The organism is Ruegeria sp. HKCCA5426 (assembly GCF_013034585.1).
Classification (GTDB): Bacteria; Pseudomonadota; Alphaproteobacteria; order Rhodobacterales; family Rhodobacteraceae; genus Ruegeria.
On record NZ_WQGH01000009.1, the window covers coordinates 1 to 115,343 of the forward strand.

Sequence of the window (115,343 nt, forward strand, 5' to 3'; positions counted from 1 at the left end):
CGCCTGCTCGTAACACACCAATAAACCAAGGCCCGGAAACAAAGGGCCTTGGTTAAGCGGTCAAATGTCTGACCCTACCGTCAGAGGACAAGCAGTAGGCGGACGGGTTTCCGATTGTTTTCGCAAGTGTCCGTTCGATTCCATCCACACTCAGGTAACAAAACGCTGTGGACAGTGCATCGGCGGTTGTTGCATTCGAAGCTTCAACGCTGACCGTCGACCACACCGGCGCTCCGTGATTTCTGGGATCAAGAATATGGGTGTGCTCTGCGCTCAACCTCATCGCTTGCGGGCTGGATGTTGCGATCGCTCTGTCCTTCAGTTGGACAGTCTGAACGATGCCATGACGAGGGTCGGAAATACCCAAAGTCCATACTTTACCACCGGCGTGAAACTCTCCGACATTGACCAGAACTTTGGTCCAGCCTGACTGTTTGAGGGCACCGGCAACCATATCTGTCGCATAGCCCTGCGCGATGCCGTTCAGTGTCAATTTCTGACCACGGCCAAGAATAATTCTGTCTGGAGAAATCTTCACACGGTCCCAGCCAATTAAGCCTTTTGCCGCGTCAAGATCTCTGCCCTTGGCCAATGCTTCCCACATCGGTTGAACCGTTGGATCAAATTGGCCACCTGTCAAAATGTACGCCTCTTGGCAGGCCAGAAGTAGCTGAAGAAATTGCGGTGATGGGTTGCGCAGGCTGCCTTGGCTGTTCAACTGCGACAAGGCTGAACTGGGGCGATACAGGCTGAATTGGTCCTCACAATCTTGCAGCAACGCGGTCACTTTTTCTATGGCTGCGGCGGCAGTGGTGGGGTCTCCCTCAAAGGTCAGGCTGACTTCGGCACCCAAAGCGTATCCGCGCCAGGTCGTTGTCTGAGCGCCAGCGGGGGCGGCAATTGCAGCGGCAGAGATTGCTAGAAAACGGCGGCGTTTCATCACTTGGCAGCAACCTTTCGTTCCTGACGGCGGGCGGCAATGATCAATGGGACGCAACGCTGACGGTCGTCGTGAATTGCGACGCAGTCCAAACATTGGAAGCATTCGTTGTACTGGATTTCCCCAGTCTTTTTGATTGCACCATATTTACACTTTACCCGGCAAAGTTGGCATGGCGAACCACATTCAGCCTTGCGGTCGATCCAATCGCGTCCGCGTATAAGCCCTCCGATTGCCAAAAACGCGCCCAACGGGCAGACATAGCGGCAAAACCCTTTGAACATGACCATGCCCAGGAAAAGCCAGAAGGCGGCATAAACGGCATAGTACCATTCGCGCACGAAGAAAGTGGTGATAGCGGTTTTGAAAGGTTCCACCTCGGCGGCTTTGTCGATCTGATCGGGGATCGTAAAAACGACAACGACAAGACCCGCGAGCACCACGTATTTCAACCATTTCAAACGCTGGTCCCATTTGTCGGACGGTTCTATTTGCGGAATCCGCAAAGCCCTTCCTACATGATGCGCAAATTCCTGCAGCGCGCCAAATGGGCAGAGCCAGCCGCAAAACAGCCCCCTGCCCCACGCGACAAGGCCAACAATCGAAACCGCCCAAATCAAGAGCGAAAAGGGATCATAGAGAAGAAACGCAAAGCTGCCTCCCTCAAGTGCGGCGCGAAGGGTGCCGAGAACCGTCACGATTGACAATTGCCCCTGACCCCACCACCCGACAAATCCAACGACAACAGCCAGAATGCCAAGGCGGTACGGAGTGAACATAGGCTGGGCGGCAAATGAATTCATTCGGAATCCAAGCGTGGACACCAGCCCAACCAAAAATACCGACAGGATAATCATGTCGGATTGGCGGCTTCTCAGAGCTTCCAACCACGGGGGTGCAGGTTTGATCTGAACGGGTCGGGAAAAGAAACGATCAGGGGTTGAGTGTGAGATTTCGAGTGTTACCGACCCGGTTTCCGGCTGGAACATGCCATGTTCCCGCACTGCCAATACCTTTAGAATCCAGTCCCGCGAAGGATCAAAACCCAATCGCCGGTCTGTCCGCAGGATCATGGCAGTGCCATCTGGCGCGCCATCTGCCAGTTCAACAAGCAGGTCGGCATCGCGCAGGGCCACTGGCAATCCATCCTGTTCGGCTGAAATCCAATCAGGCGCTGTGTTTCGAACGAATTCATCACTAACAAGGCCGTGTCGGGCGGTTTCGATCAGAAGGATCGGCTCATCATTGTCCGAAATCTCCATAAAACCCTGCAGTTCTTCGAAACTGCCGGTCGAAAGCGCAGCACGGGCAATTGATTTAGGTCCCAAGTCCACGATCCACAGGTCGAGATACGGCTCATCCGGGTAATCCCGTGCCTCGGGGTCGTCATCTTCCCACAAAGTGCCAGCAAAAAGTGCGTCCACTTCGGAATTTGACAGCGTTTTGTGGGTTGCGATCCCGGTGGCGATCAAGTCATCCCAAGTCAGGTTTTCGTCATGATCCGGGTTCGGGAAGGCGGGCGGTGACGTCGCCAAGCCCTGCATCTTTTCCCGCGCCACCGCAAGAGCAGCGCCCATGACCGATTCATGCGCGATGCGGACACTGGCAGTGGCCTTGGTAACGCCGTCGAGGTAAACAAGCTGTGATCCCGATGCGGCGTCGCCGTACTGTGTGCCGACTACGATTGAGTCCGAGATCGAATGTCCCCCATACTGCTCAAAGAACTTGTGAAAGGGCGCTTGTCCCAAACCTGAGACAAAGATCGGTTCATTATGCTCAATCAGTTGGACGTCCATGAACCGCCCTTCCAGGTCCAATACAACCAACATGTTGATCGGCGCTCCGGAAAAACCCGGCAAGGGCGCTAAGGGTTCAGTTTCAAAAACAAATCCGGCCTCGATACCGCCCGAATTCAGGAGCGCGTAGACCCCTTTGTCGTTCAGGGCGTCCCCAAGGGAAAACGGCGCACGAATAAAGTCCTCGAGTTTTTCCCGCGGCAGCGGTTCAGCCGCAGCCATCAGGCTGCCGAATAGCAGGATAATCATTGCAACCAGCGTGCGCATGGGCTGAACACTATATTTCCCATCACACGCAGGACATTCGACGAAAGTCCTAAAACGCAGTTTGCCTATCTCGGGCCATTGACGATGCGCGTAATGGATCAGACAATGAGATTACAGTCTTACGACCAAAGCAGCATTTTCCCGATAAGGTGCCGGTTGTAGGTTTTTTGCTGTAGTCACCCAGCTGTGGAGGAATCAATGACCTGGAGCACGCCTAAACTGAAGGAAGTGAATTGCGGCATGGAGATCAATATGTATTCTCCGTCCGAGGACGAAGGCCGCGAGCACGAGCGCGACCTGTTCTAATCACTTAAGCTCAGCGGAGGCCCGAGGTGCGATTTTTGGTTCTTGGGGCTTCTGCTGGTGGCGGTCTGCCGCAATGGAATTGCGGCTGCCGGAATTGCCGGGACGCACGTAGCGGGGTTATCCCTCCATCGGGTCAGTCCTCATTGGCTGTGTCACCTGACGGTGAAAGCTGGAGCATTCTGAACGCGTCACCAGACATCCGGCAGCAGATGCTGGCCAATCCTCAACTGCATCCCCGATCAACTCGCGACACACCTGTTGCGTCGGTTCTGCTGACGAATGGGGACATCGACCACATCGCGGGCCTTCTCAGCCTGCGCGAGCAGACACCGTTTTCGCTGTTTGCCACCGGAGATATTCTTGATGTTCTGGCAGCAAACAAAATTTTTGACGCCGTGAACCGAGAAAAAGTAACACGTTCCCGCATAGCCTTGGACAAAGACTTTGCCCTACAGGATGGTCTGCAGGCACGGTTGTTCGCTGTTCCGGGAAAGGTTCCCTTGTTCATGGAAGGCGAGGCCGTAGACACCGACCTGATGGGCGAACAAACCGTAGGGGTGCGCCTTTCGACCGGTAACAAAGTGGCTTATTACATTCCCGGCTGCGCACGGGTAACGCCAAAGCTGCTGGATCAGCTTCGTGACGCTGACCAGCTCTTCTTTGACGGAACATTGTATGAAGACGACGAGATGATCCGCACAGGCACCGGGGTGAAAACCGGTCGGCGTATGGGTCATATCTCGGTCAACGGACCTGAGGGGTCGATCGCGCAACTGGCCGGAGTGACGGCTGCCAAGGCGTTCATCCATATCAATAATACAAACCCGATGTTGCAACCAAACAGCCCCGAGCGCGCTGTCGTTGAAAAAGCTGGCTGGTCAATCGCGTTTGATGGGCAGGAGATCGCAATATGAGCCGAGAGACCTTGGAAGCCCGTCTGCGGCAGATCGGACAAGAACGGTATCACGACAAACACCCCTTTCATCACCGTCTTCACAGCGGGCAGTGTTCACCGGATCAAGTGCGCGCCTGGGTGATCAATCGCTGGGCATATCAAGCCGCAATCCCTTTGAAAGACGCAGCTTTCATGTCGCGTTGCGCGGACCCGGACATTCGCCGTGAATGGCGCTCGCGCATCGAAGATCATGACGGCGGCGTTGAAGAAGGTGGCGGCATCCGACGTTGGTTGAAACTGGCCGAAGCCGTGGGGCTGGACCCCGACTACGTTGCATCGGGTCGTGGGGTGCTGCCCGCAACTCAGTTCGCTGTCGATGCCTATGTCCATTATGTTCGTGAACGCCCGATGCTTCAGGCCGTCGCGTCATCTCTGACCGAGTTGTTTGCGCCCAAAATCCACGAGCAACGGATCGAAGGACTGTTAGCTCATTATGATTTCGCAAACGCGGATAGCCTGTCTTATTTCCGTAAGCGCCTGACTCAGGCACCCAAAGACGTGGCCTTTGGCCTCAACTGGGTGTTGGATCATGCGGATACAGCCGAAAAAGAGGATATGGCTTGCAACGCGCTGATATTCAAAACCAACGTGCTTTGGGCCCAGTTAGACGCGTTGTGGTCAGCTTATGTCACGCCGGGCGCGGTCCCTCCCGGCGCATGGAAGCCCGGAGAAGGCATGGCATGACCCTGGCGCTGCGCAAAACCGACCGTCCTTACCTGCCCCGCGGGGTCCGCGTACAACGCGACGAGAAACGCAACCGAACCGTTTTGATGGCGCCCGAAAAAGTCATCGAGCTGGACGATATCGGAGTTGCGATCCTGTCACGGATCGACGGCATAACCAGACTTGAAGACTTGGTTCAGGATTTGGCCACCACCTACAACGCGCCAGCCGAACAGGTAGAACCTGATGTCCAGCGATTTCTGCAAGCCTTGCGCGGCCGGCTTTACGTAATGGTGAAGGAATGACCCCATCTGCGCCAATAGCCCTGCTTGCAGAGCTGACACATCGCTGTCCGCTGAGTTGTCCCTATTGCAGCAACCCGGTCGAGTTGGAGCGTAAAGAGACCGAACTGGACACGGAAACGTGGAAAGAGGTCCTGGGACAAGCGCGCGACCTTGGTGTTTTGCAAGTACATCTGTCCGGTGGAGAGCCCGCTTCGCGCCGCGACCTCGAAGAACTTACGGAACACGCGGCTGGGCTTGGACTTTATACTAACCTGATCACATCAGGCATTGGATTGACACCCAAGCGTCTGGACAATCTGGAAGCCGCAGGACTGGATCACATCCAATTGTCGCTTCAGGGCACAAACGCCAACCTTGCAGATTTTATCGGCGGGTATCGCGGTGGGTTCGAACGCAAAATGAGCGTTGCCAAAGACATCCGGGAAAGGGGCATTCCGCTCACGCTGAACGCGGTAATGCACCGGAAGAATCTGGATGATCTGGACCGAACCATTGAAATGGCCGTCGAACTTGGCGCGCGACGGCTCGAAGTTGCCTGTGTCCAGTTTCACGGCTGGGCGCTGCAGAACCGCGCCGCCCTGCTGCCGACTCGGGAACAGACCCAGGCTGTGAAGGAAACAGTGGCCCAGGCCGCCCGTCGGTTACAGGGGGTTCTGGCCTTTGATTTCGTCCCGCCAGATTACTATTCCGATTTTCCCAAGGCGTGCATGGGTGGGTGGGGATCAACCGGTTTGAACATTACGCCCAACGGTACGGTACTGCCCTGCCACGCAGCCCAGACACTGACCCATCTCAGGTTTGAAAACGTCCGCGACACCGGGCTTGAAGATATCTGGTACAAAAGCCAAGCCTTCAACGCCTATCGCGGAACAGATTGGATGCCCGAACCTTGTCAGAGCTGCGACCGAAAAGACCTGGATTTTGGCGGCTGTCGGTGTCAAGCCTTTGCATTGGCTGGCGACGCCGGAGCAACGGATCCCATATGCAGGAAATCGCCACTTCACGCGAAAGTCACTGAGATTTTGCATCAGGAACCAAACGCGCAGGAAAGCGACCTAGTTTACCGAAGACTTTGAGCCTTGATAATTGGCGGGCCTTTATTGCGACGGCGCTGTTTCTTGCGACGGTCCAGTCCACCCTAATGCGACCAGCCTATCAATGACCGCCGCTGCATGTGCGTCCTTCCTGTAGATACTTTTCAACATCGCATCGACCGGCACTTCCGGCCAGGCAAGCTCCAGCTCTGCCAGTTTCGCGCGCGCCTCTGGCTCGCGTCCCAAAGCCGCTAACGAAGCGGTCACATAAGCCAATGACGGCGCGCTGAGAGGGTCGCCCAGCTCCTTCGCCTCTTCAAACCTTGCAATCGTCGTTTCAAATTCACCAAGATGAAAATGTGCCGCTCCAGAGATGTTGCGATTGGCAAACCGTTGATTGCTGGACTCCAGCAAAGACAGACGATCCGCAATTTCGACAGCTTCTTCGAAGTCACCCGAAAACAGGGCAACATCACCCAGAAAATCCAGAATGGCGCCGTCTGCCGGGTCAAGCTGGGATGCACGCCGCCCAAGCGTCAAAGCCGTCTCATAATCCCCATTGGCAAAATAAGCCCAGCTTTTTGCCGACTGGCTCCACCCATGCTCGGGCGCCAGTTGCATCGCTTCGTTTGCGAAATCCATAGCAGCCGTCGCGTAGTCAGATTTCTCCTGCAACTCAGGGGTCAGGATGGACAGCGTCGCCAGAGTCTGTGCCGCTCCTGCGTACCCTCCGAAATAGGTTGCATCCATTTCGATGACCCGTTCAAACACTGAAAGGACCAGTATCTGTCTTTGCAAATCAAAAATCGGGAAAGTCATCACGCGCGCCTGTTGCGCAAGGTTGTAGGCCTGCAAAGCAGACGGAGACTTTTCATAAATCGCGGCGTTACGCAGCAAGTCGAGCTTTCCCACCGCAACATTATCAGGCTTTGAACCGGAATCCCGCTCCGACGTTACAGGCAAAAAGCTGACCGCCAAGACCGCGCCCAAAAACACACCTGCGGAGAACGTCGTAAGTGGCAACCAAAATATTTTTTCTGACTTACGGGGTTCGGGCTGAATACCCTTCGTCGCAGGCTCAAATCGTGGGCGATACCCTCCTGTGTCGATGTGCAATCGAACGGGGTCAAACTTACCAACGCCCTCGTAATACAGTTCCAAAAGCTGCCGAAGTCGCCGTGCGTCTACGCGGACGACGTTTTCCGGGTCTATGCCTTCTGACGTGTCGCGGTCATAGACATCCTGCGCGACCGTCTTTCCGCGAATATCGGCCCCCCGACCCGCGATCTCTTCCTCAACCACATAGGTTAGAAAAGAACGCAACCTATCCGCGCCATCGAAATGCGTATCGTCCAACACATTGGCAAGCGCACGGCGCTTGTCTTGTTCCGAGATTCCATCTGAAGCGGCCATCACATTCAGATACTTGCAATTAATTCGACGTGAGTCACCCGGATTTTCACCGTGATTCACTTGCGCGAAGTGCCATCACGGTGCAAAATTAAAAGGGTACACCCCGCAGGTAAGCCTTACTGGTCTGCGATCCGAATTGCATTGTCATTTGATCACAAAGGGGAAATCCATGTCACCGCGCACACGTTTTTCACATCTCGGCAAACACTTTTCGATTGGGCTGGTCTTTGGCGCGTGGGCTATAGCGCCCCAGACCTTCACCGACGCCATGGAGGCTTTGTTCGTACCAAATGCCGCCTATGCACAAGAAACCGAGGAGGTTTCGCCAACAATAGTGCGCGACCGCCCCCGTGACGTTTATTACCCGAACACCGAAGATCTGGCTGAAGACGAGATGCGGGTCATCGCCTGCGGCACCGGGATGCCAACCACGCGTGCAGCACAGGCTGCGGCGTGTTTCCTTGTTGAATTGGGAAACGGCGACAAGTTCCTGTTCGACATCGGATCAGGTTCAGCGGAACGAATTTCATCATTGTAAATCCCCTACAACTATTTGGACAAGGTCTTTATCGGGCACCTCCACACTGACCATTTCGGGGCCTTGCATGACCTCTTTATCGGCGGTGCATTGATGGGGCGAAACGTGCCATTGCGCGTGTGGGGGCCAAGCGGCCCAGTGGAGGAGCTCGGCACGGCGTATGCGTTGGAGAACATGCGCAGGATGCTGACATGGGACCTTGCAGCAAGGGCGGGAAACACAGATTTCCGGGGCTATAACCTCGAGATAAACGAGTTTGACTACACCGGTGAGAACCAGATTGTTTACGAAAACAACGATGTTACCATTCGTTCCTTCCCGGCAATTCACGCCATTGATGGGTCGGTCAGCTATGCATTGGAATGGAACGGTCTGAAGTTTGTTTTTAGCTCTGACACGTATCCTAACAAATGGTTCAAGGAACACGCGCAAAATGCCGATCTAGCGATCCATGAGTGTTTTATTGCGGTGCCGGAATTGGTCACGAAAATGAAATTTACACCCGAATCCGCCCTTCTGGTGGGAACACAGGTTCACACGGCCCCCGAAGCCTTTGGAAAAGTCATGAGCGACATAAAACCCCGCATGGCCGTCGCCTATCACTTTTTCAATGACTTCGACACGGCCAACGGTGTCTATGAAAGAATACGCTCCACTTATGACGGACCACTGACCCTTGCAGACGATTTCATGGTCTGGAACGTCACCAAGGATGACATCTCAGTTCGCATGGCGGTCACAGAAGAAAACACATGGGCGCCGCCACTGGCCGCACCCGCACAGGCGCCCGATATGCAAGACCGTATCGATTTCTCGGAAAAAGCAGGCGTACCACAAGAGGTCATGACGTTTTCACAGTTCACTCTGGACGGGATCGACGATGTGGATGATGTACTCCGCCCAATCTACGAAGAAGCGTCAGAAGTGTTGGGGCAAACGTTCCCCTACCCCGGAGATGAGCAGTAATTCGACATCGCCGGAACCGGGTCGGGTAGGACATTGGGCTGAACCGATGGTTGCCATTCGCCGCGTGTCAGACATAAATGAAAGGTGGAACTTCGCGGCTCGAGGTGAACTGATCAGTTTCGGCCTGAACGGGGATGATCAGCGATACCTCGTTCTGGCCGGGTTTGACTGGAAAAGTTGGGAGAACACATCACTGCGCTTTGGGTATCAGTTCTATGTCATCGACTTTTCGACAGATCAGCCTGACGGAGAGTTTGATTATGACGTCAGTAAAAACGGTCTTTATGCGGCTATCACTTTTCGTTTCTAAGACGCTCGCACGGTCGGTGAACTGGTGTTTTTGGGCATTGTTTTTGGCCTGCGTGTTGATCAGGCCCAAGGATAGTGCTGCAGACCTCGTATCCCCTTATGGCGGCGAGACCGCTCCCAATTTTGCAGAGCTGTTGGTCGAAGACGGCCGCGTTCGCGTCGCGCTGGAAATAGACCTTGGCGACTATCCGTTTTTTGTTGCGCCCGATGATGGAACAGGGCGCGCGTTGGCGGCCCGGACGGGGCGAACCTTTGGTGTGGCGGCAGATGGCAAAACTCTGACCCCAGTGGTCCGGTCGATAGATGTTCGCCGCAGAACACCCAGACTGACCGCCGCCAGCAAAGTGATAGCTCCGCGGCCCCGAAGCGAAGACGTTGTATTTGTTGAAATGGAATTCCAATTCCAAGGCCAGCCGACACAGATCACGTTTACGCCGCCACTAAATGAAAACGGCATTCCTTTAGCCTCAATTGGTATGGTCGCCGAACATCTCGGGGTGCCCGTAACCGATTACCGATACCTGTCCCGCCCGGAAACAATGCTGCCCAACTGGGAAGACCCCTGGTTTACAACGTTTGAAAACCCGAATCTGACGCGCCATCACAAGTCCCCTCTCATGTCGTTCCTGTCGATGGAGCCCCGGGAAGTTCGCCATGAAATAATCTTTCGGCTGAAGGACTTTGAAGCATGGGCAGACCTGAATTTGGGTCCGGCGGAACGCCTTTCACCGGATCAGGTGGCGCGGGTGAAGTCGGAAGCTGCATCCTTTTTTGAACAGCACAACCCCCTGTCAATCAACGGTACAAACGTATTGCCCCGCGACGTTCAGGTCTCGCGGATCGCGGTCGGTGCAGACGGGTTGCGCGTATTACCCGACGAGGCCGAGGCGCAACGGACAACCATGTTGATGGGCGCTGTATTGTCCTATCCAAACGCTACGCTGGCCGATCGCGTAGATATGACATGGCAACTTTTCCCCGACGGGACCGATATTATTCCGGTCACCCTAAGCGACCCTGCCGGGGCCGTCCCCTCGCAAATCTACAAATCGGACCCGACCGTGGTTTGGAACAATCATCTGACGTCTTGGGAAAACCCCATAACGCAACCCGTTGTCGTAAAGTCCGCCGGTTTGGTCTCCCTCCCGATGCTTTCGATCGGGTTTGGCTTGGCGGCCCTCATTTGCGCGGGACTCGCACTGCGCACGAACACCAGTCGAAGAACCGTTTTTGCCGTGATGCTTGGAGCCTTCACGACAGCGGCGCTGCTGACCATTCCAATCCGCAATGCCCTGCCAATGATGACCGCCGCTGCACCGGATGAAGTAACCACTCACCAAGTTGTTCAGGGACTGCTTGGCAATCTAAGCGTCGCGATGCTGGAACCTGACGCGGAGGGGCTGGAAACCGCGTTGGAGCCGTTTGTCGCGCCAGACAACCGCGATCAAATCCGCGATGAGTTGCGTCGGGGCTTGTCCTTGAGCCTTCCCTCAGGGGCATTGGCGCAGACTGATAAGATCGTCGACCTGCAGATTGAGGGGCTGACGTCCGACAAAGACAGAAACTCTTACCAGATTATCGCGAATTGGACAGCACGGGTCAGCGGCGGTCATTGGGGACACCTGCATCAGCAATCCGTGCTGTTTCGCGGTTTGATGAACGTGTCGCGGCATGGCGACCAATGGCATCTGGATGGCTTGACCGTCCTGAACGCGCAGAAGCAAGGATGACATAATGCGATTTGCAATACGTTTTGCGGTACTGGTTTTATCATATCTGTCTGTCGCAGGTGGGGCCTGGGCGCATTTCAACCTGAACCAGAATGTTCGCATATTTCATGTCGTCCGAGACGACAGCGGGCTAAATGTGATGCTGCGCACGCCGATGGCTTATATTCTGGCGGATAAAGTTGGGCCTGCCGGGGCAGACGGCCTGCCCCGCCCTGCACCTTTCACAACCAATGAATTGCAAGACGGTGTTGTCATGCACTTGGTCGATGTTGAGGCGCTCAGGCGCGCGCCATTTGCCCTTGCGGATATTGTCCTCAACGAGCTTGTAATCGAGCAGGCCGATGGCAGGCTCCAAGGTCATATCGTCAATCTGAAAGTCTATCCCATCGGTCAAGAGCCGGGCTTTGCGACAAAAGCCGAGGCAACAGAAGCCTTGGCAGCGACTGCCATCAACATAGGCAGCGATCAGCAAGTTTACGTGGGTGATACCGTCGTTGATATATGGCTGACGTTCGGTGATGCGTCAGATGCCGCCTATGCGCTGTCGATGTTGTCCAACCCCGGTCTGGCGGGCCAGGACGAAACTGCCAACCTTATTCTGAATTATCACAACGGTGAAACGCAAACCTACCGCGCCAAGGGGTTGCTGGCCGAACCTATCGAAATCACTGGAACTGCATCCTCTGCCGCTGCCACTTTTGTCGTTGAAGGCGTCCGGCACATAATTGAGGGCATTGATCATGTTCTGTTTGTCCTGTGCATGGTAATCGGATCGCTGAATTTAAAGGCCCTGCTTGCGCGGGTGACAGGTTTCACGCTGGGCCACAGCGTGACTTTGATCATGGGGTTTTTCGGTCTGGCACCTTCAGCGCCTTGGTTCATTCCGGCCGTTGAAACGGCAATCGCCATGACCATCATTCTAGCGGCCGCCGACGCCGTGTTTCAAAGATCGGGGGGCAAACACTCTTACCTTGTTGCGGCTGGCGTAACGGCTGGTGTCGGGCTTTTGCACGGGTTTGGGTTCTCGTTCATGCTGCGCGAAATTCTGAAGGTTGACGCGGACAATGTCTGGCAAAGCCTTCTGGCCTTTAATGTCGGCGTCGAGATCGGACAGTTGATGATCGTTCTGGTGACATGGCCGTTGGTCGTTATCCTCAGGCGAATGCCGACATCCGTTTGGATCGGGGCGCGGGCTTTCATTGCCGCCTCGATTTCGGTTGTTGCATTGATCTGGGTCGTCGAGCGCTTTTCCCTGCTGATCACATAAAATCAGTCCCCTGCTGAGCGTGTTTTTCCACTTTTGCTCAGGGACTTTGCCAACGCGCTCAGATCGCTGTAAATGCGCCCAGCGACAGGATGCCAGTCACCGACATCCCGGCCTTGCGTTTCGACCACGAAATCGTCACCTCTTGCCGCCGGACCTGTCAAAGCGGCCTTGGGTCCTTGCGCGCAAACATTATCGCACGTCCCACGAAGCAGCGTTTCTTTCAACTGTTGGGCGACGTCATCCGGAACACCGGCTGCGTCCCATGCTTCACGTGCAATAGCTTGCAAAACGACCGTGAAGTTGTTCGAAATGACCGCCGCTGCGTGGTACAGGCTTTTGCCTTCTGACTTAATTGGAAAGCACTTGGCACCAAGCGCTTCGAACATAGTTGTGGCCACTTCCGTCGCTTCTGGATCACCTTCAACACCGCAAAGCACCCCATTGAACTGACGCGCGGCGGTCAGAGGATCGGCAAAAGACAGAACCGGGTGAACACTGGCCAGCCGCCAGTTCAAGGATCGCAGTGGTGCCATCTGATCGGCAGGAAAGAATCCGCTACAATGCAAGGCCACCGAAGGCGTCGGGCTGGCTGAATAAGCCTTGGCAATCTGCTCGGCAACGCGATGAATCTGAGTATCCGGTACGGTCAGCATCCAAACATCCGCCGCACGCAACTCAGCAAAATTATCAACGGCCCTGCCCTGACCGATCAGCTCAACAAAATCCTGCGCAGATTGCATACGCGCATTCAAAACATCCTGAAGAATATAGCCGTCTTTGCCCTGCAGAAGCCGGGCAATCGTTTGACCCACCCGCCCGGCCCCAATGATATTCACCGTTGAACTGTGCATGCCGGTCACCTCCTGTTCTGGTCGGATATTTTATTGATTAGGCGTGGAAATATCTCAAGCAAACCCGCGGGGAATTTAATGTTACAAAAACATTGTAACTTTAGTATTTTCGTAACATAATAGAGTCAACAAGACCCAATTCTGATCCAAAAACAGGATCAGACGCGGCCTCCGCATATGCGGGTTTTTGCGTTTGAGGAGGACGCAAGCATGTATGCACAGATGGTCAAGTCCACCGGTAAGGGCGTTCAATCACGGGACGACATGAGCCCCGAGGACAAAGCCTTTCAGGATCGTATCGACCGGGGGGAAAAGATTGAGCCAAAGGACTATATGCCCGAGGCCTATCGCAAGACGCTGATCCGGCAGATCGGTCAGCACGCCCATTCCGAAATCGTCGGCCAACTGCCCGAGGGCAATTGGATCACCCGCGCACCCACGCTTGAACGTAAGGCCAATCTGCTGGCCAAAGTACAGGATGAGGCGGGACACGGGCTTTACCTGTATTGTGCGGCTGAAACGCTTGGCGTCAGCCGGGATGAGCTGGTGGAAATGCTTCATTCCGAGCGGATGAAGTATTCGTCCATCTTCAACTACCCCACCCTTACTTGGGCGGATATGGGTGCGGTCGGTTGGCTGGTCGATGGGGCTGCAATCATGAATCAGGTGCCGCTGCAGCGTACCTCCTATGGGCCATATGCGCGCGCAATGGTTCGCATCTGCAAGGAAGAGAGCTTTCACCAGCGTCAAGGCTATCACATCATGATAAAAATGGCGAAAGAAGGCACCGCTGATCAAAAACGCATGGCACAGGATGCGTTGAACCGGTTCTGGTATCCTGCGTTGATGATGTTCGGTCCGTCGGACAAGGACAGCGTGCATTCCGCGCAATCGATGGCCTGGAAAATCAAGATCAACACCAACGACGAGTTACGCCAGAAATTCGTCGATGAAACCGTTCCACAGGCCGAGTTTCTGGGCCTGACGATCCCCGATGAAAACCTGCGCTGGATAGACGAGACCGGCCATTACGAGTTCAGCGAACCAGACTGGTCGGAATTCTTCGAAGTGATATCCGGCAATGGCCCCTGCAACGCCGAGCGTCTGAACACACGTCGCAAGGCGTGGGATGATGGCGCGTGGGTGCGCGAGGCAATGCTTGCCCATGCGCGCAAATCCCAGAAACGCTCTCAAGCTGCGGAGTAACCCGATGACACATGAAAACGAATGGCCCCTGTGGGAGGTCTTTATCCGCGGACAGCACGGCATGAGCCACCGCCATGTCGGATCGTTGCACGCCGCAGATGCCGAGCATGCAATTCGCAACGCGCGCGACGTTTACACGCGCCGCAACGAAGGCGTCAGCATCTGGGTCATCGAAGCCGAAAAGATCACAGCCTCCAACCCCTCGGACAAAGGACCGTTATTCGATCCGGCCCGTGACAAGGTCTATCGGCACCCGACATTCTACGACATCCCGGAAGAAGTTGGGAAAATGTGATGACAGTCTCTGCTGCTGAAAGCCCTCTGTTCGAGTTCCTTCTCAGGCAGGGGGACAATGCCCTTGTGCTGGGTCATCGTACTTCGGAATGGTGCGGGGTCGCTCCGGTATTAGAAGAAGATATCGCGCTGGCGAACATGGCTCTGGATTTGATCGGCCAGACCCAGTTGTGGCTGGGATATGCCGGTGAGGTCGAAGGTGCCGGGCGAACCGCCGATGATCTGGCCTTTCTGCGCGAAGTTTACGATTATCGAAACCTTCTGATGCTCGAAGTGCCAAATGGCGACTTTGGGAGGACGCAAATGCGCCAGTTCCTGTTTGATGCCTTTCAGGTACCGTGGCTGACACGCTTGCAGGACTCGAAAAACACGCGCGTGGCCGAGATCGCAGCCAAGTGCTTGAAAGAGGCGCTATATCACCTCGACCGATCCTCTCACACGGTGATTGCTTTGGGGGATGGGACAGAAGAAAGCAACCGCCGCATGACGGACGCGCTGACGTTCCTTTGGCCTTATAGCGGAGAGGTTTTCAAGGACGATGCCACCGATAACGCCATGGCCGAAGCGGGGGTCGCGCCGTTGCCCTCGGATCTACACTCCGTCTGGCTGGAAACGGTTGAACGCGTGTTGACTGAAGCTTGCCTGACATTGCCCGAGGGAGCATTTGCCCAATCAGGTGGGCGCACCGGGTTTCGGCACACCGAGCATCTGGGACACATGCTGGCGGTTATGCAAACCCTCCAACGCTCTTACCCCGGAGCGACTTGGTAGCCGCAATGCCTGTGACCGAAGCACAGATTTGGGACTGGCTCGAAGGCGTCCCCGACCCCGAAATCCCGGTGATCTCGGTGGTCGATCTTGGGGTGATCCGGGATGTTTCCGTGTCCGGCGACGCAGTGACGGTGACCGTTACACCCACTTATTCCGGCTGCCCTGCGATGGCGGTGATATCAATGGACATAGAAACGGCTCTGGCCACAAACGGGATTGTAAATCTGCAGATCCAAACCCGTATCGCGCCACCCTGGACGACCGACTGGCTATCGGAAAAAGCCCGCACCCGGCTGGAGGAGTTCGGCATTGCTCCGCCGCAACCCGCGGGCGGTCCAACGCGGTGTCCGCACTGCAAGTCGGACCGGTTTGAAAAGATCAGCCAATTCGGTTCGACCCCCTGCAAAGCGCAATGGCGCTGCCAGGACTGTCTGGAACCCTTCGACTATTTCAAATGTATCTGAGGTCTTGAGCTATGGCGACGTTTCACCCCCTGACCGTGACGGACATCCAAAAAACGATCCGCGACGCAGTTATTGTGACCCTGAAACCCGAAAGCCCAGACAGATTTGCCTTTGCGCCGGGCCAATACCTTACGTTCAAGCGGGACTTTGACGGTGAGGAATTGCGGCGCTCCTACTCTATCTGCGCGGCACCACATGAAGGTGTTTTGCAGGTCGGGATCAAAAGCGTTGATGGTGGTGCCTTTTCCAACTGGGCCAACACAGAACTGCAAGTGGGCGATGTTATGACCGCAATGCCACCCATGGGTAATTTTCATGCGGCGGTGGAAACCGATGCCCCGCACTATCTGGGATTTGCGGGGGGATCGGGCATCACACCGGTATTGTCGATCCTGAAAACCGCCCTGTCCGAAGACCCCTCTGCCCGGTTTACACTTGTCTACGCGAACCGAACCCCAAACACGATCATGTTCCGGGAAGAGCTAGAGGACCTGAAAAACCGGTACCTGCACCGGTTGAACATCGTTCACATACTTGAAGATGACAGTCAGGAGATTGACCTGTTCCGGGGGAGGGTCGACGGTGAAAAATGCGCGGCTCTGTTTCGGCATTGGATCGACATAGGCTCTGTCTCGATGGCGTACATCTGCGGGCCGGAGCCTATGATGCTGGCGATTTCGCAATCGCTCAAGGATCACGGTTTGACAAAGGATCAGATCCGGTTCGAGTTGTTCGCCTCTTCCCAACCGGGCCGAGCCAAAACCCGCCCAACCTCAAAAGCCATTGACGATGCAGGCATCAAGGGGCGGGTTACACTGGGCGGCGTTAGCCGCAGCCTGACCATTCCAAAGGATACCAGCCTGTTGGAAGCCGCGCTTGCTGAAAACCTCGACGCGCCTCACGCCTGCAAAGCAGGGGTGTGTTCCACGTGCAAAGCACGGGTTGTAGAAGGCGAAGTCGAAATGGTGGCAAACCACGCACTGGAAGATTACGAAGTGGAAGCTGGTTTTGTTCTGACCTGTCAGTGTTTCCCAGTCTCAGACAAAGTGATGTGGGATTACGATGAGGCAGGCCACTAACTGTCGGCCTGAACCCCGGGCAGACCTGCAACAGTAAATTGCGTGATAGTTCTTGCATAACCTTCGCGATCTGATCGAGTCGCCTTTGGGTGCCACATGTAATACCAATTCAACATGCCAAAAACCGACATCGTCAATTCGCGCAACAACCTGGGCTGCGAGCTCAACTTACCGCCGCTCACCGCATCCAGAATACCACTCATCTGAGTGACCATATCCTTTTGATAGGCTTTCAGCACCGTCTGCATGGCGTCGGGCAGCAGTGAGACCCCTTCGCTCTGAATGTTGTGTTCATAATCCATCCCTTCATAAGCCAGAAGGTATTCTCGCAAGACCAGATGCAACTGTTCTTCGGGCGGTTTGCCTTCCAATTCGACCGAAGAGACGCGGTCGTTCAACTCGGAAAGATAGGAATCCAGAATATCGAACAGCAACGCCTCTTTACTGTCGTAGTAGTGATAGATGTTGGCTTTCGATATGCCCGCGCTTTTCGCCACCTGGTTCATCGAGGCACGTGCAATCCCTTCGCGGGCAAAAACACTGGCCGCAACCGAAAGGATGCTCTGCCGTTTTTTATCGTGGTCTTTTGCGATCGTGCGCGCCACGGGCTCACTCCTTTGGTCTGTTGTCGATAACACGTCGGGCCTTGCCCTGACTGCGTTCGACAGTGCCGGGCACACCGACACTTACTGTGGTTCCGATCCCTATCGTATCTTTGATCTTCTTAGACAAGGCCCCGGCCATGGTATCCCGTGCTGCATCCGCTGCTGCATCAGGCGCGGCTTCGACATGTACGGTCATCGCGTCCATCCGGCCCGAGCGAGTCAGTTCAATCTGGAAATACGGCGCGAGTTCGGGGGTCGCCAGAACCAGTTCTTCGATTTGGGTCGGAAAGACATTCACGCCGCGCAGAATGATCATGTCGTCGGAACGTCCGGTAATCTTCTCCATCCGCCGCATCGACCGCGCCGTTCCGGGCATCAGCCGGGTCAGGTCGCGCGTGCGGTAACGTACCATCGGCAGCCCTTCTTTGGTTAGCGTTGTAAAGACCAACTCTCCGATCTCACCGTCTGGCAAGACCTCTCCGGTTTCGGGGTCGATGATCTCGGGGTAGAAATGATCCTCCCAGATGTGTAGGCCGTCCTTGGTCTCGACGCATTCATTAGCCACACCGGGACCCATGATTTCCGACAGGCCATAGATATCAACCGCATGCATGTCGAACGCGGCCTCGACCTCGGCTCGCATCGCGTTGGTCCAGGGCTCAGCGCCAAAAATCCCCACATCCAGCGAACTGTCCCGCGGGTCTATTCCGGCGGCATGAAACTGTTCAAGGATGTTGAGCATATAGGACGGGGTCACCATGATCGTACTGGGTTTAAAATCCTGTATCAGCATCACCTGCCGTTCTGTCATTCCGCCCGAAACAGGTACGACCGTGCAATTCAATTCCTCAGCCCCGTAATGCGCGCCAAGCCCGCCGGTGAACAGGCCATAGCCATAAGCAATATGGACGATGTCACCGGGCTTGGTTCCGCTGGCCCTCATCGACCGTGCGACCAGCTTTGCCCAGTTGTCGATATCCCCGCGCGTATACCCGACAACTGTCGGTTTGCCCGTCGTCCCTGATGATGCGTGCACACGCACGATCTGTTCACGCGGGACAGCAAAAAGGCCAAAGGGGTAGTTAGCCCGCAGGTCATCCTTGTAGGTGAATGGGAACTTCGACAGGTCCGCCAGCGATTTCAAATCATCCGGATGCACCCCTGCGGCATCAAACCTTTGCCGATAAAAGGGGACGTTTTCATATGCGTGCTTTAATGACCATTGCAGACGTTGCAATTGCAAGTCGCGAATTTCGTCTGTGGATGCTATTTCGATCGGGTCGAGCCTGTCTCGGGCTGGCGTCAGGTCTTTCATGGGCTCCTCCCCTATTCCTCAAAAAGCTGGCCCGGAATGGCGCGGGAGCAGCCTCGAAATTCTGCGATCACTGTGTTTTTCTGGTTGGTGACGGTGACGTCATAAATGCCGTTTCGCCCGGTCAGGCTGACTTCGCGCGCATCGGCGAAAAGCCGGTCACCCAATCGGCCCGGCGCAATGTATGAGATATTGTTGTGCTGCGCGACGGTGGACTGATTTCTGCTGTTGCAGGCAAACGCAAAGGCGCTGTCGGCCAGCATGAAGATCACACCGCCATGGCAGATACCATGTCCGTTGGTATGGTGTTTCTCGATCATCATGGACAGTGTCGCCCTGCCCTCATCGACGTCGTCAATGCGCATGCCAACCCAAGGGCTAGCGTTGTCCTCGCGCCACATGGCTTGCGCCGCACGTTCCGCGCGCTCTTTAGGCGTCATGCTTGCGGCCTTTGGAATTTAACAAACAAACGACCAATTTGCCTTTTACCCGGCCCGTGCTTCCCACCGTCATGGACACCACATTCTCCTTGATCTTCCTCCGCCCTGTACTTAAACATTTCATAAACCGACCGGTAGGTCAATTAATGAGTTGAGTCACACCGAACCCAGACGCAAGGACCGCCTCATGACTGTACAAAACGTTGAAAGCTACATCGCCGGACAGTGGACCGGATGCGACAGTTCAGCCCGCGAAATCCGCTCGGCCGTAACCGGTGAGTTGATTGGAAGGGCCGGGAACACTGCGCTGGACATTGGGGCCATGTTGGACTTCGCGCGCTCAAAGGGCGGGCCTGCCCTGCGCGGGATGACGTTCCATGATCGTGCGCGCATGCTCAAGGCGTTGGCGGCGCACTTGGGACAGCACAAACAAGCCCTTTATGACATTTCATTCGCGACGGGCGCGACGCAGAAAGATCACCTGATCGACATTGACGGCGGTATCGGCACATTGATGGTCTATGCCAGCAAAGGTCGCCGTGAAATGCCGGACGACACCATCTATTTGGATGGTGAGGTCGAACGGCTGTCCCGGCACGGCACCTTTCTGGGGCAGCATATCTGTACCTCGCTGACCGGAGCGGCCGTTCACATCAATGCCTTCAATTTTCCTGTTTGGGGTATGCTTGAAAAGCTGGCCCCAACGCTTTTGGCTGGGGTTCCCGCAATCATAAAACCGGCGACGGCGACCTGCTATGTTGCCGAACGCTGCGTGAGGATCATGCTGGATAGCGGCCTGGTGCCAGAAGGTGCCATTCAGTTGATTTCCGGCGGGCTCGGAGATTTGCTGGATCATTTGGGCGGGCAAGACGCAGTCAGCTTTACCGGTTCGGCTGCAACCGCGAAAACACTGCGCGGCGCGCCGTGTTTCCAGGGGAACGCAACGCGCTTCATCGCGGAACAAGACAGCCTCAACGCGTCGATCCTCGGCCCCGATGCCGTGGCAGGCACACCCGAATTTGATCTGTTCATCAAAGAAGCCACCCGCGAAATGACCACCAAGGCAGGCCAGAAATGCACCGCCATACGCCGCATAATGGCCCCGGCATCTCAGGTCGAGGCCGTGATTGACGCCCTAAGTAAACGGCTTGGATCGGTCGTCATTGGGGACCCCACGGCCAAAGAAACACAAATGGGTGCCCTCGTGTCCCAGGCCCAAAGACGGGATGTTCTGGAAAAAGCCGCCCTAATCGGGCAAGAGGCGGACCGCGTTTTCGGAAACCCCGATGGCTTCGTGGTGCATGGAGCGGATCGAGACAAAGGTGCATTTGTCCCGCCGATGCTGTTTCATTGCGCGTCGCCGGACACAGCCAACCTGCTGCATTCGGTCGAGGCGTTCGGCCCCGTTTCAACCGTCATGCCCTATCGCGATCTGGAACACGCGGTCCACATGGCCAACCGGGGTGGCGGTAGCCTCGTGGCATCGGTCATCACGAACGATCCCGACGTCGCCAGAACTGTCGCCTTGGGTGCCGGGCCGTTCCACGGGCGACTGTATTTCAACAACCGGACCTCGATGAAAGAAAGCACAGGCCATGGGTCACCCCTGCCGCATATGGTGCATGGCGGGCCCGGTCGCGCGGGCGGCGGCGAAGAGATGGGCGGTATTCGCGGCGTAATGCATTACATGCAACGCACCGCCATTCAGGGCAGCCCCGACATCCTGACGGCCATCGGGCGTAAATGGGTGCCGGGTGCAAACGAAATAACCAGTCACGACCATCCGTTCACCCGCACATTCGACGCGCTTGAAATCGGGGAAACCCTGCACACCGCGGAACGTGAAATTACGCTGGACGACATCGAGAACTTTGCCCATTTCACCGGCGACACGTTTTATGCCCACATGGATGATGCAGCGGCCAAGCGGAACCCATTCTTTCCGGGCCGTGTTGCGCACGGTTATCTGCTGCTGAGCTTCGCCGCCGGTCTGTTCGTTCAACCGGACGAGGGACCAGTTTTGGCCAATACAGGGCTGGATAACTTGCGGTTCCTCAAGCCAATTCAGGCGGGAGACAGCATTCGCGTTCGTCTGACCGTGATGCAAAAGTCGCCGCGAAATCAGGACTATGGTGAGGTCCGGTGGAAAGTCACCCTTCTTAACCGCGACGGTGATCTTGCCGCCGAATACGAGTTGCTGACCTTGAACGCCAATCATCGCGATGAACCTTAGGGTTTTCTCATAGCCACATGGCGCGATGGCGTGGTAACTAAAGGGTCAACTTCCATTTAAGCGCTTTGGAAAGACCCGATTTTGACAGCCGCCGACTCCCTGATTGACGACCTGTGCAACCTTGAGCCGATCAAGACATGGTCGCTGATTGTCACGCTGTTTGGCGACCTCAGCGACCACCACATCACGGGCAAGGAGCTAGGCCTGCTGATGGGACATGTCGGCGTAAGAACCGAGGCCATACGGGTCGCGCTGCACCGGCTCAGGAAAGACGGTTGGATTGTGTCGACAAAATCAGGGCGCGAAGTGACCTATAGCCTTTCGGATGTTGGTCTGACCGAGACACGCGCCGCCTACGAAGATGTTTACAGGCAAGACGTAAAATACCCGCAAGGATGGCAGTTGCTTTTGACCAAAAGTGATTATGCCGCCCCAGACCCGGCTATTCGCATTGAAAGATCATTGCTGCTGGTGCCTGTCGAAGCCGTTCTAAGCGACGGTGCGGCGCTTGGACTGCAGGCAGATACGGACCATATACCAGACTGGTTTTCAGATCGAATTGTTCCCTCTCAAACTTTGGTTCTGGCGCAAAAGCTTTGTGAAATTGCCGAGCGTCCAGGCATCAGCGATCTGCCACCCCTTTCCTTGGCTGCAGTCCGGCTGCTGCTGCTGCATTACTGGCGCAAAATAGCTTTGCGCAATTCCAGTTGGGCTCACATTTCGATGATCCCGCAAGGACCACTTGCACGGTGCCATCATCGCGTGACCCAGGTGATGGCTGATCTGCCCAGATTGAATCCCGCTGCATTCGCCAACTGACACGACGGCAATTGTTTTTAGGAAAATCCGCGCGCCAGTATAGTTGACCGACCGGTTGGTTTATGAAACTGTAGTCCAAAGCTGCACGCAGCTTTTGTTATGGGAGGATAACATGAAACAGACGCTTGCTGCCTTTGGGCTGGGGATTTCCGCGTTGCTGGCAGGAACTGCCGCCTGGGCAGAAAAAACAATGGTGGTTTCCTCGTGGTTGCCACCCAGTCACATCGTGAACGAGATCATCTGGCCAGAGTTCATTTCACGCATCGAAGAAGCAACCGATGGTCGTGTGACCGGCGCCATCGAATATAATCTGGCCTCACCCCCGGCGCAGGCCGACCTGATCGAAGACGGCGGCGCGGATGCGGCCTGGATTTTCCACGGGTATAACCCGGGCCGCTTTGTCACCACCAAACTGATCGAAATTCCGGGTCTTGAAGGTGACTCTGCTGCTGCATCTGCGGCCCATTGGCGTGCGCACGAGCAATATCTGGCCGTGGCCAATGAACATGACGGCGTTGTTCCGGTTGCCATGATGGTCCATGCCCCGGGTATGTTGCACCTGTCCAAGGAAGTCAGCTCGCTTGACGATGTCGCGGGCCTCAAGATCCGTTCGGGCGGTGGCGTCATGGGGGATGTCCTCAAAGGTCTGAATATGGCGGGCGTTCAGGTTGCCGCGCCCAAAGTCTATGAAACTGTTTCTAACGGTGTAGCTGACGGGACATTCTTTCCGGGTGACACGATTGCCATTCTACGCCTGACCGAAGTTCTACCCTACACCTATCGCGTACCGGGTGGATTCTATCGCGGCTCCTTCTCGATCATCATGAGTGAAGAGTTCCTCGAGTCTGTCGGCGAAGAGGATGCCGCAGCTATCCGCGCGGCATTGGGCGAGGATTTCTCGGCCTTCGCGGGTAAGGCCTGGGACGTCGGCAACCAAAGGGGTCTGGATGCGCAGGCTGCTTCAGGGCAGATCATTGACCTTGAAGGTGATGCAGCCGCCCCATTTGAGACACTGGTGCCGCAGATACAGGCATCAGTGCTTGAGGAAGTCTCAGGCAAAGGCGTCGACGCAGAAGCCGCAATGCAACTGATCCGGGACACCATGTCCGAATACAGCGCGAAATGAGCGCACAATCGAACCTAAAACGGGCAAGCCACTGGTTTGCCCGCTTATGTCTATTGGGCAGCGGCCTTTGCCTTATGCTCGTTATGGGCCTGACAGTTGTCGAGGTTATTGGTCGCTATATCTTCAACGCACCGATTTTCGGGCGTCAGGATCTGGCGCAAATCCTGCTGGCATTGTCTATCTTCTTCGCATTTCCCGTGGTCACCCTGCGGCGTGAACAGATAGACGTCGACCTGCTTGACCACCTCTTCACACGACGCGCTGCATTTTGGCGAAACCGTTGTATCGACGCGCTTACATCGCTTTGCTTGCTGACAATGGCAGTGTGGCTGTTCGCGCGCGCGGACAAGGCGCTTGAGCGCGGCGCAACCAGCGAGTTGCTGTTCATCCCAAAATACCCGCTCATTTATTTCATCGCACTCATCGTGAGTTTGACTGGCGTGTTGTTGGCGGTCAGTGCCTTTCTCAAAATCATACGGCCGACCGATCCTGAAGGACTCTGACCAAGATGGAAGTCTCACTGATTGCTTTTGCGCTGGTCATCTTCCTTGTGTTGCTGCGCGTTCCGATCGGCATCGCAATGGGATTTATCGGGGCTGTCGGGTTCGTTTATCTGAGGGACGGGCGCTGGTCCGCAGGGTTGGGCCCGGCAGCAGATTCGATACTGGACGTAACGCAGAACGACGCGCTGTCGGTGATACCGTTGTTTATCTTCATGGGAATGATCGTCGCACAAAGCGGCATGGCGCTGGACTTATATCGCGCCGCCTACACGTTGGTCGGGCGGTTACCGGGCGGTTTGGCGATGTCGACGATTTTGGCCTGCGGTGGCTTTTCTGCTGTATCAGGCTCGTCGCTGGCCACAGCCGCAACCATGTCCAAGGTGGCCCTACCGCCAATGCGAAAGTTTGGCTATCACGATAGTCTGTCCACCGCGTCCGTCGCCGCGGGCGGTACATTGGGCATACTTATCCCACCCAGCATTATCCTGATCATCTACGGCTTTTTGACCGGTCAATCCATCGGGAAACTGTTTTTGGCAGGCATTTTGCCGGGCCTTCTGGGCATATTGCTGTATCTGGGCGCCGTCGCCTTCGTCGTCTGGCGCAAGCCCGAGTACGGTCCCGCCGGAGAAAAAAGCTCGTGGACCGAAACACGGCAGGCTTTGCTGCGTGTCCTTCCGATCCTTGCGCTGTTCACGCTGATCATTGGCGGACTATACGGCCGCGTCTTCACCGCAGACGAGGCGGCGGGCGTGGGTGCATTTGGCGCGATCGTCATTTCGGTCCTAATCGGCCGGTTCACGTTCAAGGGGTTGATCGAAGCACTGGTTCAGACGGTAAAAACATCTGTTGGATTGTTCGTCCTTCTGATCGGCGCGGATATCTTCAACCGTTTGATTACACGCGCAAGATTACCGGATGACCTGCTGGCGCTGGTTCAGGGGGCCGGGCTGGAGCCATTCACAATTCTGCTGATCATAATTTTGATCTACATCGTTCTGGGCGCCGTGTTTGAAAGCTTGTCCATGATCACACTGACCGTGCCGGTCTTCGCTCCTTTGATCGCGTCCTTGGGGTTTTTCGAAGGCGATATCACCGGAGAAACCGCCCTGATCTGGTTCGGGATCATCGTCGTGGTGGTGACGGAAATCTCGCTTATCACACCACCCATCGGCCTGAACGTGTTTGTCCTGAGGTCCGTGGTACAAGACGTATCAACCGCAACAATCTTCCGAGGTGTGACGCCATTCTGGGCTGCCGATATCGTAAGGTTGGCCCTTCTGGTGGCCCTTCCTGCCTTGTCGCTGTTCCTGCCCTTAGGCGTTTTCGGGTTCGGACCATAGATTGTTTGCCCGAACCCTCAACCCCGGCACTGCGCTGTTACGTTCCCGACAGTGCTACGTTGTTCAAGCCGCCGCATTCGGCTGCGGGGAACGGGCAAGGTGATCCCAGGCGTCGAATTGCGACAGGAAAACCTGCCCATTCAGACCCTCAAGAAAACGGGATCGCCTCAGCCGGTCCATCACAGGCCCTTTGACCTCTGACAAATGCAGGCCAACATCCATATCGGCAAGGCGTAGGTTGATGGATTCCAGACTTTCCAACGCTGAATAGTCAACCTCGTTTACAGCCGAGCACATCAGTACAACATGTCGTACTGTACACCCCTCGGTTACTCTGCTTTGAATGTAGTCCTCCAGAAACCTCGCGTTCACGAAATACAGGCTTTCATCAACCCGCAGGTTGACGACCCTGGGGTCGGTCAGAACCGCATGACGCTTGATATTTCTAAAATGCTGGGTGCCAGGAACCAGGCCCACTTCGGCCACATGGGGTTGGGAAGTCTTGTAAAGGTGCAACAGAACAGAAAGCACGACCCCCGACGCCACGCCTACCTCGACCCCAAAAAGAAGGGTCAACAAAATGGTGGCCGCCACAGCCACAAAGTCCGCGCACGAATAGGACCACGTCTTTTTCAGGATCGACAGGTCCACCAGCCCGAGGACTGCAACAATGATCGTGGCCGCCAGCGTCGCCGTCGGCAGAAAGTAGACCAACGGTGTCAACGCCAACGCTGCAACCGCCAAACCGATTGCTGTAAACGCACCGGCGGCGGGTGTCTCAGCACCGGCATCAAAATTAACAACCGAACGAGCAAAACCACCCGTCACCGGAAACCCCCCGGTAAATGCAGCACCCAGATTGGCGGCGCTCAGCCCGATCAGCTCCTGATCCGGGTCAATCCTTTGTCTTCTTTTCGCAGCCAGTGTTTGCGCAACAGAAACGCTTTCGACAAAACCGATTATCGAGATCAGGATTGCCGGAAGAAGCAGCGCTTCGATCAGATCGAAGGACAGGCTGGGCACCGTAAAAGGCGGCAAGCTCTGCGGGACCGCACCGACAATAAGCACCCCTTGATCTGCCAGATCAAATGCCCAAACACTGACCGTTGTCGCGACGACCGCAAAAACCGGACCCGCTTTCGTCAGAATATCAGCCAACAGCGGCGGCGTTCGCAATTTGGTCAATGTCGGTCTCAGGAAGCTGCGCACCCAAAAAAGGAACAGGGTTGCGCTCGTCCCAATCGCCACCGTTACCCAGTTTGTCTGGCTCAGGTGCGACAGGATTGAGCCGAGCATCTCGGGCAGTGTATGGCCATGTGCCTCAATGCCAAGAATGTGCTTTAGCTGGCTGGTCGCAATCAAAATGCCCGAGGCCGTGATGAACCCGGCAATCACCGGGTGGCTCAGGAAATTGGCCAGCCACCCCAGCCGCAGCACACCCATGAGCACCAGAAACCCTCCGGACAGCATAGCCAATGTCCGGGCGGCGGCAGCGTATCCGGCGGTGCCCTGCTCCGCGACCTGCCCGATAACTGAGGCCGTCAAAAGGGACACAACAGCCACAGGCCCAACCGCCAGCGAACGGCTGGTTCCGAAAACCGCATAGAGCATAATCGGAACGATCGAAGCATAAAGTCCCGCCTCGGGCGGCAGACCGGCCAGCATCGCATAGGCTAGCGATTGCGGGATCAGCATGATCGTCACGATCACCGCCGCGAAAAGGTCGTTTGACAGGGCCGAACGCGAATATGTTCGACCCCAGTCCAATACCGGAAAGTAGCGCCCAATGCCGCGGCCCGAGGTAATTTTGCTAGGCATCAGTTTCCGGTTACCTTGATCTTTTCGGGCTTCGCCAGCCATTCTTTCCCCCGCAGCATCGCCTTCCAGTAGATCGGGGGCAGCAGCCTTTCCTTCAGCAACCAAGCCGCGCGTGACGGTTGAGTTCCATCAATCAGGAACGGGGGAAAACTGGGCTTGAGTGCGCCGCCATATCCAAATTCAGCCAGCACAATTTTACCCCGCTCAACCGTCAACGGACACGACCCATAACCATCGTACTGCGCTACTGCCGAACGACCGGCGATATCTGCCACGATATTGTCTGCAACAACCGGAGCCTGCTTGCGCGCTGCAGCCGCTGTTTTGGCATTTGGCGCGTTCATCACATCGCCCAGCGACCAGATGTTGTCGTATGTTTCGTGACGCAGGGTGGCCTGATCCACGTCAACCCAACCTGCCGCGTCGGCCAATGGCGACACCCGGATGAAATCGGGCGCTGTCTGAGGTGGGCAGACGTGGATCATGTCAAATCCGACCTCAATGGTTTCCACGTCTTCACCGGGCCGAGCTATTTCAAAGCGGGCCATTTTTCCCGGCCCGTCCACAGCGATCAGATTATGAAAGAAGTTCAACGAGGCATCGTATTTCTCAATATATCGTTCAAGCGCGGGCACATAATCCTTCACGCCAAATATTACGCCACCTGCGTTCATGAACTGGATGTCGATATCTTTCAGCACACCCCGGCGGAACCACGCGTCACCCGACAAGTACATCGCCTTTTGCGGCGCACCCGCGCATTTGATTGGCACTGGCGGCTGGGTAAACAACGCCCTGCCCTTCTGCATCTGCTGCACCAGTTTCCAAGTATAAGGCGCAAGATCATAACGGTAGTTTGAAGTGACACCATTGCGGCCCAGCGTTTCTTCCAAACCCTCCACTTTGCCCCAGTCAAGCTTGAGGCCCGGGCAAACAACCAACCGGCCGTATTTGACCACGCGGCAACCGTCCAGGATCACGGCATCATTGTCGGGTTCAAAGGCTGCCACGGCTGACTTCAACCAGTGCACACCTTTCGGAATGAGGCTGCCCATGGTTCGCGCCGTGCTCTGAGAGTCAAAAATTCCACCACCGACCATGGTCCAACCGGGTTGGTAATAGTGAATATCAGCGGGGTCGATCACGGCAATATCCAGATCGGAATCTCGTGACTTCAAACTTGCCGCGACAGCGATACCACCGGCACCGCCGCCCACTATGACAACATCAAAGAACGCGTCACCCTTGTCCGTTGGCGTTTTGCCGCCGTTGGCGATGCGGCGCGCTACACCGTTCATGTCATAACCCGCCGCCCCAGTTGCCGCGAGGATTTCTGCCATTGGTCGGAGGTTGGATTCATGAAAAGACCACAGCGTAGCCGACCTTGTCCCGGTTCGACAATAGGCCAATACCGGCTTTGGCGCGTCCTGATAGACCCGGCCAAATTCGGCCACATCCAGATCCCGAACCATACCGCTGGTGATCGGGACATAACGCGCCTCGATCCCCAGTTTCTGTGCCGCGGCTTCGATTTCCTCGAACACTGGCTGGTCAGCGGCTTCTCCATCGGGCCTGTTACACAGGATGCTGCGAAAACCCTTGGCTGCAATCGCGGCGACATCCTCGGCCGTGATCTGCGGGCCGACCGAGAGCTGATCCGTGATGTATCTGATATCCATCTGTCTCCTTCCTTTTTCCGTCACAGAGTGTTCACGGGCACTTTGAGCATGGGGTTGCCGTCGGGATCCCGAGGCACTTCGCCCGCTCGCATGTTGACCTGCAACGACGGGATGATGAGCTTGGGCATATCCAGAACCGCGTCACGCTCGGTGCGGAATTTGACGAACTCCTCCTTCGTTTTCCCCCCGCCAACATGGATGTTCAGGGCCTTTTCGTCGCCAACGGTGGTTTCCCACGCAATGTCGCGCCCGTTCGGCCCATAATCGTGGCACATGAAAAGGCGTGTTTCGTCCGGCAGGGACAGCACTTTTTGGATCGAGTCGTACAGAACCCCGGCGTCCCCGCCCGGAAAATCCGCGCGCGCCGACCCCCCATCAGGCATAAACAGCGTATCCCCAACAAAGGCCGCATCCCCCATGACATGAACCATGCAAGCCGGGGTATGGCCCGGTGTATACATCGCGAAGGCCTGCATGTTGCCGATCATGTAAGTATCGCCGTCTTCGAACAGGGCGTCGAACTGCGAGCCATCGCGTTGGAACTCTGTGCCTTCGTTGAACACTTTTCCAAACGTGTCTTGTACCACCATGATCTTTGAGCCGATGCCGATCTTTCCACCCAGCTTGCCTTGGATATATGGCGCAGCTGACAGGTGATCCGCGTGAACATGCGTTTCGATGATCCACTCCAATCGCAACCCCTGCGACTGTATCTGGTGGATCAAAGCGTCGGCGTGGTCATAGGTGATCCGGCCTGCGGCATAGTCGATGTCCATAACGCTGTCCACGATGGCGCAGGCCGCTGAAGACGGGTCCTTGACGATGTAGCTGATGGTGTTTGTCGCCTCGTCAAAAAAGGCCTGAACATCGGGCTTGGTGTTCAAGTTGATCGGGTAATGAGTCATTGCGTTTACTCCTCCTGTATCGTGTCAGGCCGTAGTCTGTGCCCGGCGCGCGGTGGTGGATTGAATAGATTTTGCCAACAGAATGCCGACAACCAAGGCAGCGACAAAAGCAAAGACCTGCCATTGCCCCGTTCCCAGCGCGGGCAAGGCGCCGCCCGGGCAAAAACCGGATAAGCCCCATCCAATGCCGAATACTGCCGAACCACCCACAAGCGGCACGTCAATTTCGCGTTTTGTTGGCAGGCTGAACCCGCCCGTGAAGATCGGTGTCTTGCGCCCAAAGACCAGTCGATAGCCAATGAAGGTTGTGACCAGCGCGCCTCCCATCACAAAGATCAACGATGGGTCCCAGCGTCCCGCGACATCAAAAAAGTTGATCACCTTTGCAGGGTTGGCCATGCCCGAAATTGATATTCCAAGACCAAAGACGAGACCGATGAAATATGTGGCGATGAGTTTCATGGATCAGCCTCCAATCACGTGGCGCACGACAAAAACCGTGACGAAGGTGAAAATCATGAACGTCAACGTCGCCACGATTGATCGCGGGCTAAGTCGCGCCATACCGCAGACACCATGGCCGGATGTGCAACCCGCGCCATAGGTGACTCCAAGCCCGACGATCACCCCACCTACCAGTAGCGCGGGGGTCGACACGGGAACATCAACGGCAGGCATCTGGCCCGAAAACATCCAAAACAGGGCGGGCCCCGTGATCATCCCGGCGACAAGTACCAGTCGCCACGCAAAGTCCTGACGATTGGAAGGCTGGACCAGCCCGGTCAAAATACCTGTCGCCCCCATAACCCGGCCAATGACAAGCATCAGCAGGGTCGACGCGACGCCGATCAGAACGCCTCCGGTCAGAGAGGCAACTGGCGTGAACGCGGTCCCCATCATCCGCAGTCCGTGCAGGTTTTGAGGCCAACAATGCTGTAGATCGGGCAGTTCCCGACAAGGGCGGTTACCCCGAACACCGCAACGACGATCACTGCCAGCCAAAACAGTAGGCCAGACCCAGCCATGCCGGTGCCAAAGGCCACAAACAAAAGGATAACGGCAACAGCAATGCGCAGGCCGCGATCAAGCTTTCCCATATTGGTGATCATTTCTCACTCCATCGAGACTCAATGGAGCGACACTTGCATAGCCCGGACCCAAGCCTCGGTGACTTGGTCACCAAACTATTCACTTTTTATGTTCGGCGTTATCAGCCTTACATTGCCGAACTGCGCGCCAACTGTTCCAACCCGGCCCTGTTCACCAGATGAACCTCGCCTCGGGACTGTTCGATCCATCCACGGCGGTGAAACTCTGACAACAGTCGCGAGATGACCTCACGCGCCGTTCCCAGTTCAGTCCCCAACACCGCATGGGTGGCGCGAACGACATCGCTATGGTCAGCAAGTTCCAAAAGACGGGCGGCCAGACGGACATCCATCCGTTGAAACACGATGTCATCAATCAGCGTGAACAGGTCTGTTATTCGGCGGGAATAAGCCGCAAAGACGAATTTGCGGAACACATCGGACTTTGCCACCAGCTCGTCAAAAGTTTGTCTCGGTATTGCGACCGCGCTGACATCAGTCTCGGCGAGACCATCTGCAGAATAGTCTTCAAAGGCAAGCATGCATGCGGTTGTCAAAACACAGCTTTCGCCCGCGTGGACGCGATACAAAAAGACCTCGCGCCCTGTTTCGGATTTTTGCTGAACCCGTATCGTACCTTCTAACAACAGCAGGAGATTGTCAGCAGTTTGTCCCGGTGAGAACACCTGCGTACCTGCCGGAACGCTGACAATCTGGCTTCCCTCCTCCAGTCGCGTGCGAATGTCGGCTGGCAATTGGCTCAGCCCTTTGAACCTGTCGATCCACGAAACGTCCATAATCCTGTTCCAGCCTGTCTGCTTGACCGCTTTTCGAATGACACGATACATCTTATTTATCGAATATAACAGAGATTCGAAACTGACAGCGCAATACCCAGATCAAATCTTGACTGAAAACAGCGTTAGAATACCTCCAAGTAAATTCACAGGCGCGCGCCTACCTAATGACAGAAGGCAAAACATGTCCAAGCGGCTAGCCATTATATCCAGCGGCTTGAACAGCCCCCTAAGCAGCGCCGTGGAATTTGCACAACAGGCCAGGGACACCGGGTTCAAGATCACTTTTCTTGCTCCGGTATCCTCAGCGTCGATTCTTGCACATGCGGGCTTGGAACATTTCATAATTACAGGCCCTAAATTTGATGCGTTCACGCCGTTGGTTCCCTCCGAAACCGCGCGGTCAATGACCAGGCAAGAGCGCCTGAAATCGGCCGTTGCTGCGTTTGAAGTTGATGAACTGCAGCGGGACTTGGCCCGTATCTCTGCCGATGCGATATTCGTCGATTGCGAATTACATGCGCATATCGTCGTTGCGATGACGTTGGGTGTTCCGGTCGTCCAATTCAGCAACATGTTTTTATCACCCCCCAGCCCGCAAGCCCCCCCGCTGAACAGGCACGGCATACCAGGGCAAGGGCTTCGCGGTAGCAAGCTTGGCATCTGTTTGCTGTGGGCACAGTTTCTTGCGTGGAAAAACCTCAAAATTCTCAGGAACCGGATTTCCAGCAAAAGTACAGACTATCCGACGGCCGTTCAGGAACTGGCCCGACTGCACAATGTGCCGATCTCCAAACTTAGGCGGCGCGTGTGTTGGCAGATGCCGTGGACCTACAAAATCCAGACAGCATTGTTTTTGCCCCAAGCATTGGACCTGCCGACCAAACCCTACGATTACATGACGTACCTTGGACCGATGATCATGGAAAACCGGCCACAGAAATCTTACGATGCAAATACAGTTGCCCGGTTTTGCGATCCCGCTTTGCGACGCAGGCGGATTTTCGTCGGGTTTGGCACCATGATGAAAACAAAAGGCGATTTGGTCTCCAAACTTTTGACCGTAGCCGAGCGTCATCCAGAATGGCACTTCCTGTTCACCGCTGGCAAAGACTGGGACCACGCCTCTGAATTGCCTGCACCGGACAATGTCGACGTTGTTCCATGGGTCCCGCAACACCGTGTTTTGGAACACGCTGACATGGCCATTATGCATGGCGGCACCGGCAGTTTGGTCGAGGCCGTTGAGACCGCGACCCCGCTTTTGTTATATCCTCATGTCAACGACCAGAAAGGCAGCGCCGCGCGGGTCGTATTTCACCGCATTGGGCGCGCAGGAACGCCCAAAGATCCCATCGACAAGATTGAAGCAGACATCCATGCCGTGCTGGAAGACCGAGACATGGCGCGGAGGTGCCGAGATATGCAGGCCGAGTGCCGAGCAGAACAGTCCGGCGACACACTAGAGCGGTATTTGCGAACGCTCGTGGGCTGAGGCAATCACCCGCAACGCTAAAGCACAGCACTTTTTTTGATCCTATCGGGACTTGGGCACGTAAAGGTTTCAGAAGCAGTCGATGAACCCTCAAAGTGCACTACAAATCTCAGATCAACGACTTAGGCTCTGACGCCAAAAGCTTTGCGGTCACGCTTCCGGACGTTACCGCCGAAAACCTGCGCGGGGTCTGGAAGACCATTGCCGAGTTCGGAAGTTTCAACTTTGCGGTCCCGTCCGAGTTCGGCGACTCCGGTAGAACAGCCCAAGAATTTTGCAGCCATTTTTTGGGGTTCGGCGAAGGATGCCGTGACAACGGACTTGCAATGGCCGTGATCTCGCAGATTTGGACCATGCAAAAACCACTGATCCGCTTTGGTAGTTCTCAGGTCAAGGCCGCGTATTTGCCTAAATTGCTGGCTGGTGAAACCCTCGGCGCTTTTGCCTTGACCGAATTGCAGGCAGGGTCCGATGCTCTTGCGCTCAGGACGCGTGCTGATCGTGTGGACGGCGGCTATGTTTTGAATGGTAGCAAGGCTTTTGTCGGTATGGGGCCGATCTGTGACATCGCAATCGTCTTCGCTCAGACCAACCCGGGAAAAGGCCGCTGGGGGTTATCCGCCTTTGTCGTCCACGCCGAAGACCAAGGATTTATCCGGCATCCGGCTCAGGGGAAACTGGGCTTGAACAGCGTTCCTCTGGGTGAAATGGAGTTCCGGGATTGCCGAATTCCTGAGGACCGGCGACTGGGCCCCGAAGGCGCAGGGGCCGCTATCATTCAAACCACCCTGGATTGGGAGCGTTGTTTCATCCTGACGTCGCAGGTGGGCGCGATGCGCAGGCAATTGGCTGAGTGTACCGACTTTGCGGCGGCCCGTAACCTGTTTGGACAATCCATTTCCGAGTTCCAGTCCGTCGCTAACCGCATCGCGGATATGCGGGTGCGTTTAGAAACTTGCGAGTTGATGCTGGAGCGCGCTGCAGACCTTTACGATGCTAAAAAACCCCTCACCCAATTCGCGGCCATGGCAAACCTTCACATTTCCGAAGCCTTCCTCAGTTCCAGCCTGGACGCGCTCAGAACCCATGGCGGGCGCGGATATCTGGCGGGAGCATCAACTGAACAAGACGCAAGGGACGCGCTGGGTGGCGTGATCTACTCGGGCACCTCAGACATTCAGCGTCAGATCATTGCCAAAATGGAAATTGGACAGCGGTCCAGACCAAACAAACTGGGAGACTCAACCAATGGCTAACGGCCTTGTTTCAAGCCATAACCACTCATCGCCACGCCAACCCGTATCGTGCAGGCTACATCAACAGGTGTTGGCGTTTGCGGGTCTTTTCCTGATGATGCTGACATCTGTGGCCAATGCCCACAGCTTTAACGAAAGTTACGTGTACTTTGACGTCACCGACGACAGTCTGAGCGGGCGCATCGAAGTAACGCTGTCGGACCTGACCCGCGTGCAGCAGGGAACCGCAGAAATCGAGACCCCTTTGACCGAAGAGGAAGTCACCGCCGCGCAGCAGGCTTTCTTCGATTACTTCGAAGAGCGCATGAACCTGTCTTACGAAGGCCGTCCATACGAAGTTGAATTTTATGGCATTTCGTTCTTTGGCACGTCCGTAGACACGTTTGCCCAGCTTCACTTTACCGTTCAAGACATCACAGAGACGCCTACAACGATCCAGATGTCGTATGACGGGTTGTTTTCAGATGTCGACCCGACGCATCGGGGTTATGCCCTGATCGGAAGCAATACGCGCAACGGGATGGACGAAAACGAGGCGTATATTTCACTGATCTTTGCGCCCGGTGAGGGTCAGAAAGACCTGTATCTGAATGATGAACCCACCAAGGATATTGCCCTTACCTTTTTCGAACATGGCGTTTGGCATATCTGGCTGGGGTTTGACCATGTCCTGTTCCTGATCACGCTGTTGCTGGGTGCGGTCATGCGGATCGAAAACCAGCGTTGGGTTCCCTCCGAGAGCATTCGGGACAGCCTGCGTGAAACCGTCAAAATCGTCACGGTTTTCACGGTCGCACACACAATCACCCTCTGCCTCGCGACCTTCGAGGTCGTCACTCTGCCGGTCACGCTGGTCGAGGCGGTTATCGCATTCTCGATCGCGGCCGTGGCGATTGGTAACCTGATCCCGAGGTTTCACGCTGGATCGTGGAAAGTCGTGTTCCTGTTCGGTATCTTCCACGGCTTTGGCTTTGCAAACGTGCTGGAACCGCTTGGGCTTGATCCCACCCGCAAAGCGCTTGGCTTGGCGACTTTCAACATCGGGGTCGAGGTCGGGCAGCTTGCGATCGTCCTTGTCCTGTTCCCGATCTTCTTTGCCCTACGTCGTCTGACCGCCTATCGTGTGATCGGCCTGAAATTCGGCTCGGTCGCGTTAATCGCAATCGCGGCATTCTGGTTCTACGAACGAACCGTCGGCTGGTTCCCCGTGTTCGGTGAAACAGTGGCACAGGTTGCCTTCTGATGATCAATCCGGCCCTCCTCGACCACGCTGTCAGGTATCACGCTCGACACACTCCGGATGCTCCGGCTCTGAGTGTGTTGGGCACGGTGACAACCTATGAAACCTTGAACAGCGAAATCGACAGGATAGCGGCCTGTTTGCTGGACCGCGGCGTTCAGATCGGGGACAGAATTGTTTTGTGCACAGCCAAGGGTTTAAAGGCGATTGCGGCCTTGCATGCGATTCTTCGTGTTGGCGGCGTATATGTTCCACTTGACCCGACAGCCCCGGCAAAACGTATTGCAGGGCAAGTTTCGGTAGTTTCTCCCAAATTTGTCCTCGCAGATACGCCCCGGCTCACCCTTTTCGCAGGGGTATTTGCCACGCCTCAGCTCATTGATATTTCTCAGGATTTCCCCGAGGCAGATATGAATTACAAGATGGCGGATCGTCAGCCCCGAAGATCGGAATATGACGCAGCCTATATCCTGATGACCTCGGGCACGACCGGCACACCGAAGGGAATTGTTCACACCCATAAAAGCGGCCTCGCCATCACACGAATGGCTGCCGCACGGTGCCGACTGACATCAAGCGATCGGATAAGTCACCACACTCCGCTGCATTTCGACATGTCGATTTTCGACGTTTTCTGCACGTTCTTATCCGGGGCCTGCTGTGTGGTGATCCCGGAAGCCTATACCAAGCTGCCCGCTTCGCTGTCCCAGCTCACGGAACAGGAACGTATTTCGATTTGGTATTCCGTGCCTCACGCCATAATTCAAATGGTCGAGCGAGGCGCTTTGGCAGACCGCAATCTACAAGCCCTGCGCATCGTGATGTTTGCAGGAGAGGTCATGCCGCCTTCCTCCCTCAGGTCATTTTCAAAACATGCGCCAAACGCAACTTTTCTTAACGCTTACGGGCCAACCGAGACAAACCACTGCACCACTGCTGAGTTCACACATGCCGACCTGGACGGCACCACCCCTTTGCCAATCGGCTTTCCGGAACAAGGGGTCATCGTCCGCATCGGGGCAGAGGCAGACGAAGCAAGCACAGGCGAGCTTCTAATAGCCTCCGATCAAGTAATGTCAGGATACTTGAATGCGCCAGACCTGAACCGGGCAGCCTTTTGTACCTTGCCGGACGAATCCGGGCAGCCAAGGCAATTTTACCGAACCGGCGATATCGTCCGCCGCGCGCAGGACGGTCAACTAATTCTGGTCGGGCGCAAAGACCGTCAGGTCAAGCTGAGGGGCTATCGCATCGAATTGGACGAGGTAGAGCTTGCCCTGGTCAACTGCGCCCAAATCACCGAAGCCGCCGTGATCCTTTTCGAAGGCAAAATCCAAGCCTTTGCAACGGGGCAGACAGGCGTTGATCTGAACGAAATCCGGTCCAATCTGGAGACTGTGTTGCCGCACTATGCTGTCCCAAGCCGGATAGACCTGCTTAGTTCAATGCCACGCACCTCGACCGGAAAGATTGACCGTCAAAAGCTGATAGGAATTGCGAATGCGCAGCGAGCAGCCTGAAACGCATGATCATGCATTGCGCCACTTCGTTCAAACCACCCTTTTGGGTGGTCGGTCGGTGACAGATGACGAGGAATTGTTGCTAAGCGGCATGATCGATTCATTGGGGGTGATGTCGCTGGTTTCGTTCATTGAGCAAACCTATCAGATCGAAGTGCCGTTTGAGGATGTCACCCTTGAGAATATGGGCACGATCAAAACGATCATGGATTTTGCGGAAACGCGGCTAAAAACGCGTGCGGACTGAAAGAATGTCGTATCCTCTGACCGAAAGCCAAACGCTATTTTGGAAGGGCCACCAGCTTCAGCCGGACGTACCCTTGTACAACATGGCCTGGAGGTTCGATCTGCATTTCGCCGTTCAGCCCGAGGTATTCAAGGCCGCATTCCTTGAAACGCTTGAGCTTAACCAAGCACTCAGAACCGCAATACGTGATACACCCGAAGGTCCTGTCCAATTTGCCGTCGAGATGGACGAAGATCTTCTCGAGATCAAAGACCTCAGCGATAATGAAAATCAGCAGGAAACGCTGACTTCGGAATCGGCGGACTGGGTCCAAACCCCTTTTGAACTGATTGAGGGAACGATGCGCAGTCGGTTGGTGAAGTTGGCGAACTCACACTGGGTTTGGCTTGTGTGTCAGCACCACATTGCCTGCGACGCGCAATCAGGCGCACTTATGTTCGAGCAGGTCTCGCAACGCTACGAACGTCTCCAAGGGGGGCATACCGAAAAAGTCGAGAGCCTGCCCAACTTTTTTGAACGTCAGAATTTGCGATCTTCCTCGATGGTCGCGGCACACGTCGCCGCGCCAACGGCCAAAACACCTCCGTACGGCAGCGATCCGCAACGAACATTCTCTTCGAAGCGTCTTCGCATACCAGTTGATCCGGCACTTTTCGGTGCTTTGGAGAATGCAATTGCCAAGCCGGAATTCAGACTTTTCACGCCCGAGCTGTCGCGGTTGGCCATCTACCTCACGGCTTTTTTCGCCCATCTTCACAGGATAACGGGCGACGAAGAAATTACGATTGGTCTGCCATCGCACAATCGACTAACGCCGGATGATCGAAGAACGATCGGACTGTTTGTCGAAGTCTTGCCTCTCTCAATCCAATTCGATGCGTCGGACACCCTGCTTGACCTTCACGGCAAGGTAAAAAAGGGGCTGGGCGTTTTCTTGAAACAGGCCAAGCCAGGTGCGGTTTCAAAGATAGACACATCAGGTGTCAGTGCGGTCTGCAACTATATTCAGGCACGCTTTGATGCGTTTGCCGGACACCCTGCCTCGGTCGAATGGCTGCATAGCGGCGCACATGATGCAATCCATTCTCTCAGGCTTCACGTCATCGACTTTGAAGGAAGTGGTGTTCCAAGTCTAAGTCTGGACGTTCAGAACAAAATTCTTGAATCGGTTTCAGAGACCAGCCTTTGCGCACATTTCGTCAAGTTTCTGACGGCCATGGTTTCAACCCCGGAAAGCCGCGTAACGGCCGTTGCATTCTCGGCCGGACCCGAAGATCTGTCACTTGTTCAAGGCCCGGCGGAACCTCAATCCACACAAGTTTCCGTACTAGAAAGGTTCAGATCACACGTAAGAAACACGCCTGACCTGATTGCCCTATCCCAAGCAGAACACGAGCTAAGTTACGGGCAGCTAGACGAATTCAGCGACCACATTGCAACCCATTTGAAAGAACTTGGTGTTTCCCGCGGTTCCTGCGTCGCGGTCCATCTACCTCGGTCCATGGATTTTGTGATTGCGGTCATGGGCGTTCTGAAGGCCGGGTGCGCGTTCGTACCAATTGCGACCAACATACCCCCGGCACGCGTGGACGAAATTCTGCTCGGGAGTCGTGCATCCGCTGTATTTGTTACCCCAGAAGACCAGCGTAAGTACCCTTATAAAAGCATTACGGTCGAGGCCGCCCGCCACGACGACACTGTTGTCAGAGGGGCAATCGAACCCGACGACACCGCATACGTTCTGTTTACATCAGGGTCGACAGGTGTACCCAAGGGCGTCGAAGTAAACCACGAAAACCTGACGCGATATATTGACTGGGCGGCTCGGTGTTTTGCTAACGACCGTCCTGCTCATTTTGCGTTCTTTTCGTCCGTGTCGTTTGATTTGACCCTGACGTCGCTGTTTGTCCCTTTGATCACTGGCGGGTCGATCAGGGTTTATCCCGAAAGCTCTGACCCGGACTTGGCCATCCTTGACGTCTTTGCCGAGGATAAAGTCGACATCGTGAAACTGACCCCGTCGCATCTGGCTTTGGCCTGCACGCAAACGCAATTCGTCCGACGCATCGAAACGCTGATACTTGGCGGTGAAAACCTGACATCCGCGCTTTGCCGTCGTGCGCTCAACACCCTGTCACCGTCATTGAAAATTATCAACGAATACGGCCCGACGGAAGCCGTCGTTGGGGCCATGCACCATAGGTTTGACCCCGACGCGGATACGCAGTCGTCAGTTCAGATTGGCCAACCTGCAGTGGGGGTCACGCTGTCTGTTCGGGACGCGGCGCTAAATATCTGCCCTTTAGGAGTGACCGGAGAAATCTTGATCAGCGGTCGGCTGGCTGACGGGTATCTGAACAGCCCGTCCCTGACTGCTGAAAAGTTCGTCGACGATCCTTTGAACCTACAGGATAAGCTATATCGGACCGGCGATCTTGGACGCATCACGAATGATGGGCGCTTTGAATACCTTGGACGCGCGGATCAACAGATCAAGAAAAACGGCGTTCGCTTCGAGACTGCGGAATACGAACAGATTCTGCGCCATTTGCCTGATGTCGACGCGGTGCATGTCACCTTTTCTTCAACCGATCACACCATCGTATCAACGCAGCAGTGCAAGAATTGCGGCCTGACAGACGCTGTTCCCGGGGTGCATTTTGACACGCAAGATATGTGTACGATCTGTGCCGAATTTTACACCTATAAAGACCGCGCCGGGGCTTATTTTCGCGCCGAACCCGAACTTGAGGACAAGATCGCCCAAGCCGTTCGCGCCAGCACTGGCAAATACGATGTCCTCATGATGCTGAGCGGCGGTAAAGACAGTACCTATGCAGCCTATCGACTGGCCGCTTATGGGCCTCGAGTGCTCGCTGTAACTTTGGACAATGGGTATATCTCGGACGAAGCCAAAGAGAACATTCAAAGGGTCGTTGACGACCTGAACTGGGATCACAGGTACCTGTCCACCGACAAGATGAACCAAATCTTCGTAGACAGCCTGAAAACGCATTCCAATGTCTGCCAAGGATGTTTCAAGGCCCTTTACACACTGGCCTTCCGAACAGCCCTGTCCGAGGGGGCGGCAATGGTCGTCACCGGCCTGTCGCGCGGCCAGTTTTTTGAGACGCGGCTGACGCCTGACCTGTTCCGTCACTCAGCCCCGAATTGCGCGCAACTGGATGATATGGTTACGCAAGCCCGCAAGACTTATCACGCAGAAGACGACGCAGTATCCCGGCTTTTGCAGACCGACGACCTAAAGGATGGCCGTTTTCTCAGTCAAATCGACGTGCTGGATATCTATCGCTATGTCGATGTGCCTGTTTCGGACATTTATGAGTTCCTCGACATTCAAACCGCATGGAAACGCCCAAGGGACACGGGACGATCGACCAATTGCCTGATCAACGATGCCGGAATCCACGTTCACAAAACGCGGGAAGGCTTTCACAACTATGCTCTGCCCTATTCGTGGGACGTACGAATGGGTCACAAGACACGCGATCAGGCGCTGGACGAGTTGAACGATGAAATCGACACGCAAAGAATAGAGGCGATCCTGGAAGAAATCGGATTTGACGAACCTGTTACGCGGGCACCTGCTCTGACGGTTTATGTGGCAGGTCATGATCTGAATGGGTCGCAGGTCTGGGATATCCTTCGCGAACACCTGCAACGCGAGATGTTGCCGGATCAGGTTGTAATCCTGGATGAAATGCCCCTTAACGCCAACGGCAAGGTGGATACTTCTAAGTTACCCAAGGCCGCGTCAAAAAACCCGCCCCCGGGCAATTACGTCGCACCAGAAACCGAAACACAACGCCGATTGGCTGCAATCCTTTCCGGTGTTCTGGGCGAAAAAGACATCAGCGCGACGCGAGATTTCTTTGACTTGGGCGTAGACAGCATCGCCGCAATCGAAGTTGCAATGAAAGCCAATGAGCAAGGCATCAACCTGCCTGCGACTGCGTTGTTCGAGTATCGGTCACTCAGGGCATTGGCCTCTTATGCGGACACGTTGCCAAATGACCATGGCAGCGGCGACGATGACGCTCATCTGATCGACTTGGACGACGATTATCTGTCGCGCATAACTGAGGCTTTGGACTGACATGGGGCTTCCCAAAGGCGTTGCAGATATCCTGCCGCTGACCCCGGCCCAGCAGGGAATGCTGTTTCATACTGTGGGTGAGGCAGCCCTGGGGGGACAGTATGTTGCAGTCATCAGTTGCGCCTTAAACGGCCCGCTGGATCCGAACCGCTTTAAACGTGCCTTCAAAGCGATGCTGGCAGGGCGTGATGCGCTTCATGCCGGTTTCGTATGGGAAGGCGTAAAACAACCCGTGCAGGCCGTACGCGAAGAGATCAACCTGCCTTGGACCGAACTTGATTGGAGCGGCGTCAGGAATGTCGATCAGCGGTGGGACGATCTGCTGCGGCTGGAACAAATTCGTCGCTTCGACCTCAAAAAACCACCTTTGATGGCAGTAACCCTGATCAAGTTGTCTGACTCAGCGTGGCGACTGGTCTGGACGGCTCACCATTTGATCAGCGACGGATGGTCGACAGGGGTCGCGCTTCAAGATGTGTGTGCATCCTACAGGAATCCAAACGCTGTGCGCGACCAGGCGCCCAGCTTCAAAAGCTACCTCATTTGGCGACGAAAACAAAAAAACCTGACAAATCGAGCGTTTTGGACCGACCAGTTTTCAGGCCTCACAGAACCCAGCACCTTGCAAACCACGGCAACAAGCTCGGAAGCGGCGCTTCAGGAAAGGCGGGTGGAAGAACTGGGTCATGAGCTGATGACTTCGGTCGAGAATCTGGCGCGTCAGCTTAAAGTGACTTCAAACGTTATTCTGTCGGCCGCATGGGGTTTGACGCTGCGGCGACTGCTGCAACAAGACGATGTGGTCTTTGGTACGACAACTGCGGGCCGACCACCCGAGATCCCCGGAATTGCAAAGGCCATAGGCGCATTCGTCAATACTCTGCCCGTGCGGTGCAAAATCGACCCTGCGCAGCCGGTTGAGAATTTCCTGCTTGATCACGCGCGCTCAGACCTTGCGCGTCGCAAGCATGAATATGCGTCGCTTGCCGAGGTACAATCCTGTGCGCCGTTTACCAGTGGCACGCCTTTGTTCGATACGCTGTTCGTCAACGAAGGGCTTGCACAATTGGACATGGATTTGGGCGACGTCGACATGACCCGCCTGAAGACAACACAATTCAGCAACTACCCACTTACCCTGTTGGTGACGCCACAAGACAGACTGACTGTCGAACTATACCACGATCCTTCGAGTCTCAGCTCAGAAGACGTGGAGTCCGTGATCACCGATTACAAAGATATCTTGTCAGCAATCACAAATGACCCAAAAGTCGCGGTCAAGAATTTGTTGCGGCAAGCGCAAGACGCCATGAAACCTTCGCCGGAACCGGACAGCGAAGATGTCATTGAACGATTTCTAAGTTGCGCCCGAAACTCGCCCCAAGCAGTAGCGATATCTGATGGCGAGGCTACGCTTACTTATGCGGAACTTTCGCTCGGCGCGCGGAAGATTGCACAGGCTTTGGTGGATGCCGGGGTCAAAACAACAGACATTGTGCCGGTGGCGTTGCCGCGTGGACCCGCGGCGATCTCGGCCTTCTTAGGCGTTATGATGTCCGGCGCGGCCTATGTCCCTTTGGACTTGGACTACCCTTCGGAGCGTATCTCGCAAGTCCTGAACGCAATCGAAGCCCGTCACATCGTCACCGACCAGATCGGACGCACCAAGCTGCCTGAAACCGGCGCTCACCACGTTTTGCTAAGCTCTTTAGGCAATCCAATGGACAGTGTGGACGTGAGGCACGGTGAAAGAGCTTACGTCATGTTCACGTCCGGGTCTCAAAGTTTACCCAAAGGGGTCGAGATTACGCGTCGGGGATTGGCACTATCAACCGCCGCAAGAGACACGTACTACAAGGAACGGCCAAGCGTCTTTCTGCTTTTGTCTTCGCTGGCATTCGACAGCTCTGTGGCCGGCATTTATTGGACCTTGTGCTCAGGTGGGAAACTCTTGGTCGCACCAAGTCGTGCCGAACAGGAACCGTTGAAGCTTGGCAGGTTGATTTCGCATCACCGGGTAACGCACACTCTTTGCCTTCCAGGATTGGCGCAGGCGCTTCTTTCGGCGGTTCCAAGTCGCGATCTTGAAAGCCTGAGAACCGTGATCACGGCCGGAGAGCCTTTGTACCCAACCATCGTCAGGCAATTTCGAACGGTTCTTCCCGGTCGCCGATTGGTGAACGAATATGGCCCAACCGAAGCAACCGTCTGGTGCACAGCCTATGATGCGACCAGCCATGTTGAAGATGCGGACATCCCGATCGGCTCTGCAATCCCCGGTACTTGGGTCGGAGTTGTCGACGCTGACGATTGCCCTGTCAGCGCCGGTAAGATTGGCGAAATCGTTGTGGCCGGTCGAACAGTTGCGCGCGGCTATCTGAACAATGCCATTCAAACTCAGGAACGCTTTTTCCATACTGGCTTGAAGGACATACAAGCCTACAGGACTGGAGACTTGGGAATAGCAGATGCGTCAGGGCACATCACATTTCTGGGGCGCAAGGACTCACAGGTCAAAATTCGCGGCCACCGCGTTGAGCTTTCCGAAATAGAAACCGCAGCCAGCACCGTTACACCCAATCAACCCGTCGCGGCTGTCGTGCTTGATCAAGCAGCTTCCAAAAGTATCGCGATCGCAATCGAAGGTCCGGCAGACGAGGCGTTATGTCAGACTGTCAGTGGGCACATCCAGGCAACTTTACCAAGTCATTTTCATCCAAACCTGGTCGTGAACATCGACAGGTTCCCGCAACTTCCAAACGGCAAAACAGACCTGCAGACACTGGCCCGAATGGTCTCAGACGTCAGGCAGGTACAGGTCGGCGACCCGCCCGAGGGGGAATTGGAAGGGCTGCTTGCAGAACTTTTTTCCGACGTGTTGCGCACAGCTTGCACCACGCGGGACGCAAATTTCTTTGATATGGGAGGTGACAGCCTGACGACCATCGCCGCCTATGCGAAGGGTCAGGAAATGGGATTGGAGTTTGAACCGACCGACCTGTTCAGATGTCCCACGGTCGCCGAACTGGCAAAGCGAATCACGGACCGGATGACGAACGTCACATTTTCTGAAAACGACAGTACAATTCAGGTGTCAAACCCCGGACCCGGTAAGACGACCGTTGTCATCGCGCATTGTTCGGTCCAATTCAGCCGCTATATGGCGCGCAGCCTTGGCCCAGATTATTCCGTTGTCCTCATCCGAAGCCACCGGACACAAGGGATGGACATTCCAGTTGGCAAAACCTTCGATGATCTGGCGTCAGACGCTAAGTCCTACTTGGATCAATCGGAAAACACGGGGCCGATCGTTTTATGCGGATATTCAGCCGGTTGCCCGTTGGTCATGGAACTGGCCCGACAGTTGGGGCAGGACAGGATTAAAGGCTTGGTTCTGCTTGATCCTCCGATAAAAATGGTGGGCGAAGAACCAAAACTGCAGCCGATATTTTATCGAACATATAAACGCTGGCGATACCTGTTTCGGAATTTCAAACGAAAAGCCAAGGCAAAACACACCCTGCCTGCGACCATGGCCGCGCTGCATGAGCAACCGGATTCAAAAGATCTCCATATCGAAGCTGTAGAAATCTCTCATGGGTTGGCGATCAGTGACTTCCGCGTGCCTAGACTTGACCAACCGGCCCATGTGTTCCTGACGCCCGGCAATCCGTCGCTTGCAACTGGCGATGTTCTGGACACGCATTTGCGCCGCAAAACCTGTCACATGCTTGAAATGAAGCACGAAGAGCTCATGCAGCGGCCAGATGCGTTTCTGAACATCGCAGCCGCGCTGAAGGATCTTCTGGATCAAGGCCCGCCCGGGTCGGGCTAAGAACGTCTGCGCCCCTTGTGCCGATCAATCCTCAAGACCAAGTTCGCGCAACACCTCATACCTGCGTTCAGGTATCGACTGTTCGATATAGGCCAGATCAAAAGGGTGGATACTGGCGATAGAAATCCCTGGCTTTAGCCTTCTTGCCTCAGAAATAAATGCCTGTGCTCTTTCAGTATCGCCGCTCTTCCACGCGGCGACGGCAGGCCAGGTCAGAAATTCAGCCCGGTAAGTTTCGGGTAATACTTCCAAGAAAGCGTCGGTCAAAGCGTTGGCGCGCTCAAATTCGCCAGCGTCAATCAGCGCACCGTATTCGTCCACGATCAGCCACCACAGGGAAACCGGGGTCATGCGCTTTGCTCTGGTAAAATACGGAAGAGACTCTTCGGCCGCACCTGCATATTTTAATACCCAAGCAGCACTTCGAATGACCCTGGCGTCACCCGTCCCCCCCTCCAACGCGAGATGGGCGTATTCCTGCGCCTCTTCCCCTCGCTTCTGTACGACGCGTAATACAGCCAGGTTGGACAGAGTGGCCGGACGCCCGGGGTCGATGTCGAGCGCCATTGCAAGATGATCTTCGGCAAGGGCAAGCGACTCTTTCGGGTCCCTGGAAAATCCAAGCCTAACATCCATGATATGTGTAAATGCCATACCAACCAGCGCATCAACATATCTTGCGTCACGTTCAAGCGCCGCCTGGTAATGCTTACGCGCCGTCTTGTTGTCTTCGGCGGTGAAGCGAACCCGATGCGCGCGCCCCTTTGCGTTTTCCGCAAATGCCACAAGGTCATTTGTTTCGCGCAGCGTCACCCTGCCGCCGTCTACCGTCCCGCGGTAAACCTGCTCTAGCACGGACAAAGTAATTTCGTCCTGAATATCAAAGAAATCACCTGATTTTCGGTTAAATGTCTCAGACCAAAGATATTTTCCCGACGTGGCATCAAGTAGCTTGGCCGATATCCTAAGGTCTTCGCCAGATTTCTGGACGCTGCCCTCAAGCACGTAACGAACCCCATAACGCGCCGCGATGTCACGACTGCTAAGGCCCTCACCGCTGTCTTTCGAACTTGTATCCTGACCGATGACCAGCAAGTCCGGCAACTTGGCAAGGTTCGTCGTGATATTCTCACTTATTCCGTCAGCCAGATACCCATGTTCAGCCTCTCCGGGGCCGATATAGTCAAACGCCAAGACCGCCAGAGAAGAGTCATCAGGCATGTTCTGCACATACCCGTCCACATCCTGTTGCGCCAAGTTCCCCCGCTGGAACCACCACCACGCGCTAGCGGTAATGAGCAGAGCGATGCCCGCGACAAGCAAGATTGCCGGGCTGATCTGTTCGGATTTGGGCGGCGATGCTGCTTCGGCTCCATTTTCAATCTGGAATGCCCTAATGGATCGAGACAGGTTCTTGACCCGAACTTCACCCAAATCCTTCAGGTTGACATTCAGCTTGTCCCTCACCTGATCCCGTACCGCACGGCTCAGCAATACGCCGCCCGCCGGTGCCAATTGCTCAAGCCGCGCCGCGACGTTAACCCCGTCGCCAAGCAGGTCATCGCCTTCAGGTACGACATCGCCGATGTTTATTCCGATCCGGTAAGCAATACGCCGGTCCGGTGGGATTCTTTCGTTTCGCCGCGCCATCCCGGTTTGCGTATCAATCGCAAACCGAACCGCCTGCACCGCTGAGGGAAACTCGATCAGCAAGCTGTCGCCGGCGGTATTCGCAACGCGACCCGAGTATTTTTCGATCAGGGGATCAAGCAACGCGTCACGGTGAGAGCGCTGTGCCGAAAGCGTTCCCTCTTCGTCTGCGGCGACCAATCGCGAGAATCCAGCGATGTCCGCAGCAACTATCGTTGTAAGCCGACGTTCCATATGGGTTTCTCACCCCAAAGGCTAAGCGAGAACCCACAATCGGTCTATACCGTGCCCCGGGCGTCGGCTGAAACATGACAAAACGCTACTGCAACCGCTTGCCAACGCTTTGTTTTAATAATTATTTTCAATTCATTCCCTCACCCACATCTAGGCTAGATATCAACAATCTGGCTAACCCCCTCAAGCCAATTCGATAGGTAATAGGGTTACGGCTCGTAGAATGGGCCGCAACAGCGAATTGTTTTTCGTCGCATATGGATCAAATTCGACCCGAATTGACGACCTCATTCACCTGCCGGAGGCAGAGCCTTTTGATAAAGATGCCAGGTCGTGTGACCAAGGATGGGCAGGGTGAAGATCAGCCCCAGAAACGCTGGAACCAACGACAACAGCATAGTGACCGAAATGATCGCCGCCCAACTGAGCATGACCAGTGGGCTTTCCGTCACCACCCGGATTGACGTCAGCATCGCTGTGACGAAATCGGTTTCCCGGTCAAGCAACATGGGCATGGCCACGACCGTCACCGAAAACAGGACAGTTGACAAAAACGCGCCTGCGCAGGTCCCGATTACAAGAAAGGTCCACCCTTGCGGCGTAAAGAATATGGTGTTCAGGAACCCGTCAAAATTCGAAAAAGAGGCATCTTTCAGAATAATCGCCAGCCATAGCCGTATCTGATAGATCCACACCCAGAAAATGAACAGGGTAACAAAGGCCATCCAACCCATTTCACGTTTCCGCTGATTGGCCATGACAGTAAGGATTTCAGACCAGCCAAAGTTCTGACCCTTCTGCAACCGCCGCGACATTTCATATAATCCTGCCGCCGCGAAAGGTGCGACCAAAGGAAAGCCGACGGCGGCGGGAATAATCATCCAAATCTTGCCCAGCCAGACCAGACACCACACAAACAGGACTCCGAAAACCGCGTAGAACAGACCAAAAAAACCGCTCATCACAGGGCGCGCAAGAAAGTCTGAAAACCCGGCTTTCAATGATGCTGAAACGTCCTGCGTAGTCACCTTCCTGACCGCTTGTATGGACGGTTGGGACTGGGCCGGGCTGTCCGGCGGTGTGGAACCTGCGGTTTTGGGCGCCATATCACACTCCTTCCACGCCATGATACTGCGCTTAAGCTTTTGCTTCCAGCCAGTGCGTTGAAATTGACGTCTGTCTTGGAAGCCGGGTGCCCAAGCCCATACGACTGTTGCCCTAGACAAATCCGCCTGCCCGTAAGAACCTGTGCGCAATCAAAAAATAGGGAGTCGTTTAGATGAAACTGATTGCTTGCACGGCTTTGACCGCAATTGTCTCTGCAACCGCAGCGTTTGCTGCGGGCGACGGGATGTGCGCGGCAGGGAAAACACTGACAGAAGGCACGCTGACAATCGCGACCGGAAACCCGGCCTATTATCCTTGGATTATGAACGACGCGCCAGAAAGCGGCGAAGGGTTTGAAGCCGCTGTCGCCTACGCCATCGCCGAAAAAATGGGTTTCGGGAAAGACAACGTAACGTGGGTCCGCACAAGTTTTGACGAGGCGATCCAGCCCGGAGCCAAGAACTTTGACTTCAACATGCAGCAATACTCGATCACGCCTGAACGCGAGGAAATGGTCGATTTCAGCTTGCCTTACTACACATCTGCCATGGCGGTTCTGACCACCCAGAATGTTGTCGATTCAGGTGCCCAAGCAACGTTGGACAGCCTCAAGGGGCTAAAATGGGGTGCGGTGGCCACCACCACAGCGATTCCCATGCTGAACGAAGTTATCCAGCCCGCGGATGAGCCGCTGCTTTACAACGACAACGCCGATGTGAACGCCGCTATCATGGCGGGCCAGATTGATGCCGCACTCTATGACTTGCCGACCGCGCTGTATCTGTCGGCCGTTGTGGTGGAAGGTGGCGCCTTGCTGGGACAGTTCCCTCCGGATCAATCGGAAAGCCCCGACCAGTTCGGCCTTTTGATGGAAGACGGCAGCGCGCTGAGGGAATGTGTCGATGCGGCCATCACGGAACTGACCGAAAGCGGTGAGCTTGCGGCCATAGAAGCGCAATGGTTGTCCGAGGCGACGGGTGTGCCGGTCATCAAATAAATGGACGAAACATCGTTGCAAAAAGGCGTAGCCGAGCGTTCGACCACAGCGCCAACGCGTCGCGAAATCTATGAGGCCGGGATACGGCGGCGGTCCAATCGGATCGCCTTGATTTCGACGGTCAGCGTTATCCTAGCGCTCGTCGTTCTAGTTCCGCTCGCCCCCGGTTGGGATGCGGTTCAACGCGCCTTTTTCAACGGCAGGGTGTTCACAGCAACCTTTCCCGGCTTACTAGAAGCCTTTCTTGTGAACGTGATGATCTTTGCGTGGTCCGCGCCGCTGATCGCGATCACTGGCCTTGCCATCGCGCTGTGTCGGGACACCCGCGCGCCCGCGTTGTTTCCATTGCGACTATTCGGGATCGCATATACCGACATCTTCCGCGGCCTGCCTGTCGTACTTGTCATCTACATTATCGGCTTTGGCATACCCGGTCTGGGCCTGCCAAGGCCATGGAACAGCCCGTATATCTGGGGCACCTTGGCACTGGTTCTGGTCTACTCCGCTTACGTGGCCGAGGTAATCCGTTCGGGAATCGACTCGATCCACCATTCACAGCGCGCGGCAGCGGCTTCACTGGGCCTCAGCGATCGGGACACCATGCGCTATGTTGTGCTGCCTCAGGCCATTCGAAATGTGGTTCCCGCCAATATGAACCTCTTCATCGCCCTGCAGAAAGACGTTGCGCTGTTGTCTTTTATCGGCCCGGTCGAGATTTTCCGTCAGGCGGGTGTCTATAAATCGCTCTACGCCAATTTCACGCCCTATGTCGGCGCTGCGCTGATCTTTCTGGCACTGACCATACCTGCGACGCGATACGCGGATTACCTGATGAACAAACAAAACAAGGCGCGCACATGACGGCGAAGTTATCCTTGCGCGGGGTACGAAAGCGATTCGACGACCACGAAGTCTGCAAAGGCATTGATCTTGATATCGCTGAAGGTGAGATGGTGTGCCTGATCGGCGCGTCTGGCTCAGGCAAGTCTACGCTTCTGCGCTGTATGAACCTGTTGGAACCGATTGACGATGGTTCGATCTGGCTGGACGGGACAGATATTTCCGAGCCGGGCCTGGACCCTCAGCCTGTACGCCAGAAAATCGGCATAGTCTTTCAAAGCTATAACCTGTTCCCGCATATGACAGCGGCGGAGAACGTGATGCTTGCCCCGCGTCGCGTGCGTGGACTAAGCAGAGAAGACCTGCGCACGCGGGTCGCGCAACTTTTTACCCGTTTCGGTCTGGGTGAACGGATGGATCACTATCCGGATCAGCTATCAGGGGGACAACAGCAGCGTGTGGCAATCATCCGGGCGCTTGCGATGGAGCCGCAGATCATGCTGTTTGACGAGATTACAAGTGCGCTGGACCCTGAACTGGTCGGCGAAGTTCTAGACGTGCTTCGCGACCTGCGAAAACAGGGGATGACAATGGTTCTTGCTACGCACGAGATGGGCTTTGCACGTGAACTAGCCGACAAGGTGTGTTTCCTTGATGCGGGCCGAATCCTGGAACAAGGCCCGCCAGAAACGCTTTTTTCCAACCCCAGCGAGCCCAGAACCAAGGCCTTTCTTGCCCGCGTACTTTGACGCGGCTTTAGCGCTTCCACAATTATTGCTCGCAAAGAAAAAGAGGCGGAAATTTGGACTATCCGCCCCTTCAATTAGCTACAGGCAATTCTTTAGAATGCTGTATCAACCAGCGTATTAAATGTGTTGTAACGCGGTGCCATCGCCGCGCGCGCAACGCTGTTCAAAGGTGTCGCAGAGGTTCTCCCCCCGAATGGCACAGTGAGACCGAAGCGTACTGTGTCAATGTCAGCGTCGGCACCACCAGCATCCAGGTTTGTGCGGGACAATTCCAAGGACAGCTGAAGTGGGAAGTCGGTTACGTTTACCAAGTTGTAGTCGACGCCAAGGCCAAAGGTGGTTGCGTCGACGTCAAAGTCTGTGAGGGACTGACGTGAGATGCCGCCAAATGCGCCCCAGCCAGGTGCGAACTCGAAACGACCGCCAAGTCCTAAACTGTACAGGTCCAAGTCTACGCTTCCGACAGAGGCATCGCTACGAGCGATATGCCCACCGAATACGCCTTCTTCAGTTAGCTGATAACGGAATAGCGCGCCGTAATCGAGAAAATCATCACCCCCCGGAAGGCTGGGGGAAGTATCAGTTTGACCTACCCAAGCCTCAAAGCCTGCGCCGCCCGAAACATATCCGCCGGAAACGCCGTAAGATGTAGAATTCCCGGAAAGATCAAACCCCAGCCCAGTGTCAATCTCGTCATCAGCATATTCAATGTAGCCGCCAATGACGGCTCCGTTCGAGAACTGATAATTCAGGTTGGTGTCCAGATTATAGATGGTTTCGTCACCCGGGACGTCATCTGGGTCTAGATAGATGTATTTTGCACCAAGGCCCCAAAACAGGCCATTTTCGAAGTTTACGGTTGCAATAGCGTCTGCAGTGAAACTTCCAAAGTCTCCGCCTCCGTCAGAAATGTCTCCAGTGCCGTATCCCAAGGTCGCGACACCTGTAACCTCTTGTGCGAAACTCATGCCAGGAAGTGCAGCCATCAATGCAATGATTGAAATTTTAGCGACTTTAACCAACTCGATGTCCTCTTTTTTTGTTTGTACTTCCTCACTAATTTAGAGAAAGTCGATCTCAAAAAGGAAGTCCCAAAAAGAGACTAACTGACTGGCATTCGGTCGTTAGTGTGTCTTTTGAGCACTCTCTACAGCCCTATTTTTCAGTAGATATTGTGAAGAAATCCATCGAAGCTGACAGGCGAAAAGCGCCGCATTAGAACTCCGATATTTGTGTTTGAAAAAATGGTGCGGGTGGAGGGACTTGAACCCCCACGCCTTGCGGCGCCAGAACCTAAATCTGGTGCGTCTACCAATTTCGCCACACCCGCACGATGACCGGGTCAATAGCAAAGCTTGAAACCAAGTGCGAGGGGGAAAGTGCACCCGTTCTCAATATTCTTTGTGACCTGGCGGCACCCGTTCTTGGCTTTGCACAAATTGATGTACCAAGAGTCGTCTTTAGGTGCGAAAGCAGTCAATAAAACCAGTGTGAAATCATGTAATGCCTTTCTAAGTGAAAGCGCGGCACAGCCACCGCATCACAATTGCGCCACAATTCAAACGCCAAAAAATCTTATTCGCGTCAAACAAATTCCGCCTTGGGGGTCATTGATGTGCATGTGGACTTACTGAGTCTTTTTGCCTTCGGGCGCTGTACGAGTTCTATCTGCTCAACTCAAAAACAAGGGCTTAACCGTGACCAATATGATGACTTCCGCTGCTGCCGAGCAAGACGCTGTTGGTCTTGCACGCGAGAGCTTTCTCGGTGAACTCAAGACCCTGAGCCGCGACCACCCCGACACGGGTTTTGGAGTCGCGCTCCGCACGCATTCGGGTGGCCACTATTTGCTTGCTAACTCGCGTATGCCGCTGCCTGAAACCAAATCCGCCGGGTTTCCGACCGGACGCAGCGTAGCTTGTCTGGAGAACAGCGAGCAGTTCAGCTCAATCGAAGTTCTGGCCGATGAGACCGCCTTCGACAAGATTTCCCCCAGCGCCGAGGCCGCAATTTTGGGCAACGCACTGAATTTGATTGCCCGCATTGATCTGCTGACCAGCACCCAAGCCGATCAGGTGCAGCATCACATGGCGGCAACAGGAACCGGAGGCTAATCATGGCGCGCAATGACCATCTTCTGTCCGTCGGAAACGAGGCTCTAACGCCCATGACATCGGCGATGGCAGCCCTGACCACGCAGATCGACCAACTGACAGAGGTGGCGGACGCGCGCTCATCCGCCCGTCTTGCCACGCTCAAGACTCGTATGGAAAGCTTCACCGCCAGCGTGACACTGGTTGGGCAGGTCAAGGCCGGCAAGTCCTCGATCGTGAACATTCTGGCCGGGCGCCCTGCCCTTTTGCCGTCTGACGTGAACCCATGGACGTCGGTTGTCACGACGCTGAACATCAATACTCGTACCGAAGGCGACACCAAATCTAAGTTCACATTCTTTGAGCAGGAAGAATGGGATAACCTGATGGTGGGCGGCGGGCGTCTTGGCGAATTGGCCAACCGGGCCGGCGCAGACGACGAAATGGACGACATTCGCCGCCAAATCGGAGAGATGAAGGAGAAGTCCGAAGAACGCCTTGGCAAACACTTCGACCTGATCCTTGGCCAGAGCCATCAGTATGACTATTTCGACGAAGAACTGATCCAGCGTTACGTGTGCCTGGGCGATCAGGATGATCCTGACATCAACCCCAAAACAGGGCGGTTTGCAGATGTTACAAAATCTGCGGAACTGTACATGGATATCCCGCAATACCCGATATCTCTGAAACTCTGCGACACGCCGGGTGTCAACGATACCTTCATGGTGCGCGAGCAGATCACCCTGCGCAGCCTGCGCGGATCCGAGGTGTGCGTCGTTGTTTTGGCCGCAAGTCAGGCCCTGACGACCATGGACATGGCGCTGATGCGGATCATTGCGCAGTTCGAGAACCGTCAGATCATTCTGTTCGTAAACCGGATCGACGAACTGGCCGATCCGGTTAATCAGGTCCCTGAAATTCGCGACCGGATCCAGGACACGTTGAAACAAAACAATATCGACGCAAACACTAGCGTCGTGTTCGGCAGCGCGCTTTGGGCCGAAGCCGCGCTTACGGGCAACCCTGACATTTTGAACGAAGATTCCCGTCAGGCGTTGAACACCTTCTATCTGGCGGCCGGGTTTGGGGATCAGGCCCCGTCTTTGGACAAGATTTGGGCGCTGTCCGGGTTGCCGGATCTGTTGCTGGCCATGAATGAACGCATAGCCGAAGGCGCGGGGCACCGGCTGCTGGAACGGGTGCGCCACAAGGCGCGCAATATCGCAAGCCAGATCCGCGCAACGGCGGTTGCCAAAACACTGTCAGGCGGCGAAGGCGTTGTCCGCGATCTGGATGGCGTTTCGACCGAAGAGGCCATCGAAAAGGTCACTGAACAATACGAAAAGAAAGCGGCTGATCTGACCTCGTCCCTGCGCGATAAGGTTTTGGAAAGGCTGAAATCTGCCGAGACAAATTTTGTCAAACGCGCGACGGACTCGCTGATTGCGCATCTTGAACAAAACGGTGAGGAAGGGACGTGGCAATACGATCCTGCTGGTTTGAGAACCCTGCAAAAAGCGGCGTATTTCAGCTTTGCGCGCTCCATGCGCAAGGACGCCGGGGCGCTGTATGCATCAGCGGCTTCAGACATTGAGGCGCTGTATCAAAAGTTGTTGGGCAACCATTTGGGCGAATTCACGATCGAAGCCCCGATCGTGCCCCGGGTGCCACCGCCATTGGGTATCGGGCGCACCATTGCTCTGGACCTTCAAAGCACATGGTGGCGACGGTGGTGGCAACGCCGAAAAGGGTTCGAGGCATATGCCGCAGATTACACCCGTCTGATTGCATCCGAAGCGAACTCGATAACCAAGGATATCGAAGAAAACCAGATTGCAGCGGTTTTGGAAAACGTCCGTGCCAGCCTGTCTGACTTTATGCGCGAGCAAAAAGAGACATTGCTGAGCATTTCGGCAGCCGCCGAGAATGACCCCAACCGGAACGCAGCGATGATGGCTGGAATGGTGCCGCAAAAATCCCGCGACGACATTCTGGGCGACATTCTCAAAGATCTAAGCAACGAGGCAGCATGAGTATCACCATGGCAAAAGATTCACAAACCCGCTTCGTTTCTACCAAGGCCTGGAATCGTATCGAGCACTGGTCACGGCGCAAACCCATTTTTGCGCTTATGGGAGAGTTCAGCGCCGGTAAATCGACCTTGATGAACTTTCTGCTGCGCTCGCAAGCTTTGCCGACGCAGGTGACGGCGACGCAGTTGCCCCCGGTTTGGTTTAGCTGGGGTAAGCAGTCGGCCTATGTGCAACGTCATGACGGCACCCGTCAGGCTATCGGACTGGATCAGTTGGAAACGGTTGGCGTCAACGACGTCCAGTTCATCCGTATTTTCCTTGAATCCGATATTCTGGAAGCTGTTGACCTGATCGACACGCCCGGAATTTCCGACCCGAAGATTTCGGACGACGTCTGGCGCCGCGCCGTCGGGCAAGCAAATGGGGTTCTTTGGTGCACCCATGCGACGCAAGCCTGGCGCGAAACCGAACGTGCGACTTGGGTTTCCCTGCCCGAGCGGCTGCAAAACAACTCGTTGCTATTGGTAACGCGGGCCGATGTGCTGGCTTCGAAGGACCGCCAGAAAGTTCTGCGTCGGGTCAATCGTGAAGCAGGTCACCTGTTCAACCGCTCAATCCTGTTTTCAGCACGCGACGCCATTACCGCACGCGACAAAAGCGGTGACGCCGATCTTTGGGCGCGCAGCGGCGGCGGGAAAATGGTCGACAGCTTCCTGGAGATCACCGAACAGATCATGGACAACCGCGCCGAATTGCTGGCGCGTTACCAGGTCGACAGCAGCCTCGCGATCGCGGAGCCTGTGCAACCGCTGCGGCCAAGAAAGGCAGCAGAAAATGCCGAACAATCAAGGCCGTTGAAACTGGTCGATCCGGTTATCGCCGACAGCGAAGCTGACAACGAAGTCGTCACCAACTTCCCTGTGCGCCCGGCCCGTGTAGAAGCCAGAACAGAAGAGACCGCCCGAGCGTCCAGAATTAACTCGGATGAAGCGGATCGCCTGCGGGCTGAAATGGAAACCTCGTCCGAGGTGGCCCCCATCGCTGAAACGCAAGAGCAAGAGGATGACTTGCGCGCCTTTTTCAAGGAAACGCCAAGCCAGAATCTGAACCTGTCTGAAATCCCTTCCGAGTCTTTCGAAGAGGACAGCCTTGAGCTGACTTCAGAGCCTGAAATGGATCAACCGGAAGAAAGTGCGATTGAACCCGACGGGTTCATGGTGTCTCTGGAAGACAGATTGGCGGATACCCCCGAGCAGGCGGAAGACACTGAGGACGCAAGCGGCGAACTGAGTACAGATGACTCGGTGTCGTCCATTACAGTCCTCATGGCAGAGCAGACGACCGACGGGGAAGATGAATTCGAGCCAGAGCCTGAAAGCAACGGTTTGATAGACATGCAGGTTGTTCCGCTGACCAGTGGTAGTGCAACTGATGCACCCGCTCAGAACGAAAGGCTGGAAGATCTACTAAGTGTCCCGGCGGGATCACCCCTAAGTGCTGCTGCCATGTGGCGCGAGGTTACGGAAGATGAAGACCTGCCAGACGATGCGGAAGGCCTGAAATCAATGTTCCGGTCCTTCCTGCAGGAGTTCGACCAGATTGCGGCAGAACACAGCGCCCGCAAGTCCAAAGATTCGGTGTCCTCCATCCCGAAGCCAAATGACAATAACGGTGCAGAGTGGCATGTGTTGTAGAAAAAATAGGGCAGAAAAACAGGGCACAAGATGTCTATCGAAGCAGCTTTAAATACCGCAATTCATACCATACCCGACTGTATTGCAGCCGGGTATGTCGACATGGAGACCGGGATGTTGCTGGGAACAAGTTTCGCCAGCCCGGAAGACGCAACCGCGCTGGACAGCTTGGCCATAGCGGTGGCCAACCTGTTTCAGGGCCGCGGTGTGCGCGGCTTTGAAGAGCTGTTGCGCGCAAACGGAACCGAGGAAGCCGGGCAGTCGGGATTTGGCGAGATCGCCGTGTTTTCAAAAGATCGTCTGAATATCTTCCTGCGGACCCAAGCCTACCCGGACCACGTGGTCTGTTACACCTGCCGCAACAGCGCCAATGTTGGGTTGGCGCTGACCAAATCGCATCTCAGCCTTGGGCCGGTTGCGGCTGCAGTTTAAGCGCGGATAAAGAGGTCTCGATACTATGGATACAGCGATACTCGATCTGCTCGAAGATATTGGACGCACTTCGGTCGCGCGCCTGAATCCTGCCGTAACGCTTACGGCAGAGACTGCGACCGCCCGTCGTGAGCAGGTCCTGCGCACAATTCGTGGCACGGTTCTGCCCCGTCGTTTGGAATTCACCGCCGCAAATGGCGAATGCCTTGCTATCGAAGTCAACAGCTCTCGGGTCACGGATGTGTTTCGTGTGCGTTCGGGCCTTGTTCCTGACTTTGAAACGGAAGCACGCGAAAATCTTGCGGAAAAGCTTGCCCAACTTGTATCCGATATCGCCGCCGCACCGGGGCCAATGGAGCTGATCTCTCTGCAACCCGATATCGCGTTGGAGGCTGATGATGTCGGGATCACCTTCCGCGAAATCTCGGACGCATGCCATTCGATCGAGCTTCCTGCGGAGCCCGTCGTCTCGATCGTGCCGGATCATGAAGAAGACGATTTAACCGACACCTCATACGGGTTGGCCAGCCAATTCTATGCCGGTACCGAGCGTTTCGCGCAGGGACGTGTTCAGATAAACAAGTCTGATGGTGAAGCCATACAAGCGGACGGAGCCTGTGCCCCCGAACAGCCCATGTATGCCGACAGTGACCTGCTTAAACAATTCGCCACTGATCTGGCCGGTTGGGACAAGGATACGTCGGCGGAACTGGATCATCCCCAATTGATCGTCCTGAGACCCTCGGGCGGGAAGGGAACCGCACTGGCGGTCCTGCATGATGGCAGCCAGATCTCGGCAGCCGTGCACGAGGCGCGAAAATTGGGCGCAGTTGTCAGTCTTTGGAAAACTCTCACCGAGGCCGACGCATGAACCGGCCCCTAACATTCAAATTTTCAACGAATTCAATCCTTGATTAGGATTAGCCAGGGTAAGTGTTATGAGTGAAAATCAACGACGTGAGTTGATACGCATCGCCGAAGAGATGAACGAGGTCAGCAATGAAGAGACCCAGCAGTTCATCTCGCGGATCGTCAGCGATCTTTCGAACCTGAAGCCGTCTATCGCGTTTGTCGGGCAAATCAAGGCGGGTAAATCCCGGCTGATCAATGGATTTACCGCGCAGGCCGGGTATTTACCCTCGGACGTAAACCCATGGACTACTGTCATTACCGATATGCACTTCGGTCATCCGTCCGGGCGAACCGACGGAGCAGAATTCCATTTCTTTGACAATCGCCAGTGGCAGGCCCTCATCGCGGAGGGCGAAGAGCTGCGCAACATGTTCCCCGATGACGAGGACAGCTATAAGCGCGAGATGATCGAAGAGCAGGTCGACGCGATGAAAAACCGCGCCAAGCTGCGCTTGGGCGAAAGCTACAAACATCTGCTGGGCCAGCATCACGATCTGGAAAAACTCACATCCGAAGACTTGGCGCGTTATGTCTGCGCGGGCGACGATCCGTCCGAGGATGGCGTGTATGATCCCGGTTCGGATCGTGGGCTGTACAGTGACATCACGCGCAAGGCCGAGGTGTTTTTCGACATCGGTCATTTCCCGTTTCCGGTGACGGTCACGGACACGCCGGGCGTTAACGATCCCCTTCTGATCCGCGAAGAAATTTCGCGTCAGTATCTTAAAGAATCCGATTTCTTTGTTGTGGTTCTGTCTGCGCATCAGGCACTGTCACGAGCAGACCTGAAACTGTTCCGGCTGATGCAGGCGCTTGAACTGGGACAGATTGTTGTCTTCATCAACCGCGTCGATGAACTTGGTGGGGGCGCAGATGACGCCACCAAAGTACGTTCCGATGTGATGGACGGGTTGGACAAAGCACTGGGCAACTCTGACATTGATGTTCTGATGGGCAGCGCGCAATGGGCGCATTATGCACTGACCGGCGATGAAACCGGTATTAACCACGACGATGTCCTAGCCTGGTTGCGGGCCCATCCCGAACAGATGAAACAATATCTGGACGGTGTGGAAGAGATCAAACAAGGCCCCGGTCCAATCAGTCGCGAGGGCGTGCTGCGCTTTGCGGCGATGATTGCGTCTGGCCTTCCTGACTTGCGTCGGCATGTGACCAGTGCCCTGAATGATGGGCCCCGGAACGAACATCTTCGCATGGCATGGCAGCACCTCAACAGCTTTGCCCAAGGTGAAGTTGAGCGATCCAAGGCACATCTGCGTGCCATTGACGATGAAACCGCAAACAGCCCGAACACAGGGTCTGAAAACGATAAGACTTTGGCAAACCTTCGGGAATTGGTCAGCAATAAGACCGCTGGAATCGTCAATGATATGGACGAAGTGCTGGCAAATCTGCGTGGCGTCATGGACGACACCGTGGCCGAGGCTGTCTCGGGCGTTGTCAGAGGGCCCGGTGGGGCGTCTCCGTTGCTGGCCAAGGGCGGTGAAACGGAACTGAACTTTGGACCGCTGCGCGATCGCATGCGCGAACTGGTGCAAGGGGCAACTCAGGTTGTGCGGCAAAGAATGCTTAGCGAATTGTACGCTGTCGACATGCAAAGCAATGCGGCCCTGCGCTCGCTTCCTGGCTGGCAGGACACGACGGACAATCGAATGAATACCAGCGCGGTCAGGTGGTTCCGTCCGGACACCACGGCCCTAACACGGGGCATCACGGTGGAATTACGCGTCACTTGGTTATCGCGTCTGATTTCCAGAAAAAGTGTCGTTTCGCGGGCTGAACAGATGATCGTTCAGGAATTCGAGATGATTGGCGACGATCTGGTGGACACCGCGCGCGCAGACCTGATGGAACGGCTGAATACCGTTCTGGATCACTATCTGGCGTTGTTGGCGGGTCACCTTGAACACCGCTCTGGTACTGGTGAGACAAACGCCAGAACCGAGGCTCAGCACGCGTTTGACAGCGCCCAACGTGTTGCGGATGAACTGGAAGCCGTCTTTGGCCCCGACTCCTCTAACAAGATACTACCCGAGGCTGCGGAATGATCGAATTTCCCCGAACCGAGCAGGAAGTGCGCAAACTCGAGCACTTTCTGACCGTCACTGAAAAACTGCCGTCGGACCCGGTGCTGAACGACCTGCGCGAACGGGCGCTGGCCCACGCCGAGCGGCTTTCAAACGCGGTGAATATCGGTTTTGCAGGGGAATTCGGGGCTGGTAAGTCCAGCCTCGCGAATATGTTGGCCGGGGCGGATATTTTGCCGACCGGGCCGCAGCATCTGAAACTGCCGCTGGTGATCGTGGCCTATGCCGAGGCACCAGAAACCACCGTCGGGTGGTGGGGCAAAGAGCCCAAAGTTTACTCGGGCATCGCGTTGGAAAAGGCAGCGGCAGACAATCCTGATTTTATTTCCGTCGGCTTGAACACCCCCGCCCTGCAAGAGATTTCTCTGTTTGACCTTCCCGGCGCAGGCGCATTGGACGAATCCTACAAACCAACGCTTGATCTGTTGAAATTCGTCGACTGTGCAATCTGGTGCACCAACGGCACCAGCGCGTGGCGGGAAACCGAGCGTCATCTTTGGTCACAGATCCCGCAGGAACTACGGGCCAATAGCCTCTTGGCAGTTACTCATGCCGATCTTCCACCCGTCAAAGACGCAATGGATCGGATACTGGCGCGCCTGAACAAGGAAAAGGGCGACATGTTCCGGTCTGTGGTTCCGATTGGAACCCCTGTTGCTGTTCGTGCCATGTCGCAGGAACCTGAACCTGATTTTGCCCTGTGGGAGACCTGCGGGGGCCAAAACCTGGCGGAGCATATACTGGAAATCGCCTCGAACCGGCGCCTGTCGGACATCGAAGCCGCGCGCAGTGATCTTGAGCAGGATCTGATGCCCTATCTAGACTCGCTTGAACCGCCCGAGGCAGAACCGAGCCTACCCGAAATTTCGCCAATTCAAATGACGCTGGAAGCCGCAATGCCGGCGCTGGAAAACCCGATCCTCGAAGACTGGTTAGCCGCGATTGCAAGCATCTACGAAGAACTGAGGGAAAGCTCGGACATCGAACCATCTGCCTTCCTGCATAGTTGTCAGGAAATTGTCGAAGACTTTGCCGAGCGTCTTGAGCAAGGTGGGGAAATCAGCTCTGAGGCCGATTGGATTCCGGGCGAGTTTGAAAAGGCCACTGATCTGTTGCTGTTGCTCCAGTTTGAATCCGGTGACGCCCCGCTCAGGGATGCGATCAGCATTCTGGCTCAGCTCAGCGACAACCTTGCATGGGCCGGCAGCCGAGCAGACTCTGTGCAGTCCAAGACCGGCACCTGACTGTTTCGCGCTATAATTGACCAGAAAGGCAGCGATTCGAAGACCACAGAATCGGGGCGCTATTGTTTCGGAATCAGCCACCAATCATTGCAAAATCGCGATTCAGTCCGCATTTATTGCGCCCCAGATATCAATATTTAGGTTTTTTGCACAAGTATCCTACTATATTTAGTTTCTCCGCAATTCCCGTTCTCAGTGAAGCCATGAGGCGGCCCCAATAAAGTCAAATTTGAAACGTCTAACAGTCTCAAGTGTCCTGCGGTTGTGTTTGGTTGTGAGTTGTTGGGCTGTTTGCCCCGTTAAATGAACCGCAAAATGATTAGAACGGGCGGGAAGAAATGAGCCACAACCAGGCTGTCGATGCGACGCACGACGAACCGAAAATTGAGGGACTTCAACCGGGCGCCAAGCTTTTGCGTGGGCAGTATGAGATCCTGCGCTTTCTCAGCAATGGCGGCTTCGGTATCACCTATCTGGCACGCAACAGCCTTGAGCGGGAAGTCGTCATCAAGGAATGCTATCCGGGGGCGTTGTGCCGCCGAAACGGCGATCTTGTAGAGCCTGTCGAACCTGGATTTGAAAGCGATCTACGCTCGATCATTGATCTGTTCATTCAGGAAGCCCGAAATCACGCGCGCCTTGTCCACCCCAACATCGTCGACGTTCATCAGGTGTTCGAGGACAACAATACCGCCTACATCGCCATGGATTTCATCCAGGGATCCGATCTTCTGGATTATGTCGAAAACCCAGACAACGACGCAGGCCCTGATTTTATCGTTCAGGTGACCGAGAAAATGCTGTCTGCGGTGTCCTTCATTCACCAAAGCGGCATGTTGCACCGGGATATCTCACCCGACAACATTCTGATCGACGAGAATGGTGAGCCCGAGTTGATCGACTTTGGCGCGGCACGGGAACAGGCCGCCAACCAATCCGCCGCCCTTCTGACGCTGCGTGTGATCAAGGATGGCTATTCGCCACACGAATTCTACGTCCGCGGGGCCGAGCAAGGGCCCAGCAGTGATCTGTATGTTCTGGCAGCGACGCTGTATCACGCAATCAGCGGTGAACGCCCGATTGACGGCCAAACGCGTCTGAACGCCTTCAACAACAGCCAGGAAGACCCGTACGAGCCTTTGAGCGGTCGATTTAACGGGTATCCGGAGGGTTTCCTGGAAGCGATCGACAAGGCGATGGAAGTCCACGCAACGGATCGTATGCAAAGCGCGCTGGATTGGCTGCGTATGTTCCGTGGTCCGGGCGTGATGTTTGACTCGTTCGATTACCGGCCCGTTTCGGTGATCGTCGCAATGGACCGCAAGGATGAGGCCGAAGAAAAAGCCCGCATCAAGGCCGAAAGCGAAAACGCTGAGGCCGTTGTAACGGCATTGTTGGCCGGAAATTCGGACATTGTTCTGGGCAACGAGGACAAGAAAGAAGATGAACTAGCCCAGTTCACGCCAAAAGAAGAACCACCGGTGGCAGTGGACACTGTCGTTAAAAGCGGATCGGGCGGCAGCGGCAAACTGATTGCAGGCGTCGCGGTCGTCGCTGCAGCGTTGGCCGCCGGTGGGTTTTTCCTGATGTCCGACACGGACAATGCGCCGGCACAAGATACAGAAGTATCGCTGGCCCCCAGCATAGAAAATCCCGAGCCCATAGTTGAAGTGTTGTCAGAAGACACTCAGGACGCACCTGAGGTCGCGACAGAACAAGCACCCAAGCAGGTAGAACCCGAGCCAGAACCTATTGAGCAGACCCTGGTTCAACCGGCTGCCACACAAGAGGCAGACGCCCCGGCAGCCGGAACCCCAACCGAAGAAGCCCCCGCCCCGGTGGAAACCGGCACACCTGCGGAAACTCAGGTGGCGTTTTCCCACTGGGACGTTGAAATTCCGTTTCAGACCTCCAAGCGCCGGGCTTCAACGGGCAACGTGATCGCAGTCACGGGCGTAGATGCAACCCGCGACATGTCGATAATCGGTGAATGGGTTCAGCGTGGCGCGGCCATTTACACCTTGAACGGCAAACCGGTTAAGGCTGACGCCACCTTTGCTGCGCAAGTTCTGAACGACCTGAACGTCGATCCTGACGGCTTTATCCGTATCACCGCACGTTATCGGGCGCTAGGGAAGACACGCGCCCAGAACGGACTACTGGCTTTGCCTGCAATTCGCATGGTTGGCCTTGAAAACGGATACGGGTTCGAAATCCGCAATTCGGACGGCGCTTCGTGGACGACAGTCACCGAAACCGTTCCGGCCGATGCGGCAGGCGGTTTGCGGGAAGGCGACGTTTTGGTCTCTGAGGCGCAAACCGGAACTGCAATCGATGGACCGGAAAGCTTGGATACCATCCTGAGCAGCCTTGTTTCTGAAGACAAATCTCAGGCCCGTTTGACGGTGTTAAGAAACGGCGCCGAGGCAGAAGTTGTCATGCAATTGGTGCAGGAGTGATCAGACCGGTTCAATTGTAGTCCGCCAGTGTGTGTTTGCTGAGGGTCGCGCAAAAGTCAGCGCTACCCCGACGGGGACCGGCCCGCCGCGGAAAGTATGAGTGACAAGAGTTTTCAATCATCAGTACCGCTGCGCGATCCTGCGCAGAGGTGAGTAGCAGCCCCACAGGTCAGAAAGCCTGTGCCCAGTAACAAAAGGTGTCGTCACCATGTTCAAATACAAAAGCCCTCTCAGCCGGCTTCTCGAAGGTGCCGGCAAACCTAAAGAAGCAGAAACCGAGGAAGCCACCGCCCCCGAGGCGGAAAAGCCCGAGCCGATTGCAGATTTCAACGCTCTGCGCGAGGCGCTGGCCGGGGGCAACATGTCGTCGTCTGAAACCTACGAAGACAGTGACGAGTTGCTGCCCGAAGACGAGATGCCAGAGTTTACGGAAGAGGCAGACGCCGACGCCGCCGACGATACGGTCGAGGACATGGATGAAATCGTGATGACCGAGGTCATCGCCGAGATTCAGGAAACGCCTGAAAACGAGATGGTATCGGAAGAACCCGAACCAGAGCAGGTTGTGACACTGCATGTCGCGACCGAGGAAACCGTGGTCGCGGAAGAAATCGTCGTCGTCGATGCAACTCCGGAAGACACGGTTGTCGAAGTCGTTGTGGAAGAGCCCGAGGCAGCAATTGAAGAACCTAAGGTGGACGAAATCAAAACCGTCGCTCCCACGCCTGCGCCCGAGCCTGCCTCGGATCGTCGCGGCCGCGTCAAGACAACTTTCCTTGGGTTCGAACGTGCCGATACGCATGTTCAGGACCTGATTGAAACCGCAGAACCGGTCGCCAAAACCGAAGCTGCTGAGCAGACATTTCCCGTTGGATGGCTTGTGGTGACAAGCGGTCCGGGCCGCGGAACAAGCGTCACATTGTCCGAAGGTCTGATGCAGATCGGTCGAAACGATGATCAGGCCATCCAGCTTGATTTTGGTGACACCGGCATCTCTCGCAGCAATCACGCTGTAATCGCCTACGACCCAGAAGATCGCAAATGCTATCTGGGACATGGCGGCAAGGCCAACCTTGTCCGCCTGAACGGTAAACCGGTTCTCAGCACCGTCGCCCTGAACAGCGGAGATCTTATTCGCATCAGCGAAACCACGGTCCGTTTTGCCGCCTTCTGCGACGACGGCTTTGATTGGCGGGATGCCTGATTTATGCTGGCGAACCCGGCATATGACGTTGCGCTGATCCTGGATCAGGGTCAGCGCGAGAATCAGGAAGACGCTGTCGCATCGCGTATGTTCGACGCGTCGGATGCTGCCTACATTGTCGTTGCAGACGGTATGGGCGGGCACGATGCCGGAGAAGTCGCGGCAGAGTTCGTAATCAATGCCTGGCGCGAAGCACTGGACCCCGAACTTGAAACAAAATCCCCGTCAGAATCCAATCTGATAGACGCTTTGCCGCTTGCGGCAATGCTCGCCAACGCCGCGGTCTCCAATCACTGCGAGGAACAAGGCCAGGGTCTCCAGATGGGCTCGACGCTTTTGGGCGTTTTGATCCTGGGTCGACGGGTATTCTGGATCTCGATCGGTGACAGCCCTCTTTACCTGTACCGGGATGGGACCCTGAGCCAGATCAACGAAGATCATTCCATGGCGCCACTCATTGATGCTCAGGTCACTGAGGGCACACTGACCGAGGATGAGGCCCGAACCCATCCCGACCGCAATCAACTGACATCGGTGATCATGGGCCGGGCCATCCCAAAGGTAGACTGCCCTGAAGACCCCGTGGCCTTAGAAGGCACTGACGTTCTGATCGCAGGCAGCGACGGTCTTCAATACATCACAGATGCGGAAATTCTGGCAGTTCTTCAGGCCAACTCTAATGCGCTGGCGCAGGACATTGCCGACGCCTTGTTACAGGCGGTTAAGGCCAAGAACGACCCTGATCAGGACAATGTATCGATCGGCGTCGTGAAACTCACAAAAAACGAATGAAGGCAAAGCGACAGGAAAAATGAGACCTAATCTTATCATATCCAGCCTGGCACTTGCTGCCGCCGCTGGTGCTGCCTCGGCGCAAGAGGCGTGCTCCACCTATGAAATTCAACGCGGCGACAGTCTTCGCGAGCTGACCATCGAGGTCTATTCCATCGAGGACTTTCGCATAATTTTTGACGCCAACCGCGATGTGATCGGAAACAATCCGAACATCATTCGTGTGGGCGATGTGCTGACCCTGCCTTGTCTCGAAGACATTGGCCGCGCACCAGCCAAACCTCAGACTGAGGCCGAAGCAATGGCCGCAGAGATGGCTTCTGAATTGGTCAAAGCCGCCGAGGACCGCGCAGCCAAAGCCATCGCCGAAGCGAAAAAGGAAATCGAAGCCGCGCGCAGCGAAGCAGCTGCTTTGATCCGTAACGCGGATGCTGCCGAACAGCCGGAAATTCGTGACCGTCAATTGTTGCTGATCACCGGTGGCAACTATGCCCCTTTCACGGACGAGGCCCTGCCTCATCGCGGCCTTTATACAAACCTGGTCGAAACGGCGATGCTGCGCGCAGCGCCCGAGCAGGCCTATAAAATTCAGTTCGTGAATGACTGGTCTTCGCATCTGGACCTGCTGATGCCGACACTGGCCTTTGACGCAACCTTCCCTTGGTCGCGCCCCGTTTGCGAAGAACCCGCTGCCTTGTCGGAAAAAGACCGCAACCGCTGCGAAACCTACAATTTCTCGAACCCTTTCTACGAGGTCGTCGATACATTCTTCGCACGTGAGGGGTCGGGTTATGAGCAAACTCTGACTTATGCCGACTTCGCTGGAACCACGATTTGCCGCCCTGAAGGCTGGTCACTGTCGCACATGGACTCAGTCGGTCTTTATGAGCCAGCGATTTCCCTGATGCGCCCGGTATCCCCGGACGACTGCTTTCACGCCTTGATGGACGGCACTACCGACATCGTGGCGATCGAAGCTCATCTGGCCGTCGAAGCGATTGGCCGTCTGGGGTACGAACACCGCATTATCGAAAACCCCAACCTGGCGGCGATCAAGTCGCTTAACGTTATGACCCACAAAGATAATCCGGATGGGGAAGCGATCCTTGAGACGCTCAACCAGGGTCTGGCGATCATGCAGCAATCAGGAGAGTGGCGTGACATCGTCTCAACCGCTCTGCGTCATCAAATGGAAAATGGCTAAGGCCCCAATCGGCCTGACAACACATTAGTCTGGAGGAAGTGGACATGATTAGTTTCAACCTGAAGAAAGTCGCGCTGTCGGCAACGGCCGTCACCGCCCTGAGCGCCGGGGCCGCCGCCGCGCAGGAAGCCTGTACAAATTACACCGTCGAGGATGGCGACACGATGGCAACAATCGCCATCGCTGCCTACGGCACGTCGAACTATCAGCCGATCTTTAACGCGAACCGTAACGCGATCACGAATCCGAACGCGCTTGAGCCGGGTTTGGTTCTGGCGCTGCCTTGTGAAGACGGCAGCCTGCCCAACGGTCAGAGTGCGCAGGAAATTATCGCAGCCGAAGAACAACGTGCGGCAAGCATCAAGCGTTCGAATGTTTACGCACCGCCGATCAAACTGGTCGCGGGCAATGGCTGGGAACCCTTCACCAGCGAAGGCCTGAGCGGGGGTGGAATTATGACACGCCTGGCGACAACCAGCCTGCAACGCGCTGGCAACAGCCGTGACTATTCGGTGAGCTTTGTGGACGACTGGGGTTCGCATCTGGACACCCTCCTGCCGCTTGGTGCTTTTGACATTTCAATCGCCTGGACCATCCCTGACTGCACCAACCGCACGTATGAGTGGTCCGCTGAAACTGAAGCGCGATGCACACAGTTTGTCGCCTCGGTTCCGGTGTATGATGTTGTTGGCGGTTTCTACACTCTGCCGGAAAACGAATACACAAACGCAACGACCTTCAGCGATCTGGAAGGTGCCACAGTTTGCCGTATGGCCGGATGGAGCATGGTCGTACTTGAAGAAATCGGCCTGAACCGGACCAATACGACTGTCGTTCAGCCTAACACTGCACGTGAATGTCTGGATGCGGTCCTGACCGGGACTGCCGATGTTGCCGCGTTCGAAGTTGAATTGTTCGCAGCAACCATGAAGGACATGGGCCTGACGTCGGCAGATATTGTCGAGAACCCTTACGTGTCCACGCTGTCGTCGATGAGCTTCCTTGCGCATCGCACCAATCCCTTTGCTCGTGAATACATCGCGATGATGAACAAGGGTTTGAACGAAATGCGCGAAAGCGGCGAGTGGTACGCGATCATCTCGGATACGCTGCGGGAACAGAATGAAAAGCTGAACGCAGCATCGAATTAAGAAACTGTAACGGGGCTGGCTTGTCGTCAGCCCCGTTTCACAAACCCATTCGCTTGCCGGAGAGGCTATGCCCGCCCCGGCCACAAAAAAAGGGACCGACTTTCAAGGCCGGTCCCTTTTTTGTTGTTTTCCCCTCACGCACTTGAATGAGGGATTTCAGATATCAGTCGATCAAAGCGTTCAGTGTCGCGCTTGGGCGCATGACCTTGGCTGCTTTGGCGGGATCGGTGTGATAGTAACCGCCCAGATCCGCGGCCCCGCCCTGAGCAGACGCCAGTTCGGACAGGATATTCTCTTCTCCATCCGCCAGAGCTTTGGCCAAAGGCGCGAACTCGGCCGCGAGCTCTGCATCATCAGATTGCGCCGCCAAGGCTTCGGCCCAATAGCGGGCAAACCAATAGTGGCTGTCGCGGTTGTCCGGCTGACCAACCTTGCGGCTGGGTGAACGGTTGTTGTCCAGAATACCCTGCGTTGCGGCTTCGGCTGCGGCGCCCAGAACGCCTGCTTTGGCGTTGCCTTTGCTGTCGGCCAGGAAATTCAGCGATTCACCCAATGCGCAGAATTCACCCATCGAGTCCCAGCGCAGGTGGCTTTCCTCGACCAGTTGCTGCACATGCTTCGGGGCCGAGCCGCCCGCACCTGTTTCAAACAGACCGCCACCATTCATGAGCTTGACGATGGACAGCATCTTGGCCGAGGTGCCCAGCTCAAGGATAGGGAACAGGTCAGTCAGATAGTCCCGCAGCACGTTGCCGGTGATCGCAATCGAGTCATTGCCCGCTGTGATCGTTTCTAGCGACTGGCGGGTGGCTTCGCGCGGTGCCATGATCAGGAACTTGTCGGCTACACCTGCGGCTTCAAGCGCCGGTTTGACGTATTTGATCAGTTCGGCGTCATGGGCGCGGTTTTCGTCCAGCCAGAAGATCGCTTCGGAACCCGTCAGGCGCTGACGGTCCATCGCCAGTTGAATCCAGTTGTCGATCGGAGCTTTCTTGACGGTGCAGGACCGCCAGATGTCACCCTTTTCAACATCATGGCTGTGCAGCGTCTCGCCATTGGCCAAAACGATGCGGATCGTGCCATCGGCAGGTGCTTCGAACGTGGTCGGGTGGCTGCCGTATTCCTCGGCCTTCTGCGCCATCAGGCCCACATTCGCCACAGCACCAGCAGTCGCTGGGTTCAATGCACCGTTGGCTTTGAAGAAGTTGATCGTCTCGTCATAGACCGGCGCATAGCAGCGATCGGGGATCACGCAGTTTGTGTCGCCCTTGGCCCCGGCCTCATCCCAGCCCTTGCCGCCTGCGCGGATCACGGCGGGCATCGAGGCGTCGATGATCACGTCCGACGGAACGTGCAGGTTGGTGATGCCCTTGTCGCTGTCGACCATGTACATGGACGGACGGTCCGCCTTGATGGCGTCGATTGCAGCCATGATTTCGGCGTTGCCCTTCACGCGGTCCAGCAGGTCGCCCAGACCAGAGTTCGGGTTCACACCCAGCGCGTCCAGTTCAGCGCCGAATTTCTCGAACACGGGGGCCAGCCACGCCTTGACGGCATAGCCAAAGATGATCGGGTCGCTAACCTTCATCATCGTGGCTTTCATGTGCAGAGAGAACATGGTGCCGTCGTTCTTGGTGTCTTCAATGGCATCCGCCAGGAAGGAAGACAGTGCCTTGACCGACATGAACGTCGCATCGGCCACGGTTCCCTCGGCCAGCGGCCATCCGTCTTTGAGAACGGTAACGCTGCCGTCTTTGCCGACGAATTCGATCTTGGCATCCCCGGCCTGAGCCGCGGTGATGGTGGCCGACTTCTCGTTGGCATAGAAGTCATTGCCCGACATGGACGAGACTTTTGTTTTGCTGTCCGAGGCCCACTCACCCATCGAATGCGGGTTCTTCTGAGCATAGTTCTTCACAGCACGTGCGGCGCGGCGGTCGCTGTTGCCTTCGCGCAGAACCGGGTTCACGGCCGAGCCTTTGATCGCATCATAGCGGGCGCGGATCGCTTTTTCTTCGTCGGTCGAGGGTTCCTCAGGGTAGTTCGGAATATCATAACCCTGCGCCTGCAGTTCTTCGACGGCCGCAACCAACTGCGGGACCGAGGCTGAGATATTCGGCAGCTTGATCACGTTGGCTTCCGGCGTCTTCACCAATTCACCCAGAGCGGCCAGATCATCGGTAATACGCTGTTCGTCGGTCAGGTTTTCCGGGAAAGTCGCAAGGATGCGGCCAGCCAATGAAATATCCTTGGTGCCAACGCTGACGCCCGCGGCCGAGGCGAACTTGCGAATGATGGGCAGGAACGAGGCGCTGGCCAGCTCGGGCGCTTCGTCTACAATGGTATACAATATGTCGAAGTTCGATTTATCTGCCATATTCTTTTACCTTTTTTAAGCCTTTCGGGGCGTGCGATCCAAGAGTTTGCCACGTTCGCGTGGCGTGGGTGGGGCGCGTTTATCCTACCGCCCCAACGGTGACTCTGATTTGACAGGGCCTCCCTTAAATCACGAATGGCTTGGGATCAATCGCAACAAGCTGCGCATTTTGACACGTTTCGCCGAAAATCGTGCAGCAGACGCATGTCAGACACCCCAGGTATCGCTAAGCCTGTACCCACCAGGCCATGGATCGTCAGGGTCCAGCATGTGTTGATGAACACCGGTTATCCAACCGCGACCGCCGATTTCAGGAATGATTGCAGCCCGGTCACCAACCCGTGTTTCATCGACAATCTTGCCCGAAAACCGTGACCCGATAATTGAGATCGCCTCGAATGTCTGTCCTACGACCATTTGCCCTTTTGCCATCATCAATGCCATCCGCGCCGACACCGCGGTTCCGGTTGGAGAGCGGTCTACCTTTCCCGGTTGAATGGCCACAGCCGATTTACTGCGCAACCCGGTTTCGTTGGTTTCAAGCGAGCCGCAGAATGCGCAAAATGAGATGTGGTTCCAGTCTTTGTTCGTGGGATGGCTGAAACCAATCTGATCGTTCGCCGCATTCGTTATTGCCACACCCAAACGCGCAATGTCGCGGGCGGCATCTTCCTGGATATCTATCCCAAGCGCAGCCGCATCAACCACAACGAAACTGTCCCCCCCAAATGCGGTATCCACCGTCAAAGTACCGACTCCTGCCACCTCAAGAGGCGCTGCAATCTTGTCGGCATAGCTGGGAAGGTTGCGCACGAAAATCCGCTCGGCTTTGCCGTTCCTGCAATCGGCGCGAACCTGCACCAATCCTCCGGGGGCTTCGAGAACCAGATGAGTGACGGGTTCCTCCATCGGAATAATCCCGCTATCCAGTAGCACCGTGGCCACACAGATTGAGTTCGACCCTGACATGGGCGGCGTGTCTTCGGGCTCCATAATGATAAAGGCGGCGTCGGCATCCGGGTGCTTGGGCGGCACAAGCAGGTTCACATGGCGAAAGACACCGCCCCGCGGTTCGTTGAGAACAAAGTTCCGCAATGTCTGATCTTGCGCGATGAACGACCGCTGATCCCACAGCGTATCGCCAGGAGGCGGCTGAATCCCACCGACGATAACGTCGCCGACCTCACCTTCTGCATGGGCGGATATGACGTGGATCGTTTTTACACTTCGCATGTCTCTTCCTCAGAACCGTGCCGGTGAGTACGGAGCCAACGAAATCGGCACGTCCCGGTCATCAATGAGTGCCGCGACAAGTTCAGCGGTGCCCGCCGATTGCGTCAGTCCTAGATGCCCGTGGCCAAAGGCATAAATAACGTCAGCCGCGTTTGGAGACCGCCCAATCACTGGCATGCTATCGGGCAAAGACGGACGAAACCCCATCCACTGAGTGCCACCCTCGGTGTTCAAACCGGGAAGAAACTGCGTCGCCTTCTCCAGCAATATTTCCGCCCGTTTGAAATTTGGTGGCAAGCTCAGTCCCGCCAACTCGACCGCCCCGCCCACGCGGACGCCGCCGTTGATCCGGCTGGCCACAAAACCGTGACGAGAAAAGGTCAAGTGCATCCGAAGATCAAAGGCCCCTTCTGGCAAGGTGGTGTTGTAACCCCGCTCGGTCTCAAGCGGTATGTGATCCCCAAGCGTCCGTGCAAGGTGATGCGACCATGCACCTGCTGCCAGCACGAGTTTTGCGGTGTCAATCGTACCCCCTTGCGTAGTGATACGCACACCGTTTTCCAACGGTGTCAGCGCCCGAATGTCCTGCTGTTCGATCCTGTCTTGTCGGCCACGAAAAACTTGCGCCAGATGCTCGACCCATTTCTTTGGGTCAATTGTGTTCAGCCAATCCGGCGTAAACCCGGCATGCGTGAAACGTGAACTGAGACCGGGCTGCTTTTCCGCGATCGCTGCCGGACTTTCCAAAAGCTCGAACTTGATGCCATGGGCGCGGCGAACTTCCCATGCTTGCAGGCTGGCGCGGAATTCGGCTTCGGATTCATAAAGCTGCATCTGCCCGTCGCGCTGCATCAACGGTTCGCCATTGACGGAAGGGAGCAGCCGCTCCAACGCCGCCGCCGACAATCGCATCAGGTTGGCCTGCGCCTCTAACAATCTGGCGTATTGTCCCGGTTGGCTCGCGCGCCAGAACCGGTACATCCAGGGTGCGATTTTGAGCGCATAGGCCGGGGGAATGGACAACGGACCAAGAGGGTCCAGTAACCATTTCGGAGCTTTTAGCATGATGCCGGGTGTCGCCAACGGCTCGACCTCGGGGAACGCAAAAGCACCAGCATTTCCGGCCGAGGTTTCAGCCGCAACACCACCCTTGTCCAACACCAGCACCGAATGCCCACAGCGCTGCAATTCCAGCGCGGTTGTGATACCGATGACACCAGCCCCGATGACAACGACCTGTTCGGTCACAACGCGATCCCAGTCTTGAATGGATCAGCCTTGTCAAAGATCAACGTCGCTTCGGCCATGATGAAAGCCTGCCCAGTAATCGAAGGGATCACACCACCATTCAGGCCGGGTTGGTAAGACAGCCGATACTTACTTCCAATCACACTCTGCTGAACGATTTCCTCTCCCGGAGCCAGAACGCCATCTGCGGCAAGACACGCCAGCCGCGCTGAGCTGCCAGTTCCGCAGGGCGAACGATCATAATTATTGTCAGGGCAAAGAACAAAATTGCGACTGTGAACTCTTTTATCGGGTGAGGCGTCTTGAAAGATCACGTGATCTATGGGCTCGCCCTGCTCCCCTCCGATACTTTGTGAAACTGAGGCGTCACGGATCGCGATCGTAAGATCTGTCAGCCTGCGGATGTTGCCGGGCTCGACCGGAATCGGGCTTGGGTCAACAATGAAAAACCAATTGCCGCCATAGGCGACATCGCCGGTTACGGTTCCATATTCGGGCACTTCGATGGAGATATCGCCGTGGACCCGCCGACTTTCGATATTCGTAACGGTGACCGTATGCGCATCGTGCAGTTCGACCGTGACGATACCGGCAGGCGTTTCGATCCGATGAGATCCAATACCTATGCGCCCCAGATGCCCAAGGGTCACGGTAAGGCCAATTGTTCCATGTCCGCACATGCCAAGAACAGCATCGACATCAAAGAAAATCACACCGGCAACACAGGTCTGATCCACTGGCTCGACCAATAGCGCCCCGACCATGGCCGGTTGGCCGCGTGGTTCAAGCATAACCGACCGATAAAACCCCTCGTGATCTTCTGCCAACCTTCGGGCGCGCTCTGACAAGGCGCCCGTGCCCAGATCAGGCGCACCTTCTAGGATAACCCGTGTTGGCTCTCCTCCGGTGTGGCTGTCGATCACGTGCATTCAGCGATCACTCCGCCCTGCTTTGACCAGTTGGCAAACCACGCCTGAAAAAGAGCATATTGCTGCTCGCAGTAATTCCGCTGCGCGTCCGTCAACTCATCCGTTTCGTTAAAATGCAAACGGTACTCCTGTTCGCCGTTCAGCACCAGTAAGTGCTTGTAATAAAGCACCAGATCAGGCCCTTCGTCAAAGCTGGACAGGACGTGAATCGCCTCGGTCAATTCCTGCGCGCGCACCCGCGCCTCGGCATCCCCTTGCGCCGCTTTCTTGGACAGCGCCGCCAAAAGCAAGGCTTCGCGTGGCAGGGCCGTTCCGATGCCGGTGATCGACCCGGTAGCACCACAATTTACAAATCCGTGGTACACTTCGGTGTCGACTCCGACCATTAACGTCACCTGATCATCCTGGCTGGTGATGTTTTCAGCGGCATAGCGCAGGTCGTCCTTACCCCCGAATTCCTTGAAGCCGATCAAGTTTGGATGCTCTGCGCGCAGAGCAAAAAACAGGTCAGCCCGGGTCGCGAACCCATAATATGGGCTGTTGTAAATGATCGCCGGGACGTCCGGCGCTGCGTTCAGGATCGCCTTGAAGTGGTTCTTCTGCGCAGTCGGAGAGCTGCCGCGCGATAGAACGCGCGGTATGACCATAAGGCCAACGGCCCCAACTTTCTGCGCATGGGCCGCATGGGCAACGGCTGACTTCGTGTTTATGGCCCCCGTGCCGACAACCACGGGCAAGCCTGCCGCGATGAGGCGCTCAACACCTTCCATCCGCTGCTCGTCCGTCAACAAGGGCCAATCACCCATCGACCCACAATAGACGACTGCCGACATACCAGCGCTGGTCATCTGCTGCCCTTTGCGAACCAACGCGTCGAAATCAGGCGTGCGGTCAGCGTTACAGGGGGTCATAAGTGCAGGCATTGTTCCCGTGAACACATTGGTCGACATCCGTGTCATCCTTCCAATCAAACGGTATTCGGGCGCTGGTTTCAGGCCCATTCAACTCGCTCTATCGGATATTGGATACAAAATCCAGCCCTATTACATATGAAAAAACGCGCCATTCTGGTGCCCCGGCGCGTTTCTTCGTTGGACCCGACAATATGTATATTACCGGAGTCTTCCCCCCGCTTCGGGTTCAAACAACATGGCACGTTCCGGGCGAACTTTTATGCCGATCCGTTCGCCCTGTTTGCTGCGCTGATCTTCGCGTTCTTCGACGATCAGTTTGTCGCCATTCGGGGTCAACAAATACGAATAGCTCACACCGCCCAGAGCTTCGGTCAGGTCGACCGTGCAGGTATCACCCGACCGATCAACTTCGATATGCTCGGGCCGAATGCCCAGAGTGACCTTGGTCATACCTTGAGGCACAGCCACACTCATCTCTAGTGGCTCAGCCAACGCGGGATGCAGAATCTTGCCGTCCTTGAAATCACATTCCAGAAAGTTCATGGCCGGAGAGCCGATGAATCCGGCGACAAAGCGGTTATCCGGATCGCGGTACAAGTCCATTGGCGCGCCGACCTGCTCGATCCGTCCGTCGCGCAGGACCACAATCTTGTCAGCCATGGTCATGGCCTCGACCTGGTCATGGGTCACGTAGATCATCGTCGCGCCAATCTCGTTGTGAAGGCGCGCAATTTCAACACGCATCTCAACGCGCAGTTCTGCGTCCAGATTGGACAAAGGTTCATCAAACAAAAAGACCTCGGGCCCTCGGACAATCGCTCGGCCAATGGCGACCCGCTGACGCTGACCGCCCGAAAGGGCCTTGGGCTTACGCTTGAGATACTGATCCAGTTTCAGGATGCCCGAGGCCTCTTTCACTTTCTGATCGATCTCGGATTTCGCGACGCCATTCATGCGCAGCCCGAACCCCATATTCTCGGCAACTGTCATGTGGGGGTACAAGGCATAGGTCTGAAAGACCATTGCAACGCCCCGCTTGGCCGGGTCCATATGCGTCACGTCCCGCGAACCAATGTGAATTTGCCCTTCGGACGTTTCCTCAAGCCCCGCAATCATCCGAAGCAGCGTGGACTTGCCGCATCCCGAAGGCCCGACAAATACACAAAACTCACCATCTTCGATTTGGAGATCAATACCGTGAATAACCTGCGTTTCGCCGTAGCGTTTAATCGCCTGGTTCAGAGTTACACCCGTCATGTCGCTTGCTTCCTGTCGCTATCGGTGTTTGGGCCGGCTTCTGGGAACCGCCACGCTTGTACTTCGGCACCTATTTGTTCAGCCACGCGGCGAACTCGGGGTACCCATGTTTCCAGTTGGTTGAAATTCATGCGCTCGGTGCTTCCCGTCACCGAGATTGCCCCCAACATCCGTCCGCTTGCCGTCAGAATTGGGCAAGCGACGCAAATGATTCCGGGTTCGTGTTCTTCGTCGTCAATCGCATATCCGCGCTCGCGTATTAGATCGAGGTCGGCCCGCAGTGCATCTTCGGATGCCAAGGTTTTTTCCGTGAACCTATGATAGCTTTGCTGTGAGACCGCATCATCCAATGCATCGCTTGCAAGATACGCCATCATCGCCTTGCCGACACCTGTGCAATAAGCGGGGCCGACCTTTCCAGCTTGTGAATACATCTCGATCGGCTGCGTTGCATTGCGTTTATCAACATACAGCACCTGACCGGCATCCATCTGGGCCAGATGCACAGTTTCACCCGTCTCGCGGCTTAGAGCATCCAAAAAGGGTCGCGCGATTGGCGCAAGCGAGCTTTGTGTCCATGCCGAATGGGCCAACCGGACCAGACGCAATCCCGGCATATAGGTTTGCCGATCCGGGTCGTATGACAACATGCCCTGATTGGTCAGGGATTGCAGAAACCGATATAAGGTTGCCTTGGGAAATTCACTGCTATCCAGCAGCTCTGCAAATCTAACAGGGCGCTGAAACGCAGCGACCTGATCCAGCACGTCACATGCTTTGCCTATTGTTCCGTCACCTGCCACGAGCGTTCTTTCTCCTCCCATTGATCCATCGGCATCCGCACGAGGGTCTTGACAAGGCTAACCGATTCGATGTGTAGTTTTCAATATATAAAACTTGGTTTCAATATTTGGAACCAAATGGAAGCTAAGGGAGGAAACTATGCATTCCATTTACAAGCGCACGACGGCTGCGCTGGCCATGAGCGTTGCACTCGCTGTTCCAGCCTATGCCGAACTGACTGGTGAGCTGCGAATCTTTCTTGATACGTCCAACCCTGCGCCGCGCGCGACGATGGAAGCGATGATCGACCGTTTCGCGGAACAACATCCCGGTCTGGAAATCGAGACCACGGTTATCGACCGCGAGGCATACAAGACCCAAATTCGGAACTTTCTAACCGCCGACACGCCAGATGTCGCGACGTGGTACGCTGCCAACCGTATGAAACCCTATGTCGAAGCCGGCCTGTTCGAAGATGTGTCCGACCTGTGGGCCGAGCCTGAGATCGCTGAAAACCTCGCATCGACCAAGGGTGCAATGACCATCGACGGCAAGCAGTGGGGCGTGCCCTATACCTACTATCAGTGGGGTGTTTACTACCGCAAAGACATCTTTGATGAGCTGGGCCTGTCCGAGCCGACCACTTGGGAAGAAGAACTGGCAAACTGCCAGAAAATCGTCAATTCAGGCCGCGCCTGCTATACGATCGGCACCAAGTTCCTTTGGACCGCTGGCGGCTGGTTCGACTATCTGAACATGCGCACCAACGGCTTCGACTTCCACCAGCAACTGGCCAATGGCGAGGTGAGCTGGGAAGACGACCGCGTCAAACAGACCTTCGCGAACTGGAAGCAACTGATTGATATGGGCGCCTTCATCGACAACCACCAGACCTATAGCTGGCAGGAAGCCCTGCCCTTCATGGTCAATGGTGAAGCGGCCGCCTACTTGATGGGTAACTTTGCCGTCGCGCCGCTGCGCGAGGCGGGCCTCAGCGACGATCAACTCGACTTCTACCAGTTCGTTGCCATCAACCCCGATGTTGAACTGGCAGAAGACGCACCAACCGATACGTTCCACATCCCGTCGAACGCATCGAACAAAGAAGCCGCGCGCGAGTTCCTGCGGTTCGTTGTTTCGGCTGATGAGCAGACGGAAATCAACAACGGCTCGAACCTTGGTCAACTTCCGGTCAATGCCAAGTCTTCGGTCGATAACGACAAATTCCTGAACCAAGGCTTCGAGATGCTTTCGTCGAACAGCCCCGGCGGTGTCGCCCAGTTCTGGGACCGCGACGCTCCGGCGGAAATGGCCAAGGTGTCGATGGAAGGTTTCCAGGAATTTATGGTCAAACCTGACAACGCGGACAAGATACTCGCCAAGCTCGAGCGCGCACGTGAGCGTATCTACGACAACTGATCCGGCATAGGCCGGGCGAAAGCCCGGCCTGCGTCACCCTCAATTCTAGGGCGGGCTTCAGCCCGCCTTCACCCCACCAGACCCGAGATACCTCATGTCCGCTGTCGACACCCCGGAACAAGAAAGCTGGTTCCACCGAAATCAACAACGCATTGCGCCCTGGCTGTTTCTGGCCCCCGGCCTGTTGTTTTTCATGGTCTACGTGATCATACCGGTCTTTCAGTCCTTCAATTTGTCACTTTATGAATGGGACGGGCTTGGCTCGGCCGAATATGTCGGGTTTCGCAACTACGAAGACTTGTATTGGGAATGGGTCGACCGGGATGCCTTCTTTGTTTCACTAAAGAACAACCTGATCTGGCTGATCCTTTATCTGGCAGCTATCCCGGCGGGTTTGTTCATCGCTCTTTTCCTGAACCAGACGGTTTGGGGCATCCGACTGTACAAGTCTCTGTTTTTCTTTCCCTTCGTGATTTCTCAGGTCGTTGTCGGGCTGGTTTTCACATGGTTCTATGACCCGACATTCGGTCTGCTGAATGAATTTCTCGGCGTCTTCGGCATCGAACCCCTGAATGTTCTGGGCGATGAGCGCTTCGTCACTTACGGTATCATCTTCGCGGGCCTCTGGCCGCAGACTGCGTATTGCATGATCCTTTATCTGACTGGCCTGAACGCAGTGGACCCCGAACAGATCGAGGCCGGACGTCTGGACGGCGCCAAAGGTGTGCGCATGTTATGGCACATCATCCTGCCTCAACTGCGCCCTGCCACATTCATTGCCTTTGTCGTGACAATCATCGGCGCGCTGCGGTCCTTCGACCTGATCTCGATCATGACCCAAGGGGGCCCGTTCGGATCATCCCGCGTGTTGGCCTATTACATGTTCGAGGTTGCATTGTCCGAATATGGTTTCCGCATGGGATACGGCGCGGCCATCGCGGTGATCCTGTTCCTGATCATGCTCTGCTTCATCGCCTATTTCCTATGGTCGATGTACCGCGAAGAGAGAGGGCACTGAGATGTTTCCCAAACCTATCGAAAAGCAATCTCGCGCGGCACAGATTTCGTATCAGGCCATGTTGCCGCTTGCCCTTCTGTTGTGGCTGGGGCCGTTGCTCGCTGTTGCTCTGTTCTCGGTCAAACCGGCTGCGGACTTTACCAATGCGAACTACTGGGGCCTGCCGTCCAGCTTCGAGGGCGCCTTCAACTATGGGCAAGTCTTCTTCAACTCGGACATGCCGCGGTATCTGCTGAACTCGTTCCTGATCACAATCCCAACGGTGATCGGGGCTGTCGCTCTTAGTTGCATGACCGGGTTTGCGCTGGGGATCTACAAGTTCAGATCGAACCTATGGATTTTCTTCATGTTCGTGGCGGGTAATTTCGTACCGTTCCAAATTCTGATGGTTCCGGTGCGCGACCTGACACTGCAACTGGGTCTGTACAACACCAAAACCGGGCTCGTCCTGTTTCACATCGCGTTCCAAACGGGCTTTTGCACACTGTTCATGCGTAACTTTATCCGCGCTCTTCCGTTCGAGTTGATCGAAGCGGCCCGGGTCGAGGGTATCAGCGAATGGCGCATCTTCTGGTACGTCGTCCTCCCACTGATGAAACCGGCGATTGCCGCGCTCAGCGTGCTGATCTTTACCTTCATCTGGAACGATTACTTCTGGGCCGTCGTCCTGACCCAAGGCGCTGAAAGCCAGCCGGTCACTGCAGGTATCACCAGTTTCAACGCACAATTCCGGGCCGCCTATCAGCTCATGAGTGCGGGCTCGATCGTGGCAGCGCTGCCGCCGGTCGCCATGTTCTTTCTCATGCAGAAGCATTTCATCGCGGGGCTGACCCTCGGTGCCGTAAAATAACGCCAAACCAAAGGTTTGCAAAATGACCAAGATTGCTTTCGTTGGAGCAGGCTCCACGATTTTCATGCAGAACATCGTGGGTGATGCGCTGCTTACCCCGTCCCTGTCGGACAGCCACTTTGCGCTGATGGACATCGACCCGGAAAGGTTGGCTGAAAGCGAAGCCGTAGCCAAGGCCATGATCCGGTCGGTCGGGACAGGCGCAACGGTCACCACGCACACAGACCGACGGGCGGCGCTTGACGGCGCAGATTTTGTGATCACCGCGTTTCAGGTGGGCGGTTACAACCCCTGTACGGTTACTGATTTCGAAATCCCAAAACAATACGGCCTGCGCCAAACCATCGCCGACACACTGGGCGTTGGCGGCATAATGCGTGGTCTGCGGACCGTTCCTGTTCTCTGGGGCGTCGCGCAAGACATGATGCAGCTTTGCCCCAACGCAACGTTGCTGCAATACGTCAACCCCATGGCCATCAACACTTGGGCGCTGGCCGAGCAATTCCCAGCATTAAAGCACGTGGGTCTGTGCCACTCGGTCCAGAACACAGTCGAGGAACTGGCGCATGATCTGGACCTGCCCAAACAGGAAATCCGGTACAAGGTCGCGGGTGTAAATCACGTCGCGTTCTTCCTGCGGCTTGAACACGAAGGGCGCGACCTCTACCCGGCGCTTCGTCAGGGCTATGCCGGCGGGCGGATTCCCAAAGCTCCGTTGTTGATGCCTCGGTGTCCGAACAAGGTGCGATACGAAGTGATGGATCACTTGGGCTATTTCTGCACCGAAAGCTCGGAGCATCTGGCCGAGTATGTCCCTTGGTTCATTAAAGAGGGGCGGCATGACCTGATTGACCAGTTCGGGATTCCATTGGACGAGTATCCGACACGTTGCGTGGAACAAGTCGCCAATTGGAAGGAACAGGCCAAAACGCTTACCGATGGCCGCAACATCGAAGTAAAGCGTAGCCATGAGTTTGCCGCCGATCTGATGAACGCGATTGTCACGGACACACCCTATGTGGCTTATGGCAACCTGCCCAACACTGGACAGATTCCGCAATTGCCGTTTGGCGCGGCCGTTGAAACACCCTGTCTTGTAGACAGCAATGGTGTTCAGCCTTCCGTTGTGACGGATATACCGCCGCAACTGATTGCCCTGATGCGCACTCAGATTAACGTGCAGGAACTGACCGTACGGGCTTTGGTGGAACAAAATCCAGAGTTCATTTACCACGCTGCAATGATGGACCCGCATACAGCCGCCGAATTGGATTTGCGCCAGATCCGCAATCTGGTCAGCGATCTTCTGACAGCACATACCGATTGGCTGCCCGATTGGTGCCAACCCGCCAAAGCCGCTTGAAAGGGCAAAGTTCATGACCAAGAAACGCCGCTCGGAACATTGGTACGGAAAGCTGGACAAGGACGGCTTCATTCACCGCTCGTGGATGAAGAACCAAGGTTTCCCTGATCACGCATTTGATGGCCGCCCGGTCATTGGCATTTGTAACACATGGTCCGAATTGACCCCATGCAACTCGGGCCTGCGTGATCTGGCCGAGGGCGTCAAACGTGGCGTGTGGGAGGCCGGAGGCTTTCCCGTCGAATTCCCGGTCATGTCGCTGGGCGAGACACAGATGAAGCCGACCGCGATGCTGTTTCGCAACCTTCTAGCCATGGATGTCGAGGAATCCATTCGGGCCTATGGTATCGACGGTGTCGTCCTGCTGGGCGGCTGCGACAAGACAACGCCGGGGCAGTTGATGGGTGCGGCCTCGGTCGATCTGCCGTCCATCGTGGTCAGCTCTGGCCCGATGCTGAACGGCAAGTATCGGGGGCAGGATATCGGTTCGGGCACGGATGTCTGGAAGTTCTCAGAAGCCGTGCGCGCCGGAGAGATGACCCTGCAGGATTTCATGAACGCTGAATCCGGCATGTCGCGCAGCGCGGGTGTTTGCATGACGATGGGCACGGCGTCAACCATGGCTTCATTGGTCGAGGCGATGGGTATGAGCCTGCCTACCAACGCCGCCCTGCCCGCAGTTGACGCTCGGCGCATGGCGCTGGCGCATCTGACCGGCAAACGGATTGTCGAGATGGTGGACGAAGACCTGAAACCATCTGACATCCTGACAAAGGAAGCATTTGAAAATGCCATCCTGACCAACGCGGCGGTTGGCGGATCGACCAATGCGGTCGTGCACCTTCTGGCCCTGGCCGGTCGGGTCGGAGTGGACCTGACGCTGAAGGATTTTGAGATCGGGTCAGACATTCCCCTGTTGGTGAACTGTATGCCCTCGGGCCAATACTTGATGGAAGACTTCTGCTACGCAGGCGGTGTTCCGGTGGTTTTGAACGAATTGAAACCCTTCCTACGACCCGCGAAAACAGTGTTGAACAAGGATATCTCGGCCCATTACGAAGGGGCTGAGTGTTTTAACCGCGATGTGATCCGCGGCTTTGATGATCCCGTGAAACCCGCGGCTGGTCTGCGCGTACTGCGTGGCAATCTGGCACCCAACGGGGCGATCGTGAAACCCTCGGCCGCAACAGATGAATTGCTTGAGACCGAGGCTGAAGCCTATGTTTTCGAAAGCATCGAAGACCTGAAGGCCAATATTGACCGCGAAGACTTGCCGGTCACACCCGACACAATTCTGGTCCTTAAGGGGTGCGGACCCAAGGGGTATCCCGGGATGCCCGAGGTGGGCAACATGCCGATCCCGGCCAAACTGGTGAAAGACGGCGTGCGCGACATGATCCGTATCTCGGACGCGCGCATGTCCGGAACGGCTTTCGGCACCGTCATTCTGCATGTCAGCCCCGAAGCGCAGGCGGGTGGCACGCTGGCGCTGGTCAAAACTGGCGACCGCATCCGTGTATCCGCCAGCAAGGGCGAGCTGGAACTTTTGGTTGACCAAACCGAGCTGGACGCACGCCGCGCAGCATGGCAACCGGACGAACCGCACTACTCCCGTGGATACGCGAAACTTTACATTGATCACGTCTTGCAGGCCAATCAGGGCGCGGACCTTGATTTCCTAGTCGGCAAAGACACCCGCCTAGTTACCAGAGAGAGCCATTGATGGATCAACCAGCCACATTTCACGACCTGAACGGGGCCACAGTCTACATCACCGGCGGCGGATCGGGTGTTGGCGCGTCGCTGACCGACGGGTTTATGGCGCAGGGCGCAAACGTTGCCTTTATCGGCCGGTCTGACGCCAGCGAATTTGTCGAACAGATGCGCAACAAACATGGCCGTGCCCCCTTGTTCATGCGGGGCGACATGACGGATACCGAGTTGCTGCACGCGACGATGAACAAGGCGGCCGAGGAATACGGCCCAATCAACGTGTTGGTGAACAACGCCGCGAACGACAAGCGCCACTCTCTTGAAGAAACCACACCTGAATTCTGGGACTGGATGATCGAGGTGAACCTGAAAGCATATTACTTTGCCTGTCAGGAAGCCGCTCGGCAGATGCAGGAAAAGGGTGGGTCGATCATCAATTTCAGTTCGATCAGCTACATGATGGGCAACGCCGGTTATCCAATTTACACAACCTCAAACGCCGGGATTACCGGGATGACCCGGTCGCTGGCGCGTGAACTTGGGCCGCAGAATATCCGGGTAAACGCCCTGGCGCCCGGCTGGGTGCTGACGCAAAAGCAGTTGGATATGTGGGCAACGCCCGAGGATCTGGCCGCGCATTTGGACCGGCAATGCCTCAAGGAGCACCTGACGCCAGAAGACATGATCGAACCAACCTTGTTTCTGGCCTCGCGGGCCAGCCGGGCGATGACGGGACAATGCATGGTTGTCGACGGTGGCGTGGTGGTGACGGGGTAATGCAATGAGCGTTGAATGGATCGCGGCAGACTGGGGAACCTCTCATCTACGAGTTTGGGCAATGCAGGGTGAAAAGATTCTGGATCAAGCCGAATCCGACAAAGGCATGGGCCGTCTGAGTAAAACCGCATTTCAGTCGGCACTGTTGGACCTGATCGAAGACTGGCTGGGCGGCACGACAACCGACGTTGTCGCGTGCGGTATGGTCGGGGCAAGGCAAGGCTGGGTCGAGGCCCCCTATTCCACTGTTCCTGTTGCCCCTCTTTCGTCGGCCCCAATCCGCGTGCCCAACACGGATCCACGCATTCGGACGTTTGTTGTGCCGGGGTTGAAACAAAACGCTCCGCCAGATGTCATGCGCGGCGAAGAAACCCAGATCGCCGGATTTTTAGCTGGCCGCCAAAACTGGGACGGCGTCCTATGCCTGCCGGGGACGCATACCAAGTGGGTGCAGATCAGTGCCGATGAGGTCGTCAGTTTCCGGACGTTCATGACCGGTGAATTGTTTGAGCTTTTGCGCGGACAATCGGTTCTAAGACATTCGGTCAGCGAAGGCTGGGACGACGTCGCCTTTGCCGAAGCGGTCGCGGACACCTTGTCGAAACCGGAACAGCTTGCAGCACGGTTGTTTGGTTTGCGGGCCGCTGATTTATTGCGCGGTGAAGATCCTGGTGTCGGGCGGGCACATCTTTCCGGGTTTCTGATTGGCGCGGAACTTGCGGCGACACGCCCTTACTGGTTGGGTCAGCAAATCGCAATCATTGGCGCCGAAGGTATCGCAAGTGTCTATGCAAGCGCCCTCAAGCAACAAGGCGCTCTTGTTGAGACTGTTAACGCAACCCAATCCACATTGGCGGGTCTGTTTCAAGCCCGCATGCTGACGAGACAAACTGTATGAGCCGCCCTATCATTGCCATCCTTCGTGGACTGCAACCCACCGAAGCAGCCGAAATCGGACATGCCCTGATCGAAGCAGGCATCGACCGGATCGAAGTTCCGCTGAATTCACCCGACCCGTTAGACAGTATCTCAATTCTGGTTGAGAAGTTTGGCGATCAGGCATTGATCGGAGCGGGAACCGTTCTGACACCCCAGCAAGTAAACGATGTGGCCCGCGTTGGCGGAAAGCTTGTCGTATCGCCAAACTGCGACCCCGAAGTCATCTATCGCACGGTTGAACTGGGCATGCAGAGCTGGCCCGGAGTTTATACTCCAACCGAAGCCTTCACCGCGCTCAAGGCGGGGGCGACGGGATTGAAACTGTTTCCCGGTGTAATGGCGGGGCCCTCTGGCCTGGCGGCATTGCGCCCGGTCTTGCCTGCGGGATCGTTGATCTTTGCTGTGGGCGGTGCCGGCCCTGAAAATTTTGCCGAATGGATCAAGGCCGGTGCAGACGGTTTCGGCATAGGCTCTGCGCTGTTCAAGCCGGGTCTGTCGGTGCAAGAGGTCGCCGACCGAGCGCAGCGGATCGTATCAGCTTATGACACGGCCGCCGGATGAGCCCGGTCTTTGACAATCGCCCCTGCGAATTGGGCGAAGGACCGTTATGGCACCCCGAAAGGCATCAGCTTTTCTGGTTCGACATCATCAACAAACGCATGATGTCGCAAGTAGACGGCGAACAACTTAGCTGGGAATTTCCGGAACATGTTTCGGCCGCGGGATGGGTGGATGAGAACACCTTACTGATTGCGTCCGAAACCGGGCTGTGGCGTTTCGATCTGTCAAGTAACACGAAAGACCTTGTCATGCCGTTGGAGGCTGACAACCCTGTCACGCGATCGAACGATGGCCGCGCCGACCCTTGGGGCGGGTTCTGGATTGGCACGATGGGTAAAAGCGCCGAGCACGGTGCAGGCGCGATCTATCGCTATTGGCAAGGTGAATTGCGACAGCTTGTTCCCAATATCACGATCTCGAATGCCATTTGTTTCGCACCGGACCGGTCCTGCGCGTACTACACCGACACAGTGACCAAACAAGTTATGCGTTGGGCACTAAACACCGAAACCGGATGGCCCGAGGGCGAAAGCACGGTTTTCCTCGATCTGCGGGTGGACGGACTGAACCCGGATGGCGCAGTTGTGGATACGGAAGGAAATATCTGGATCGCGCAATGGCGCGCGCACCGGGTGGCGGCGTATGACGCTGATGGGCAGTTCCTAAAAGCCGTGGCCTTTCCCGCTGCACATGTCTCATGCCCGGCATTTGGCGGCGCAGAGCTGACTACACTCTATTGCACAACCGCGCAGGAGGGTTTGGACGAAACCACCCTCTCACAACACCCCTCGAACGGAATGACCTTTGCCGCGATTGATGCCGGTAAAGGGCAACCAGAACACAGAGTCATCCTATGAAGCCAGAACTTGGCGTTTGTTACTATCCCGAGCATTGGCCCGAGGAAATGTGGGCAGACGACGCCCGACAGATGATCGAAACCGGACTGAGCTGGGTTCGGATCGGTGAGTTTGCCTGGAGCCGACTGGAACCGACCGCAGGTGACCTGCAATTTGACTGGTTGGACCGGGCTGTTGAAACACTCGGGTCGGCCGGGCTTAAGATCGTGATGGGAACACCAACTGCGACGCCACCAAGATGGATGCAGGAAAAACACCCCAACATGCTGGCGATTGACGCGCAAGGGCAGCCGAGAAAATTCGGATCGCGCCGACATTATTGTTTTAGTCACAAAGGCTATGTCGCGGAGTGCGCACGTATTGCCCAGATCATGGGCGAGCGTTACGGGGCTAATCCCCATGTCGCCGCTTGGCAGATCGACAATGAATACGGCTGCCACGACACGACACTCAGTTACAGCGACCCTGCCCTGCGCGCCTTTCAAAGCTGGCTTGAGGACCAATACGGCACCATTGATGCGTTGAACTCTGCCTGGGGTAATGTGTTCTGGTCGATGGAATACGATGGGTTCGATCAGATCGACCTGCCAAATCAGACCGTGACAGAACCAAACCCAGCGCATGTTCTGGCCTTTCGTCGGTTCAGTTCTGATCAGGTGGTAGAATTTAACAAGGCGCAGGTCGATGCTCTGCGCCCTCTGACAAAAGCGCCCCTATTGCACAACTACATGGGGCGCACGCTGGAGTTTGATCACTTCAAAGTCGGGGCAGATCTGGATATCGCCACATGGGACAGCTATCCCATCGGGTTCCTGTCAGACAGGCTTGAGGCTGATGAGGCGCACAAAACCGCCTTTCTGCAGCAGGGTGATCCCGACATGCAGGCGTTTCATCACGACCTTTATCGCGCGGTCGGGCGCGAGCGCTGGTGGGTCATGGAACAGCAACCGGGGCCGGTGAACTGGGCTCCGTACAATCCGGCACCCCTGCCGGGGATGGTGCGGCTTTGGTCGCTTGAAGCGGTGGCTCATGGCGCCGAAGTGGTCAGTTATTTTCGGTGGCGGCAGGCTCCGTTTGCCCAAGAACAGATGCACGCAGGGTTGTTGACGTCGAACAACAAACCTGCACCGGGCTTGTCCGAAGCGCGGCAAACTTGGGGTGTGTTGTCCCAACTAGGCGACGTCCAACACAGCAAGGCCGATGTTGCTATCCTTTTCGACTATGCGTCTGACTGGACGTGGGCAACCCAACCACAAGGCGCTGGATTCGATTACTTCCGCCTGGTGTTTTCGGCCTACCGCGCCCTGCGGCGGGCCGGGCTTTCCGTCGATTTCCTATCCGCGGACAACGTCCCCGAGAACACTTACAAAGTGATCCTTGCGCCGGGTCTGGCCAGTGTGGACAACGACCTTGAGATGCGCCTGAGCAAGGGATGTGCTCTGGCTGTCCTCGGCCCGCGCACGGGGGCAATCACGCCGGATTTCCAAATCCCCAGTACGGGGCGCCCTGGCTTGTCGGGTTTGGCCTGTGAGGTTGATCTGGTTGAGACCCTGCCCCCATCAGTAACACGCAAAGTCGAGGGTGTTGGTGCCGCCCAGCACTGGGTTGACCGCTTGTCTGGATCAGCGCCCGATCTGCTGACCTTTGAGGACGGCACTTCTGCCCTGAAAGGCGAAAACGGGTTTTGGTATCTGGCGGGCTTCCCCGATGAGGCGCTGTGGGATCGCGTGATCAAAATGGCCTCGCAACAGGTGGGATTGGCGCTGCACCCAATGCCCGGCGGCCTTCGTCGGCGAGACACCAAGGGCCATACATTCCTGATCAACTACAACGCAGTACCGGTGGAATGGAACGGTACAAAGATCAACGCGTGCGACGTGGCCATATTGGCAAAACATACGCCCGAAGAGGGGTAATCTCTTCGGGCGCAGGCGGCCTTTGTCAGGCTTTTCAGTTATTCAGATTTCAGGCTGTTTGGGTCGAATACGCCCCCGAAACCACCGTTGTTTGCCGGTGGCGTTTCGGTATCCTGGCTTTCTTCTTCGCCGCTGCCCAACGTGTTCGGTGCGAACACATTGCCAAAGCCGCTGTTGTTTGAAGGTTTCGGCGCAGATTGCCCCGCATCGCCTTGTTCGGCCTCTTCAGCTTCGCGCTTCTTGCGCTGTTCCTCGCGCTGCTTGCGCAGCTCTTGGATACGCTGTTCGGCTTCCAAACGTTTTTCATCTTTGACATTGGCAATGCACTGGGCCGGGTTGTACGCGGTTGCGGTGCCGACCACGGTAATCGTGGCGACGGCAAACACGACCAGAAGCACGGCGGCCATGTTGCCTGCAAAGAAGCTGGGCAGTTTGATTTTCCCCGCCAGTTCCTCGACCGTGGCATTCTTGCGCGCGGCTGCAACCAGTTCCTGACGCTTCAACTTGGCCTCGTTCAACAGGGCAAAGAACACGGTCAGCGCCACGATGATAAAGGCCAAGGCCGAGATCGACGGCGTGATGCCATAGCGTACCTTCTGCGCCAGTTCGATCGTCAGTGTCGGGTATTCGCCAAAGGTAAAGGTGGTCGTGTTGTAGTTCTCGAACGATGCAAGGAATGCCAGCACAGCCGCCGATGCGATCGCGGGCCGCATGAACGGCAGCAGGATCTTGCGAAACGCCTGTGCATGGGTCGCACCAAGATCCAGAGCGGCCTCGGTTAACGCCATGTCATAGCGTTGTAACCGCGCCACCAGAACCAGCATGCAGTAGCTTGCGATAAAGGTGGACTGACCGATCACTGTCAGGAAAACCCCGTTTGACAAAACGCTATCTGCGCCCAGCCCCAGCATCCGATTGATCCGGTCCCAGAATACAAGCGTCGAGATACCCAGAACCACGCCCGGTATCAGGATCGGGGCAATGATGATCGTGTAGTAGGTCGCACGCAGCTTGGGCCATATCTGAGTCAGCATCAGCGCACCCGCCAGCCCCATCGCCACCGACAGAACGACCGTTCCTGCACCGATGATCAGCGAGTTCTTGATCCCGTTCAGGATACGCTGGTCCTGAAACAGATCCCCGAACCACTGAAAGGTCAGACACTCCCACGGAGTCATCCGCGGGAAAGCCGAGGAATTGAACGCGGTAACCGACATGATCACAAGCGGACCAAGCAGGTAGAGGAAGAAAAGGGCCAGGTAGACCCAGATGCTTACACGAAGGAAAGAGAGGTTCATTTCCCGATATCCCCCATGTTCACCTTGAACAGACGCATGACCGCCAGAACGAACAAGATACAGGTCACAAGCAGAACGATCGCGTAGGCGGCACCTTGCGGCCAGTCATTGTTGTCATTGAACTGCTGATAGATCAGTTGCGTGAACCACAGGCTGGACGGGCCGCCCAGAATCTGCGGCGCTGCAAGGGCACCGGCGGATAGCATGAAGACCATCGTGCAGCCCGAACTGATACCCGGCTTGGCGTAGGGAATAACCACGCGCCAGTGAATCCTCCACCAAGGCGCGCCCAGATCGCGCGCCGCCTCGATCTGGTTGTGATCAAGGCTTTCGATCACGTTGTAGATCGGGAAGATCATCAACAGGATGTAGGCATATCCGAGACCCGCATAGAGCGCGATGTCATTGCGGATAAAATCAAAGGGAGTATCCCAGATCCCCAGCCCCATGAACAAGGTGTTCAGAACTCCGGTCTCACCAAAGATGATCCGCAATGCGAAGGCGCGCAGGATTTCGTTGATCCAGTAAGGGATGATCAGCATAATCGCGAAAATGCGGATGTGGCTGCCTTTGGATTGCCCCAGATAGTAGGCGATCGGATAGCAGATGATCAGGTTGAATATAGTCACGCAAACCGCCGCAAGCAGCGTTCTGAAGAACACCCTGAGGTCGACCGAATTGTAGTCCTGAGAACCCCCTTCGGGGCCGTAAATCAGGTATTTATAGTTTTCGAGCGTATAGACGTCCTTTGGCCCGCCAATCTCCGGTGGCGGCAAGTTCGGGCGGAACGAAAAGTCGAGCATCGACAATTGAGGCAGGATAATCAGGCCGATGGTCCAGAACAGGACCAGCCCCAATATCGCCAGCCCCATCCCGATGCCGTTGCGATTGAAAAACTCCTTGAGGAACTTGGGCATGGGTCCGTCCCTCTATTCCGCAGCCAGTTCACCCGCCGGGACAAGAACCGCGTTGTGGGTCTCGTATTCCAGCGTGATGTTCTGTCCGGTGTGGTCTTGGAAGGACTGTCCGTGGTTCGGGATCGACACTTTGATCTCTTTGCCGCCTTCACCTTCAGTGAAGATGTTGAACACGTTGCCCTCGAACTCTTCGTGATTGACCCGCGCCGTCACGAAATGGTTGCCAGATGCACCTTCGGCCGCAATGGCAAAAGCCTCGGGGCGAATGAACATCATCGCCTCATCGCCTTCTTTCATCTTGCCTTGATTGGCGGAGGATATCCGCGCCACCAGATCTCCAGAACGGTTAGTGGCGATCAGGGCCTCGGCCCCCATGATCTGTTTGATCTTTCCTCGGAACACATTGTTTTCACCGACAAACGAAGCTGCAAATGCCGTGTTAGGATCGTTGTAAATCGTCTTGCCGTCAGCGATCTGGTCAATCACTCCAGCCCGCATGACAGCAATGTTGTCCGACATGGTCAGAGCTTCGCCCTGATCGTGAGTAATATAGATAAACGTGATACCGACCCGTTGCTGAATCTCTCGCAGTTCCGTCCGCATGTGTTGACGCAGTTTGAGATCAAGCGCCGAAAGGGGTTCGTCCAACAACAAAACATCAGGTTCGGCGCACAACGCGCGCGCAATCGCCACACGCTGACGTTGTCCACCTGACAATTCGCTGGGTAGCTTGTCGCCCTGACCGGGCAGAGCGATCATGTCTAGCAACTCGTCCGCACGCTTGCGGCGTTGAGCAGCGCTAGCGCCTTTTATCTCCATCGAAAATGTTATGTTCTCCCAGACTTTCATCAAGGGAAACAGCGCAAGGTTCTGAAAGATCAGTGCGGTTGGGCGTTTGTTCGGCCCGATGCCCTGCATGTCGTTGCCACCGATCAGGACCTTGCCTTCGCTTGGGTCCAGAAAGCCCGACACGGCGCGCAAAATCGTCGTTTTGCCACAACCAGACGGCCCGAGGAACGAAAAGAAATCGCCACCGTTGATATTCACATTGGCATCCCTAACGGCGACGAAGTCACCGAAGCGGATCCAAAGGTTCTCAAGATCTACACCGACCCCAGCACTCATTTTTGGTATCTCCGTCTGGTGCGTTTGCTATGCGCACCCAATTAGCGTCCGCTGCACCTTGACTGTGCGCGGTTTGATTACCCTTCGCCAGGTGGCGAAGGGTATGGGTTCATCGCGATCAGGCGCTTTTGAACTTGTTGACGAACTCGGTCCGGGTTTCCGCGTACCATGGGGCCTCGGCCGGCCATGGGTTCAGATTGGCCAAAGAGTCGCCCGGGTATGCTTCAGCGAAGTTCTTCTTGTAGGTGTCGCCGGAATACTGATCGGCACCCAGAACAGGCGAGTTATAGCCATGGCTGTCAATCGCGACACCGGCCGGTTTTGCCTGGTACGCAAAGTCGATAAAGGCGTAAACCTGTTCGATATTGGTCGCACCGGTCGGCATTGCCATCCCGTCAACCCAAGCCATCGCACCTTCGACCGGAGCCTGATAGTGCACCGGCTCACCCGCCGATTTCAGCGCCAGCGGTGGACCATCCCAAGTTTGACCAACCACAACGCCTTCGTTCAGCAGACCATTTTTCTGGGTATCCGCGTCATTCCAGATCAATTTGATCCGGTTCTTACGCTCAACACACCAGTCGGTGATCTGACCCCAGACTTTACGCATGGTGTCTTCGTCACCATAGGCCGCCCAGACAGAGCCCGGCTCCATCTCGCCAGCGCGCTCCATATACAGACCCGCACCCAACATCATGGAGTGTGCGCGGCCCATGGTCTTGCCGGCGTTTTCTTCAGACCAGACATCCCCGTAAGACGGCGCGTCCCCTTCGGGCAGCCACAGATCGGTGCGATATGCGATCCCTTCGGTGCCCCAGATATGCGGCAACCAATGAACGCCGCTGTCCGCAAAGTTCCAGGCATCCGTGCCTATCGCAGCCATCGCCGGGTTTACCAGATCAATCGGCACCTTGTTCATGTCAAAGGGCTGCAGCAGCTCCAGTGGCTCCCACTGCAGGGACCGGTTGTTGGTGGGCGAGACAATGTCAAAGCCCTGACCTTTGGTCGCCTTCATCTTGTTGATGATTTCTTCGTTCGACCCGATACCGGTATAGTTCACCTTGATCCCGGTCAGAGTTTCAAACTCTTCCAGGAAACTGGGCGGCAGGTAGTCAGACCACATCAGAATGTTGATCTCACCCGATGAGGCAAGCGCGCTTTTGCTGTAAAGAGGTGCCGCCAGCGCCGCCGCGCCCGCACCTTTCAGTACCGTCCGACGGGACAGGTTTTGGTGTTTAGTCATCGTCATATCTCCCGTTGTAGATCCGTTTTTTTGTTTTTGTGGATACAGGCTAGACCTTTGCGATCCGGCTGTCAGTCCAAAAGTGACAGTTCCCAGTTTTCATAAGTCCAGTTTGAAAACGATGTGCCCCTCACATGCGGTGCATCGCAATGAAACAAAGGGGCTGATGCGGATTAACTAAAATAGCGTGATGCGCCCCCAAAATGGGCGCACCGCGTGTTTGCCACTTATTTTGGCGACAACGGTTCTGGTGACTGCTTGAACGGGATTGAACCGCGCTCCGATCGCAGGTGCGATTCTATAACCGGTACAGATATCAGGGCTTTTTCCGCATGGTTGTACCATTGTGGAAAAGATGCACCTTGTCAGGGTCGGCTGAAAGGGTGACGATCTGCCCCCGCATGTTGCGCTGAATGCCTTGCAATTTTGCAATTACGGATTCGGCCCCTGTACGGTTTTCGAAATACAGCAAAGTGACCTCTCCCAAGGCTTCGGTGAAATCCACCACCCCCTGAAAGGCGGCATCCGTGTCGCTTGGAACAAAATCCTCGGGCCGGATACCAACATTCACATGTTTGCCCTGATCCCCGGCTACGGTCGCAATACTGCTGGTGATGGTTCCCCCAGCCTCCAACTCGACAACAGTTGTTTCGCCCGTTTGTGCAATAACCCCCGGCAGCAGGTTCATCGAGGGCGAGCCAATAAACTGGGCGACGAATTCGTTGTCCGGGGTCTCATACAGTTCCAACGGAGTGCCGACCTGAGCAATACCCTTGTTGGCCAGAACCACGATCCGGCTGGCAAGCGTCATCGCTTCGACCTGATCATGCGTCACATAGATCATCGTACTGTCGGGCATCGCCTCTTTCAGACGCGCAATTTCGATCCGCGTCGCCACGCGTAAGGCCGCATCAAGGTTGGAAAGCGGTTCGTCAAACAAATAAACCTTGGGGTCACGCACAATGGCCCGGCCGATGGCGACCCGCTGACGCTGCCCACCCGACAGCGCCTTGGGCAAACGATCCAAAAACGGTTCAAGCTGAAGAATTCGCGCGGCGCGCTCGACGGCGGCATTGACTTCGTCGGCTGGCAGTTTCGCGATCTTGAGGGCAAAGGCCATATTCTCGCGCACGGTCATATGGGGATAGAGGGCATAGCTTTGGAACACCATCGCAATACCACGTTGTGCGGGTGGCACATCGTTCATAACCTGACCTTCGATCTCGAGCGTTCCGCCCGAGATTTTTTCCAGCCCCGCAATCATGCGCAACAAGGTGGACTTGCCGCATCCAGACGGTCCTACGAAAACAATCAACTCGCCGCGCTCGATGTCGAGATTAATATCCTTCAGGACATCAACAGTGCCATAGGTCTTTGCGACATCCGTGAGATTGAGTTCTGACATGACCTACCCCTTTTCCCGAGCCATCAGACAGAATTGAGCAGCGCCGAGCGTCAGATTTCCTGACCCGCCGACGCCGCCCAACTCCTCCCCGATAACGCGCCATTGGCCTTCGGGCACGACGACCTCTGCGGGGTCTGCGCCCAGATTGAAGGCACAGAACACCTGTTCCGCTTGGTCTTCACGCACGAAAGTAAGAACCGAGCCGGACTGGACCATCTGAACTTGCGCCCCCGACATCAAAGCCGAATGCGCGTGGCGCAGCGCAATCGCCATACGGTAGTGGTGCAACATCGACTTGGGGTCCTGCTCCAACCGGTCCACGGCGCGCTCGGCTTGCGACGAGCTGACCGGAAGCCAGGGGCACCCTTTGCTGAACCCAGAGTGTTCGTCCTGCGCAGCCCAGACCATCGGCGTGCGGCACCCGTCGCGGCCTTTGAATTCGGGCCAGAATTCGATGCCATAGGGATCTTGCAGATCATCAAATGCCACATCCGCCTCGGGCAGGCCCAGTTCCTCACCCTGATACAGGCAGGCCGAGCCCCGCAGGCACATCATGAGAACCGCGTGTTGCCGGATGGCCGCGTCGCTTAGGCCCCAGCGCGAGGCATGCCGCTGCACGTCGTGGTTCGAAAAGGCCCAACAGGGCCATGCATCGCCGGCCTTGTCCTGTAACTGGTCAAAGACCTGTTTGGCGTATGACGCGGTCAGGGCGCGCTTTTCCAGAAACTCGAAGGCATAGCACATGTGCATCCGCTTATCGCCGGTGGTGTATTCGCCCATGATCTCAAGCCCGCGCTGCGCGTCCCCAACCTCGCCCAGACAGGCGCGGCCGTCATATTGGTCGGTCAGCGAACGCAGACGTTCAAGGAAGGCGATATTCTCTGGTTGGCTCTTGGAGAAAAGGTGATCCTGATGGTTATACGGATTAACCATCGGCGCGATCGAGGCGTTGCGCTGATCCATCGGCAGGCCGGGGTTGTCGCGCAACTGCTTGTCGTGGAAGTAAAAGTTGATCGTATCCAGACGAAACCCATCGACCCCCAAGTCCAGCCAGAACCGGGCCACGTCCAGCAAGGCGTCCTGTACGTCCGGGCAATGGAAGTTCAAATCCGGCTGTGAGGTCAGGAAGTTATGCAGGTAGTACTGCAACCGTCGCGAATCCCATTGCCAGGCCGAGCCGCCGAAGATCGACAGCCAGTTATTAGGGGGCGTTCCGTCCGGCTTCGGGTCGGCCCAAACATACCAGTCGGACTTAGCGTTCTCGCGGCTTGCGCGGCTTTCGCTAAACCATGGATGCTGATCCGAGGTATGTGACAACACAAGGTCGATCATCACTTTCAAACCTTGACCATGCGCGTGATCCAACAGGTCTTTGAAATCCTCCATCGTGCCGAACATTGGATCGACATCGCGGTAATCACTGACATCGTACCCGAAGTCCTTCATTGGAGATTTGAAGAACGGTGAAATCCAGATTGCGTCGACGCCAAGCGAGGCGATGTACCCCAGCCGTTGCGTGATCCCCTTGAGGTCGCCAATACCGTCGCCATTGCTGTCCTGAAAGCTGCGGGGATAGATTTGGTAGATCACGCCGCCGCGCCACCAGTCGGCCGGTGTTTGGGTTGCTTTTGTAGTATCTACAGTGTTCTGCACGTTCATCAGACGCCTCTATTTGACGGATCCGGCCAGCAGGCCCCGGACCAGGTATTTTTGCATTGCGAAGAAAACGATTAGCGGCACGGCAATCGACACGAAGGCCGCTGTTGCCAGGATTTCCCAGTTGCCACCCCGCGTGCCCAACAACTCGACGATCTGGTTGGTCATGACGGTGGTCTGACCCGACGCGTCGATCAAAAAGACCTTGGCGACCAGAAGATCGTTCCATGTCCACAGGAATTGGAAGATCGCGAAAGAGGCCAGCGCCGGGAAACTGAGCGGCAGGATCAGTTTGGTGAAGATCTGGAACTCGGTCGCGCCATCGACCCGCGCGTTCTCGATCAGATCACGTGGAAGACCAGCCATGTAGTTCCGTAGCAGATAAATCGCCAAGGGCATCCCGAACCCGGTATGGGCCATCCAGACACCCAGATATCCTTTGCCGATGCCAATATTCAGATGGAACTTCAGCAGCGGGATCAGTGCCAGTTGCAGCGGAACAACCAACAAACCAACGACCGCTGCGATCAGCAGGGCGCGGCCCGGGAAGTCCATCCACGCCAGCGCATAGGCCGCAAAGGCCGCCACCAAAATGGGAATGATCGTCGCCGGGATGGTCACAGTCAATGTGTTGAAAAAGGCCCGCCCCATGCTGTCAGAGGAATCTTCAGCCAACAAAACCTTGTGGTAATTGGCCAGCGTGAACTCGGGCGGCAATTCTGCGGTCACGAATACACGGGCGCCCCGGCTGCCGGTAAATTCTTCCGAATTCTCCATCCTGTAGTTACCTTGCGCATCCACAGTGATCGTACCGCCCCGACGTAGTTCCGCCGTATCGCCCGGAACAAACGCATCCACGGCCCGGGAGCTGACCCCCCATTGAGAGATCGTAGCCGACGTCCCCGCGTCGAACAGGTTGCCTTCGATCACGTAAATCCCGTTTTCCAGAACTTGTGTGTCCGGCGCGGCGGACCGCAGAGTCAGGTTCTGTTCGGACGGGAAAAGGGATTTCCACCAGCCGCTGGTCGCAATCTGGTCTGCCGTTCGAAAGGATGAAATCAACAGTCCCAGTGTCGGGACCACCCATAGCACCACCAGAAACAGGACCGAGGCATGGACGACCCAGCGTAGCGCCGGTTTGGTTCCTGCAATATCGCTCATCGCCTCACTCCATCTCTTTGCGCGCGTTGCGCACGTTCCAGATCAGGATCGGTGTTACCAGCAGCATAATCACCATCGCCGAGGCTGACCCTACGCCCCAGTCGTTGGCGCGGAACAGTTTGTCATACATGTAGTTGGCCAGAACCTGTGTCTCCCACTGGCCGTTGGTCATGGCAAAGACGATGTCAAAGACCTTTAGCACCGTGATAGTGATCGTGGTCCAGACCACCAGAATGGTGGTTTTGATCTGCGGCACCTTGATCTTGAAAAAAATCTGGAACGGGTTGGCTCCGTCCAGAATGGCAGCCTCGATCGTTTCTTCAGGAATGCCTCGAAGGGCGGCGGACAGGATCACCATGGCAAAGCCGGTCTGAATCCAGATCAGCACCACCATCAGAAAGAAACTGTTCCAGAGCGGAATAGTCAGCCAGGTCTGCGGCTCGGTCCCACCAAAGAAGATGTAAAGCGCGTTCAGCATCCCGATCTGATCCTGCTCGGCCGGGCGAGTATCATAGACCAGTTTCCAGATCACCGAGGCACCTACAAAAGAAATCGCCATCGGCATGAAAATCAGAGATTTGGCGACGTTACCCCAACGGATGCGGTCCGTCAGTTGCGCCACCAGCAGTCCAAACGCGGTCGACATGGCGGGCACGATGATCAGCCAGAACATGTTGTTGCGCATGGCTTCCCAGAATTTGGGTTCGTTGGCCATCTGGATGTAGTTTTCCAACCCAACCCATTCATACCCGCCGCCGGGGACACGATCGGTCAGCGAAAGACGCAGGGTTTCCACCACCGGATAGGCCAGATACAGGCCCAACGCCGCCAACGCCGGAAACAAGAACAGCCAAGGCCGGATCATGTTCGCGCGGTTGATATTGCGCCCTGCATTCGGACCGCGTGCCGGGAACAGCACTTTGTCCAGAAACTGGTTCGAAAGGTAGAAATAGCCCACACACCCTGACACGCCGATGGCGATGGTCAGCAGGCCCTGTAATGCCGGATGCATGCCGCGTCTCCCTTGCGACGGTGGCAGGCAACCCGAACTGGCGGGTTGCCCGATCAGGAACGCTTAGTCCAGCGCGTCCCAGGAGGATTGGATTTCGTTGGCAACCTCTTCCGCCGAGGCCCCACCAGCATAGTCGACCATGCCGGTCCAGAACGTCCCTGCGCCAACACCGCCCGGCATCAGGTCAGAGCCGTCAAACCGGAAGGTAGTCGCACCAAGAAGAATGTCGTTCATCTTCTTCAGCGTCGGGTCCGAGAACAGCGAGGTATCAACGCCCTTATGCGGTGTCAGGAACCCGGTCAGTTGCATCCAGGTCTCATGAGCCTCGGGGGTTTGCAGATACTCGATCAACGCATGCGCGCCGGGGCTGTCATTGGTGATCGCCCACAGAGTACCCGCGCCCAGAACCGGGCTGCCGAGGTCCTTGCCTTCATAAGCCGGGAAATAGAAGAAATCTGCGTCTTCACCTACAACAGTTCCTTCCGGAAAAAACGCTGGAATGAACGAGGCCTGACGGTGCATGTAGCATTGCGGAGGTGAGCTGAACATTCCCTTGGGACTATCGCGGAAGTCCGTCGTAGCCACAGCCCCTGAGCCGCCGGCAACATAGTCGTCATTGCGGGCAAACGCGCCGAACTCCTCGATCGCAGCGATGACCTTGGGATCGTTGAACTTCATCTCATTGGCGACCCAGGCGTCATAATCAGCCGGCGATTGTGTGCGCAGCATCATATCCTCAACCCAGTCGGTTGCGGGCCACCCGGTTGCTCCACCAGAACCCAGACCGATACACCACGGTGTTTCACCATCAGCCACGATCTGATCCGTCAGCGCCTTGAGTTCTTCCATCGTGGTCGGCACTTCGTAACCCGCATCTTCGAAATTCTCAGGCACGTACCAAACCAGGGACTTTACATCGACCTTGTAGAAAAAGCCGTACAGATTGTCCGCGCCGTCCGGTCCGCCATATGTGCCCAAGTCAACCCAAGACTGCCCCGCGGCATAGTTGTCGCGAATCCAATCTCCCGTTCCATCGGCAAGCGGCGTCAGAAAGCCGGACTTAGCCATATCTGCCGCCAGGCCCGGCTGCGGGAATACGGCGACATTCGGTGCTGAACCCGCCTCGGCATCAATTCGGATTTGTTGTTCAAAACTGTCTGACCCGACATAGGCGTATTCATGCCCGGTTGCTGCAGCAAAGCCGTCCAGAACCTTTTCGACATTTTCCTGATCCGGCCCCAACCACGGACCGAACACGGTAACCTTGTCCGCCTGTGCAGCGCCTGACATCAGGGCGAACGTGGCCGCACCTGCGTAAAGCGAGTGTTTCATGAAATCTCCTCCCGTATCATCTCTCGCCTTGGAATCGTATTTTCAAAGCGCTTTGGATGACGAACCTTATCCGCTAACATTCAAGCTCTGTCAATGTTTGGTTTGCCGTTTACCCAAGTTATTAATATTTGTAGGCATATGTTTGAATCTTATTGACGCAAAGGTTAATTCCCCACAATACAGATAGCAGTCCCAATTTGAAGGCGCTTTGAATCGAATATGAACCTAAAGCAGCTCTCAGAAATTCTTGGCTTGTCCCAAACAACTGTCAGCCGTGCGCTGAACGGCTATCCCGAGGTGAACGAGGATACGCGCCTACGTGTGCAGGCCGCTGCCACGAAACATGGTTACCGGCCAAACAGCCGCGCAAAAGGGTTGGCCACAGGTCGGTCCATGGTCATTGGGCACGTGATTCCCAGTTCCTCGCAGCATGAAATGGTCAACCCTATTTTCGGCGATTTCGTTGCAGGTGCTGCGCGAAAATATGCGGAGCATGGCTATGACATGATGTTCACGAATGCAGACGATACGTCGATCGAACGGGCGTATCGCGACCTGTTTCAACGCGGCGCCGTTGATGGAGTTGTCCTGCAGGGTCCGAAGGTTAACGAACCTCGGATCGGCGTACTTTCCCGCATGGGGGTTCCTTTCATCGTTCATGGTCGTGCGACCGGAGTTGATGGGCCCTACGATTGGATCGACGTGAACAACAAAAGTTCATTCCAAAGGGCCACCAAATTTCTGATCGACCTAGGGCACCGGCGCATCGCACTGATCAACGGGTTGGAAGATATGGACTTTGCCCAGCGTCGCCGCGCCGGATATCTGGAGGCTTTGCATGAGGCTGGGATAACGCCTGACCCGTCCTTGATGCGCAGCGCCGAGATGACCGAGGTCTACGGCCACCACGAAGCGCGCGCCATGATACAGATGGATAATCCGCCCACAGCCATTCTGATCTCATCCATGATTTCGGCGATTGGCGTAAGGCGCGCGCTGAACGAGGCTGGGCTGAAGATGGGACGCGATGTATCCGTCATCGCCCATGACGACGATCTATCTTACCTGAAAAACGGGCAGGACGTGCCGATCTTTACCGCAACGCGCTCATCTGTCCGGCAAGCTGGCGAGATAGCAGCCGAAATGTTGATCGAGCGGATAAAGTCGCCTGAGGGCCCGGTTCAAACTAGATTGCTGGAGGCCGAACTGGTAGTTGGCGGCTCGACCGGCCCCGTTCCTGACAGGTTCTGAACATGAAATATGCCCGCACTGATTTCCCCAAAGATTTCCTATTTGGCGTTGCAACCTCTGCCTATCAGATCGAAGGTCACGGACAAGGCGGCGCTGGCCAAACACATTGGGACACGTTCGCCGCGACACCCGGTAACGTGGTGCGCAATGAAAACGGTGACCGCGCCTGTGATCATTTGAACCGCTTTAACGAAGACTTTGAGCTTGTGCGCGACGCGGGATTTGACTGCTATCGGTTCTCAACAAGCTGGGCGCGCGTTCTGCCCGAAGGGCGCGGACCTATTAACCAGGAAGGGCTGGACTACTACGACCGCCTTGCCGATGCGTTATTGGAGCGTGGAATACGCCCCTGCGCGACGCTTTATCACTGGGAGCTTCCCTCGCCGTTGGCCGATCTGGGTGGCTGGCGCAATCGGGACATAGCCAACTGGTTTGCCGATTTCACCGAGATTATCATGGGCCGCATCGGTGACCGCATGTTCAGTGTCGCGCCGATCAACGAACCTTGGTGCGTAAGCTGGCTCAGCCACTTTGACGGCCACCACGCCCCCGGTCTGCGCGACATCCGTGCCACGGCGCGCGCGATGCATCACGTCCTACTTGCACATGGACGGGCTATCGAGGCGATGCGCGGTCTGGGCATGTCCAACTTGGGTGCAGTGTTCAATCTGGAGTGGGCAGAACCTGCGGATGACAGCCCCGAGGCACGCCGCGCCGCTGACCTTTACGACGGTATCTACAACCGCTTCTTCCTGAGTGGCGTATTCAACAAAACATACCCCCAGGTCGTTCTGGACGGACTGGAACCTCATCTGCCAAGCGGTTGGCAAAACGACTTCGACACGATTGGCACCCCGGTCGACTGGTGTGGCTTAAATTACTACACCCGCAAGCTGATCGCGCCCGCAGATATTGCTTGGCCCAGCCTAAAAGAAGTCCCCGGCCCCTTACCAAGAACCCAGATGGGTTGGGAAATCGAACCCAGCGCCCTGACACGTTTCCTGACCCGTACAATGCGCGACCATACCGGTGATCTTCCTATCTATGTAACGGAAAACGGCATGGCCAGCCCGGAACGACAGCAGGATGATGACCGGATCGACTATTTGAACCAGCACCTTGCGGCCGTGCATGACGCGGTGGACCAAGGCGTGCCGGTCAAAGGGTATTTTATCTGGTCCTTGCTGGATAATTACGAATGGGCCTTGGGGTATGAAAAACGCTTTGGTCTTGTGGACGTCGATTTCGAGACGATGGAGCGTCGGCCCAAAGCGTCTTACAATGCAGTGAAAACTGCACTGTCCGGCAGCACAGTTTCGCTGCCTTTGGCGCAACCTGCGGGATGTATGCGCGACCATTGGAACTTGGTTGCCGATATCGGCGGCACCAACACGCGATTGGGAGTGGTCTCAAACGGCAAACTCACCGACTTGCGTAAATACCCCACGGGGTCACTTTCGCAATTGCTCGATGCGTTTCACAGTTTGCGGGATGAAATCGGAACCGATCCGCGCGCCGTCGTCGCGGCCGGTGCGGGACCAGTGCAGAACGGTATGATCCGGCTTACAAACGCGCAGCTAGATCTGTCCGAGGCTGACATCGCGCGCGCGACGGGCGCGCAGCACACATTTGTCATCAACGACTTCACCGCCGCCGCATGGTCGGTTGCCGAAATCACCGGCGATAACGTCGAAGTTCTGCAAGGCGACGAAACGCCACCGATGGGAACACGGTTGGTTGTCGGACCGGGAACCGGGTTGGGGGTAGGCTCTCTGCTCTATTCCGACGGTCGGTTTCACACCGCGTCTGGTGAAGGCGGCCACGTTGGATTGTCGCCCCGTCACGAGGACGAAGTCGAAATTTTCCGCGCCGCGCGCCAAGTTGCTCCGGACTGTTTTTTTGACGACACCCTGACGCTTGAAGCCGAAATGTTCCTAAGCGGCACGGGACTGCCGATCCTGTATCAGGCAATACAATTAGCGACAGGACAGGCGACTGCCGAAACGCGCAGCGCCAAGGACATTCTGGATGACGCCCGCGGTGCCTGGGACCCGCTCGCGGTCAGGGCAGCGCAGATGTTCACCTCGCATCTAGGTGCCGTAATGGGCGACTTGGCCGTGGTCATGATGCCTACGGGCGGTGTTTTCCTCGTCGGCGGGGTGGCAGAAAAGAACCGCTGGCTTTTCGCCGACGCTTTCAAGGATGCCTTCAACGCTGGTGGGCGTTTCAGCGAATTGCGGCGTTCAATGAACCTGTACGTTTCAGAACAGGACGAATTTGGCATTGTTGGCGCTAACAACTTCTGTAAAAGTGCGCTTGCGCGATAAACTGACCGCCTGACCCAATGATACAGAAAGGACCCGGCATGATCCTGTGCTGCGGTGAAGCCCTGATCGACATGATCGCCTCGCCCACCGTTACGGGCGAACAGGGATTTGTGCCCCATTCCGGAGGCGCGATTTTCAACACGGCGATTGCGCTTGGTCGACTTGGCGTTCCATCCGGAATGCTGACGGGCCTTTCCTCAGACATGTTTGGGCAGCAACTCGGCAGGTCTTTAAAGGCCAGCCATGTGGACACCAGCCATGTCATTGAAACCGACCGCCCGACAACTTTGGCGTTTGTGCAGCTAAAGGACGGGCACGCTACCTATAGTTTTCTGGACGAAAACTCGGCCGGTCGCATGTTGACGCCCGAGGACATGCCCAACCAGTTGCCAGCGGTATCGGCTTTGTATTTCGGCGGTATCAGCCTTGCCTGCGAACCCTGTGCCGACGCCTATGCATCCTTGTTGGATCAACACGGCTCGGAAAAGGCCGTTATGCTGGATCCAAACATCCGTCCCGGTTTTATCAATGATCAAACCCGTTATCGCACCCGGCTCAACGCGATGATCGCGCAGGCCGATATCGTAAAGGTTTCCGATGAAGATCTGGATTGGATCATTCCCGGGCCAGAAAGCCTGACTGACAAAGTTTCGCTGTTGCTGAAAGAAGGCCCCGCCATTGTCATCGTCACCAAAGGCAGCGAGGGGGCATCCGGATATCTGCCGGATGGCAGGTCAACCTCGGTGCCTGTCAAAAGGGTCGAAGTTGTGGACACCGTCGGCGCCGGAGACACGTTCAACGCTGGCGTATTGGCCGAGTTGGAACGTGCAGGCCACCTGAACAAACAAGGGCTTCGTTCCCTCAACCCAGACCAACTGAAAGATGCTCTTGCCAAGGGTGCACAAGTCGCTGCCGTGACGGTATCTCGCGCAGGGGCAAACCCACCTTGGGCAAATGAACTTTGACCCCGAAAGGGACACCTATGAAACGATCAGATATCAACGCAATCAAAACCGAAGCCGAAGCTTTCATTCGGTCTTTCGGAACGGTTTTGCCCCCTTTTGCCAACTGGTCGATTGACCAGATGAGAAGCGATCAGGCAACAGTTATTCGCGAACGTGGATTGGGGTGGGATATCACCGACTACGGACAGGGACGGTTCGATGAACTAGGGCTGTTCCTGTTCACGTTGCGCAATGGCGATGTCGCCGATCTGAACCAAGGGCGCGGCATGCTGTACGCAGAGAAACTGCTTGTCTCGCGGGACAAACAGCTTTCGCCAATGCATCGTCATATCATAAAGGCCGAAGACATTATCAACCGAGGCGGTGGCGATCTGGTGATGGAAATCTACGCTTCGGATTCCGTGGGCGGGATCGACCGGGAAAACGCTGTGACAGTGCCCAGCGACGGGTGCCCGGTGTCGATCCAACCCGGCGAGCTTTTGCGGCTCGGACCGGGTCAAAGCGTAACCTTAATGCCGGGCATCTGGCACGCTTTCTGGGCCGAAAAGGGCGATTGCCTGATTGGTGAAGTGTCAACTGTAAACGATGATCGTACCGACAACGTATTCGAGGACCCAATTCCGCGTTTCGCCACAATCGAAGAAGACGCGGCACAGGAATTCCTTTTGGTTGCGGATTATTGAACCAATAATCCGCTCGCAATCTGGACGCATCAAGCAAATGAAATAGTGCCGTGCGTTCCCAACGATCTGCTGGATTGCCATGCAGACAAGTCGCGTTCGCTTATTGATTGGCGCCGACGTCCCGACCTTCGTTGAAACAACGGCTTAGCGTTGGTTTTCGGCCGCGATGCGCGTGCAACTGACACTTTGAAGTCGGCATTCCCTTTGGGGAAATATGTCAAAATTGCTTTAAAAAACATTCACCTGACTGTCACACGACCCACGTACCTAACGCTGAGTACGCATACCGTGTACAGCGTTCGGGGCTTCCCTGATAGCGCTGCCATTCTATTACCCCAAGGGGCAAATGCCTCTGAATTTGGCGAGCCTTTTTGTCAAAGGCCGCTGCTGAACCGGAGTTAATACATGACCAATCTGAAGCTCTGCGCAACCGCTGCTGCCATAGCCTTTAGCGCGACTGCGACTTTTGCAGAAACCGAGATCACCTGGTGGCACGCCATGGGTGGTCAGCTTGGTGAAACAGTCAACAAGATCGCCGAAGATTTCAATGCCTCGCAAAACAGCTACAAGATCACTCCGGTCTATAAAGGCAGCTACGAAGAAACCCTGACCGCAGGTATTGCCGCCTTCCGCGCGGGCGAACAGCCCAACGTCATGCAGGTGTTCGACGCAGGCGCCGCCACCGTGATCGGGGCCAAGGGCGCGACCATTCCGGTTCAGGATCTGCTGGCAGACAATGGCGTTGAATTCGACATTAACGATTACATCGCCGGTGTGCGGTACTTCTATGCCGACAGCGACGGCAAAATGATCGGGATGCCCTTCAACTCGTCCACGCCGATCCTGTATTACAACATGGACGCGTTGGAGGCAGCAGGCGTCACCCCGCCGAAAACCTGGGAAGAGTTCCAGTCGACCACCGCACCCGCACTGAAAGACGCAGGCTATATCGCGCTCAGTCAGTCGCACCTGCCCTGGATCTTCACCGAAAACTTCATGTCGCGCCACAACCTGCCGTTTGCCACCAACAACAACGGCTATGACGGCACTGACACGCAGATTCTGGTGAACAACGACGCGATCAAAGCGCATTTCACCTCCGTGACCGAATGGAAAGACGACGGACTGTTCGAATGGTACGGTACCGGCTGGGGCGACAATGCCAAACCGTTCGAAGAAGGCAAAGTTGCCATGTGGCTGGGTTCGTCCGGCTCGTTCGGCGGCCTGCTGCAAAAAGACCTGCCGTTCGAATTCAGCGCGACCGAGCTGCCCTATTGGGAAGCCGTCACCACTGAGCCCACCCAAACCTTTATCGGTGGTGCCGCCCTGTTCGCCATGTCGGGTAAATCCGACGCGGAAAACAAGGCCACGGCTGAATTCTTCCGCTTTCTGACCGCGCCCGAGACCCAGTATTTCTGGCATCAGGAAACCGGCTATGTGCCAATCACCGAAGCCGCTTATGACGTCGCCAAGAAAGACGGCCACTATGACCGTTTTCCGGCTGCCGAAGTTGGTGTGAACCAGTTGCAGGCCAAAGCGGGCGACAACACCAAGGGCTACCGCATGGGCTTTTACGTCCAGATCCGCGACATCATGAACCGCGAATATGGCCGTGTCCTGACCGGTGAAACCGACGTCGAAACCGCGTTCAAGACTATCGAAGCCGAAGCCAACGCGCTGCTGGCCCGCTTCGCCAAGACCCAAGGTTAACGCCCTGGATCACCCCCAAGGATGGCCGCGCTGTCATGGCGCGGCCATCCCCTGTTCAAGACGGAATCCTTCTATGAAACGCGCGGGCTTTGACACGATCTGGCTTCCTGTGGCGCTGCTGTTGCCGCAGTTGATGATCATCGCCATCTTTTTCTACTGGCCTGCGGGCTGGGCGCTGCAATCCTCATTCTTTTTGCAAGACCCGTTTGGGTTCGGTTCGACCTTCGTGGGGGCTGAGAACTATACGTCGCTGCTGGGCAATGATCAGTACAAACGCGTTGCCGGGTTCACGATCCTTTACTCGGTGCTGGTGACTTTTTTCTCGCTGGCTATCGCGCTGCTGCTGGCGGTCAAGGCCGACAAGGTGATCAAGGGGGCCAAGACCTATCGCACGCTGCTGATGTGGGTCTATGCCATTGCGCCGCCCGTGGCCGGGTTTCTGGGCATTCTGTTCTTTGACCAAAGCACCGGGCCGCTGACCAAATTCTTTCAGATGTTCGGCTGGGATTTCAAACTAGGCGTGGATTACAACGCGACCGCAACAGCCATGGTTATCGTGGCCGTGTGGAAGCAGATCCCCGTCAATTTCATCTTTTTCCTGTCCGGCCTGCAATCCATCCCAAGGTCCGTGCGCGAGGCAGCGATGATCGACAACCGATCCGCCACCGGCCGGTTCTGGCAGGTCACCTTCCCGCTGCTGGCCCCAACCGCGTTTTTCCTGCTGATCATCAACATCACCTACGCACTGTTCGACACGTTCGGCATCATTGACGCACTGATGAAGGGCGAGCCGGGCAACAATCCGATGACGTTGGTTTACAAGGTCTACCTGGACGGCTTTCGAGGCAACGACTTAGGCGGATCATCGGCGCAATCAGTCATCCTTATGGCGCTGGTCCTGTTGCTGACCGTGTTTCAGTTCCGGCTGGTGGAACGCCGGATTCACTACACTTGAGGGCTTTGGACATGGCTGAGACAACACTCGACACCCCCGCTGAGACCCATCGCCCCCGTCGCATCAAATGGGAAGCGATTGGAGACCACATCATTCTGATCCTGGGCGCGCTGCTGATGATGCTGCCGCCGCTGCTTGCGTTGACTACGGCCAGCCATGACGCAGTGACAATCCACCGCGAAGGGCTGCAACTGACACTGGGCGACGATCTGGGTAAGAACTTTCGCGCCGCCATGTTCGAAAGGGGCGGCTTTACCCAAACGGTCGACGGGATGCTGATGCTGATGAACTCGTTCATCCTTGGCATCGGCTTTGCCGTGGGTAAGATCGTGATTTCGATGATGGCGGCGTACGCCATCGTCTATTTCCGCCTGCGCTTTGCCACGCTGGCCTTCTGGGTAATCTTCACCACCCTGCTGCTGCCGCTTGAGGTGCGCATCCTGCCCTCTTACGAAGCAATCCAGAAACTGGGCCTGACCAACACCTATACCGGTCTGATCGTGCCGCTGATCGCCTCGGCCACAGGCACGTTCTTTTTCCGGCAGTTCTTCATGTCCGTGCCCGAGGAATTGGCCGAAGCCGCCCGGATCGACGGCGCAGGTCCGTGGAAATTCTTCGTCGATATCCTCATCCCACTGAGCAAAACGATGATCGCGGCGATCTTCATCATCATGTTTGTCTTTGGTTGGAACCAGTACCTGTGGCCGACGCTGATCACCACAGACGAAAGCTTTTTCACGCTGGTCCGCGGCATCAAGCAGATCGTGTTGTCGTACACCGACAGTCAAATCCCCGAACACGGGCAGGCATTGGCGCTGGCCATCGTGGCGATGATCCCTCCGGTGTTGGTGGTGGTCTTTTTCCAGAACTGGTTCGTCAAGGGCCTCACAGAATCCGATAAATAAGGAATACGCGCATGGCTCAGGTTACATTAGAGGGCATCCGCAAAGTCTATCCCAATGGCTTCCAGGCCGTTCAGACCACCAGTTTCACCATTCAGGACGGCGAATTTGTTGTGCTGGTCGGCCCGTCGGGTTGCGGCAAGTCCACACTGCTGCGGATGATCGCGGGGTTGGAGGACATCACCGAAGGGGTGCTGAAAATCGGCGACCGCGTGGTCAATGACGTGGACCCAGCGGATCGGGACATCGCGATGGTGTTCCAGAACTATGCGCTCTACCCGCATATGACGGTGCGCAAGAATATCGGCTACGGCCTCAAGAACCGGGGCACTCCGACGGCCGAAATCGACGCCCAGGTCGAAGACGCGGCAAAGATGCTGAACCTGTCCGAGTATCTGGACCGCAAGCCAGCGCAGCTTTCGGGTGGTCAGCGCCAGCGCGTTGCCATGGGCCGCGCAGTGGTGCGCGATCCAGCGCTGTTTCTGTTTGATGAGCCGCTGTCGAACTTGGATGCCAAGCTGCGCAACCAGATGCGGATCGAAATCAAAGCTTTGCAACGCCGCCTTAGAACCACCGCCGTCTACGTGACCCATGATCAGGTCGAGGCGATGACGATGGCCGATCGTATCATCGTCCTGAACGAAGGTCGGATCGAGCAGATTGGCACCCCGTCGGAAATTTATCACAACCCGGCCTCGACCTTTGTGGCCTCGTTCATGGGGGCACCGCCAATGAACCTGATCGAAGCTGAAGTTGATCAGCAAAGTGTTCGGATCAATGGCTTCGGCAACCAGATACAAGCACCCCAGTCCTTTGACGGACCTGTGACACTGGGCATTCGCCCTGAAGACGTTGAAATGGATGAACAGGGTCAGGTCGTATTCCATGTCGATATCCTTGAAGAACTGGGCGCGCATCGGCTGCTACATGGGCGGCTCGCAAATCAGCCCTTCTCGGTCATGCTAGGCAAGGATGACGCGGCGCAGGTTGGTGAAACCAAGATCAACCTAAAGCCCGAGGCCCTGCGCCTGTTCGACAGGGAAACGGGGCTGAGGCTGTGATCACTCAAACGCTAGTGACCCTTCCGGCTGTATCCGAAACCCAGCGGAGCGCAATCCTGTCGGCCCCACGCACTGCCGACGCGCATCGCAGGATATTGGCCAATATAGAAGCGATGAATGCCGTTCAGGTCGGAGGAAAGGCTCAATCCGCTCACCTGCCCAGTGAATTCACCGTGGCCGCCTGGAATGTAGAACGATGTCTTTTCCCTGAAGAGACGGCTGCGCATCTCGGGAAAGTCGCCCCAGATATCGTTCTGCTGTCCGAAGTTGATCACGGAATGGCCCGAACTGCACAGCGACACACAACCGAAGCGATGGCCGACGCCCTTGGAATGGCTTACGCTTTTGGCGTTGAGTTTCACGAACTTGATTTGGGCGGCCCGACCGAGCGCAAGTTCTGCACGGATGACTTCAACTCTTTGGGCTGGCACGGGAATGCGATCCTGTCTTCGGTTCCGTTTGAACGCACCATCCTGGTCCGGCTGGACGATCACGGCCATTGGTTTGCGGCAGATGCCGGGGCGAGCGATCCTGACCAGCCACGCATCGGGGGCCGCAACGCCATAGCCGCTATTGTACCGGGGGCCAGCGGACCGGTCTGCGTCGTCTCCACTCATCTGGAAAGCAACGCAAACGCCATTCACCGACATCAACAATTCGAACGGCTGCTACAGGTGATTGACGATTTCGCGCCGAATCTACCGGTCATAGTTGGCGGGGACCTGAACACCGGCAATCACCTGCCCCCGGACTTTGACTGGCGGCGAGAAACCTTATTCGAACTGGCCGAGGCCCACGGTTATTCTTGGTCTTTCACGGCGCAAGGCAATACGACCCGCCCCAGCCTGATCACGCCCCACCCCGACCGGGTTATGAAGCTGGACTGGTTGGCGGGCCGGGGTCTCGAATGCCATGGCACTGGTATTCTGCCTTCGATTGCTGACGGCGGAACGCCCCTGTCCGACCACGACTGCGTTTGGTGCCGGGCTGGCTGATCCCGCTTTTCCTGCAGCGATCTGTCTTACCGTCCGATAAGCCCCTTTTGCCAAAACGGAAAAACCGACTAACATGCGGTACAACGCGGTAGAGGGACCTGAACGATGGTAACAAAAGCAGAGCTGGAAGCCGAAGTTGCCGAACTTCGCCGCCAACTTGCCCAACAAACCAAGGCCGAGAAGGCCGATCCAAAGGAAGACCATTCCGACAATCTGATCGACACGATCGAAAACTGGTCAGACCAGATGGACGACGTTCTGACCGAACTTGGGGAGTTGCCGCACAAAAAGCCGATCCTGTTTGCGCTAGGCGTTTTCGCGCTTGGCTATCTGGTCGGCCGTTCCCGGTAGGAGCCCGCACATGAGCCGCATATCCCGCAATCTTTCAATCATCCTGCGTGCCGAAAGGCTGATTGCTCAAAGACAAGTCGCAGTAGCGGCCAAACGCACCGGTATTTATGGCGCTGCGGGGCTGGCTATTGGCCTAGCGGTCGTAATGCTGAACGTCGCAGGCTTTTTCTGGCTGTCTGAGTCTGTGTCAAACGCGGTCGCGGCACTGATCATGGCCGGCGTCGATCTGGTGGTGGCTCTGTTATTGGCACTGTTCGCCAACTCCATGTCATCACAAACCGACATCTCTGCTGTGGTTGAGCTTCGGGACCTGGCGCTGCAAGACATTGAGACCGAGATCAAGGACAACTTGGCCGAGGCACGCGACGCCGTTACAGGTTTCCGGCGCGACCCGCTTGGGGCCGTGACCCCCGAGATTGTCAGCGCCCTGTTGGGCGCTTTGATCAAACTCTCCAAATCTCGAAAAAAGTCTGGCGATTAACCTTATTGCATCAGTTTGACCGCGGCGCGAGCGATTACCATTTCTTCGTTGGTTGGAATCGACAGGATACGAACACGGCTAAAGTCTGTCGACAGAACCGTGCCGCCATCCGCGTTTCGCGCGTGGTCCATTTCGATTCCGATCCAGCGCATTCCGTCGCACACCATCTGCCGGATCGGGGCCGAATTCTCGCCAACGCCACCCGTAAAGATCAGCGCGTCAATACCTTCCAACGCGGCGGACAGCGCTCCCAGTTCCCGGCGGATGCGGAACACGTAATAGTCGATGGCCTTGCGGGCATCCGGCGTATCAGCAGCCAAAAGCGTACGCATATCAGACGAAACACCAGACAGGCCGAGAAGACCGGACTTGCGATAAAGAACTTCGGCGATTTCATCTGCCGACATTCCATCCTGCTGCATCATGTACAACACCACACCAGGATCGAGTTGGCCGCTGCGCGTCCCCATCGGCAGACCGTCCAACGCCGAGAATCCCATCGTCGAGGCAACCGCGCGCCCACCCGAGACCGCACACATGGATGCACCATTCCCCAGATGCGCAATCACCACGCGGCCATCGTACAGACCCGGTGCGATCTCTTTCAGTTTCCCAGAGATATAGTCGTAGCTCAGCCCGTGGAATCCGTACCGACGGACCCCTTTTTCATAGTAACTTTGCGGTAAGGCAAATGTATCGTTGACCCAAGGGTGCGTTCGGTGAAAGGCCGTATCAAAACACGCCACCTGAATGGTATCCGGGAATGCAGCGCTGGCGGCCCGGATACCAGCCAGAGAATAGGGTTGATGCAAAGGGGCGAAAGGAACAAACCCCGTCAATGTATCTATAACCTTTTCATCAATAAGAACCGGTTCAGAATAGACGGTGCCACCGTGGACAACACGATGGCCGATTGCTTTTACGTGGATATCCGGAAGATATTCCCGCGCCATTTCCAGAAAAGCGTGGATAGCTTCATCGTGGCTCTGGGTATTCGACAGCGGGCGGTTGATCGACCGACCTCCGGCAGACTGAGCCAGCAATCTAGGGGCATCCCCCAAACGCTCGATCTGACCTCGCCATCGCATGCTGGGGCGGTTTTCTTCGATGACCTCGTACAACGCGAATTTCAGTGACGAAGACCCGGCGTTCAGCGCCAATACATGATCAGCCATAGAGCTTACCTTTGTTTGCATAAGCATGCAGCGCTGAAACCGCACAGGACGCCAAGCGCGAGGCATCATCATCAGACCGCGAAGTCAAGATGATCGGGGCGCCCGCCCCCACCACGATACCCGCAGCCTCGGCATGAGAAATAAAGGTTAGCTGTTTCGCAACCATATTGCCCGCCTCGATATTCGGGGCGACCAGAATATCTGCTGATCCGGCGACCTCGGACGTGATGCCCTTGGTGCGGGCAGCCTTCAGATCAACCGCGTTGTCCATCGCAAGTGGGCCATCGACCAACCCGCCGGTAATCTGTCCGCGTTCAGCCATTTTAGACAGCAGCGCCGCATCCACAGATGAGGGCATATGCGGGTTTACGGTTTCAACGGCTGACAAAACACCGACCTTCGGCGTTTCGATCCCAATGGATTGTGCCAGATGAATTGCGTTCTGAACGATGTCGGCTTTGGTTTCGAGGTCCGGCGCGATATTCACCGCCGCGTCCGTCACCATGATAGGTCTTGGCATCCCCGGGACGTCCATCACAAAGACATGAGACAAACGCCGACCAGTTCGCAATCCGTTTTCCCGGCGCAAGACGGCATGCAACAACTCATCCGTATGCAGATACCCCTTCATCAGGGTCTGTGCTTTCCCTTCAACCACCAAGTCCACCGCGCGATGTGCGGCAAGCCCGTGACCCCGAGCCTCGACGATCTCGAAACCGGAGATATCCGCACCTATCTCTGCTGCTGCGGCCTTGATCTTGTCAGGATCCCCAACAAGGATCGGCGTGATGATGCTGTTGGCATGACCCAGCAGCGCACCACTCAGCGAATTGCCATCCTCGGGCGCAACCACTGCCGTTGGCATAGGGTCTAAAGGTCTTGCCTTTTCAAGCAGCGCGTCGAAATGACGATGGTGCTGGACGACAAGGCCCGGAACTTCGATCGAGTCGAACTCCATGTGCTGGGCCGGGGGCGTGACCTGAACTGTACCGCTCAGGACCAAGGCGTTATCTCCGACGCGGCGCACTTCGGCGCCGCAGATCAGATCGCCATCATCGCGCTTTTCGGCAACCGAAACAAACGCCGTTAATTCGTCACCGGCAAGAACGGGAATGTGGAAGGACAGGTCCGCCCGACGGGTTTGAGTCCCCGCCCCCGGCAACACGTTACCCAGCACAGCGGCAACCAGACCAGCGGGCCACAAAGCCGGTGCCACCGCCTCGGGCTGCCCATCGCCGTCACCGTCATAGGCCGCCAAGTGCAGGGGATTGTGGTCACCCGATGCGGAGGCAAACGCATAGAGGTCATCAACCGTGCAAAGACGCGTCAGTTGGGCTTCGTCACCTACATTCAATTGGGCAAATGTTTGGTTCTCGTAGATTTTCATTTTGAGCGGGCTTTTCTATTGGCTGGGGACGGCGCAGGCAGCGTCTTAGAGTTGTTCGCAGACGCCAGTGCTGTTTCATCCTGAGGCTTTGGCAGGTCAAGAATGTCACACAATTCATCAACCATCTCGAACAGTTCAGGAGTGGGCCGCTGCACTTCTCCGGCGATCCGCCGGATGAGATCGACCGCCTGCATACGGTCTTTCTTTAAGGGAAGCAAATCAGGCAACGTGTTTATCGCTTCTTGCTTATCAAAGGTCACTATAAGCGACTGTTCATGCAGCAGGCGATGACGTTGATCAACCGTAAGCCCTTTGAATGGTTCATCATGTTTGAAGACTTGGGCCCACCGGTCCAGAATTTCAGCCCGAAAGCTTTGATTGCTGTCGACCAGAAGGATCAGCATCCGAACAACAGCTTCAGCCAGTGACCCCTGTTTTATGTGCGCAAGTGCCGCTTCGACCTCGGGCAATGACTTCAGACATTCAGGATTCACCAATGTTCTGTGCGCGGCGTTCTTCCGACCGAACCACGCTGCCAAAGGCCCGCTCCAAAGGGAAAAGAATGTCAGCTCGTACCACGCATCGCGAACGTCGCGGCCATAATCCATCACCTGCTCTATCCAGTCCGCCGTAATCTTCTCGAGTTCCAAAAATGGATTTTCCGGCGCGGCGGGTTTGCGGTGTTCCCGCGCCATGTCCGCCCAGAATTTTATTCCCAATGTGGCAGGTTGGGCCGAAGACAATGCAGCGCGTTGCACGCGCAGGGGGTGTAAGTCACGAAGCGCCTTTGCCGAAGCGGGCGTCGACAAGGATCGTACGATCGGACGGCCAAATGTCTCGTATAAATTGGCCTGAGTTTCTGACATATGGGCAACGGCGGCAAAGCTCATTTCATCCTGCTGGCCATCATCCAGAACGGCGAGATCTGCCAATGTACGCTCGTGAAAACGAACTTCGAATTCCTTGTCGGTGCCTTCACCCTCGATGTTTTCGATCTGCATTTCGTATAGGCCGGGTGCCATTGACTCGACGGTTTCCAGCGTAGAGGTAAGCTCTCGATGTTCTTTCCGTGCCACTTTTGACGAAACAAAGATGCCCAGATGACCCACCTCGTCGTGCAGCATATAGACGATGCGCTGCCCACGGACGCGGATTTCCTCTTCGTCGGAATAAGTCTCAGAAATCCAGTTCAGGCCTTGCTGCGGTGGTGTGATGTTGTCACCCTGACTAGCAAACACAAAGATCGGCCCTTTGATGGCCTTGATATCGACCGGGACACCGGGTTCGAGCTGAGCCGTGTTCTTGACCAAACGGTTACCGACGAAAAGCTGTTCGACGATCCAATGGATTTCGGCCTCA

Annotated in this window: 99 protein-coding genes, 1 tRNA gene and 1 pseudogene (1 of these 101 running past the window's edge); 64 read left to right on the top strand and 37 right to left on the bottom strand. The window is 56.0% G+C overall.

What is annotated here, in order from left to right:
* Positions 1-52: 52 nt before the first annotated feature.
* Together GOV87_RS14935 and GOV87_RS14940 are read right to left on the bottom strand one after the other, a co-directional pair.
* Positions 53-940, bottom strand: coding sequence for an FAD:protein FMN transferase (locus tag GOV87_RS14935; protein ID WP_171212315.1), 888 nt, complete (start codon positions 938-940; stop codon positions 53-55).
* Positions 940-3,003, bottom strand: coding sequence for a 4Fe-4S binding protein (locus tag GOV87_RS14940; RefSeq protein ID WP_171212316.1), 2,064 nt, complete (start codon positions 3,001-3,003; stop codon positions 940-942). The genes GOV87_RS14935 and GOV87_RS14940 overlap by 1 nt, the downstream gene beginning before the upstream one ends.
* Positions 3,004-3,201: 198 nt before the next feature.
* Between GOV87_RS14940 and pqqA the strand changes: the two genes are divergently transcribed.
* From pqqA to pqqE, 5 genes are read left to right on the top strand one after another with little or no spacing between them, the layout of a single operon-like run.
* A complete protein-coding gene (gene pqqA / locus GOV87_RS14945) occupies positions 3,202-3,309 on the top strand; it encodes a pyrroloquinoline quinone precursor peptide PqqA (RefSeq protein ID WP_170537497.1) in 108 nt (35 codons plus the stop codon).
* A 26-nt stretch (positions 3,310-3,335) separates the two neighbouring features.
* Positions 3,336-4,223 (top strand): pyrroloquinoline quinone biosynthesis protein PqqB, encoded by an 888-nt coding sequence (gene pqqB, locus GOV87_RS14950; RefSeq protein WP_171212317.1) that lies wholly within the window; start codon positions 3,336-3,338, stop codon positions 4,221-4,223.
* Complete coding sequence (gene pqqC, locus GOV87_RS14955) at positions 4,220-4,948, top strand: pyrroloquinoline-quinone synthase PqqC (RefSeq protein ID WP_171212318.1); 729 nt, start codon at positions 4,220-4,222, stop codon at positions 4,946-4,948. Before pqqB ends, pqqC begins: the two co-directional genes overlap by 4 nt.
* Positions 4,945-5,232, top strand: coding sequence for a pyrroloquinoline quinone biosynthesis peptide chaperone PqqD (pqqD, locus tag GOV87_RS14960; RefSeq protein ID WP_171212319.1), 288 nt, complete (start codon positions 4,945-4,947; stop codon positions 5,230-5,232). The genes pqqC and pqqD overlap by 4 nt, the downstream gene beginning before the upstream one ends.
* Positions 5,229-6,308, top strand: a complete 1,080-nt coding sequence (gene pqqE / locus GOV87_RS14965) for a pyrroloquinoline quinone biosynthesis protein PqqE (protein WP_171212320.1) — start codon at positions 5,229-5,231, stop codon at positions 6,306-6,308. The genes pqqD and pqqE overlap by 4 nt, the downstream gene beginning before the upstream one ends.
* 21 nt (positions 6,309-6,329) lie before the next feature.
* Here pqqE and GOV87_RS14970 read toward each other — a convergent pair whose 3' ends face one another.
* Positions 6,330-7,679: a tetratricopeptide repeat protein gene (locus tag GOV87_RS14970; RefSeq protein WP_171212321.1), complete on the bottom strand. Its 1,350-nt coding sequence runs from the start codon at positions 7,677-7,679 to the stop codon at positions 6,330-6,332.
* Positions 7,680-7,848: 169 nt separating this feature from the next.
* Between GOV87_RS14970 and GOV87_RS14975 the strand changes: the two genes are divergently transcribed.
* The 5 genes from GOV87_RS14975 to GOV87_RS14995 are packed head-to-tail and all read left to right on the top strand — an operon-like array spanning position 7,849 to position 12,489.
* Positions 7,849-8,217: a hypothetical protein gene (locus tag GOV87_RS14975; RefSeq protein ID WP_171212322.1), complete on the top strand. Its 369-nt coding sequence runs from the start codon at positions 7,849-7,851 to the stop codon at positions 8,215-8,217.
* The gene (gene gntH, locus GOV87_RS14980; protein WP_371813524.1) at positions 8,218-9,183 is read left to right on the top strand and encodes a guanitoxin biosynthesis MBL fold metallo-hydrolase GntH; all 966 of its coding nucleotides are present in this window, start codon (positions 8,218-8,220) and stop codon (positions 9,181-9,183) included.
* Between the two features lie 46 nt (positions 9,184-9,229).
* A complete protein-coding gene (locus GOV87_RS14985) occupies positions 9,230-9,493 on the top strand; it encodes a hypothetical protein (RefSeq protein ID WP_171124988.1) in 264 nt (87 codons plus the stop codon).
* Positions 9,444-11,222 (top strand): hypothetical protein, encoded by a 1,779-nt coding sequence (locus GOV87_RS14990; protein ID WP_171212324.1) that lies wholly within the window; start codon positions 9,444-9,446, stop codon positions 11,220-11,222. The genes GOV87_RS14985 and GOV87_RS14990 overlap by 50 nt, the downstream gene beginning before the upstream one ends.
* 4 nt (positions 11,223-11,226) lie before the next feature.
* Entirely contained in the window at positions 11,227-12,489 is a 1,263-nt protein-coding gene (locus GOV87_RS14995; protein WP_171212325.1) for a HupE/UreJ family protein, read from the top strand.
* 2 nt (positions 12,490-12,491) lie between these two features.
* Here GOV87_RS14995 and GOV87_RS15000 read toward each other — a convergent pair whose 3' ends face one another.
* Positions 12,492-13,340, bottom strand: a complete 849-nt coding sequence (locus GOV87_RS15000) for a Rossmann-like and DUF2520 domain-containing protein (RefSeq protein WP_171212326.1) — start codon at positions 13,338-13,340, stop codon at positions 12,492-12,494.
* 210 nt (positions 13,341-13,550) lie between these two features.
* Here GOV87_RS15000 and paaA point away from each other — a divergent pair, with 210 nt between their 5' ends.
* The 5 genes from paaA to GOV87_RS15025 are packed head-to-tail and all read left to right on the top strand — an operon-like array spanning position 13,551 to position 17,154.
* Complete coding sequence (paaA, locus tag GOV87_RS15005) at positions 13,551-14,546, top strand: 1,2-phenylacetyl-CoA epoxidase subunit PaaA (protein WP_171212327.1); 996 nt, start codon at positions 13,551-13,553, stop codon at positions 14,544-14,546.
* 4 nt (positions 14,547-14,550) lie between these two features.
* On the top strand, positions 14,551-14,841 hold the full coding sequence (gene paaB / locus GOV87_RS15010; RefSeq protein ID WP_171124998.1) for a 1,2-phenylacetyl-CoA epoxidase subunit PaaB: 291 nt from the start codon (positions 14,551-14,553) through the stop codon (positions 14,839-14,841).
* Positions 14,841-15,611 (top strand): 1,2-phenylacetyl-CoA epoxidase subunit PaaC, encoded by a 771-nt coding sequence (gene paaC, locus GOV87_RS15015; protein WP_171134986.1) that lies wholly within the window; start codon positions 14,841-14,843, stop codon positions 15,609-15,611. Before paaB ends, paaC begins: the two co-directional genes overlap by 1 nt.
* Before the next feature lie 5 nt (positions 15,612-15,616).
* Positions 15,617-16,075, top strand: a complete 459-nt coding sequence (paaD, locus tag GOV87_RS15020; RefSeq protein WP_171212328.1) for a 1,2-phenylacetyl-CoA epoxidase subunit PaaD — start codon at positions 15,617-15,619, stop codon at positions 16,073-16,075.
* An 11-nt stretch (positions 16,076-16,086) separates the two neighbouring features.
* On the top strand, positions 16,087-17,154 hold the full coding sequence (locus tag GOV87_RS15025; protein ID WP_171212329.1) for a ferredoxin--NADP reductase: 1,068 nt from the start codon (positions 16,087-16,089) through the stop codon (positions 17,152-17,154).
* On the opposite strand, the gene GOV87_RS15030 is transcribed toward GOV87_RS15025, so the two are convergent.
* From GOV87_RS15030 to paaI, 3 genes are read right to left on the bottom strand one after another with little or no spacing between them, the layout of a single operon-like run.
* Entirely contained in the window at positions 17,151-17,759 is a 609-nt protein-coding gene (locus tag GOV87_RS15030; protein ID WP_171125006.1) for a TetR/AcrR family transcriptional regulator, read from the bottom strand. The genes GOV87_RS15025 and GOV87_RS15030 overlap by 4 nt on opposite strands.
* A gap of 4 nt (positions 17,760-17,763) precedes the next feature.
* Positions 17,764-19,074: a phenylacetate--CoA ligase PaaK gene (gene paaK, locus GOV87_RS15035; protein ID WP_171212330.1), complete on the bottom strand. Its 1,311-nt coding sequence runs from the start codon at positions 19,072-19,074 to the stop codon at positions 17,764-17,766.
* Between the two features lie 11 nt (positions 19,075-19,085).
* Complete coding sequence (gene paaI, locus GOV87_RS15040; protein WP_171123205.1) at positions 19,086-19,511, bottom strand: hydroxyphenylacetyl-CoA thioesterase PaaI; 426 nt, start codon at positions 19,509-19,511, stop codon at positions 19,086-19,088.
* A gap of 187 nt (positions 19,512-19,698) precedes the next feature.
* Between paaI and paaZ the strand changes: the two genes are divergently transcribed.
* The 5 genes from paaZ to GOV87_RS15065 all read left to right on the top strand — a co-directional run bounded on the left by paaZ (position 19,699) and on the right by GOV87_RS15065 (position 25,535).
* The gene (gene paaZ / locus GOV87_RS15045) at positions 19,699-21,744 is read left to right on the top strand and encodes a phenylacetic acid degradation bifunctional protein PaaZ (protein ID WP_171212331.1); all 2,046 of its coding nucleotides are present in this window, start codon (positions 19,699-19,701) and stop codon (positions 21,742-21,744) included.
* An 81-nt stretch (positions 21,745-21,825) separates the two neighbouring features.
* The gene (locus GOV87_RS15050) at positions 21,826-22,563 is read left to right on the top strand and encodes a hypothetical protein (protein ID WP_171212332.1); all 738 of its coding nucleotides are present in this window, start codon (positions 21,826-21,828) and stop codon (positions 22,561-22,563) included.
* Positions 22,564-22,675: 112 nt separating this feature from the next.
* Positions 22,676-23,689, top strand: coding sequence for a TRAP transporter substrate-binding protein (locus GOV87_RS15055; protein ID WP_171123211.1), 1,014 nt, complete (start codon positions 22,676-22,678; stop codon positions 23,687-23,689).
* A gap of 74 nt (positions 23,690-23,763) precedes the next feature.
* On the top strand, positions 23,764-24,192 hold the full coding sequence (locus GOV87_RS15060; RefSeq protein ID WP_217360873.1) for a TRAP transporter small permease: 429 nt from the start codon (positions 23,764-23,766) through the stop codon (positions 24,190-24,192).
* Between the two features lie 5 nt (positions 24,193-24,197).
* Entirely contained in the window at positions 24,198-25,535 is a 1,338-nt protein-coding gene (locus GOV87_RS15065; RefSeq protein WP_171212334.1) for a TRAP transporter large permease, read from the top strand.
* A 63-nt stretch (positions 25,536-25,598) separates the two neighbouring features.
* On the opposite strand, the gene GOV87_RS15070 is transcribed toward GOV87_RS15065, so the two are convergent.
* The 7 genes from GOV87_RS15070 to GOV87_RS15100 form a co-directional block, all read right to left on the bottom strand.
* On the bottom strand, positions 25,599-27,353 hold the full coding sequence (locus GOV87_RS15070; protein ID WP_171212335.1) for a SulP family inorganic anion transporter: 1,755 nt from the start codon (positions 27,351-27,353) through the stop codon (positions 25,599-25,601).
* Complete coding sequence (locus GOV87_RS15075) at positions 27,353-29,032, bottom strand: bifunctional protein tyrosine phosphatase family protein/NAD(P)/FAD-dependent oxidoreductase (RefSeq protein WP_171212336.1); 1,680 nt, start codon at positions 29,030-29,032, stop codon at positions 27,353-27,355. Before GOV87_RS15075 ends, GOV87_RS15070 begins: the two co-directional genes overlap by 1 nt.
* Before the next feature lie 20 nt (positions 29,033-29,052).
* Entirely contained in the window at positions 29,053-29,937 is an 885-nt protein-coding gene (locus GOV87_RS15080; protein WP_171212337.1) for an MBL fold metallo-hydrolase, read from the bottom strand.
* A gap of 24 nt (positions 29,938-29,961) precedes the next feature.
* Positions 29,962-30,399 carry a DUF6691 family protein gene (locus GOV87_RS15085; RefSeq protein ID WP_171125028.1) on the bottom strand — a complete coding sequence of 146 codons (438 nt, stop codon included), beginning with the start codon at positions 30,397-30,399 and terminating at the stop codon, positions 29,962-29,964.
* Positions 30,400-30,402: 3 nt separating this feature from the next.
* Entirely contained in the window at positions 30,403-30,837 is a 435-nt protein-coding gene (locus tag GOV87_RS15090; RefSeq protein WP_171212338.1) for a YeeE/YedE family protein, read from the bottom strand.
* Positions 30,834-31,046, bottom strand: coding sequence for a DUF2892 domain-containing protein (locus tag GOV87_RS15095; RefSeq protein ID WP_171212339.1), 213 nt, complete (start codon positions 31,044-31,046; stop codon positions 30,834-30,836). The genes GOV87_RS15090 and GOV87_RS15095 overlap by 4 nt, the downstream gene beginning before the upstream one ends.
* Before the next feature lie 107 nt (positions 31,047-31,153).
* Complete coding sequence (locus tag GOV87_RS15100) at positions 31,154-31,822, bottom strand: Crp/Fnr family transcriptional regulator (RefSeq protein WP_171212340.1); 669 nt, start codon at positions 31,820-31,822, stop codon at positions 31,154-31,156.
* A gap of 184 nt (positions 31,823-32,006) precedes the next feature.
* On the opposite strand from GOV87_RS15100, the gene GOV87_RS15105 reads away from it, so the two are divergent.
* The 7 genes from GOV87_RS15105 (at position 32,007) to GOV87_RS15135 (ending at position 45,532) form a co-directional block, all read left to right on the top strand.
* Positions 32,007-33,317: a glycosyltransferase gene (locus tag GOV87_RS15105; RefSeq protein ID WP_171212341.1), complete on the top strand. Its 1,311-nt coding sequence runs from the start codon at positions 32,007-32,009 to the stop codon at positions 33,315-33,317.
* 95 nt (positions 33,318-33,412) lie between these two features.
* Entirely contained in the window at positions 33,413-34,573 is a 1,161-nt protein-coding gene (locus GOV87_RS15110; protein WP_171212342.1) for an acyl-CoA dehydrogenase family protein, read from the top strand.
* A complete protein-coding gene (locus tag GOV87_RS15115) occupies positions 34,566-35,816 on the top strand; it encodes a HupE/UreJ family protein (protein WP_171212343.1) in 1,251 nt (416 codons plus the stop codon). The genes GOV87_RS15110 and GOV87_RS15115 overlap by 8 nt, the downstream gene beginning before the upstream one ends.
* The gene (locus GOV87_RS15120; protein ID WP_171212344.1) at positions 35,816-37,333 is read left to right on the top strand and encodes an amino acid adenylation domain-containing protein; all 1,518 of its coding nucleotides are present in this window, start codon (positions 35,816-35,818) and stop codon (positions 37,331-37,333) included. The genes GOV87_RS15115 and GOV87_RS15120 overlap by 1 nt, the downstream gene beginning before the upstream one ends.
* A complete protein-coding gene (locus GOV87_RS15125; RefSeq protein ID WP_171125042.1) occupies positions 37,314-37,580 on the top strand; it encodes an acyl carrier protein in 267 nt (88 codons plus the stop codon). The genes GOV87_RS15120 and GOV87_RS15125 overlap by 20 nt, the downstream gene beginning before the upstream one ends.
* 4 nt (positions 37,581-37,584) lie before the next feature.
* Positions 37,585-41,697 carry a non-ribosomal peptide synthetase gene (locus tag GOV87_RS15130; protein ID WP_171212345.1) on the top strand — a complete coding sequence of 1,371 codons (4,113 nt, stop codon included), beginning with the start codon at positions 37,585-37,587 and terminating at the stop codon, positions 41,695-41,697.
* 1 nt (position 41,698) lies between these two features.
* The gene (locus GOV87_RS15135; RefSeq protein ID WP_171212346.1) at positions 41,699-45,532 is read left to right on the top strand and encodes a non-ribosomal peptide synthetase; all 3,834 of its coding nucleotides are present in this window, start codon (positions 41,699-41,701) and stop codon (positions 45,530-45,532) included.
* A gap of 24 nt (positions 45,533-45,556) precedes the next feature.
* On the opposite strand, the gene GOV87_RS15140 is transcribed toward GOV87_RS15135, so the two are convergent.
* Complete coding sequence (locus tag GOV87_RS15140; RefSeq protein WP_171212347.1) at positions 45,557-47,416, bottom strand: adenylate/guanylate cyclase domain-containing protein; 1,860 nt, start codon at positions 47,414-47,416, stop codon at positions 45,557-45,559.
* A 287-nt stretch (positions 47,417-47,703) separates the two neighbouring features.
* Entirely contained in the window at positions 47,704-48,522 is an 819-nt protein-coding gene (locus tag GOV87_RS15145) for a DUF2189 domain-containing protein (protein WP_171212348.1), read from the bottom strand.
* Between the two features lie 173 nt (positions 48,523-48,695).
* On the opposite strand from GOV87_RS15145, the gene GOV87_RS15150 reads away from it, so the two are divergent.
* The 3 genes from GOV87_RS15150 to GOV87_RS15160 are packed head-to-tail and all read left to right on the top strand — an operon-like array spanning position 48,696 to position 51,109.
* Positions 48,696-49,520 (top strand): ABC transporter substrate-binding protein, encoded by an 825-nt coding sequence (locus GOV87_RS15150; RefSeq protein WP_171212349.1) that lies wholly within the window; start codon positions 48,696-48,698, stop codon positions 49,518-49,520.
* A complete protein-coding gene (locus GOV87_RS15155) occupies positions 49,521-50,381 on the top strand; it encodes an amino acid ABC transporter permease (RefSeq protein ID WP_171212350.1) in 861 nt (286 codons plus the stop codon).
* The gene (locus GOV87_RS15160) at positions 50,378-51,109 is read left to right on the top strand and encodes an amino acid ABC transporter ATP-binding protein (protein ID WP_171212351.1); all 732 of its coding nucleotides are present in this window, start codon (positions 50,378-50,380) and stop codon (positions 51,107-51,109) included. Before GOV87_RS15155 ends, GOV87_RS15160 begins: the two co-directional genes overlap by 4 nt.
* A 92-nt stretch (positions 51,110-51,201) precedes the next feature.
* On the opposite strand, the gene GOV87_RS15165 is transcribed toward GOV87_RS15160, so the two are convergent.
* Together GOV87_RS15165 and GOV87_RS15170 are read right to left on the bottom strand one after the other, a co-directional pair.
* A complete protein-coding gene (locus GOV87_RS15165) occupies positions 51,202-52,095 on the bottom strand; it encodes a hypothetical protein (protein WP_171212352.1) in 894 nt (297 codons plus the stop codon).
* Positions 52,096-52,354: 259 nt separating this feature from the next.
* Positions 52,355-52,439: transfer RNA gene (locus GOV87_RS15170), tRNA-Leu, on the bottom strand.
* Positions 52,440-52,815: 376 nt separating this feature from the next.
* Here GOV87_RS15170 and GOV87_RS15175 point away from each other — a divergent pair.
* The 12 genes from GOV87_RS15175 to GOV87_RS15230 all read left to right on the top strand — a co-directional run bounded on the left by GOV87_RS15175 (position 52,816) and on the right by GOV87_RS15230 (position 68,438).
* The gene (locus GOV87_RS15175) at positions 52,816-53,223 is read left to right on the top strand and encodes a hypothetical protein (protein WP_174825885.1); all 408 of its coding nucleotides are present in this window, start codon (positions 52,816-52,818) and stop codon (positions 53,221-53,223) included.
* A gap of 2 nt (positions 53,224-53,225) precedes the next feature.
* Positions 53,226-55,238, top strand: a complete 2,013-nt coding sequence (locus tag GOV87_RS15180; RefSeq protein WP_171123258.1) for a dynamin family protein — start codon at positions 53,226-53,228, stop codon at positions 55,236-55,238.
* An 8-nt stretch (positions 55,239-55,246) separates the two neighbouring features.
* The gene (locus GOV87_RS15185; RefSeq protein WP_171212353.1) at positions 55,247-56,932 is read left to right on the top strand and encodes a dynamin family protein; all 1,686 of its coding nucleotides are present in this window, start codon (positions 55,247-55,249) and stop codon (positions 56,930-56,932) included.
* A 30-nt stretch (positions 56,933-56,962) separates the two neighbouring features.
* The gene (locus GOV87_RS15190) at positions 56,963-57,364 is read left to right on the top strand and encodes a hypothetical protein (RefSeq protein ID WP_171123262.1); all 402 of its coding nucleotides are present in this window, start codon (positions 56,963-56,965) and stop codon (positions 57,362-57,364) included.
* A 25-nt stretch (positions 57,365-57,389) separates the two neighbouring features.
* A complete protein-coding gene (locus tag GOV87_RS15195; protein WP_171212354.1) occupies positions 57,390-58,235 on the top strand; it encodes a hypothetical protein in 846 nt (281 codons plus the stop codon).
* A gap of 67 nt (positions 58,236-58,302) precedes the next feature.
* On the top strand, positions 58,303-60,345 hold the full coding sequence (locus GOV87_RS15200) for a dynamin family protein (RefSeq protein WP_171212355.1): 2,043 nt from the start codon (positions 58,303-58,305) through the stop codon (positions 60,343-60,345).
* The gene (locus tag GOV87_RS15205; protein WP_171212356.1) at positions 60,342-61,628 is read left to right on the top strand and encodes a dynamin family protein; all 1,287 of its coding nucleotides are present in this window, start codon (positions 60,342-60,344) and stop codon (positions 61,626-61,628) included. The genes GOV87_RS15200 and GOV87_RS15205 overlap by 4 nt, the downstream gene beginning before the upstream one ends.
* 338 nt (positions 61,629-61,966) lie before the next feature.
* Entirely contained in the window at positions 61,967-64,087 is a 2,121-nt protein-coding gene (locus GOV87_RS15210; RefSeq protein WP_171212357.1) for a protein kinase, read from the top strand.
* 208 nt (positions 64,088-64,295) lie between these two features.
* Positions 64,296-65,291 (top strand): FHA domain-containing protein, encoded by a 996-nt coding sequence (locus GOV87_RS15215; protein WP_171212358.1) that lies wholly within the window; start codon positions 64,296-64,298, stop codon positions 65,289-65,291.
* A 3-nt stretch (positions 65,292-65,294) separates the two neighbouring features.
* Complete coding sequence (locus GOV87_RS15220) at positions 65,295-66,083, top strand: PP2C family serine/threonine-protein phosphatase (protein ID WP_171212359.1); 789 nt, start codon at positions 65,295-65,297, stop codon at positions 66,081-66,083.
* 19 nt (positions 66,084-66,102) lie between these two features.
* Positions 66,103-67,287: a transporter substrate-binding domain-containing protein gene (locus tag GOV87_RS15225; RefSeq protein ID WP_171212360.1), complete on the top strand. Its 1,185-nt coding sequence runs from the start codon at positions 66,103-66,105 to the stop codon at positions 67,285-67,287.
* A gap of 44 nt (positions 67,288-67,331) precedes the next feature.
* Complete coding sequence (locus GOV87_RS15230) at positions 67,332-68,438, top strand: transporter substrate-binding domain-containing protein (protein ID WP_171212361.1); 1,107 nt, start codon at positions 67,332-67,334, stop codon at positions 68,436-68,438.
* Between the two features lie 163 nt (positions 68,439-68,601).
* Here GOV87_RS15230 and GOV87_RS15235 read toward each other — a convergent pair whose 3' ends face one another.
* From GOV87_RS15235 to GOV87_RS15265, 7 genes are all read right to left on the bottom strand, one after another.
* Positions 68,602-70,815: an NADP-dependent isocitrate dehydrogenase gene (locus tag GOV87_RS15235; protein WP_171212362.1), complete on the bottom strand. Its 2,214-nt coding sequence runs from the start codon at positions 70,813-70,815 to the stop codon at positions 68,602-68,604.
* A 207-nt stretch (positions 70,816-71,022) separates the two neighbouring features.
* Positions 71,023-72,048, bottom strand: coding sequence for a proline racemase family protein (locus GOV87_RS15240; RefSeq protein WP_171212363.1), 1,026 nt, complete (start codon positions 72,046-72,048; stop codon positions 71,023-71,025).
* Positions 72,049-72,057: 9 nt separating this feature from the next.
* Positions 72,058-73,296, bottom strand: a complete 1,239-nt coding sequence (locus tag GOV87_RS15245; protein WP_171212364.1) for an FAD-dependent oxidoreductase — start codon at positions 73,294-73,296, stop codon at positions 72,058-72,060.
* Positions 73,293-74,225 carry a proline racemase family protein gene (locus GOV87_RS15250; protein WP_171123288.1) on the bottom strand — a complete coding sequence of 311 codons (933 nt, stop codon included), beginning with the start codon at positions 74,223-74,225 and terminating at the stop codon, positions 73,293-73,295. Before GOV87_RS15250 ends, GOV87_RS15245 begins: the two co-directional genes overlap by 4 nt.
* The gene (locus tag GOV87_RS15255) at positions 74,216-75,175 is read right to left on the bottom strand and encodes a dihydrodipicolinate synthase family protein (RefSeq protein WP_171212424.1); all 960 of its coding nucleotides are present in this window, start codon (positions 75,173-75,175) and stop codon (positions 74,216-74,218) included. The genes GOV87_RS15250 and GOV87_RS15255 overlap by 10 nt, the downstream gene beginning before the upstream one ends.
* 162 nt (positions 75,176-75,337) lie before the next feature.
* Positions 75,338-76,396: an ABC transporter ATP-binding protein gene (locus tag GOV87_RS15260; protein WP_171125089.1), complete on the bottom strand. Its 1,059-nt coding sequence runs from the start codon at positions 76,394-76,396 to the stop codon at positions 75,338-75,340.
* On the bottom strand, positions 76,393-77,199 hold the full coding sequence (locus GOV87_RS15265; protein WP_171125208.1) for an IclR family transcriptional regulator: 807 nt from the start codon (positions 77,197-77,199) through the stop codon (positions 76,393-76,395). Before GOV87_RS15265 ends, GOV87_RS15260 begins: the two co-directional genes overlap by 4 nt.
* Positions 77,200-77,338: 139 nt before the next feature.
* Between GOV87_RS15265 and GOV87_RS15270 the strand changes: the two genes are divergently transcribed.
* From GOV87_RS15270 to GOV87_RS15315, 10 genes are all read left to right on the top strand, one after another.
* Entirely contained in the window at positions 77,339-78,598 is a 1,260-nt protein-coding gene (locus GOV87_RS15270) for an ABC transporter substrate-binding protein (protein ID WP_171212365.1), read from the top strand.
* Positions 78,599-78,692: 94 nt separating this feature from the next.
* The gene (locus GOV87_RS15275) at positions 78,693-79,616 is read left to right on the top strand and encodes a carbohydrate ABC transporter permease (protein ID WP_171125093.1); all 924 of its coding nucleotides are present in this window, start codon (positions 78,693-78,695) and stop codon (positions 79,614-79,616) included.
* 1 nt (position 79,617) lies between these two features.
* On the top strand, positions 79,618-80,466 hold the full coding sequence (locus tag GOV87_RS15280; RefSeq protein WP_171123295.1) for a carbohydrate ABC transporter permease: 849 nt from the start codon (positions 79,618-79,620) through the stop codon (positions 80,464-80,466).
* Positions 80,467-80,488: 22 nt separating this feature from the next.
* The gene (locus tag GOV87_RS15285) at positions 80,489-81,829 is read left to right on the top strand and encodes an alpha-glucosidase/alpha-galactosidase (RefSeq protein ID WP_171212366.1); all 1,341 of its coding nucleotides are present in this window, start codon (positions 80,489-80,491) and stop codon (positions 81,827-81,829) included.
* Positions 81,830-81,842: 13 nt separating this feature from the next.
* On the top strand, positions 81,843-83,552 hold the full coding sequence (locus GOV87_RS15290; protein ID WP_171212367.1) for an IlvD/Edd family dehydratase: 1,710 nt from the start codon (positions 81,843-81,845) through the stop codon (positions 83,550-83,552).
* Positions 83,552-84,319 carry an SDR family NAD(P)-dependent oxidoreductase gene (locus GOV87_RS15295; RefSeq protein WP_171212368.1) on the top strand — a complete coding sequence of 256 codons (768 nt, stop codon included), beginning with the start codon at positions 83,552-83,554 and terminating at the stop codon, positions 84,317-84,319. Before GOV87_RS15290 ends, GOV87_RS15295 begins: the two co-directional genes overlap by 1 nt.
* Before the next feature lie 4 nt (positions 84,320-84,323).
* On the top strand, positions 84,324-85,217 hold the full coding sequence (locus GOV87_RS15300) for a 2-dehydro-3-deoxygalactonokinase (protein WP_171212369.1): 894 nt from the start codon (positions 84,324-84,326) through the stop codon (positions 85,215-85,217).
* Positions 85,214-85,819 (top strand): 2-dehydro-3-deoxy-6-phosphogalactonate aldolase, encoded by a 606-nt coding sequence (locus tag GOV87_RS15305; protein WP_171212370.1) that lies wholly within the window; start codon positions 85,214-85,216, stop codon positions 85,817-85,819. The genes GOV87_RS15300 and GOV87_RS15305 overlap by 4 nt, the downstream gene beginning before the upstream one ends.
* The gene (locus tag GOV87_RS15310) at positions 85,816-86,676 is read left to right on the top strand and encodes an SMP-30/gluconolactonase/LRE family protein (protein WP_171212371.1); all 861 of its coding nucleotides are present in this window, start codon (positions 85,816-85,818) and stop codon (positions 86,674-86,676) included. The genes GOV87_RS15305 and GOV87_RS15310 overlap by 4 nt, the downstream gene beginning before the upstream one ends.
* On the top strand, positions 86,673-88,592 hold the full coding sequence (locus GOV87_RS15315; RefSeq protein ID WP_171212372.1) for a beta-galactosidase: 1,920 nt from the start codon (positions 86,673-86,675) through the stop codon (positions 88,590-88,592). The genes GOV87_RS15310 and GOV87_RS15315 overlap by 4 nt, the downstream gene beginning before the upstream one ends.
* A gap of 38 nt (positions 88,593-88,630) precedes the next feature.
* On the opposite strand, the gene GOV87_RS15320 is transcribed toward GOV87_RS15315, so the two are convergent.
* The 9 genes from GOV87_RS15320 to GOV87_RS15360 all read right to left on the bottom strand — a co-directional run bounded on the left by GOV87_RS15320 (position 88,631) and on the right by GOV87_RS15360 (position 99,741).
* Complete coding sequence (locus tag GOV87_RS15320) at positions 88,631-89,890, bottom strand: ABC transporter permease (protein ID WP_171212373.1); 1,260 nt, start codon at positions 89,888-89,890, stop codon at positions 88,631-88,633.
* On the bottom strand, positions 89,887-90,807 hold the full coding sequence (locus tag GOV87_RS15325) for an ABC transporter permease (protein ID WP_171212374.1): 921 nt from the start codon (positions 90,805-90,807) through the stop codon (positions 89,887-89,889). Before GOV87_RS15325 ends, GOV87_RS15320 begins: the two co-directional genes overlap by 4 nt.
* Positions 90,808-90,819: 12 nt before the next feature.
* Entirely contained in the window at positions 90,820-91,932 is a 1,113-nt protein-coding gene (locus tag GOV87_RS15330; RefSeq protein WP_171125113.1) for an ABC transporter ATP-binding protein, read from the bottom strand.
* 118 nt (positions 91,933-92,050) lie between these two features.
* The gene (locus tag GOV87_RS15335) at positions 92,051-93,175 is read right to left on the bottom strand and encodes an extracellular solute-binding protein (RefSeq protein WP_171123318.1); all 1,125 of its coding nucleotides are present in this window, start codon (positions 93,173-93,175) and stop codon (positions 92,051-92,053) included.
* A gap of 316 nt (positions 93,176-93,491) precedes the next feature.
* On the bottom strand, positions 93,492-94,580 hold the full coding sequence (locus GOV87_RS15340; protein WP_171212375.1) for an ABC transporter ATP-binding protein: 1,089 nt from the start codon (positions 94,578-94,580) through the stop codon (positions 93,492-93,494).
* A 3-nt stretch (positions 94,581-94,583) separates the two neighbouring features.
* On the bottom strand, positions 94,584-96,239 hold the full coding sequence (locus tag GOV87_RS15345) for an alpha-glucosidase (protein ID WP_171212376.1): 1,656 nt from the start codon (positions 96,237-96,239) through the stop codon (positions 94,584-94,586).
* 9 nt (positions 96,240-96,248) lie between these two features.
* Positions 96,249-97,397: a carbohydrate ABC transporter permease gene (locus GOV87_RS15350; protein ID WP_171123324.1), complete on the bottom strand. Its 1,149-nt coding sequence runs from the start codon at positions 97,395-97,397 to the stop codon at positions 96,249-96,251.
* A 4-nt stretch (positions 97,398-97,401) separates the two neighbouring features.
* The gene (locus GOV87_RS15355) at positions 97,402-98,409 is read right to left on the bottom strand and encodes a carbohydrate ABC transporter permease (protein ID WP_171123326.1); all 1,008 of its coding nucleotides are present in this window, start codon (positions 98,407-98,409) and stop codon (positions 97,402-97,404) included.
* Positions 98,410-98,472: 63 nt separating this feature from the next.
* Positions 98,473-99,741 (bottom strand): ABC transporter substrate-binding protein, encoded by a 1,269-nt coding sequence (locus GOV87_RS15360; RefSeq protein ID WP_171125121.1) that lies wholly within the window; start codon positions 99,739-99,741, stop codon positions 98,473-98,475.
* A gap of 219 nt (positions 99,742-99,960) precedes the next feature.
* Between GOV87_RS15360 and GOV87_RS15365 the strand changes: the two genes are divergently transcribed.
* The 12 genes and pseudogenes from GOV87_RS15365 (at position 99,961) to GOV87_RS15415 (ending at position 111,422) form a co-directional block, all read left to right on the top strand.
* On the top strand, positions 99,961-100,992 hold the full coding sequence (locus GOV87_RS15365; RefSeq protein ID WP_171212377.1) for a LacI family DNA-binding transcriptional regulator: 1,032 nt from the start codon (positions 99,961-99,963) through the stop codon (positions 100,990-100,992).
* A gap of 2 nt (positions 100,993-100,994) precedes the next feature.
* Positions 100,995-102,296, top strand: a pseudogene (locus GOV87_RS20450) (GH1 family beta-glucosidase); the annotation flags it as partial.
* Between the two features lie 42 nt (positions 102,297-102,338).
* Positions 102,339-103,319, top strand: coding sequence for a glucokinase (locus GOV87_RS20455; protein WP_254447394.1), 981 nt, complete (start codon positions 102,339-102,341; stop codon positions 103,317-103,319).
* A gap of 38 nt (positions 103,320-103,357) precedes the next feature.
* On the top strand, positions 103,358-104,284 hold the full coding sequence (locus tag GOV87_RS15375; RefSeq protein WP_171212425.1) for a carbohydrate kinase: 927 nt from the start codon (positions 103,358-103,360) through the stop codon (positions 104,282-104,284).
* Between the two features lie 17 nt (positions 104,285-104,301).
* Positions 104,302-104,967, top strand: a complete 666-nt coding sequence (locus tag GOV87_RS15380) for a D-lyxose/D-mannose family sugar isomerase (RefSeq protein ID WP_171212379.1) — start codon at positions 104,302-104,304, stop codon at positions 104,965-104,967.
* Between the two features lie 405 nt (positions 104,968-105,372).
* Positions 105,373-106,677 (top strand): extracellular solute-binding protein, encoded by a 1,305-nt coding sequence (locus tag GOV87_RS15385; protein WP_171212380.1) that lies wholly within the window; start codon positions 105,373-105,375, stop codon positions 106,675-106,677.
* A 73-nt stretch (positions 106,678-106,750) separates the two neighbouring features.
* Positions 106,751-107,632, top strand: coding sequence for an ABC transporter permease subunit (locus GOV87_RS15390; RefSeq protein WP_171212381.1), 882 nt, complete (start codon positions 106,751-106,753; stop codon positions 107,630-107,632).
* Positions 107,633-107,643: 11 nt separating this feature from the next.
* The gene (gene ugpE / locus GOV87_RS15395) at positions 107,644-108,537 is read left to right on the top strand and encodes a sn-glycerol-3-phosphate ABC transporter permease UgpE (RefSeq protein WP_171123341.1); all 894 of its coding nucleotides are present in this window, start codon (positions 107,644-107,646) and stop codon (positions 108,535-108,537) included.
* 11 nt (positions 108,538-108,548) lie between these two features.
* Entirely contained in the window at positions 108,549-109,595 is a 1,047-nt protein-coding gene (gene ugpC / locus GOV87_RS15400; protein ID WP_171212382.1) for a sn-glycerol-3-phosphate ABC transporter ATP-binding protein UgpC, read from the top strand.
* Positions 109,592-110,590: an endonuclease/exonuclease/phosphatase family protein gene (locus GOV87_RS15405; RefSeq protein WP_371813522.1), complete on the top strand. Its 999-nt coding sequence runs from the start codon at positions 109,592-109,594 to the stop codon at positions 110,588-110,590. The genes ugpC and GOV87_RS15405 overlap by 4 nt, the downstream gene beginning before the upstream one ends.
* 105 nt (positions 110,591-110,695) lie before the next feature.
* A complete protein-coding gene (locus tag GOV87_RS15410) occupies positions 110,696-110,941 on the top strand; it encodes a hypothetical protein (protein ID WP_171123346.1) in 246 nt (81 codons plus the stop codon).
* Positions 110,942-110,951: 10 nt separating this feature from the next.
* Entirely contained in the window at positions 110,952-111,422 is a 471-nt protein-coding gene (locus GOV87_RS15415; protein ID WP_171212383.1) for a hypothetical protein, read from the top strand.
* 2 nt (positions 111,423-111,424) lie between these two features.
* Here the strand turns inward: GOV87_RS15415 and GOV87_RS15420 are convergent, their stop codons facing one another.
* The 3 genes in view from GOV87_RS15420 to GOV87_RS15430 are tightly spaced (each overlapping or abutting the next) and all read right to left on the bottom strand, a layout consistent with a single transcriptional unit that may run on beyond the window.
* Positions 111,425-112,597, bottom strand: coding sequence for an acetate/propionate family kinase (locus GOV87_RS15420; RefSeq protein WP_171212384.1), 1,173 nt, complete (start codon positions 112,595-112,597; stop codon positions 111,425-111,427).
* The gene (locus GOV87_RS15425; RefSeq protein WP_171212385.1) at positions 112,590-113,984 is read right to left on the bottom strand and encodes a bifunctional enoyl-CoA hydratase/phosphate acetyltransferase; all 1,395 of its coding nucleotides are present in this window, start codon (positions 113,982-113,984) and stop codon (positions 112,590-112,592) included. The genes GOV87_RS15420 and GOV87_RS15425 overlap by 8 nt, the downstream gene beginning before the upstream one ends.
* Positions 113,981-115,343, bottom strand: partial view of a DUF3141 domain-containing protein gene (locus GOV87_RS15430; RefSeq protein ID WP_171212386.1) — the 3' portion only. The gene runs 1,061 nt beyond the window's last position; only the last 1,363 of its 2,424 coding nucleotides appear in the window; its start codon lies beyond the right edge, outside the window; it ends in the stop codon at positions 113,981-113,983. The genes GOV87_RS15425 and GOV87_RS15430 overlap by 4 nt, the downstream gene beginning before the upstream one ends.

Bases quoted from the DNA above. Each gene is read 5' to 3' on its own strand.
- GOV87_RS14935 (WP_171212315.1), bottom strand. From the start codon at position 940: ATGAAACGCCGCCGTTTTCTAGCAATCTCTGCCGCTGCAATTGCCGCC.
- GOV87_RS14940 (WP_171212316.1), bottom strand. From the start codon at position 3,003: ATGCGCACGCTGGTTGCAATGATTATCCTGCTATTCGGCAGCCTGATG.
- pqqA (WP_170537497.1), top strand. From the start codon at position 3,202: ATGACCTGGAGCACGCCTAAACTGAAGGAAGTGAATTGCGGCATGGAG.
- pqqC (WP_171212318.1), top strand. From the start codon at position 4,220: ATGAGCCGAGAGACCTTGGAAGCCCGTCTGCGGCAGATCGGACAAGAA.
- pqqD (WP_171212319.1), top strand. From the start codon at position 4,945: ATGACCCTGGCGCTGCGCAAAACCGACCGTCCTTACCTGCCCCGCGGG.
- pqqE (WP_171212320.1), top strand. From the start codon at position 5,229: ATGACCCCATCTGCGCCAATAGCCCTGCTTGCAGAGCTGACACATCGC.
- GOV87_RS14970 (WP_171212321.1), bottom strand. From the start codon at position 7,679: ATGGCCGCTTCAGATGGAATCTCGGAACAAGACAAGCGCCGTGCGCTT.
- GOV87_RS14975 (WP_171212322.1), top strand. From the start codon at position 7,849: ATGTCACCGCGCACACGTTTTTCACATCTCGGCAAACACTTTTCGATT.
- GOV87_RS14985 (WP_171124988.1), top strand. From the start codon at position 9,230: ATGGTTGCCATTCGCCGCGTGTCAGACATAAATGAAAGGTGGAACTTC.
- GOV87_RS14990 (WP_171212324.1), top strand. From the start codon at position 9,444: ATGACGTCAGTAAAAACGGTCTTTATGCGGCTATCACTTTTCGTTTCT.
- GOV87_RS14995 (WP_171212325.1), top strand. From the start codon at position 11,227: ATGCGATTTGCAATACGTTTTGCGGTACTGGTTTTATCATATCTGTCT.
- GOV87_RS15000 (WP_171212326.1), bottom strand. From the start codon at position 13,340: ATGCACAGTTCAACGGTGAATATCATTGGGGCCGGGCGGGTGGGTCAA.
- paaA (WP_171212327.1), top strand. From the start codon at position 13,551: ATGTATGCACAGATGGTCAAGTCCACCGGTAAGGGCGTTCAATCACGG.
- paaB (WP_171124998.1), top strand. From the start codon at position 14,551: ATGACACATGAAAACGAATGGCCCCTGTGGGAGGTCTTTATCCGCGGA.
- paaC (WP_171134986.1), top strand. From the start codon at position 14,841: ATGACAGTCTCTGCTGCTGAAAGCCCTCTGTTCGAGTTCCTTCTCAGG.
- paaD (WP_171212328.1), top strand. From the start codon at position 15,617: ATGCCTGTGACCGAAGCACAGATTTGGGACTGGCTCGAAGGCGTCCCC.
- GOV87_RS15025 (WP_171212329.1), top strand. From the start codon at position 16,087: ATGGCGACGTTTCACCCCCTGACCGTGACGGACATCCAAAAAACGATC.
- paaK (WP_171212330.1), bottom strand. From the start codon at position 19,074: ATGAAAGACCTGACGCCAGCCCGAGACAGGCTCGACCCGATCGAAATA.
- paaI (WP_171123205.1), bottom strand. From the start codon at position 19,511: ATGACGCCTAAAGAGCGCGCGGAACGTGCGGCGCAAGCCATGTGGCGC.
- paaZ (WP_171212331.1), top strand. From the start codon at position 19,699: ATGACTGTACAAAACGTTGAAAGCTACATCGCCGGACAGTGGACCGGA.
- GOV87_RS15055 (WP_171123211.1), top strand. From the start codon at position 22,676: ATGAAACAGACGCTTGCTGCCTTTGGGCTGGGGATTTCCGCGTTGCTG.
- GOV87_RS15060 (WP_217360873.1), top strand. From the start codon at position 23,764: ATGCTCGTTATGGGCCTGACAGTTGTCGAGGTTATTGGTCGCTATATC.
- GOV87_RS15065 (WP_171212334.1), top strand. From the start codon at position 24,198: ATGGAAGTCTCACTGATTGCTTTTGCGCTGGTCATCTTCCTTGTGTTG.
- GOV87_RS15070 (WP_171212335.1), bottom strand. From the start codon at position 27,353: ATGCCTAGCAAAATTACCTCGGGCCGCGGCATTGGGCGCTACTTTCCG.
- GOV87_RS15075 (WP_171212336.1), bottom strand. From the start codon at position 29,032: ATGGATATCAGATACATCACGGATCAGCTCTCGGTCGGCCCGCAGATC.
- GOV87_RS15080 (WP_171212337.1), bottom strand. From the start codon at position 29,937: ATGACTCATTACCCGATCAACTTGAACACCAAGCCCGATGTTCAGGCC.
- GOV87_RS15085 (WP_171125028.1), bottom strand. From the start codon at position 30,399: ATGAAACTCATCGCCACATATTTCATCGGTCTCGTCTTTGGTCTTGGA.
- GOV87_RS15090 (WP_171212338.1), bottom strand. From the start codon at position 30,837: ATGATGGGGACCGCGTTCACGCCAGTTGCCTCTCTGACCGGAGGCGTT.
- GOV87_RS15095 (WP_171212339.1), bottom strand. From the start codon at position 31,046: ATGATCACCAATATGGGAAAGCTTGATCGCGGCCTGCGCATTGCTGTT.
- GOV87_RS15100 (WP_171212340.1), bottom strand. From the start codon at position 31,822: ATGGACGTTTCGTGGATCGACAGGTTCAAAGGGCTGAGCCAATTGCCA.
- GOV87_RS15105 (WP_171212341.1), top strand. From the start codon at position 32,007: ATGTCCAAGCGGCTAGCCATTATATCCAGCGGCTTGAACAGCCCCCTA.
- GOV87_RS15115 (WP_171212343.1), top strand. From the start codon at position 34,566: ATGGCTAACGGCCTTGTTTCAAGCCATAACCACTCATCGCCACGCCAA.
- GOV87_RS15120 (WP_171212344.1), top strand. From the start codon at position 35,816: ATGATCAATCCGGCCCTCCTCGACCACGCTGTCAGGTATCACGCTCGA.
- GOV87_RS15125 (WP_171125042.1), top strand. From the start codon at position 37,314: ATGCGCAGCGAGCAGCCTGAAACGCATGATCATGCATTGCGCCACTTC.
- GOV87_RS15130 (WP_171212345.1), top strand. From the start codon at position 37,585: ATGTCGTATCCTCTGACCGAAAGCCAAACGCTATTTTGGAAGGGCCAC.
- GOV87_RS15135 (WP_171212346.1), top strand. From the start codon at position 41,699: ATGGGGCTTCCCAAAGGCGTTGCAGATATCCTGCCGCTGACCCCGGCC.
- GOV87_RS15140 (WP_171212347.1), bottom strand. From the start codon at position 47,416: ATGGAACGTCGGCTTACAACGATAGTTGCTGCGGACATCGCTGGATTC.
- GOV87_RS15145 (WP_171212348.1), bottom strand. From the start codon at position 48,522: ATGGCGCCCAAAACCGCAGGTTCCACACCGCCGGACAGCCCGGCCCAG.
- GOV87_RS15150 (WP_171212349.1), top strand. From the start codon at position 48,696: ATGAAACTGATTGCTTGCACGGCTTTGACCGCAATTGTCTCTGCAACC.
- GOV87_RS15155 (WP_171212350.1), top strand. From the start codon at position 49,521: ATGGACGAAACATCGTTGCAAAAAGGCGTAGCCGAGCGTTCGACCACA.
- GOV87_RS15160 (WP_171212351.1), top strand. From the start codon at position 50,378: ATGACGGCGAAGTTATCCTTGCGCGGGGTACGAAAGCGATTCGACGAC.
- GOV87_RS15165 (WP_171212352.1), bottom strand. From the start codon at position 52,095: ATGGCTGCACTTCCTGGCATGAGTTTCGCACAAGAGGTTACAGGTGTC.
- GOV87_RS15175 (WP_174825885.1), top strand. From the start codon at position 52,816: ATGATGACTTCCGCTGCTGCCGAGCAAGACGCTGTTGGTCTTGCACGC.
- GOV87_RS15180 (WP_171123258.1), top strand. From the start codon at position 53,226: ATGGCGCGCAATGACCATCTTCTGTCCGTCGGAAACGAGGCTCTAACG.
- GOV87_RS15185 (WP_171212353.1), top strand. From the start codon at position 55,247: ATGGCAAAAGATTCACAAACCCGCTTCGTTTCTACCAAGGCCTGGAAT.
- GOV87_RS15190 (WP_171123262.1), top strand. From the start codon at position 56,963: ATGTCTATCGAAGCAGCTTTAAATACCGCAATTCATACCATACCCGAC.
- GOV87_RS15195 (WP_171212354.1), top strand. From the start codon at position 57,390: ATGGATACAGCGATACTCGATCTGCTCGAAGATATTGGACGCACTTCG.
- GOV87_RS15200 (WP_171212355.1), top strand. From the start codon at position 58,303: ATGAGTGAAAATCAACGACGTGAGTTGATACGCATCGCCGAAGAGATG.
- GOV87_RS15205 (WP_171212356.1), top strand. From the start codon at position 60,342: ATGATCGAATTTCCCCGAACCGAGCAGGAAGTGCGCAAACTCGAGCAC.
- GOV87_RS15210 (WP_171212357.1), top strand. From the start codon at position 61,967: ATGAGCCACAACCAGGCTGTCGATGCGACGCACGACGAACCGAAAATT.
- GOV87_RS15215 (WP_171212358.1), top strand. From the start codon at position 64,296: ATGTTCAAATACAAAAGCCCTCTCAGCCGGCTTCTCGAAGGTGCCGGC.
- GOV87_RS15220 (WP_171212359.1), top strand. From the start codon at position 65,295: ATGCTGGCGAACCCGGCATATGACGTTGCGCTGATCCTGGATCAGGGT.
- GOV87_RS15225 (WP_171212360.1), top strand. From the start codon at position 66,103: ATGAGACCTAATCTTATCATATCCAGCCTGGCACTTGCTGCCGCCGCT.
- GOV87_RS15230 (WP_171212361.1), top strand. From the start codon at position 67,332: ATGATTAGTTTCAACCTGAAGAAAGTCGCGCTGTCGGCAACGGCCGTC.
- GOV87_RS15235 (WP_171212362.1), bottom strand. From the start codon at position 70,815: ATGGCAGATAAATCGAACTTCGACATATTGTATACCATTGTAGACGAA.
- GOV87_RS15240 (WP_171212363.1), bottom strand. From the start codon at position 72,048: ATGCGAAGTGTAAAAACGATCCACGTCATATCCGCCCATGCAGAAGGT.
- GOV87_RS15250 (WP_171123288.1), bottom strand. From the start codon at position 74,225: ATGCACGTGATCGACAGCCACACCGGAGGAGAGCCAACACGGGTTATC.
- GOV87_RS15255 (WP_171212424.1), bottom strand. From the start codon at position 75,175: ATGTCGACCAATGTGTTCACGGGAACAATGCCTGCACTTATGACCCCC.
- GOV87_RS15260 (WP_171125089.1), bottom strand. From the start codon at position 76,396: ATGACGGGTGTAACTCTGAACCAGGCGATTAAACGCTACGGCGAAACG.
- GOV87_RS15270 (WP_171212365.1), top strand. From the start codon at position 77,339: ATGCATTCCATTTACAAGCGCACGACGGCTGCGCTGGCCATGAGCGTT.
- GOV87_RS15275 (WP_171125093.1), top strand. From the start codon at position 78,693: ATGTCCGCTGTCGACACCCCGGAACAAGAAAGCTGGTTCCACCGAAAT.
- GOV87_RS15280 (WP_171123295.1), top strand. From the start codon at position 79,618: ATGTTTCCCAAACCTATCGAAAAGCAATCTCGCGCGGCACAGATTTCG.
- GOV87_RS15285 (WP_171212366.1), top strand. From the start codon at position 80,489: ATGACCAAGATTGCTTTCGTTGGAGCAGGCTCCACGATTTTCATGCAG.
- GOV87_RS15290 (WP_171212367.1), top strand. From the start codon at position 81,843: ATGACCAAGAAACGCCGCTCGGAACATTGGTACGGAAAGCTGGACAAG.
- GOV87_RS15295 (WP_171212368.1), top strand. From the start codon at position 83,552: ATGGATCAACCAGCCACATTTCACGACCTGAACGGGGCCACAGTCTAC.
- GOV87_RS15300 (WP_171212369.1), top strand. From the start codon at position 84,324: ATGAGCGTTGAATGGATCGCGGCAGACTGGGGAACCTCTCATCTACGA.
- GOV87_RS15305 (WP_171212370.1), top strand. From the start codon at position 85,214: ATGAGCCGCCCTATCATTGCCATCCTTCGTGGACTGCAACCCACCGAA.
- GOV87_RS15310 (WP_171212371.1), top strand. From the start codon at position 85,816: ATGAGCCCGGTCTTTGACAATCGCCCCTGCGAATTGGGCGAAGGACCG.
- GOV87_RS15315 (WP_171212372.1), top strand. From the start codon at position 86,673: ATGAAGCCAGAACTTGGCGTTTGTTACTATCCCGAGCATTGGCCCGAG.
- GOV87_RS15320 (WP_171212373.1), bottom strand. From the start codon at position 89,890: ATGAACCTCTCTTTCCTTCGTGTAAGCATCTGGGTCTACCTGGCCCTT.
- GOV87_RS15325 (WP_171212374.1), bottom strand. From the start codon at position 90,807: ATGCCCAAGTTCCTCAAGGAGTTTTTCAATCGCAACGGCATCGGGATG.
- GOV87_RS15330 (WP_171125113.1), bottom strand. From the start codon at position 91,932: ATGAGTGCTGGGGTCGGTGTAGATCTTGAGAACCTTTGGATCCGCTTC.
- GOV87_RS15335 (WP_171123318.1), bottom strand. From the start codon at position 93,175: ATGACTAAACACCAAAACCTGTCCCGTCGGACGGTACTGAAAGGTGCG.
- GOV87_RS15340 (WP_171212375.1), bottom strand. From the start codon at position 94,580: ATGTCAGAACTCAATCTCACGGATGTCGCAAAGACCTATGGCACTGTT.
- GOV87_RS15345 (WP_171212376.1), bottom strand. From the start codon at position 96,239: ATGAACGTGCAGAACACTGTAGATACTACAAAAGCAACCCAAACACCG.
- GOV87_RS15350 (WP_171123324.1), bottom strand. From the start codon at position 97,397: ATGAGCGATATTGCAGGAACCAAACCGGCGCTACGCTGGGTCGTCCAT.
- GOV87_RS15355 (WP_171123326.1), bottom strand. From the start codon at position 98,409: ATGCATCCGGCATTACAGGGCCTGCTGACCATCGCCATCGGCGTGTCA.
- GOV87_RS15360 (WP_171125121.1), bottom strand. From the start codon at position 99,741: ATGAAACACTCGCTTTACGCAGGTGCGGCCACGTTCGCCCTGATGTCA.
- GOV87_RS15365 (WP_171212377.1), top strand. From the start codon at position 99,961: ATGAACCTAAAGCAGCTCTCAGAAATTCTTGGCTTGTCCCAAACAACT.
- GOV87_RS20455 (WP_254447394.1), top strand. From the start codon at position 102,339: ATGCGCGACCATTGGAACTTGGTTGCCGATATCGGCGGCACCAACACG.
- GOV87_RS15375 (WP_171212425.1), top strand. From the start codon at position 103,358: ATGATCCTGTGCTGCGGTGAAGCCCTGATCGACATGATCGCCTCGCCC.
- GOV87_RS15380 (WP_171212379.1), top strand. From the start codon at position 104,302: ATGAAACGATCAGATATCAACGCAATCAAAACCGAAGCCGAAGCTTTC.
- GOV87_RS15385 (WP_171212380.1), top strand. From the start codon at position 105,373: ATGACCAATCTGAAGCTCTGCGCAACCGCTGCTGCCATAGCCTTTAGC.
- GOV87_RS15390 (WP_171212381.1), top strand. From the start codon at position 106,751: ATGAAACGCGCGGGCTTTGACACGATCTGGCTTCCTGTGGCGCTGCTG.
- ugpE (WP_171123341.1), top strand. From the start codon at position 107,644: ATGGCTGAGACAACACTCGACACCCCCGCTGAGACCCATCGCCCCCGT.
- ugpC (WP_171212382.1), top strand. From the start codon at position 108,549: ATGGCTCAGGTTACATTAGAGGGCATCCGCAAAGTCTATCCCAATGGC.
- GOV87_RS15410 (WP_171123346.1), top strand. From the start codon at position 110,696: ATGGTAACAAAAGCAGAGCTGGAAGCCGAAGTTGCCGAACTTCGCCGC.
- GOV87_RS15415 (WP_171212383.1), top strand. From the start codon at position 110,952: ATGAGCCGCATATCCCGCAATCTTTCAATCATCCTGCGTGCCGAAAGG.
- GOV87_RS15420 (WP_171212384.1), bottom strand. From the start codon at position 112,597: ATGGCTGATCATGTATTGGCGCTGAACGCCGGGTCTTCGTCACTGAAA.
- GOV87_RS15425 (WP_171212385.1), bottom strand. From the start codon at position 113,984: ATGAAAATCTACGAGAACCAAACATTTGCCCAATTGAATGTAGGTGAC.